Genomic DNA, 113,058 nt, shown 5'->3' on the forward strand with positions numbered 1-113,058 from the left:
TCACAAACGTTCATGATCGCGGTGGCCGTACCTGTGCCCGCACACACCCCGGCAAGCCGCTGAACAGCGAAGACGACGGAACTACAGCTGCCGTGACTGACCGCCACCCTCTCCAAGAATCCGCCCCCGCGGCCGGCCGCGCTGAAATTGCCGGATACGGAAAGGTTGCGGAATTCAGCAAAAGAAATTCACCGGGATCACGCGGCATGAACGTGAGGCCCGAACATGTCCGAGCGGACACTCTTTTTCGCTCTTTCGGACATTCGCGTGACCGGGCGGCCTTCCGGTCCGGAAGGCCGCCGGAACAGTGCGCGGCGCGGGCCGTCAGGCGCCGAGCTGCTGCCACTCCTTGAGGCGCTGGAGCCGGAAGATGTCCGCCACGGAGGCGATCTTCGGCTCCAGGGCGACGGTGTCCCCGGAGTCCCGGATGGAGCGGTAGGTCTCCCGCAGGGAGGAGATCGTGGCCCGCATCCCCTGGTTCGCGTAGATCACCACCTGGACGCCCGACGCCTCGGCCTCGGCGATGTTCCAGTCCGGGTAGGTGGTCGGGACGACGACCACCGGGAGCCGCCCCTGCCAGCGCTTGACGAACTCGACGACCTCGGTGTTGGTGCTCTTCTTGGAGTGGATGAGGACGGCGTCGGCGCCGCCGTCGGCGTAGGCGTGGGCGCGCTCCAGGGCCACGTCGACGCCGAGGCCGTTGATGAGCGCCTCGGTGCGGGCGATGACGAAGAACTCGTCGTCGCGCTGGGCCTTCTTGGCGGTCTCGATCTTGGCGACGAACGCCTCGGTCGACAGGAGCGTCTGGTCGCCGTCGGCGAAGCTGTTGATCTTCGGGAAGAGCTTGTCCTCGATCGCGACGGCGGTGATGCCCATGTCCTCGAACTCGTGGACCATGTGGGCCACGTTGAGGTTGTTGCCGTAGCCGGTGTCGGCGTCCGCGACGACGGGGATGCCCAGCGCCTTCTGCATGTGCGCGGCGGCCTCCAGGTACTCCGTCATCGTGAGGATGCTGGCGTCCGGGAGGCAGCGGGCCGCCGAGATCTCCAGGCTCGACGACCAGATCGCGTCGAATCCCTCCTGCTCGGCGAGGACGGCCCCGAGGGCGCTGTGCGCCCCGGCCACGCGCAGGGCCCGGCCGGGCCGCAGGAGGGACCGGAAGGAGGGGGCTGAGGGGGGCTTCAGGGACATGGGAACACCTTCTGTCTGTGATTCGCCAAGGCAATGTGCACACTGTCGTCCGGTCAGGGAGCAGAGTGCCCGAGGCGTTTTCGGTACGCGTCCGGGGAAGCCGGGGCGGGTGGGGGGAGCCGCTCCCGGTTCCGTGCGGCAGAGCCGGCGCCCCGAGGGGGCACATCGCGCCGAGTGATCCGCCGACCCGTCGTTCCGCCTGTTTTCACAAGACTTGGGCTATAAAGTCTCACCACAGGTTGACGTCGAGTTGGCGATCCGGCTTCCTCCCGGACACCTTCCGTATCCTCCCCGTCACGACAGCCGTTGGCGAGACTCTTCAGAAATCCTGAAGAACGCGAGGATTTCGTTGACAGGCGTGACGCGGAGTCAAGATCATTGAACTCAGCGCGACACCGGACCGACCCTCGACTGATGCGTCGCATCGGCAAATCGAGTCCGCCGTGAAGTGTCGCCGCCCGTCCCCAGACCGGGAGCTGAACTCGCATGAACACCCCCATTCCACCAGCCCGTTCCGACGTGACCATGCGTGCCGGACTGCTGACCGCGCCGCGTGTCCTCGATCCGCAGGCCCGGCTCGCCGTGCCCCGGCCCGGACCCGGTGAACTCCTCGTGCGGGTCCTCGCGTCGGGCATCTGCGGCTCCGACCTCGCCGCCTACCGGGGCACCCACCCCTACAAGGTGGCGCCCATCGTGCTGGGGCACGAGTTCTGCGGGACGGTGACCGAGATCGGCGGTGAACTCGGCGCGGACGACGGCGAGTTCGCCCTGGGCGACCTGGTCTGCTCGGCGGCCTTCTCGCCCTGCGACACCTGCGTGGAGTGCCGGCGCGGCGCCCCCCACCTGTGCACGGACCGCCGCAACCTCAGCCACGAGGGCTGGCAGGGCTCCTTCGCGGAGTACGTCCTGCTGCGCCGGAACATGACGCACCGTCTGCCGCCGGGCACCGACCCGGTGGCGGGCGCGCTGGTGGAGCCGCTGTCCATCGGGCTGCACGCGGTCCGGCTGGCCGGCCCCGGCGCCGGGCGGTCGGTCGCCGTGCTGGGGTCGGGGACGATCGGGCTGAGCTGTCTGCTGGCCGCCCGCCGGCTCGGGTTCGGCCCCGCCGTGTGCGTCGACGCGGGGCCCGCGAAGGCCCGGCTCGCGGAGGCGGCGGGCGCGGCCGGGTACGTGGACGCCCGGACCGGGTCGCCCTCCCCCGCCGAGGTCGCCGAGCTGGTCTGCGGCCGGCTCGGCGGTGAGCGGGCGGAGACGGTGTTCGTGTCGGCCGGCTATCCCGGCGTCCTCGACCAGGCGGTGGCCGCGCTGCGGCCGGGCGGCACGATCGTCGTCGTCAGCTACTTCGACGCGCCCGTGCCGGCGGACCTCAACGCGCTGGTCGGCCGGGAGGCGCGGGTGCTGTTCTCCTCCCTGTCCGTGCCCGACGACTTCCGCCGGGTGATCTCCTGGCTGGCCGACGGCACCCTCGACCCGCTCCCGCTGGTCACGCACCACTTCCCGCTCGACGACGTCGAGGAGGCCATGTCCGTGCTGGACAGCCCCGCGCCGCCCGCCGCGCACACCGCGCCCACCGGCAAGGTGATGCTGCGCATCGGCGGTGCCGCATGACCGCCGCACCCGCCGCCGAGCAGGACATCGAGACGGCCCCCCACCACCGCCTGCTCCTCGCCCTGGCCGACCTCGACCCCGCGCCCGACCGGCTGCGCACCCTCGCCTTCGCCCCCGGCCTCGACGCGGCGGCCTTCCTGGAGGGCGCCGCCCGCCACAAGCTCCTCCCGCTGGCCGGCCGGCACGTCCACCGCCTCCACCTCGACCGGGGCCCCGGCGCCCTCCCCCACCCCTGGGTGCTGACCTCCGCGTACGCCGCGAACCGGGCCCGCAACACCGCCCTCGCCGACGAGTTCGGCGCCGTCCAGCGCGAGTTGGCGTCCCACCGGGTCCGCTACGCCCTGCGCAAGGGCTTCGCGCTCGCCGAGGGCGTGTACGGCGACCCCGGCGTCCGGCGCATCGGCGACCTCGACCTCGCGCTGCACCCCGCCGACACCGGCCCGGCGCACACCGCGCTCACCCGGCTCGGTTACGTGCAGGGCGAGTTGGCCGTCGACAGCGACCGGGTCGTGCCGTACGCCACCGCCTCGGGCGAGCGGCCCGCGCGCGGTGACGACGGGGAGTTCCTCCCGTACCGCAAGGCCGGACTGCGGCCCGAGGTGCCCGAGTTCTACGTCGACCTGTGCCCCGTCCTCCCCGAGGCGCCGCTCGGACTGCCCGAGGTCCCGATGGCCGACGTGCTGGAGCGCTCCCGGAGCGCGGTGCGCTGCGGCTCGCCCGCCCGCGAACTGCACCCCGCCGATCAACTCGTCGACCTGTGGGCCCAGTCGGCGGCCCCGGCCCGCGCGCTGCTGGACGGCGGACCGGGCGGCGGATTCCTGCCGCTGGCCAAGCTGCTGGACGTCGCGCTGCTGTCGGCGTCCCTCACCGACGCCGACTGGGCGCTGGCCGAGGCCCTCCTCGCCGACCAGGGGCTGTGGCCCGCGCTGGACCCCGTACCGCGCCTGGCCGCGCTGGTGTTCCCCGGCTCCACCCCGTCGCCGTTCGCCGACGGACCGGCCGCCGCCCCCGGGCTCACCGCCCGCCTGACGGCCTGACCCCGCCAAGGAGTTCCCCATGTTCATCGCCCTCGTCGGCTGCGACGGTGCGGGCAAGTCCACCGTCACCCGCCGGCTCACCGCCTCCGGCGCCGCCTCGGCAGCGCCCGTACGGCGCTCCGACCGCTGGGACATCGTCGCCGAGCCCGAGCACTACCCCTCGGCCCGGCTGCTGCGCCCCGACGTGCAGCTGGGGCGGACCACCGCCGCCGAGATGCCGAACCCGGCCCGGTTCCTGTTCTTCCTCTGGTCGTCCTGCATGGCCCTCCAGGCGCGGGAGCCCGCCCCCACGCCGGACACCGTGACCCTGCTCGACGGGTACTGGATGAAGCACGCCGCCGTCGAGGTCGTCCACGGTCTCGACCGCGCCTGGGTCGAGTCGGTCGCCGCCGGACTGCCCGCCTGCGACCAGGTGCTCTACCTGCGGATCGCGCCGGAGACGGCGTGGGAGCGCAAGCAGGGCGAGGAGATCCTGCCGTACGAGTGCGGGGGTGATCCGCTGTGCTCCCGCGAGTCGTTCCTCGCCCATCAGGGCAAGGTGCGGGCCGTCCTGGACGACTGGGCCGGGCGGTTCGGGTGGCGGACCGTGGAGGCGGACCGGCCCGTCGAGGAGATCGCCGAACTGGTGCGGGCCGCCGCCGGGCTGCCGGGGCTGTCCGCCGGGGTGACCCGGTGAGCGGCGCCCCGGACCTCCTGGTCCTCAAGGTCGGCGGCAGCCTCGTCTCCGACAAACGCGCCGACGACGGCATCGACACCGAGGCGCTCGCCGGGTACGCGCGGCAGATCGCCGGGCTGGTGCGGGCCCGTCCGGGGCGGGTCGTGTTCGTCGCCGGGGGCGGCGCCTTCGGCCACGGGGCGGTGCGGGACCTCGCGCCCGACGACCCGTTCACCGCGCTGGAGCTGACGCGGGCGACGTTCACCGTGAAGTGGGCCTGGGTGAACGCGCTGCGGGACGCCGGGGTGGCCACGATGCCGTTGCAGGTCGCGGCGTTCGCCTGGGACCGGCTGCCCGCCGGGCGCGTCGGTGGCGCCGATCCGCGCACCGTCGGCGCCGGGACCGGCGAGGAGGTCGGCGCGGACCGGACGGTGCTGCGCCGGCTGCTGGCCGCCGGGGCGCTGCCCGTGCTCTCCGGGGACTGTGTCCTCGCGGCGGACGGCAGACTGCGCATCCTGGGCAGCGACCACGTCCCCGGACTGCTCCTGGACGCCGGGTTCGGGCAGGTCAGGATCGTCACGCTGACCAACGTCCCCGGGGTCCTCGCCGACGGCCCCGACGGCACCGAGGTGGTGCCGTTCGTCGACCCGGACGCCTCCGACGCCGCCCACCGGCTGGTGTGGGAGTCCGCGAGCTGGGACACCAGCGACGCCATGCACGGCAAGCTGCGGGCCCTCACGAGCCATGCCCGGCGCGGCGGCGAGTGCCTCATCATGCGGGGCGACCCGCAGGGCACCGGCCTCGCCCACCTCTTCGAACCGGTCGCCGCCTGGCCCCCGGCACTCCCCCACACCCTCATCACCCGCCGCACCCCGTCAGGCGCGGGCACGCACTCCTGAGACACGCCGCGGGCAGCCCCGCCCCCTCTTCTTCCCTCTCCCCCCCCACACCACCGAAGCCCTCCAGAAAGGCACCCCCATGTCCACCTCCGCCCTCTCCCCCCTCCCGCAGCTCACCCTCCTCAACCCCGGACCCGTCAACGTCCACCCCGACGTCCGCGCCGGCATGACCTCCCCCGACCAGTGCCACCGCGAATCGGAGCCCCTCGCCCTGCTGGCCCGCACCCGGCGCAAGGCGGCGCAGATCGCCGGCGGCACCCCCGAGGAGCACACCGCGGCGATCTTCACGGGTTCCGGCACGGCGGCCCTGGAGGCGGCGTTCGCGTCGATCGTGCCGCCCACCGGGCGCATCCTGATCCTGGACAACGGCCACTACGGCGAGCGTCTGTGGCGGATCGTCAGCGCGAACGGGGTCCCCCACCAGCGGCTGGAGTTCGGCTGGACGAACCCGATCGACCTGGAGGTCCTGGACCGCACGCTCGCCGAGGACCCGGGCCTCACGCACGTCGGCCTGGTCCAGCACGAGACGAGCACCGGCCAGCTCAACCCGCTGCGCGAGATCGGCGAGGTCGTCGCCCGGCACGGCCGCCAGCTCGCGGTGGACGCGATCAGCAGCCTCGGCTCGGAACGCTTCGACCTGGTCCTCGACCATGTCGACTGGGTCGTGGCGACGGCCAACAAGTGCCTGGAGGGCCTGCCCGGTGTCAGCTTCGTCGCCGGCCGCCGGGACCGTTTCGAGGCGCTCAAGGACGTCCCGCCGCGCGGCTTCTACCTCGACCTGTACGGCAACTGGTCCTCGCAGGAGAGCAAGGGCGTCCCGGCGTTCACGCCGGCCGTGCAGGTGCTGACCTCGTTCGAGGTGGCCCTGGACCGCTCCCTCGCGGAGGGCACCGACGCGCGCGGCGAGCGGTACCTGCGCCTCGCGGAGCTGATCCGGGCCGGTCTCACGGAGCGCGGCTGCGACTTCCTGCTCCCGCCGGAGCACCGCGCGAACTCCTGCACCAACGTGTACATCCCGCAGGGCATCGCCTACCCGGACCTGCACGACACGATCAAGGCCGAGGGCTACGTCATCTACGCCACCCAGGAGCAGCTGCCCGGCGTGTTCCGCGTCGCGAACATGGGCCAGCTCACCGAGGCCGACGTGACCGGTTTCCTGGAGGCGTTCGACCGCAGCGTCGCGAAGCTGACGTCCTCCCAGGTCTGATCCCCCCTCCCCCCACTCCTCTCCTCCCGGAGGTTCACCATGTCCTTCGTCTCCCTCGCCATCGTCGGCGCGGGCCCGAGCTGCACGTACGCCCTGGAAAGGCTGGCCGCCCTCGCGCAGGCCGCGGGCGACCGGGTGCCGCTGGCCGTGCACATCTTCGACGCGTCCGGCCAGTTCGGCGCCGGCCAGGTGCACAGCCCCGCGCAGCCCGTCACGAGTTTCCTGAACCGGATCGTCGGCCAGGTGTCGTTCGCCGCCGACGAGACCGTCGAGGAGGCCGGCCCGCTGCTGCCGGCCGAGCTGCGGCCCACGCTCCTGGAGTGGTGCCACGAGCGGTTCCGGGAGACCGGCGACCCGCTGTACGACGTGTCCGCGGAGGACTGGCCCAAGCGCTACGTCCACGGGCAGGCGCTCCAGGACCAGTTCGAGACGTATCTGCGGCTGCTGCGCGCGGCGGGGGTGCGGGTCGAGCTGCACCACGCGGAGGTCGTCGACATCCACGAGGCCGCCGAGGGCGGCGACCGGCTGACCGTCGTCACGAACGCGGCGGGCGCCTCGTACGACGTGGACAGTGTCCTGATGGTCACCGGGCACTCGTGGAACGACCCGGACCGCTATCCGAAGCAGGCGCGGTGGAACGCGTTCGCGAAGGAGCACGGGGCGGTGTTCGTGCCGTCCGCGTATCCGATGGAGCTGCACATCCCGGAGGAGTCGACCGGTCCCGGTTCGGTGGTGGGCTGCCTCGGGATGGGGCTGACCAGCATCGACATCGTCCTGCACCTCACGGAGGGACGGGGCGGGCGGTATCTCGACCGGGGCGACGGGCAGTTGGTGTACGAGCGGTCGGGCAAGGAGCCCGAGTCGATCGCGGTGTTCAGCCGGTCGGGTCTGTTCACGTTCGCGCGGCCCTACAACGCGAAGGAGCAGGACCTGGACGCGCTGGAGCACCGGGGGGTGTTCCTGACCGAGGCGGCCGTGGACGCGCTGCGGGTCTCGGAGGGCGGCACACCGGTGACCATCGGCGGGCTCGCCCGGGTGCAGCTGGACTTCGAGCGGCACGTGCTGCCGATCGTGGTGCTGGAGATGGCGGCGCTGTACTACCGGACGCTGTTCGGGCCGGAGTTCGGGGACGCCCTGGAGGCGGCGGTGCGCCCCGAGTACGAGGCGTTCCTCGCGGACGCGGGGGCGGGCGCGTCGTCGGCCGAGGCGGTGGCCCGGCTGTCGGACGCCGTGGAGCGGTACGTCGACCCGGTCGCGCGGGCGCTGGACGCGGTGCTGCTCGGTGAGGACGCGGAGCTGCCGAAGGGGCTGCTGCCCCGCTATCTGGAGGTCGTGTTCGGGCCGGACTCGGGCGCGCGGCTCGCCTCGCTCGCCGGGTCGGACCGGGCGCGGTTCGCGCGGGCGGTGACGGAGACGCCGTCGCCGTACCGGCACGGGACGTACGCGGCGGACAACCGGTTCTCGTGGGAGCGGACCCTGTGGCCGATCCCGCGCGACGGGCACCGCGACCAGGAGGGGTACCGGGCGGCGCTGCTGGACTTCCTGGACGTGGACCACCGCTGGGCGGCGCAGGACAACCTGACGAACCCGGCGAAGGCGGCGGCCGACGGCGTCTGGCGGGACCTGCGGGACACCCTCGCCTACGCGGTGGACTTCGGCGGCCTGACGGCGGCCTCGCACCAGAACTTCCTGGACGTGTACATGCGCCACCACAACCGGCTGTGCAACGGGGCGGCGCTGGAGGTCATGGAGAAGGTGCGGGCGGCGATCCGCGCGGGCCTGGTCGACGTCTCGGTGGGCCCCGGCGCCGACCTGACGACGGACGCGGCGACCGGCCGGTTCCGGGTGCAGGGTCCGACGACCGGCGCGGATCTGGAGCTGGACGTGCTGGTGGATTCGCGGGTGCACCCGTTCGACGCGGAGAACGACGTCCGCCCGGTCTACCCGGCGCTGCTGCGGCACGGTCTGGTCGGCAAGTGGGTCAACCCGGGCCAGGGCGGGGCGCCGGACTTCGGGCCGGGCGGTCTGGAGCTGACGGCGGACTTCCACCCGGTGCGGGCGGACGGTACGGCCGACGCGCGCCTCACGTTCCTCGGCCCGCCGAGCGAGGGCGTGATGTTCTTCCAGCTCGGCGCCCTGCGCCCGAACCGCAACCACCATGTGATGCAGGACGTGCTGCGCTGGGTGCGCGAGTTCTGGCCCCACGTGCAGGACGCGCCGGTGCCCGCCGGCGCCTGACCTCTCGTCACGGGACCGGCGCCGCGAGGTGCCGGTCCCGGTTCCCCCCCCCACACCCACCTTCCCCCTCCCCCCACTCGAAGGAGGCCGCGCCGTGTCACGAACACCGCGTCTGCTGGTCCTGGACCCCGTGCACCCCGAAGCCCTCGCCGAACTCGGCCAGGATCTGGACGTGGTGGTGCGGCTGAAGCCACCGCAGGACGAACTCGCCGCCCTGGTCGCGGAGGTGGACCCGGACGCCGTCGTGGTCCGCAGCGGGGTGAAGCTGACCGGTGAGGTGATCCGGTCGGCGCCCCGTCTCAAGGTGATCGGCCGGGCCGGCAGCGGCACCGACAACATCGACGTCGCCGTGGCACGCGAACTGGGCGTCCGCGTGTTCACCCTGCACGGCGTCTCCGCGAACGCGGTCGCCGAACTCGCCCTGGGCCTGGCCCTGTCGGTGACGCGGAACATCGCGCTCGCGGACCGGCAGATCCGGGCCGGTCAGTGGCGCAAGCCGGAGCTGGCGGGCCCCGAGCTGGGCGGGCACACCCTCGGGGTGGTCGGTCTCGGCCCGATCGGCTCGCGCCTCGCGGAGCTGGCCCGCCCCCTGCGGCTGCGGGTCCTCGCCTCGGTCGCCTCGCCGACCGAGGAGCGCGCGAAGGAGCTGGCCGCCGAGGACATCGCGCTCGTCTCCCTGGAGACGCTGCTGCGGGAGTCGGACGTCGTCTGCCTCGCCCTGCCGCTGAGCGACGCCACCCGCCACCTGATCTCGGGCCCCGAACTGGCCGCGATGGGCCCGCGGTCGTATCTCGTGAACGTCGCCCGGGGCGGTGTCGTCGACGAGGAGGCCCTGTACGAGGCGCTGTCGACGGGCGTCATCGCGGGCGCCGCGCTGGACGTGCACGCCGTCGAGGGCGGCAGCTCGCCGCTCGCGGAGCTGGACAACGTCGTGCTGACCCCGCACATCGGCGCGACCACGCACGACGCGCAGGCCCGGATCGGGACGCTGCTGGTGTCCCGGCTGCGTGAGGAACTGACCGCCGCGGGCGTACTGTCCCGCACGCAGACCTCGGAGGCCGTGAAGTGACCGCGACCCGTGTCCGTGCCGCCGTGATCGGCGCCTCCGGGTTCACCGGCGGCGAGATGCTGCGGCTGCTGCTGAACCATCCGGACGTCGCCGGGATCGCGGCGGCGGCCCGCTCCGCCGACGAGCCCCTGGAGTCCGTCCATCCCCATCTCCTGGGCAGCGGGCTCCAGTTCACCACCCCGGACGAGGTGACGGCCCGCGCGGGCGACTTCGACGTGGTGTTCCTGTGCACGCCGAGCGGCGAGGCCATGCGCCGCGCGGACGAGCTCCTCGCGGCCGGCACCCGGGTGGTCGACCTGAGCGCCGACTTCCGCTTCCCCGACCCCGGCCGGTACGCGCGGGCGTACGGCAGGGAGCACACGGCGACCGAGGCCCTCGCGGAGGCGGTGTACGGGGTCAGTGAGTTCCACCGCGACGAGATCGCCAAGGCGCGGCTGGTCGCGAACCCCGGCTGCTACGTCATCACCGCGCTCCTCGGGGTCGTCCCCCTCTACGAGAAGGGTGTCGCGGACCCCGCGCTGCCGCTCAACCTGGTCGGGATCAACGGGACGTCGGGCGCGGGGAACAAGCCCCGTGCGGAGGTGATGCACCCGAACGCGTTCGCGGCGCTGCTGCCGTACAGCCTCCAGGGGCACCGGCACGCGCACGAGCTGGAGGACCGGATCGGTGGCGGGGTGGTGGTGGACCTGTCGACGGCGCACGGCAACTTCGCGCGCGGCATCCACATCCAGGCGACGGTGCCGGTACGGGCCGGTGTGCGGGCGGAGCTGAGCCGGGAGGCGCTGCTCGACCTGTACCGGGCGCGCTACGACGGCGAGTTCTTCGTCCGGGTCAACACGCGGCCCGCGCAGGGGGGTCTCACCGACAAGGACTACCGGCGCTATCCGACGCTGGCCGGGGTGACGGGGTCGAACTTCTGCCACATCGGGCTGGACTACGACGCCGAGCGGGGTGCGGTGAAGGTGGTGGCGGTGACGGACAACCTCGTGAAGGGCGCGGCGGGTTCGGCGATCCAGAACATGAACCTGATGCTGGGTCTCGACGAGACGGCGGGGTTGCGGACGTATGGGTTCTGACGCGCCGCTGGCCGGGGTCGCCCGGCTCGCCGACCATCCGGTGGTCCCCGGGGAGCGGTGGATTCTGTCGGCGGGTTTCAACACCGGGGTGAAGTTCGCCGACACGGGCCGGGTGGACTGCGAGCTGGCGGACATCGCGGCGCTCGCGGACGCGGGCGCGCGGGTCGCGGTCCTCTCCCACCAGGGCAGTCACCGTGACGGCAGCGCGGGCGGCCTCTCCCACGTCGCCGCCTACCTGGCCCGTGAGCTGGGCCGGGTGGTGGGCTATCACCCGCACAGCGCGGACGACCTGGCGCCGGAGGTCGCGGCGGCGATGACGCCGGGGCAGATCGTGCTGTTCGGGAACACCCGGGAATACGCGGGCGAGGAGCGCGGTGACAGCGCGCTGGCCCGGTCGTTCGCGCGGCTCGGGGACCGGGTTGCCGTCGGCGGCTTCTCCAAGGCGCACCGGGCGCACGCCTCCAACACCGGGCTGCTGGAGCTGATGCCGGGGTTCGCCGCGCGCAGTCTGGTGCGGGACGTCGAGGCGCTGGCGCCCTGGGCGGAGCGCGACGGCAGACGTTCGGTGGCGGTGCTGGGCGGCCGCAAACCGGAGAAGGTCCTCGCCGGCCTCGCGGGCCTCGCGGACTACTACGACGTCGTCGTGCCGGGCGGCGTCGTCCTCAACACCCTGCTGGCCGCCCTGGGCCACGGGGTGGGGGCGTCCTGGCTGGGCACCGATCCGCAGCGGTGTGTCCGGGTCGCCGGAGAGGTCCTCGCGGGCCCCCGCAAGGCGCTGATCCACATCCCGGCGACGGTGTACGTGGCGCCGGCCGACGCCCTCGGCAACCCGACGGGCCCGGCCCGCCCCCTCGCCCTGCCGGGGGACGTGCCCGAGGGGCACGCGATCGTCGACTTCGACCTCCAGCCGTGGGCCGCCGCCGAACTCACCTACGCCGAGCGGGCGGTGGTCGCGGGCACCCCGTGCCAGTACGCGTACGGGCACACGCGGGCGGCGGACGCGGTCCTGCCGGTGCTGGCCGGCACGGACACGCTGCTCCTCGGCGGCGACACGGTCGCCGAACTCCCCTGGCGGGGCCGCACCTCGACGGGCGGCGGCTCCGCGCTCACCCTGCTCGCCTCCGGGGACTGCGCGGTGCTGCGGGCCCTGCGCACGCAGACCGCCTCTCTTCTGTGAAGGACACGCTGATGCACTTCGACCTCGACATCCCGACCCGGATCGTGTTCGGCGCGGGCACCCTGGACCGGCTCGGTCCGCTGACCCGGGAGCTGGGCGGCCGTCCGCTGCTGGTGACGGGGCGCTCGGCCGGGCGCAGGTACGGCTATCTGGAGCGGGCGCTGGCCTCGCTGGACGACGCGGTCCACTTCGACGGCGTGTCGCCGAACCCGACCTGCGCGGAGGTGGATCAGGCCGCGCGGGTGGCCCGCGACCACGGGTGCGACGTGGTCGTGGGGCTCGGCGGGGGCAGTCCGCTGGACGCGGCGAAGTCCGTCGCCGCCGTGCTGGGCACCGGCCGTCCGGCGACCGAGCTGATCGGCACCACTCTCTCCCCGGCCGACCCGGTGGCGCCGATCGTGGCGGTCCCGACGACGGCGGGCAGCGGCTCGGAGGTGACGAAGGGCGCAATCGTCACGGACACCGCGCGCCGTTTCCGCTCCGGCATCCGGGGCGACGCCCTCACCCCCCGGATCGCGGTGATCGACCCGGAGCTGACGGCGACGGTCCCCCATCACGTGCGCACGGAGACCGCGTTCGACGCGTTCGCGCACGCCGTCGAGGGCTTCGTGGCCCGCCGCTCGGACCCGCTGAGCCAGTCGCTGGCCGTGCGGGCGCTCGGGCTGATCACCGAGCACGCGGACTCCCTCGTGAAGCGGGAGGACTCCCCGGCGAGCCGGGAGGCGTTCGCGCTGGCGGCGCTGCTGGGCGGGATCAACGTGGCCCGCGCCAGCACGTGCCTGCCGCACCGGCTCCAGCAGGCCATGGGCGCGCTGCCGGACCTCGGGATCTCGCACGGCCGGGGCCTGGCCGTCGTCTACCCGGCGTGGCTGCGGCACACCGAGCGGTACGCGCCGGACGACTTCGGGCGGCTCGCGCGGGCCCTCGGCACGTCCAGCGTGGGCGAGGCCGTCGGGGAGTTCCTGGACCGCGCCGGTCTCGCCTCGCGGCTGCGGGACCACGGGGTGACCCGGCCGGATCTGGGGCTGCTGCTCGACGGGGTGAGCGGGAACCTCGACAACGACCCCCGGCCGGGGGTGGACGCGGAGTACCTGCGGACGCTGTACGAGGAGTCGTACTAGTCCGGCCGGTCCGGGTCAGGAGAGCGGGACGCGGGCCGGGGCCGTCCAGTGCTCCGGTGCCCGCCAGCCGTTCCACTTGTCCCACCAGCGGTCGCCGCTCTCGACGAGGGCGGCGACCGCGTCGGCGGTCCTGCGCACCGACTCGGCCTCGCCGGGGCCGAAGCTTCCGGCGGCGGCTCGGTGGGCGAACTCGTCCTCGTCCTTCCAGGTGTAGGGCGGGTCCTCGGGGGCCGGCGGGATCAGGAGGTCGAGTTCCTGGTCGAGGGTGTCGAAGCCGTCGGGGGTCAGGCGCATGGGGCGCTGGAAGTTGACGTACCAGCCGCCCGTGGGCCGGCTCCACACGGAGTATCCGTCGCCGGGGCGCACGAGTTGGAGGACGCCTTCGGAGAGCCAGGTGTCGCCGAGGGCGAGCCAGGGGTGGAGGCCGAGGGTGAAGTCGCCCCGTCCGAAGGTGAGGGGGGTGCCCCGGGCCGTGAAGACGGCGAGCCCGTCGGCGTCGTGCGCCACCACCCGGACCGGGTAGACGAGCCATTCACGGCCGTCCAGGATCTCGCGCCGGACGACGACCTGTCCCGGCGCGAAGAATTTGTTCACCATACATCGACCCTATCGGGAGTTCTTCCATGTCCCTTGTCGTCGTGGCCCGTTGGCGTACCACCGAGGAGTCCCAGGAGCACATCGCCGCGCTCCTCCCGGACTTCGCGGCGACCGCCCTCGCCACTCCCGGCTGTCTCTCCTTCGAGGCGGTCCGCTCCGAGTCCGACCCCCGCTCGTTCGTGCTCGTCGAGCACTACACCGGCCACGCGGCGTTCGGGCTGCGCCGTTCGAGCAGCGACTACCAGCGGATGCTGGACGACGTGTTCCTGCCGAACCTGGTGCTGCGGGAACACGACACGTACGTGCCGCTCACCCGCTGAGGGAGCGGTGACCGCTTCTGCCGACACGCACCGCGGATGATCTCTTTCGGGTGAATCGGGGGCCGGATTCGACCGTTCGGCGGACGGGGGAGGCAGGCTGGAGGCGGGTTTCCAGGGCGGGAGGGGGTTGCGTGATGGCGGGGACACAGGTGGCGCAGGAGGGTGACCGCGGCGCGGGGGCGCGCGGGCGGGTCCCCCGGCATGTGGCCTGTGTGATGGACGGCAACGGCAGGTGGGCGGCGCGCAGGGCGCTGCCCCGGACGTCGGGGCACCGGGCCGCGGAGGCGACGGTGATCGACGTCATCGAGGCGGCGCGGGGTGCGGGCGTGGAGTGGCTGAGCCTGTACGCGTTCTCCACGGAGAACTGGCGGCGGCCCGGCGCCGAGGTCGACTTCCTGATGCGGCTGGTGCGCGGGGTGGTCCGCAAGCACGCGCCGCTGCTGTACGCGCGAGGTATCCGCTGCCGGTTCCTCGGGGTGAGCGATCCGCGGATTCCGGCGGGTCTGGCGCGGGACTTCGCCGATCTGACGACGCTGACGGAGGCGAACCGGGGGATGACGCTGACGGTCGCGTTCGACCACGGCGGGCGGCGGGACATCGTGGAGGCGGCGAGGTCGCTGATCCGCGGGGGTGTCGCGGCCGACGCCGTGGACGAGGAGAGCTTCGCCGCGCATCTGCCGTTCCCGGACACTCCGGACGTGGATCTCGTCATCCGTACCTCGGGTGAGCAGCGCATCTCGAACTTCATGCTCTGGCAGGTCGCGTACGCGGAGTGGACGTTCCCGTCGGTCCTGTGGCCCGACTTCCGGGCACCGCACTTCCTGGAGTGCCTGCACGCCTACCGGGGCCGGGACCGCCGTTACGGCGGCGTCGTGCCGTCCCCGTCCCCGCAGCCGATGTCACCGCAGCCGATCGGAGAGTCCCGCCCGTGACCGACACCCCCACCGCCGAGGTCCCGCTGTTCGGTCCGGGCTCGAAGTTCGACACGTTCGTCGACGATCCCCGCTGGGCGCTGGCCCTGGTCCGGGCGCTCGTCCTGGAGGCCGCTCATCCGCAGGTCGGCGCGGCCCTGCTGGACAACTCGACGTTCGTGGCGCATCCGTGGCGCCGCCTGTGGAACACGTACCGCAGCCTGCGCCGCATGTTCGGCGCCGACGACGAGGTCCGGGCCCGGGAGGCGGCGCGCCTGAACCGGCTGCACGCGCGGATGCGGGCGGGCGCGGGCGAGCGGCCGTACGACGCGATGGACCCCGAGGTCCGGGCGTGGGTGGTGGCGACGCTCTTCGAGAGCACGGTCACGATGTGCCGGCTGAGCGGCCAGCCGCTGGACCCGGCGGAGATGGACCGGGTGTACGCCGAGTACCGGGCGTTCCTGGGCGCGCTGGACGGCGAGGAGGCGCGGCTGCCGGGGTCGGTGCGGGAGTTCTGGCCGTACTACGACCGGGTGGTGGCGGAGGAGCTGGAGAACACGGAGGCGGTGCGGATCATCCTGTACCGGCTGTTCGACCATGTCCCGGCGCCGCCGCTGCTGCACGGCGTGCCGACGCTGTGGGCGGCGGGCCGGGCGGTCGCGGGGCCGGTGATCGGGGCGGTGACGGTCGCGTCGCTGCCGGAGGCGTTCCGCAAGCGGGCGGGGCTGGCCGAGGTGCCCGGGGCGGGGGCGCTGCTGAGGAGCGCCTACTTCGGTGCCGGGCTGGCGCGGTTCCTGCCGGAGGGCTGGATCGAGGCGGAGACGGTGGTGGGGCTGCTGTCGGCGTCGCCGGACGGCGACGATCCCCGGGTCAGGGCGGTGCGGGACACGGTGCGGCGGGCGGGCGCCTTCGTCCGGCTGGTCACGCCCCTGCCCGCCGAGCCGGCCTGGGCGCCGCCGCCCTCGGACGACGCCGGGGAGTTCTTCGACGCGGTCCTCGACCAGACCGGTGACGGCCGGATCACCTGGCCCGACCTCGCGGCGATGGCCCGCGAGCTGGCGACCCGCCTCGACCTGGACGAGCCGCAGGAGACCCGCCTCTACACCGCGTACGCCGACTGGTGGCGCGAACTCCAGTCGGCCCTGGACACCGACGGGGACGGCCGGATCAGCCGCGAGGAGTACGCCGCCGGCGTGCCCTCGCTCGCCGGGCCCGCGCTCATCGAGGTCGCGGAGGTCCTCTTCGACGCGACGGACACGGACGGCGATCAGCGCATCGACGCCGAGGAGTACCGCCGGCTGTTCCGTACGGCGTTCCGCCGCGACCTGTCGAAGGGCGGGGAGGGGGCCGGGGAGGCGTACTCGCGGGGCGACTTCGTGCGGGACTTCCTGTCGTTCATGGCGGGCCGTCGGCGGACGACCCCGTTCGACCCGCTGCTCGCGCAGGCGTGACGGCATGCGTCAGGGGCGGCTTCCCCGCGTCGGGAGAGCCGCCCCTGACGTGTGGATCAGAGCGCCGTGCCGCAGTAGGTGCCGGAGATCGAGAGGATCGTCATGCAGACCTGGTCGCCCTGGACGAGTGCGGGGGACGGTCTGAACGTGCCCTGCGCGAGGCCGGGTTGGGAGATGATCGTCAGGCTTCCACTGGCGGGGAAGCCGTTGACGGTGAAGGACAGGCCGAGGGCTGCCGGTGGCTGCTTGATGGTGAACGTGTACACATAGCCCTGGGTCGCGCTGCCGTCGACGCCCGCGCACACGCGGGCCTCCGGGACGCAGACCACCTGTACGGAGGGGGCGGCCGAGGCGGTGGTGGGCACCAGGGCCGCGCCCAGTGCCGCCCCCGCCAGTAAGCCGCTCGCGATGAGTCGTCTCGTTCGCATGGGACTGGTCGTCTCCTTCTGCCGGTTCCGACCATGCGTTCGGTCGTCCTCGATGGTGGTGGGGGTGGGGCGAGGCGTCAAGAGATGCCGACGGCGCAGGGGTGACGGAGCAGGCGGTGTTGCATGGCACGGGTCGGCTTGGCCGAGAGGTTGACGGGGCCATCGCACCGCCTTACGTTCTCGTACCATGCAAGAACCCACGCGGCGTCCGAGGAAGCCGTTGCAGCAGACGAGCATGCAGGCCAGGGTCGCCGAAGAGCTGCGCCGGATGATCATCAGTGGTGAGCTCCAGCCCGGTTCCAGCCTCTCCGAGATGGCGCTGTCCGAGACGTTCGGGGTCAGCCGCACCCCGATCCGCGAGGCTCTCAAGCAGTTGCAGATCGAGGGTCTCGTGGAGGTCCGGCCGAGGGTCGGTACGTTCGTCGCGGTGCCGTCCTGGCGGGAGATCACCGAGCTGTTCCAGATGAAGGAGCTGCTCGAAGGGGCCGCGGCCCGGCTGCTGGCCCTGCGGGGGAACGTACCGGAGCTGACGCGGCTCCAGGACACCATGGCCAGGGCGGACGAGGCGGTCCGCGCGGGCGACCCCGAGCGGTACGCCGAGCTGGTGCACGAGTTCCACGACCTGATCGTCACCGGCGCCGACAACACCAAGCTGGAGGCCCACTACCGCACGCTGATGAACCAGCTCGCCTACGCCCGCCTGGTCCGCACCTCCCTCGCCCAGCCCGGCCGCCTCCACGACTCCGACACCGAGCACCACCGCGTCCTCGAACTCATCACCGCCAAGGACGGCGACGGCGCGGAACGCCTGATGCGCGAACACGTCCGCCGCAGCCACCAGGCCCTGATGGCGGGCATGCGGGACCGGGCCGGCTCCTAGTGGCCGTCCGGGAAGCCGGGTCGACCGTGTCTCGGGTGCCGGGAATTCCGTAACCGCTCACGTTCCGCTGTGCGGCGCACTACGCTCGGTGGGCGAGGTGGTGGATGAGGCATTCGGAGAAGCGGATCGCGCTCCTGGAGGAGTTGCGGGCGGGGTGGCGGGAGGCCCGGCGGGGCTGGGTGCTGGACGACGAGCTGTCGGACTCCGTGTGGAACGCGGTGAAGGCCGCGGTCAAGGAGGGCGTCGTCGAGCCGGCGGACGAACCGGCCCGTGGCGAACTCGCCGGTCTCCTGGGGAAGCCGGTCCCCCGCGCCCTGCGCATCACGGACTTCGGCCGGGACGTTCTCGTGTACGCGCACACCCGGGCGGTGCCCCCGCCCGTCCCGCGCGAACCCGGGCCCGGCGAGCGGCTGGTGAAGCTGCTGCCCGCCCAGATGGACACGCTGCGCATCTTCGTCGGGGTCGCCCGCGAACTGACCCGGCCGCCCGTCGAGGGGCTCGCGCAGCGGGTCGCGGCGGCCGAGTTCAGCGTCGTCGACAAGCGCTGGCACCTGTGTCTGACCCCCGAGCAGATCGATTCGGCGGCGTACGCGTTGTCCCTGCGCACGACGGTGTTCTCGTGCGCGGAGGCCAACCGGTTCAGCCGCGAGTACGGTGTGCGCTTCAGCCCGGGGACCGGCACCGTGCGCGACCGCGCGTGGGGTGCGCGGGACTGACGGGGGTCAGCACTCGATGACGTTGACCGCGAGCCCGCCCCGGGCCGTCTCCTTGTACTTGACCTTCATGTCGGCGCCCGTCTCCTTCATGGTCTTGATGACCTTGTCGAGGGAGACGTGGTGCCGTCCGTCCCCGCGCAGCGCCATCCGCGCGGCGGTCACCGCCTTCACGGCGGCCATGCCGTTGCGTTCGATGCAGGGGATCTGGACGAGTCCGCCGACGGGGTCGCAGGTGAGCCCGAGGTTGTGCTCCATGCCGATCTCGGCGGCGTTCTCGACCTGCGCCGGGGACCCGCCGAGCACCTCGGCGAACCCTCCGGCGGCCATCGAGCAGGCGGCCCCGACCTCGCCCTGACAGCCCACCTCCGCGCCGGAGATGGACGCGTTCTCCTTGAACAGCAGCCCGATCGCCCCGGCCGTCAGCAGGAACCGCACGACGCCGTCCTCGTCGGCACCGGGCACGACGTCGAGGTAGTGGTGCAGGACGGCCGGGATGATCCCGGCGGCCCCGTTGGTGGGGGCGGTGACCACGCGCCCGCCCGCCGCGTTCTCCTCGTTGACCGCCATCGCGTACAGCGTGGTCCACTCCATGGAGCGGGCCGGGCGGTCGCCCTCCGCGCGGAGTCGGCGTGCCGTGACGGCCGCGCGGCGCCGGACGCGCAGTCCGCCGGGCAGGATGCCCTCGACGGACAGGCCCCGGGCGACGCACTCCCGCATGACGTGCCAGATGTCCAGGAGGCCGGTGCGGATCTCGGCCTCGGTGCGCCACGCCAGCTCGTTCTCCAGCATGAGCGAGGAGAGGGACAGTCCCGTCTCCGCCGTCAGCCGCAGCGCTTCGTCGCCCGTGCTGAACGGGTACTTGAGGACGGTCTCGTCGAGCCTGACCCGGTCCGCGCCCGCGGCCTCCTCGTCGACGACGAACCCACCGCCCACCGAGTAGTACGTCTTGCTCAGGACTTCGGCGCCCTGGGCGTCGTAGGCCCACAGGGTCATGCCGTTGGCGTGGTACGGAAGGGCCTTGCGGCGGTGGAGGACCAGGTCGTCGTCGAAGGAGAAGGGGATCTGCCGTCCGCCCGACAGGCGGAGCGTTCCCGAGGACCTGACGGTCTCGACGCGCTGGTCGGCGGTCTCGACGTCGACCGACTGCGGGGTGTCCCCTTCGAGGCCGAGGAGGACGGCCTTGGGGGTGCCGTGGCCGTGGCCGGTGGCGCCGAGGGAGCCGTACAGCTCGGCGCGGACTCGCGTGACCGAGCCGGACAGGCCCTGCGTGCGCAGCCGTTCGGCGAACATGCGGGCGGCGCGCATCGGGCCGACGGTGTGGGAGCTGGAGGGTCCGATGCCGACGGAGAACAGGTCGAAGACGCTGATGGCCACGGTCACCGGCTCCCGAGTAGGTTTCTCATACCGCAACAGATAGCGTGATGTGAAACATGCTTTCGCCGTCCCGACGACTTGTCAAGAAGCCCCGCACAGCAGCCGCCGAGCCGCTTGCCGCCGCACCGCCCGGCCCTATAGTTGCACCATGGGCAACCACTCAGCGGATGGCGCAACAGCGGGCGGGGTGCAGTCGGTCGACCGGGCCGTGACCGTCCTGGAGACCCTCGCCCTGCGCGGCGAGGCGGGCGTCAGCGAGATCGCCGTCGTGCTCGACGTCCACAAGTCCACCGCGTTCCGGCTGCTCGGGGCGCTGGAGGGGCGCGGTCTCGTGGAGCAGACCGGGGAGCGGGGCAAGTACCGGCTCGCTTTCGGGCTGGTCCGGCTCGCGGGCGCCGTCACCGGGCGTCTCGACCTCGCCCAGCAGGGGCTGCCGGTGTGCGAGCGGCTCGCGGAGGAGCTGGGCGAGACCGTCAACCTCGCCGTCCTGCAAGAGCGTTACGCCGTCAACCTCTGCCAGGTGCGCGGTCCCGGCGCGGTCGGCGCGCACAACTGGGTCGGTCAGCTCACCCCGCCGTACGCGACCTCCAGCGGCAAGGTCCTGCTCGCCCATCTGGCCCGGCGGGAGCGGGCGGCCGTCCTCGAAGCGGCCCCGCTCGAACCGCTCACCCCGCACACCCTCACCTCCCCGGCCGCCCTGGAACGCGACCTCGCGCAGGCCCTCGGGCGGGGGTACGCGGTGACCCTGGAGGAGCTGGAGGTGGGGCTGCACGCCATGGCGGCGCCGGTCCGCTCGCACACCGGCGAGGTCGTCGCCGCGCTCAGCGCGTCCGGCCCCGCGTACCGGTTTACCGAGGAACGCCTCCACATGCTCGCGCCGGTCCTGATGGCGGGCGCGGCGGAGATCAGCCGCCGTATGGGGTACGCCGACGACGTCACCCTGCGGGCTCCGGCCTGACCGCGGTGTACCGGGCACGGAGCGGCGGCCGGCCCGTCGGCTCCCGGTGACGCGCGCCGCCCCGGACACGGATGGGTGTCCGGGGCGGCGGCCGATGCGGTGGGGCGTCAGAAGATGCTGACGCCGTACGCGCTGAGGGCCTCGGTGACCGGCTGGAAGAAGGTCACCCCGCCGCTCGTGCAGTTGCCGCTGCCGCCGGAGGTGAGGCCGAGGGCCGTGGAGCCGGAGAACAGAGCGCCGCCGCTGTCGCCGCGCTCGGCGCAGACGTTGGTCTGGATGAGGCCGGTCACCGCGCCCTCGGCGTAGTTGGCCGTGGCGTTGAGGCCGGTGACGGTGCCGCCGCGCAGCCCGGTGGTGGAGCCGCTGCGCTGGACGGACTGCCCGACGGTCGCGTTCCCGGCGGCGGTGATGTCGCGGTAGGTGCCGTTGTAGAGGTAGACGCGGCCGTCGGCCGCCGCGGAGTTCGCGTGGCGGATGATGCCGTAGTCGTTGCCGGGGAAGCTGGAGCCGGCCCGGGTGCCGAGCGTCGTGGTCTGGGCGGAGTTCGTGTACCAGGTGCTGCCGATGGCCGTGCAGTGGCCGGCGGTCAGGGCGTAGTACGTGCTGCCGCTGCGGACGTTGAAGCCGAGCGAGCAGCGTCCGCCGGAGTAGATCGCCTCGCCGCCGGCGATCAGCTTGCCGAGCGTCCCGGTCGTGCGGTTGATCTCCAGGCCGCCCGCGCGGGCGCCGGCCGCCGACTTGATCTCGGCGATCTCCGCGTCGGTCACGGTCGCGTCGGCGGTGACGACGACCTTGCCGCTCGCCGGGTCGGTGTACCACGCGGTGCCGACGACGTCCGCCGCCTCGACGGCGTCGGAGACCTGGGCGAGTTGGGTGCCGCTCAGCTTCGCGGGCGCCGTGTCGGCGACGGCCGCGGGCACGGTCAGCGCGGACGCGGCGACGAACGCGGACGCCACGGCGGCGATGCGGGCTCTCTTGGACAGCGTGCGGACAGCTCTCACTGCGACCTCCGAAGTGGGGGTTCAGGCTCGTTGGGGTGGCGGGCCTGCGGGGTGCACGGTGGTACGCCCGACCCTGGTTTGGTCATGGGCGCGTCAAGATTTGACATAGAAATCCTCAACTCCGCCCAGGAGACGGGGCAAGGTCGATTTCCGGACACCGAGCCACCACAACCCCCTGAGCCCCGCCCACCCCAACCCCCTCAAGCGAATCCCGATCACGCCGACGGAGACTCTCACCCCCTTACGCCCCCAGACGCCCCGTACGCCCCCTCCCCCTCCTGACCGATTCGCACCCTGGCGCCGGAACACCCCTCATGCGAAGGCCCCTTGCGACTGCGCCCCTCAGAGCCCCAACCACACCGGAACCGACGGCACCCCGGCCCCGAGCAGATCGGCCAGCAGCCCCGCGAGGTCCCTGGGCGAGAACAGCTCCGTCCCGTCGTACGCGGCGATCTCGTCGAGATGCCACCACCGTGTCCCGGAGATGTTCTCGGCGGCGAGTTCGGCGTCGGAGAACGCGCCCCGCGGCTCGAACACCGGGGTCCGCACGAGGTAGTAGTCGTTCGCGACTCCGTCGTACCCGGCGGCGGCATGCCCCGGAGCCACCACCCGCTGGCACCACACGAGCGGCGGCTCGCCCGGCATCTCGAAGCCGACCTCTTCCCTCAACTCCCGCCGCAGCGCGGCGAGCGGGGTCTCGCCCGGCTCCGCGCCGCCACCCGGTGTGATCCATACGACGACGCCCTCGGGTCCCGGGATCTCGCACCGGCACAACAGCACCCGCCCGCCCTCGTCGAGCAGCACGGCGCGGACCCCATGACGCAGCTTCGGAGAGACCATCCGCCCAGGGTACGAACCCGCTCTCGGCCCCGCTCACGGCCGGTCGTTCCGCCGAGACCTCCCGACCGGCTCCGCGAAGGCCCCACCCCTCACCGCCAGTCGAACGCCCCCACCCCTTGCGCCGGCTCCTCCGCAGGCGCCTGCGCCTTCTCCCACTCCGTGCGTCCCATGACGACCTCGGGGTCGAACATCACGATGACGCCGGCGATGAGGAGGAGGATGAGCGGGCCGGCGAGCATCGCCAGCATGAAGGAGAGCAGGTCGGCGGAGGACTGCCCGCCGACGGTGCCGTGCGCGGCGTGGACGCTGACCGCGGACATGCCGGTGTAGTGCATGACGGAGACGGCGGCGCCCATGACGAGGCTCGCGCCGAGCGTCGCCCACACGGCGCTGATGGAGACGGCGGCCCACAGGGCGGCGGTCGCGGCGACGACGGCGATCACGACGGAGAGGACGACGACGCCGGTGTCGTACTGGAGCCCGCCGTTGACCTGGAGCGCGCCCATGCCCATGTAGTGCATGGCGGCGACACCGAGCCCGGTGACGGTGCCGGCGATGCCGAGGTTGACGGCTCCGGCGCCCCGGTAGCCGACGAGGAAGACTCCGACGGAGACGACGACGATCGCGACGAGCAGGCTGAGCATGGTGAGGCCGGCGTCGTACCGCATCAGCTCGCCGTCGACGGTGAAGCCGATCATCGCGATGAAGTGCATGGTCCAGATGCCGCAGCCGAGCGATATCGCGCCGAGGGCGAGCCAGCCCCAGCGGCGTTCGCCGCCGGCCCGGCGCAGGGAGCGGGTGGTGCAGCGCAGGGCCAGGATCGAGCCGACGCACGCCATGACATAGGCGGCGACGGGGGTGACGAGACCGTAGTGGAACTCCGACAGGGTGGCGGTCAAGGTGCCGACGCCTCTCTACACGGGGTGGACGGGGTCGCCACGCACCCCTGCGACTGGATGACGAGATCCGGACAGGGGTATGGCAGGCGAAAGGGAGGCTGGAACAAGCCACTTGGCCGATTCCTTCACCATTCAATCACAACTCACCCATACGATCGTCGCATTAGCCGCTGTTATCCCCCCGACCCGGACATGCCCCACCTCGCCGGGACATGCCGAAACAGCCCCCGCGACATCTCGCGGTGGCTGAATCAGGTCCCTCAGGGGTTCACCGGGCGGGCGGCGGAGCCGTGCTCTCCCGCACCACGAGCCGCGTCGGCACCAGCGTCGTCCCGTGCGCCGGCCCGTCGTGCCGCATCTTCCGCAGCACCGCCCGCACGCACAGCCGCCCCACCTCGGCGAAGTCCTGGTGCAGCGTGGTCAGCGGCGGCAGGAACGACGACGCCTCCGGGATGTCGTCGAACCCGATGACACTGACGTCCTCGGGCACCCGCCGCCCGCGTTCGTGCAGCGCCCGCAGCAGCCCCAGCGCCATCTGGTCGTTCGCCGCGAAGACCGCCGTGCAGTCCTCCCGGTCCGCGAGGCCGAGCCCCGCCCGGTAGCCGGACTCCGCCGACCAGTCCCCGCTGACCAGCGGCGGCACCGGCCGCCCCGCCTTCGTCAGCGTGTCCCGCCAGGCGTCCGTCCGGCGCTGCGCCGCGAAGGAGTCCTCAGGCCCCGCGAGATGCCAGACGGTGTCGTGCCCGAGCCCCAGCAGATGCTGGACGGCCGTCCGGGTCCCCCCGGCCTGGTCGGTGTCGACGACGGTGTACCGCTCCCCCGCGTCGGAGTCGGCCACGACGACCTGGACGTAGGGCGGGAGGTTGATCGTCGCCGCGTCGAGGAGGTGCACCTCCATGATCACGATCACCGCGTCGACCGCGAGCTCCTCCAGCCGGGTGAAGGCGCCGCGCACCTCGTCCTGGGTGGGGACGGCGACCGGCAGGAGGGTCACCGCGTACCCCTCGGCGGCGGCGGAGTTGGCGATCGCCTCCAGTGTGCGGACGTTCCCGGTGGACGACAGCGAGAACGTGATCACGCCGAGCGTGCGGAACTCGCCGCGTTTCAGGGCGCGCGCGGCACTGTTCGGCCGGTAGCCCAACTCCCGCATCGCGTCGAGGACTTGGCGGCGGGTCTCCTCGGTGACACCCTCGTAGCCGTTCGACACCCGGGAGACGGTCTGGGAGGACACGCCGGCCACCCGGGCGACGTCGGCCATCGACACGCTCGCCCGCCTGCCCCTGTTCTCGGCAGGTCCGGACCCCTGTGCCGGGATGCTGTGTGTCGTGTCCATTTTCAACCCCCGGCCTCTTCCTTCACCACGCCGACCACTCTCTCCCCCGGAGACCCTTGACCTGCGTCATCGGAGGAGTGTAGACATGCCGCCATCAGATGTTTACGTAAACATAACAGCTCAGGTCTCTTTTTTTGCTGGCTGATGTTTACGTAAACATCGAGGCGGCGCCGCACCGGGTACCACGGGGCGTCGCGGGTTCCATGAGTGGACGAGCGAGGATCGATCATGAAGACGCTGCAACCGCCGGCCGCCGCCGAGCCGCGGCCGGCACCGCCCCCGGCGAAGGCGAGGACGGACCGCCGTTCCTGGACCGGCTGGGGGTTCATCGGCCCGTTCGTGGCCGTGTTCGCTCTCGTCTTCCTGGCGCCCATCGCGTACTCGATCTACCTGAGCCTCTTCCGCGACCAGCTCATCGGCGGGAACCACTTCGTCGGCCTGGACAACTACACCCAGGCGATCCAGGACTCCCAGTTCTGGGACTCCCTGGCCCGCGTCGGGCTCTTCCTGCTGATCCAGGTGCCGATCATGCTCGGCATCGCCCTGCTGGTCGCCCTCGCGCTGGACAGCGGGCGCCTGTACGGCAAGAGCTTCTTCCGGATCACGATCTTCCTGCCGTACGCGGTCCCCGCGGTGGTCGCCACCCTGATGTGGGGCTTCATGTACGGCACGAAGTACGGCCTGGTCCGTGACATCAACGACGCGTTCGGTGTGACCCTGCCGAACCTGCTCTCCCCGGACTGGGTGCTGGCCTCCATCGGCAACATCGTGACCTGGGAGTTCGTCGGCTACAACATGCTGATCTTCTACTCGGCGCTGCGGGTCATCCCGACCTCGCTGTACGAGGCGGCGGAGATCGACGGGGCCGGCCAGTGGCGGATCGTCCGCTCGATCAAGCTGCCCGCGATCCGGGGCTCGATCGTCATCGCGACGATCTTCTCGATCATCGGCAGCTTCCAGCTCTTCAACGAGCCGAGCATCCTGCGTCCGCTCGCGCCGAACGCGCTGACGACCGACTACACGCCGAACTTCTACACGTACTCGCTGTCCTTCAACGGCCAGCAGCACAACTACTCGGCGACGGTCGCCATCATCATGGGTGTCATCACCATGATCGTCGCCTACGTCGTCCAGCTGCGCGGCATGCGCAAGGGAGCGTGACAAGCGATGACCACCTCTGTCACCCCCACGCCCGCGAAGAGCGCGCCGAAGCTGCGCACGCCCCGCAAGAAGGGGTACGTGCCCGGCAGGCCCCGGCGCAGCAAGCTGCTGACCGGCCTGATGGCCCTGATGGTGCTGTACACCGTCGTCCCGCTGCTGTGGCTGATCATCAGCTCCACCAAGACGCAGGACGGTCTGGCCGACTCCAACGGCCTGTGGTTCGCGAAGCACTTCGCGCTGTGGAGCAACATCAGCGACACGTTCACCTACCACGACGGCATCTTCGGCCGCTGGCTGCTGAACACCCTGCTGTACGTCGTCCTCGGCGCGGGCGGCGCGACGCTCCTCGCGGTGCTCGGCGGGTACGCGCTGGCGAAGTTCGACTTCCCCGGCAAGAAGGGCATCTTCGCCGTCGTGATCGGCGCGGTCGCGGTGCCGGGTACGGCGCTCGCGGTGCCGACGTTCCTCATGTTCAGCAAGATGGGGCTGACCGACACCCCGTGGGCGGTCATCATCCCGTCCCTGGTGTCGCCGTTCGGCCTGTACCTCATGTGGGTGTTCGCGGCCGAGGCGATCCCGACGGAGCTGCTGGAGGCGGCCCGCATGGACGGCGCCGGGGAGGTGCGGACCTTCTTCCAGGTCGCGCTGCCCCTGCTGGCGCCCGGCATCGTCACGGTCCTGCTGTTCACGACCGTCGCCACGTGGAACAACTACTTCCTGCCCCTGATCATGTTGAAGGACCCGAACTGGTACCCGCTCACCCTGGGGCTCAGTTCCTGGAGCGCGCAGGCGCAGACGATCGGCGGTGACGTGATCTTCAACCTGGTGATCACCGGCTCGCTGCTGACGATCCTGCCGCTGATCGCCGTGTTCCTCCTTCTCCAGAAGTACTGGCAGTCCGGTCTCGCGGCCGGAAGCGTCAAGGAATGACCCCCAAGACCCCACGCGACACGCACCACCCCCACCCTCACCCGACCCACCCACGAAGAAGTGGAAGCACCATGCGCAGAACAACGAGCCGTGTCCTTCGCGGCGTCGCTCTCGTCTCCGTCCTGGCCGTCGGCAGCGCCGCCTGCGGCAGCTCGGACGGCGACTCGGAGCAGAAGGCCGTCTCCGCCGGGGACCTCCAGACGGCCCTGGACAAGGGCGGTGACATCACGGTCTGGGCCTGGGAGCCCACCCTGAAGACCGTGGCCGCCGACTTCCAGAAGAAGTACCCGAAGGTCAAGGTCAACCTGGTCGGCGAGCGCTCCGGCGACAAGCACTACACGGCGCTGTCGAACGCGATCTCGGCCGGCAAGGGCGTCCCGGACGTCGCCCAGGTCGAGTACTTCGCCGTCGGCCAGTACTCGCTCACCAAGGGCCTCACCGACCTGTCGAAGTTCGGCGCGGACAAGCTCTCCGCGAAGTACACGCCGGGCCCGTGGAACGCCGTCAGCGACGGCTCCAAGGTCTGGGGTCTGCCGATGGACTCCGGCCCGATGGCGCTGTTCTACAACAAGCAGGTCTTCGACAAGTACAAGATCGCCGTCCCGACCACGTGGGACGAGTACCTGGACGCGGCCCGCAAGCTCCACAAGGCCGACCCGAAGGCGTACATCGCCAACGACACCGGTGACGCGGGCTTCACGACCTCCATGCTGTGGCAGGCCGGCTCGCGCCCGTACAAGGTCGACGGCACCAAGGTCGGCATCAACTTCGACGACGCGGGCGCGAAGAAGTTCGAGACGGTCTGGCAGACGCTGATCAACGAGAAGCTCCTCGCCCCGGTCACCGGCTGGACCGACGACTGGTACAAGGGCCTCGGCGACGGCACCATCGCGACGCTGGCGACCGGCGCCTGGATGCCGGCGAACTTCGTCACCGGTGTCCCCGGTGCCTCCGGCCAGTGGCGTGCCGCGGCCATGCCGCAGTGGGCCAAGGGCGAGAAGGCGAGCGCGGAGAACGGCGGCAGCTCGCTGACCGTCCCGGCGCTGGCGAAGAACAAGGAGCTGGCATACGCGTTCGTCGAGTACGCGAACTCCGGTGACGGTGTCGCCTCCCGCGTCTCCGAGGGCGCCTTCCCCGCCACCAAGGCGGAGCTGGAGTCCCCCGCGTTCCAGAGCAAGAAGTTCGACTACTTCGGCGGCCAGGAGGCGAACAAGATCTTCGCCGAGTCGGCGGCGAACGTGGCGAGCGACTGGAAGTACCTTCCGTTCCAGCCGTACGCCAACTCGATCTTCAACGACACGGTCGGCAAGGCGTACGTGTCCTCCACGACGCTGGCCCAGGGCCTGAAGGCGTGGCAGGACGCGTCGGTCAAGTACGGCAACGAGCAGGGCTTCACGATCGAGAAGTAGTTCTCGTCACCGGAGCAGTCTCAGAACGACCGGGCGGCGCGGCCGTGTGCCGCGCCGCCCCCGTGCACCACCCTTGGGAAGGACCGCCATGATCTCCACCCTCCACGCCCGCGCCCTGCGCGGGACGGACGGTGACCCCGCTCCGCGCTTCGGCTACGGCGCCGACTACAACCCCGAGCAGTGGCCCCGGGAGGTGTGGGAGGAGGACATCCGCCTGATGCGGGAGGCGGGCGTCAACGTCGTCTCCGTGGCGATCTTCTCCTGGGCGCGCCTCCAGCCCGGTCCCGACAGCTGGGACTTCGGCTGGCTCGACGAGGTCATGGACCTGCTGCACGCCGGCGGCATAGGCGTCGACCTGGCGACGGCGACCGCGTCCCCGCCGCCGTGGCTGACGACGGCCCACCCGGAGATCCTCCCGGTCACGCAGACCGGCGAGACCCTGTGGCCGGGCGCCCGCCAGCACTGGCGGCCGACCTCCCCGGTCTTCCGCGAGCACGCGCTGCGTCTGGTGCGCGCGATGGCGGACCGCTACAAGGACCACCCGGCGCTGGTCGCCTGGCACGTCTCGAACGAGCTGGGCTGCCACAACATCTACGACTTCTCGGACGACGCCGCGCGCGCCTTCCGGGGCTGGCTGCGCGCCCGCTACGGCACGCTGGAGGCCCTCAACCACGCCTGGGGGACAGCATTCTGGTCGCAGCGCTACACCGACTGGGAGCAGATCCTGCCGCCCCGGCTCGCGGCCTCGCACCCGAACCCGACGCAGCAGCTCGACTTCAAGCGGTTCTCCTCGGACGTCCTCAAGGACTACCTGCGCGAGGAGCGCGACATCCTGAAGGAGATCACGCCGGACGTCCCGGTCACCACGAACTTCATGGTGATGGGCGAGACGAAGGGCATGGACTACGCGGACTGGGCGGCGGAGATCGACTTCGTCTCCAACGACCACTACGTCCACCCCGGCCCGCAGTCGCGCGACGAGCTGTCGTTCTCCGCGAACCTGACGAGCGGTATCGCGGGCGGCAAGCCGTGGTTCCTGATGGAGCACTCCACCAGCGCCGTGAACTGGCAGCCGGTGAACGTCGCCAAGCGGCCCGGAGAGATGGCGCGCGACGCCCTGCTGCACGTGGCGCACGGCGCGGACGCCGTCTGCTACTTCCAGTGGCGGCAGTCGGCGGCGGGCGCCGAGAAGTACCACTCGGCGATGGTTCCGCACGCCGGTGAGGACAGCGAGGTCTTCCGCGCGGTCGCCCAGCTCGGCGCGACCCTCAAGACCCTCGCCCCGGTGGCCGGTTCGGACCGTGAGTCCGCGCGGGTCGGCATCGTCTTCGACTGGGACTCGTGGTGGGCGAGCGAGCAGGACTCGCACCCCACCGCGCTCCTCAAGTACCGCCAGGAGGGCCTGGACTGGTACTCGGCGCTCCTCGCGCTGGGCGTGCGCGCCGACCTGATCACCAAGCGCACCGACTTCTCCCGCTACGACGTCCTGATCACGCCGATCCTGCACGTGATGCCGGCCGAGCTCGCCAAGGAGCTGACCCGGTACGCCGAACAGGGCGGCCACCTCGTGTCGACGTACTTCTCGGCCGTCGTCGACGAGAACGACCACATCTGGCTGGGCGGTTACCCCGGCGCGCTGCGCGATCTGCTCGGCATCCGCGTCGAGGAGTTCGGCCCGCTCCTGGAGGGCCAGTCGGTCGCGCTGGACGACGGCACGACCGGCACCCTGTGGACCGACCGCATCACCCTGGCCGACGAGGCCACCGAGGTCCTCGCCCGCTACGAGTCGGGCGACCAGTCCGGCCGTCCGGCGGTCACGCGCCGTACGACGGGCGGGGGTTCGGCGTCGTACGTGTCGACGCGCCTCGGTGTCGAGGGGCTCACGGCGCTGCTGCCGAAGCTGCTCGCGCCCGCCGGCGTGGAGAGCGAACTGCCGGCCGAGGCTCGGGGGCGTGTGGAGCTGGCCGTGCGCAAGGGTGCCGAGGAGAGGTTCCTGTTCCTCGTCAACCGCACGGACGACACGGTCGACCTGGGCGCGTTCGCCGGTGAGGTGCTGTACGGGTCCTTGGTCCTCGGACCGCGTGAAGTGACCGTCGTACGGCGTCCGCTCGCCTGATCTCCCCTCCCCTCACATCCCCCCACATCTCCGACTCCCCGGGCGACGTGTGTCCGTCCGCCCGGGGTCACCCCCTCCTGCCCGTCCGGCGGGAGGGGCCACCGCAGCGTTTCCACCTATGAAGCTGGGAGCAACACGATGGCACGACTCACCCGCAACAGACGGTTCCTCGGGGCGGCCTCGATGACCGCGCTGGCGACCGGGGCGGCCCTGCTGACCGTCCCCGCGCCGCTCGCGCAGGCCGACACCGTCACCCCGACGGTGACCGTCCAGCCGGACCCGTCGTACAAGCAGGACAAGTTCGAGGGCTGGGGCACCAGCCTGGTGTGGTTCGCCAACGCGACCGGCGACTACCCGAAGGAGGTCCGCGAGAAGCTCGCGAAGCTCCTGTTCGGGGACGACGGGCTCGCGCTGAACATCGCGCGGTACAACATCGGCGGCGGCAACGCCCCCGACGTGAAGGACTACCTGCGGGCCGGCGGCGCCGTCGAGGGCTGGTGGAAGGCCCCGGCGGGCACCACCCGCACCGACACGAGCTGGTGGAACGCGGACGACCCGGCCGACTGGAACCCCAAGGCGGACGCGACCCAGCGCTGGTGGGTCGACCACATCAAGAAGGACATCACGCACTGGGAGACGTTCTCCAACTCCCCGCCGTGGTTCATGACGGTCAGCGGCTACGTCTCCGGCGGGTTCAACGCCAACGACGAGCAGCTGAAGGAGAGTTCGGTGAACGACTTCGCCGCCTACCTCGCTGGGGCGACGAAGCGGCTGGAGAAGTCCTCCGGGATCAAGGTCGACACCGTCGACCCGTTCAACGAGCCCAACACCGGCTACTGGGGGACGCGCCTGGACGCGAACGGCCAGCCGGTGGGCGGCCGTCAGGAGGGCGCGCACATCGGCCCGGCCATGCAGGAGAAGGTCCTCGCGGCGCTCGCCCCCGCGCTGAAGAAGGCCAAGGTCGGCGCCGAGATCTCGGCGATGGACGAGACCAACCCCGGTCTGTTCGCGACGAACTGGAACTCCTACTCGCAGGCGTCCAAGGACCTCGTCGGCCAGCTGAACGTCCACACCTACGGCACCGGCCAGCGCACCACCGTGCGCGACCTCGCCAAGGCGGCCGACAAGCCGCTGTGGATGAGCGAGGTCGAGGGCGACTGGGGCGACGGGCAGAGCTTCACGGACATGCGTCCGGGTCTCGGTCTCGCCCAGCAGATGGTGAACGACCTGCGTGAGCTGGAGCCCAAGGCGTGGGTGTTCTGGCAGCCGGTCGAGGACTACGACAACATGAAGCCGGGCGGCGAGTCCGCCAAGGGCGGCAACTGGGGCTCCATCCAGCTCCCGTTCAGCTGCACCTCCAAGGACACGCTGAAGTCGTGCCCGATCTACACGAACACCAAGTTCGACACGGCCCGTAACTTCACGCACTTCATCAAGCCGGGCGACAGCCTGGTCAAGGTGGACGACACCTCCAGCGCCGCCGCGGTGACCAAGGACGGCAAGGGCGCCTCGCTGGTCCACGTCAACTCGACGACCGCGCCCCGCAACGTCGTCATCGACCTGTCGCGGTTCGGGAAGATCGACCGCAAGGCGACGGTCACGCCGACCGTCACGGACGCCGCGGGCAAGCTCGTCAAGCAGTCCGCGGTGAAGGTCGTCGACGGCCGGGCCACGTTCACGGTCCCCGCGCAGTCGGTGACGTCGTTCGCGGTCAAGGGCGTCTCCGGTGTCGCGCCGGACGCGAGCCTGTTCAGCAAGGGCAAGGCGTACACGCTGACCGGCGTCCAGTCGAACAAGTCGATGACCGTCGGTTCCAACGGCACCAACCTGACCATCAACTCGGCGAACGGGGCGGTCGCCCAGCAGTGGCGTCTGGAGCAGGTGTACGGCACGACGGGCAACCGTCTGCGGTACGTCTTCACGAACCCGGCGGAGGGCAAGCGGCTCGCCGTGCGCAGCGACGTGCCGGTGATCGAGGCGGACACCGGCAAGCGTGACGCCGCGACCGAGTGGATTCTGTCCACCACGGGCGACGGCACCTGGACCCTGGTGAACGCCGCGACCGGCCGGCTCCTCGAAGTCGGCGGCCAGGCCACCGGCGAGGGCGCCGCGGTGACCACCTGGTACGGCAACTCCGGCTCGAACCAGCGCTGGCGGATCGCCCGCGTGAACTGACCCGGACACGACGAAGGGGCCCCTCGTGGAGGGGCCCCTTTCTCGTGTCCCGCCTCTCAGGTGCCGGTGGGCACGGGGCTCGGTCCGCTCCCGGTGAGCTGCACGATCTCCCCGCCGATCTCCGGCTGGATCTTCTTCAGCACGTCGACCTTCCCGCCGACCGCCCACTGCGGGCCCACGATGTACGTTCCGCCGTAGATGGCCGCCGCGTCCAGCCAGGTGTCCTTGAGGCTGTCCTTCGGGAACGTGGCGATGATGTAGTCGCCCTGTCCGGTCCGGCAGCTGCCCTGGCGCAGTTCGGCGGCCTCGATGCGGATGACGGCCGTGCAGCCGGTCATCCCCGCGATGATCTCGACCTTCGCGGGCGCGACGACCTGGACGGCGGCGGCCGGTTCGGTGGACCCGGACGCCTTCGCCGCGGGCTTGCCGTCCCCTCCCCCGCAGGCGGTCAGCAGGAACAGCAGGGAGAGCGCGGCGACGCCTCGGGCGGTGTGGGGCACGGCGGTTGCTCCGGGTCCGGATGGGGGGTGCGTACGTCACTGGTACGGACGGACGCCCCCGGGTGTTCAGCGCCGCCTGCTGCCCGGGTGCCTGCGGTGCGGGTCGAAGAGGGTGGCGGCCATGCCCGCGCCGACCAGCCCGGTCGCCAGCAGCAGCCCGTGGGGCAGGGCGATGCCGACGAGGAGCAGGGCGCCCGCCCCGGCCAGGGCCCACCAGGCGCGCCCGCGACGGTACTCGCGGGGGCGCTGTGGCCGGCCGTCGGCCAGGGCTCGGGCGAAGCGGGCGTCGTCGCGTTCCGTCGCGGACGCCAGGGCCTCCAGGCGGTCTTTCTCGCCGTCGGACACGGGTCCTCCCGTCCGGGCCCGTACGGGGCCCTGCTCCCTTGAGGGGCCGTTACCGGTCGGGGGCGGTGACGGGGTCCCTCACCTCTTTCTCGCTCTCGCGCGCTTCCCTGGGTTCTTCCGCCGCGCCGCCGTTCCCAGTCGTCACCGCGGCCTTGTCGCCCGGTTCGTCGTCGGTGTGCACGCGTCCCGCCGCGAGCGGCCCGAGCACGGCGAGGACGAGGACGTACCCGGCGATGAACGGCGCGAGCCGGTTGTCCAGCCCCGCGTTGGCCGCCATCGCGGCGAGGATCAGGGCGAACTCGCCGCGCGCGAGGAGGGTCGTGGCGATGAGGACCGCCTCGCGGGCCCGGTAGCCGTACAGGCGTGCCACGACGAGCCCGGCGGCGATGTTCATGGCGAGCGTGAGGACCACCGCGATGACGACCGGGACGGCGACGGCCGCGAAGTCCCCGGGGTCGATGGCGAGTCCGAAGGCGAAGAAGAAGATCGCCGCGAACGCGTCCCGCAGTGGATGCACCAGTTTGCGGATGCGTGGCCCGGAGGGGGTGCCGCCGAAGATGAGGCCGACCATGAACGCGCCGATCGCGTCCGCGACCCCGAGGTACTCGGAGACGCCCGCGACGAAGACGGCGGCGCCGAGGAAGCTGATGACGAGGAGTTCGTCGTCGCGGACGTGGATCAGCCGGGCGACCAGGCGGGTGCCGTAGCGGGCGGCGGTCGCGAGGAGCAGCAGGAAGCCGAACGCCTTCGTGACCTGCCAGGCGATCTCCAGTCCGCCTTCCGCGCCGCTGATGACGGGCTGGAGGACGGCGAGGTAGAGAGCGAGGAAGATGTCCTCGACGACGATGACACCGAGGACGATCTTCGTTCCGGGGTGTCCGATGCGGCCGAGGTCGATGAGGATCTTCGTGACGATCGCGGACGACGAGATGCCGAGGACGCCCGCAAGGACCAGCGCCTCACGCGCCCCCCAGCCCAGGCCGAACCCGAAGGCGAGACCCGCGCCGACGTTGAGGACGAGGTAGCTGCCGCCCGCGAGGAGGAGCCGTTTGCCGCCGTTCTTGAGGTCGTCGACGTGGAATTCGAGGCCGAGGTAGAACAGCAGGAGCACGAGGCCGAGCGCGGAGAGCATCTCGAAGTCGTGCGAGTCCTGCACGAGCACGAGCCCCGGTGTGTGGGGGCCGAGCAGGATTCCGGCGAGGGTGAACAGGGGGATGGTGGGGAGCCCGAACCTGTTGCCGAGCCGGGCGAGGACGGCGGCGGCGAGGAAGGCTCCGCCGAGGGCCAGCAGCGAGTCAGCGTGTCCCATGGGTCACCTCCCGCCGCCGGGCGTCGGGACGGGGTCGTACTGCGCGTGGGGAGTGGATGGGCTGTCCTCCTGGAACGACGAGGTTGGACGACCCGGGTCCGGTCTCCCCGGGCCTTCGTCCACCCTGTCATTCCGGAGGCACTCCCCGGTATCGGGGACGACACCCATATCCCGCCCGCGCGGGAGGTGTTCAGCCGCCCAGTGCGTCCAGGACGACCGTGCGCGCCTCCTCCTGCACCCGGGCGAGGTGCTCGGGGCCGTTGAAGGACTCGGCGTAGATCTTGTACACGTCCTCGGTGCCGGAGGGCCGTGCCGCGAACCAGGAGTTCGGGGTCATGACCTTGATCCCGCCGAGCGCGGCGCCGTTCCCGGGCGCTTCGGTGAGCACGCCGGTCACCTCCTCCCCGGCGAGGGTGCGGGCGGTGACCTGGGCCGGGGACAGCTTCGCGAGGAGCGCCTTCTCCTCGCGGGTGGCGGGCGCGTCGATGCGGGCGTAGGCGGGGGCGCCGAACCGCTCGGTGAGCCCGGCGTAGAGCTGCGAGGGCGTCTTCCCGGTGACGGCGGTGATCTCGGAGGCGAGCAGCGCGAGGATGATGCCGTCCTTGTCGGTGGTCCACACCGAGCCGTCGCGGCGCAGGAAGGAGGCGCCGGCGGACTCCTCGCCGCCGAAGCCGAGCGTCCCGCCGACGAGTCCGTCCACGAACCACTTGAAGCCGACGGGGACTTCCACGAGGGTGCGGCCGAGGTCGGCTGCGACGCGGTCGATCATCGACGAGGAGACCAGGGTCTTGCCGATGCCGGTACCGGCGGGCCAGTCGGCGCGGTGCCGGTAGAGGTGGTCGATGGCGACGGCGAGGTAGTGGTTGGGGTTCATCAGGCCGGCGTCGGGGGTGACGATGCCGTGCCGGTCGGCGTCGGCGTCGTTGCCGGTCGCGATGTCGTAGCGGTCGCGCTGCGCGATGAGGGAGGCCATCGCGTCCGGGGAGGAGCAGTCCATGCGGATCTTGCCGTCCCAGTCCAGCGTCATGAACCGCCAGGTGGGGTCGGTGTGCGGGTTGACGACCGTCAGGTCGAGGCGGTGCTCCTCGGCGATGCGGCCCCAGTAGTCGACGGAGGCGCCGCCGAGCGGGTCGGCGCCGATACGGACCCCGGCCGCGCGGATCGCGTCGAGGTCTAGGACGTTCGGGAGGTCGGCGACGTACGTGCCGAGGAAGTCGTAGCGGCCGGTCGTGTCCGCGGCGAGGGCCTGGGTGTACGGGAGGCGGCGGACGTCCTTCAGGCCGGCGGCGATGATCCGGTTGGCGCGGTCCTGAATCCAGGAGGTGGCGTCGGAGGCGGCAGGGCCGCCGGACGGGGGGTTGTACTTGAAGCCGCCGTCGGCGGGCGGGTTGTGCGAGGGGGTGACGACGACGCCGTCCGCGAGGCCCGTGGCGCGGCCCTTGTTGTGGGCGAGGATCGCGTGCGAGACGGCCGGGGTGGGGGTGTAGCCGTCGGCGCTGTCGATCAGGACGGTGACGCCGTTCGCGGCGAACACCTCCAGCGCGGTGACCCGGGCGGGTTCGGAGAGGGCGTGGGTGTCGGCGCCGAGGAACAGCGGTCCGTCGGTGCCCTGCGCGCTGCGGTACTCGACGATGGCCTGGCTGGTGGCGGCGATGTGGTCCTCGTTGAACGCGGTGTTCAGCGCGGAGCCGCGGTGGCCCGAGGTGCCGAAGGCGACGCGCTGGCCGATCTCCGCCGGGTCGGGGTGCAGCGCGTAGTACGCGGTGACCAGCCGGGCCACGTCGACAAGGTCCTCGGCTTCGGCCGGCTTACCCGCTCGCTCGTGCCGCATGGGTGGGTTCCTCCGCATCGGTTCGTTCCCTGGTGGGGGTCATCTTCCCTCGTCAGGAAGGTAACGGGGAACCCGGGGTGGGCACTGTCAGCATCCTGTCACCGCTCTGAGGGCGGCCAGCGTCTCCCGCATCAGCGGACCGATCCCGGGGCCGTCGCCCTCCTCGATCCAGCGCGCGAAGGCGACCTTGAAGACGGCGGTGCCCGCCTCGCCCGCGAGGGACGCCTCGCGGACCGGTACGCCGCGCTCGCGCAGGGCGGCGGAGAGCGCGGCGGAGAAGTGCGCGAGCTTGATCAGTTCGCGTTCCCGGAGTTCGGGGTGGGCGTCGATGACGGCCTGCCGGCGGCGGGCGTAGGAGCGGCGGGTCTCGGGGAAGTCCTCGGCGGTCGCGTCCAGGACGGCGACGACGACGTCGAGGGGAGGCGCGTCGGCGGGCACGCCGGCGGCGGCGGTCGCGATCCGTTCGAGGAGCTGGGCGGTGCCGCCGAAGAGGACCTCGCGCTTGTCGGCGTAGTGCCGGAAGAAGGTGCGCTCGGTGAGGCCGGCCCGCTGGGCGATCTCGGCGACCGTCGTGCGCTCGAAGCCGCGCTCGTCGTACAGATCGAGCGCCGCTCTGGCGAGGCGTCCTCGCGCGTCGGGCTGCCATCGGCTCATGGCGGGATCTTATCCCGCGGATCTGTTTCTCCATGACAGTGACTGACATCAGGTGTACGGTCGATGACAGTGACTGACATCGACTTGTTCGAGGGGTTTCCCATGCGTGTTTTCGTGACAGGCGCGTCCGGCTGGATCGGTTCGGCTCTCGTGCCCGAACTGCTGGGCGCCGGGCACGAGGTGACCGGCCTCGCGCGGTCGGACTCCTCGGCGGACGCCCTGAAGGCGGCCGGCGCCGAGGTGGTCCGGGGTTCGCTGGACGACCTCGACGTCCTGCGGGACGCGGCGGCCGGGTCGGACGGGGTGGTGCATCTGGCGTTCGCGCACGACGTGGCGTTCGGCGGGGGCTTCGACCGCGCGGCCGGAATGGACCGGCTGACGATCGACGCGTTCGGGGACGCGCTGGCCGGCTCGGACCGGCCGTTCGTGCTGGCGTCGGGGTTGATGCTGATCGCGCCGGGCCGGGTGGCGACGGAGTCCGATCTCGCCGCCGACGGTCCGGCGACGGGTCCGCACGTCCGCCACCACAACGCGGTGGCGACGGTCGCTCTCGCCGAGCGCGGGGTGCGGTCCTCGGTGCTGCGGCTGCCGCCGACCGTGCACGGGGACGGGGACGCCGGGTTCATGGCGACCCTGGTCGACATCGCCCGTGCGCGCGGGGCGGCCGGGTACGTGGGCGACGGCACCGTCCGCTGGCCCGCCGGGCACCGCTCCGACGTGGCCCGGCTGTTCCGGCTGGCGCTGGAGCAGGCTCCGGCGGGTTCGGTGCTGCACGGCAACGCCGAGACCGGGGTGGAGCTGCGCGAGGTCGCGGAGGCGATCGGACGCGGGCTCGGGGTACCGGCCGTCTCCGTCCCGGCGGAGGAGGCCGAGGCGCACTTCGGCTGGCTCGCCTCGTTCTTCGGCCTCGACTCCCCCGCGTCGAGCGCCCACACCCAGGAGCTGCTGGGGTGGACGCCCGAGGGGCCCGGTCTGATCGCGGACCTCGACGCGGGGCACTACTTCACGGAGGGACGCACGGGGGCGTTCTTCCAGGGCTGAGGCTCAGCGGGAGGGGGTTCCTGCCGGGCTGAGCCTCAGCGGGGGGCGCGCCTGACGCCCTGCCGGGCTGAGCCTCAGCGGGGGCGTGCCTGGCGGGCCTCGGCTCAGCGGACCTCGACCAGCAGGTCACCGCCCTCCACCTGCTGGATGCGGTTGATGGCGAGCCGGGTCACGCGGCCCGCCGTCGGGGCCGTGATCGTCGCCTCCATCTTCATCGCCTCGATGGTCGCGACGGTCGCCCCGGCGGCCACCTCGTCCCCCTCGGCGACGGCCAGCGTCACCACCCCGGCGAACGGCGCGGCGACGTGCCCGGAGTCGGAACGGTCGGCCTTCTCGGTGGCGGGGACGTCGGAGGCGGCGGACCGGTCGCGGACCTGGATCGGCCGCAGCTGCCCGTTGAGGCCCGCCATGACGGTCCGCATCCCGCGTTCGTCGGCCTCCCCGATCGCCTGGAGCTCGATCAGCAGCCGCACCCCGGGCTCCAGGTCGACGGCGTACTCCTTGCCCGGGCGCAGCCCGTAGAAGAAGTCCTTGCTGTCGAGGACGCTGGTGTCGCCGTACGCCTGCCGGTGGGTCTCGAAGTCGCGGGTCGGGCCGGGGAACAGGAGCCGGTTGAGGGTGGTCCGGCGGTGCTTCTCCAGCCCCTCGCGGTCCTCGGTCGTCAGCTCCTGCACGGGCTTCGCGGCGGGCCGGCCCTGGAGGGCGCGCGTGCGGAACGGCTCGGGCCAGCCGCCGGGCGGCGTGCCCAGCTCACCGCGCAGGAACCCGATCACCGAGTCCGGGATGTCGAACCGGTCCGGGGTCTCCTCGAAGTCCTCCGGCGCGACCCCGGCCCCGACGAGGTGCAGGGCGAGGTCCCCGACGACCTTGGAGGACGGCGTCACCTTCACCAGCCGGCCGAGGATGCGGTCGGCGGCGGCGTACATCGACTCGATGTCCTCGAACCGGTCCCCGAGCCCGAGCGCGACGGCCTGGGTGCGCAGGTTGGAGAGCTGCCCGCCCGGGATCTCGTGGTGGTAGACCCGCCCGGTGGGCGAGGCGAGCCCCGCCTCGAAGGGCGCGTACACCCGCCGCACGCTCTCCCAGTACGGCTCCAGGTCGCCGACGGCCTGGAGGTCGAGCCCGGTCGTGCGCTCGGAGTGGTCGGTCGCGGCGACGATCGCGGACAGCGACGGCTGCGAGGTCGTCCCGGCCATGGACGCCACGGCCCCGTCGACCGCGTCCACGCCCGCGCCGATCGCCGCGAGGTAGGTCGCGAGCTGGCCGCCCGCCGTGTCGTGCGTGTGCAGGTGGACCGGCAGCCCGAACTCCCGGCGCAGCGCGGACACGAGCGTCGCGGCGGCCGGCGCCCGCAGCAGCCCGGCCATGTCCTTCACCGCGAGGACGTGCGCCCCGGCCTCGACGATCCGCTCGGCGAGCCGCAGGTAGTAGTCGAGGGTGTAGAGCCGCTCCCCCGGGTCCGACAGGTCGGCGGTGTAGCACAGGGCGACCTCCGCGACGGCCGTCCCCGTCTGCCGTACGGCGTCGATCGCGGGCCGCATCTGGTCGACGTCGTTGAGGGCGTCGAAGATGCGGAAGATGTCGATGCCGGTGGCGGCGGCCTCCTCGACGAACGCGTCGGTGACCTCGGTGGGGTAGGGGGTGTAGCCGACGGTGTTCCGGCCGCGCAGCAGCATCTGGAGGCAGATGTTCGGCACGGCCTCGCGCAGCGCCGCGAGCCGCTCCCAGGGGTCCTCGGCGAGGAACCTGAGGGCCACGTCGTAGGTCGCGCCGCCCCAGCACTCCAGGGAGAGCAGGTCGGGGAGGGTGCGGGCGACCAGCGGCGCGGAGGCGAGCAGGTCCTTGGTGCGGACGCGGGTCGCCAGCAGGGACTGGTGGGCGTCGCGGAACGTGGTGTCGGTGACGCCGAGTTCGGGTGTCTCGCGCATCCAGCGGGCGAACCCCTCGGGGCCCAGCTCGATCAGGCGCTGGCGGGAGCCGGCCGGGGGTTCGCCCTGCGGGGTGCGCGGCAGCTTCGCCAACGGGTCGAGGAGGTCGGGGCGTTCGCCGTGCGGCTTGTTGACGGTGACGTCGGCGAGGTAGGTGAGGAGCTTGGTGCCCCGGTCGGCGGAGGTGCGTGCCGTCAGGAGGTGGGGGCGCTGCTCGATGAACGACGTGGTGACGCGGCCCGCCTGGAAGTCGGCGTCGTCCAGCACGGCTTGCAGGAAGGGGATGTTGGTGGCGACACCCCGGATGCGGAACTCGGCGACCGCGCGCCGGGCCCGGCCGATCGCGGACCTGAAGTCCCGGCCCCGGCAGGTGAGTTTCACCAGCATCGAGTCGAAGTGCGCGCTGATCTCCGTACCGGCGTGGGTCGTTCCGCCGTCCAGCCGGATGCCTGAACCACCCGGTGAACGGTAGGCGCTGATGCGGCCGGTGTCGGGGCGGAAGCCGTTGGCGGGGTCCTCGGTGGTGATCCGGCACTGGAGGGCCGCGCCGTGCAGCTTGACCGTCTCCTGCGAGAGCCCGAGGTCGGCCAGCGTCTCGCCGGAGGCGATACGGAGCTGGGCCTGCACGAGGTCGACGTCGGTGACCTCCTCGGTGACCGTGTGCTCGACCTGGATGCGCGGGTTCATCTCGATGAAGACGTGGTTGCCGTCCGGGTCGAGGAGGAACTCGACGGTGCCCGCGTTGCGGTAGCCGATCTCGCGGGCGAAGCGGACGGCGTCGGCGCACATCCGGTCGCGCAGCGCCGGGTCCAGGTTGGGCGCGGGGGCCAGCTCGATGACCTTCTGGTGGCGCCGCTGGAGCGAACAGTCGCGCTCGTAGAGGTGGATGACGTTGCCGTCGCCGTCCGCGAGGATCTGCACCTCGATGTGGCGGGGGTCGACGACGGCCTTCTCCAGGAAGACCGTCGGGTCGCCGAACGCGGACGCCGCCTCGCGGGACGCGGCCTCGATGGACTCGCGCAGCACGGCCCGGTCCTCGACGCGCCGCATGCCACGGCCGCCGCCGCCCGCGACGGCCTTCACGAACACTGGGAAGCCGATCTCCTCGGCGGCGGCGACGAGTTCGTCGACGTCGTTGGAGGGCGCGGACGAGCCGAGCACCGGGACCCCGGCGGCGCGGGCTGCGGCCACGGCGCTCGCCTTGTTGCCGGTCAGCTCCAGGGTGCGGGCGTCCGGGCCGACGAACGTGATCCCGGCCTCCTCGCAGGCGCGGGCGAGTTCGGGGTTCTCGGAGAGGAAGCCGTACCCCGGGTAGACGGCGTCGGCGCCCGCGCGCCGGGCGGCGGCGACGATCTCCTCGACCGACAGGTAGGCCCGCACCGGGTGGCCGGGCTCGCCGATCTCGTACGCCTCGTCGGCCTTGAGGCGGTGCAGCGAGTTGCGGTCCTCGTGCGGGAACACGGCGACCGTGCGGGCCCCCAGTTCGTACCCGGCGCGGAACGCCCTGATCGCGATCTCGCCTCGGTTGGCGACCAGCACCTTGCGGAACATCCCGAATCCCTTCGCCGGTGTCGTGACCCATCGTGTCGGCGCCGAGGTCACAGGTCCATGTGACCCGGACCACCCCGCCGCCGTCCGGGGAACGAGCACACGATCGGCGGTGTCGGCGGCGCCAACTATGCTCCGCGCATGAACGACGCGGACAGCCGCAGACGGATCGTCGACGGGCGCTTCCAGTTGGAGGCGCGGCTCGGCGGTGGCGGCATGGGCATGGTGTGGCGGGCCACCGACCTGGTGCTGCACCGCAGTGTGGCCGTGAAGGAGGTCCGCCCGCCGGACCCCGACCTCGCGGAGTACGACCCGGAGGCCGCCCGGCAGTTGCGGCAGCGGGTGCTGCGCGAGGCGCGGGCGCTGGCCCGGCTCGACCATCCCGGGGTCGTCACGATCCATCACATCGTCGACGAGGGCGAGGGAACCTACCCCTGGATCGTCATGGAGCTGGTCCCCGGCGGCTCCCTCGCCGACCGGCTCGCGGAGGGCCCGATGGGTCCCGTGGAGGCCGCCCGGCTGGGCCTCGGCGTGCTGTCCGCGCTGCGTGCCGCGCACGACGCGGGCATCCAGCACCGGGACGTCAAACCGGCGAACGTCCTCCTGCGGCCCGACGGGCGGCCCGTCCTCACCGACTTCGGGATCGCCGCGATCCGTGAGGCGACGGCGCTCACCGCGACCGGCTCCATCATCGGCACGCCCGACTACATGGCCCCCGAGCGGGTCTCCGGCCAGAGCGGCGGCCCGGCGTCCGACCTGTGGTCGCTCGGCATGATGCTGTACACGGCCGTCGAGGGCCACCATCCGCTCCGCCGGAACACCACCCTGGCGACGCTCGCGGCGGTCCTCAGCGAGGAGATACCACCACCGGTCCACGCCGGTCCCCTCACGGACGTCCTCGTCCGCCTCCTCGACCGCGATCCGGCGGGGCGGCCGGGCGCGCAGACGGTGGAACGGCTCCTGACGGAGGCGGCGGAGGGACCGAGCGGGCCCTCGACGACGTCGTACCGCATCCAGCCGCCCGCACCGGTCACGGCGTCACACGCGGCGGTCTCGGCGCCGACCGTCCCCCACGTGCCCGGACGGCGTCAGCGCCGGTGGCCGGCCGTCGTGCTGCCGGGGGCGGGGGTGGCGCTGGTGGGGGTGCTGGCGTGGAACTACCTGCCGGCGACGGGCAACGGGGCGGCGGGGTCCCCCACGACCCCGTCGGTGTCCTCCTCGGCCTCCTCCGCCTCGGCCGGACGGACGGGCAGTGCCTCCCCCGAGGAGTCCACCAAGGAGTCCACCGAGGCCGAGAGCGGTGACAGCCTGCTGACTCCGAAGGGGATCAGGACGGCGCTCGCGGCGATCGAGAAGAAGACGGGGAGCAATCGGTTCGGGTCATTGCTGGTGTACCCGGACTACATCTCGGCGGATGTCGTGGTCGCGGGCAGTGACACCAGGTTGCAGTCCTACACCTACCGGCCGGGCGAAGGGGCGCAGGAGGGCATCATCAAGCGGACCCTGCCCTCCAGCCAGAAGCCCTTCGCTCTCGACGGGTTCGACTGGGACAAGGTGCCCGCTCTGCTGGCCGAGGCCCCCGGGAAGCTCAACGTCCCGAAACCCAAGAACCGCTATCTGCTGGTGAGTCCACCGCTGACCGTCTTCAACGAACCCCTGACCCTCAACGTCTACCTCTCCGACGAGTACGGCGGCTCCGGGTACCTGGAGGCCACCCCCCAGGGCAAGATCACCGAAGTCCATCCCGCAGCCGACTGACCTGCGGATAAGGTCACCCCATGCGTCTCGCCCTCTTCGATCTCGACGGCACCCTCGTCGACCGCACCGCCGCGCTCTCCTCCACCGTCGCCGGCCTGTGCCGGGACCACGGGTACCGGCCCGAGGTGGCGCAGTGGCTGCTCGCGGAGCTGGCCGAGCACGGCGGCCGGGACGTGCTGGGGAGGCTGCCGGAGCGGTTCGGGGTGACGGAGTCGGCCGAGCACCTGTGGCGGGTGTACGTGGACCGGATGGCGGCGTCGGTGGAGTGCCGTCCGGAGGTGCTGGAGAGCCTCGGCCGGCTGCGGGAGCGCGGCTGGAGCGTCGGCGTCGTGACGAACGGCTCGTCGGACCTCCAGCGCGCGAAGATCCGCTCGGCGGGCCTCGCGGATCTCGTGGACGGCATCGCGGCCTCCGGCGACATCGACGTGCGCAAACCGGACGCCCGCCTGTTCGAGCTGGCGGCGGCCCGCTGCGGGACGCAGCTCACGGCCGGGGACTGGATGACCGGCGACGACCCGGTGCGGGACATCGCGGGCGGCAGCGGAGCGGGCCTGCGGGCGATCTGGGTACGCGGGCGGGCGTGGCCCGAGGGCCTCGATGTGCCGCACCACAGCGTCGCGGACGTCGTGGAGGCCGTGGATCACCTGCTGGAGCGGTCGGGCGGGTAGGAGCGGTCCGCCGCCGTGAGGTGCTCCAGCACCTCGGCCAGCTCCTCGCAGGCGCGCTCCACCGAGCGGCGCGTGTTGCGCTGCTCGGTGATCACGGCCGACAGCAGCAGCGCGGTGAGGGCGGTCGCCCCGTTGAACGCCTGGAGTTTCAGCATCACCTCGACGTGTGTGAGGTGCGCGAAGGGCCCGGTGCGGTCCGTCGCGGCGACCGTCGCCATCACCGACGCGAACAGCACGCACAGCATGCTCCCGGCGAGCTCGAACCGCAGCGCCGCCCAGATCAGCACCGGGTAGCTCAGGAACAGCATGTTGACGTGGTTCTGCGTGGCCACGGGGACGACGCACGCGGCGGTCACCGCCAGTGCCGTCGCCTCCTTCCAGCGGACGTGGGCCAGGAAGGGCCGGCGCGCCCGGTACAGGGTCAGCAGCAGCGGCGTGACGATGAGGACGCCCATCGCGTCGCCGACCCACCAGGCGACCCACACCGGCCAGAAGCCGCTCGCGGGGAGGTCCCCGGTGAGGACGGCGACGCCGACGCCGGTCGTGGAGCTGATCAGCATCGGGGGGAGCGCGCCGAGGAAGACGAGGGCGACGCCGTCCCGCAGGCGGGTGAGGTCGGTGCGGAAGCCGATGTGCCGCAGGAGGAGGTAGGCGCAGACGGGGGCGGCGGTGTTGCCGGCGAGGTTGGCGAGGAGGGACCAGTGCAGGGCGCCCCCGGCGAGGTGGAGGATCACGAAGAAGCAGCCCAGCGCGATGCCGGCCCAGGCGCGCAGTCCGACGATCAGCAGGCAGGTGAGGGCGACGCCGGTGGGGGGCCAGACGGGGGTGAAGACGGTGCTCTCGACGGTGAGCCGGCGCAGCAGGCCGAGCCGTCCGGCCCCGTAGTAGCAGGCGGCGACGGCCAGCGTCTGGAGGGCGAGGACAGCCGGTCCGCGCAGCTTCCCGGTGGCCACCACATGATCCATCAGACACCGGGTGGGGTGGGTCGGCCAGGCGAGGGGCCCCGGCGTCGGTCCCTATGGCTGAACGCGGGCCCCGCCAGGTTCGCCGAGGGCGACCACCAGGACGGCCGCGTCGTCCTCGTGTCCGACGCGGGCGGCGCCCTTGATGGCGGCGGCGGCGAGGGACTCGGTGCCGAGTCCGGCCACGGCGGCGACCCCGGCCAGCCGGACGACCTGGTCGAGGCCCTCGTCGAGGGGGAGGGCGGGGCCTTCGACGACGCCGTCGGTGAGGAGGACGAAGACGCCGCCGCTGGTGAGGTGGTGGCGGGAGACGGGGTAGGCGGCGCCGGGCTGGATGCCGAGGGGTGGGCCGGGTTCGTCGTCGGCGATGCCGGAGCGGCCGTCGGCGGTGGCCCAGACGAAGGGGGTGTGGCCGGCGCGGGCGCTCTCCAGGAGGCCGGTGGCGGGGTCGAGGCGCAGGAAGGTGCAGGTCGCGAAGAGGTCGCTGCCGAGGGAGAGGAGGAGGTCGTTGGTGCGGGCGAGGAGTTCGCCGGGGTCGCCGGTGACGGAGGCGAGGGCGCGCAGACCGGCTCTGACCTGGCCCATGAACGCGGCGGCCTCGATGTTGTGGCCCTGGACGTCGCCGATGGACAGGGCGAGCCGACCGTCGGGGAGGGGGAACGCGTCGTACCAGTCCCCGCCGACGTTGAGGCCGTGGCAGGCGGGCTCGTAGCGCACGGCGATACGGACTCCGGGCGGGCTCGGCAGGTCGCGGGGCAGCATGCCGCGCTGGAGGGCGATCGCCAGCTCCACCTGGGACCGCTGCACCTCCGCCCGCGCTCGCGCCTGTGCGGTCAGCGAGCGCAGTCTGAGCAGCAGCTCGTCGCCGTCGTCCGTCGTCACACCTGGATTTTCACGAACGAACACCCCTGCCGCACCCCGGGCCGGGGGCCGCGGCACCGCGTACCGGCCAACTTCCCCGCCCCACCAGGGCGTTCGACCTGTCGGACATTGTTCGAGACCTCTTGACGCCGCTCCTCGCCCCGGCCGACACTCTCGCCACACGACGTCACACAGCTGTAACCGCGCGGCCTTCTGGATGAAAGGCCGTGCGGTCGTGTCACGTCCGCCCCCGTCCCTTCGTGTCCTCCGACAGGGAATCAAGACATGCCGCACATCGCACCCCCGGGCAGCCGCAGCCGGGCGAGACGCCTGGCGGGCCGGCTCGCCGGGCTGACCGCCGCCTCGCTGGTCATCGGCCTCACCGCGCCGGTCGTCTCCGCCCAGGCGGCGGACGCCGACAGCCTCACCGACGGCCTGGCCCTCTGGTACAAGCTCGACGCCTCCTCGGGGACGGCCACCGTGCCGGACGCCTCGGGGCACGGCCGCGACGGTGTCCTGAACGGCACCGGCGCCTTCACCGACGGCCTCTCCTTCAACGGCTCCGACACCTACGTCAAGGTGCCGAACGACGTCATGAAGGGCATGGACGCGATCAGCGTCTCCTTCGACGTGCGGATGGACGCCGCCCAGCAGGCCCCCTACTTCCTGTACGGCTTCGGCAACACCAGCGGCAGCGCGGGCAACGGGTACCTGTTCACGACGGGCAACGCGCTGCGGACCTCGATCGCGTCGGGCAACTGGTCCACGGAGCAGAACACCCGCGCCGCCGACGGCCACAACCTCGCGCGCGACGTCTGGAAGCACCTCACGTACACCCAGTCGGGCACGACGGGCATCCTCTACGAGGACGGCGCCGAGGTCGGCCGCAACACGTCGGTGACGCTCACCCCGGGCTCGGTCGGGGGCGGCACGACGACCGCGAACTACATCGGCAAGTCGGTGTACCCCGGCGACAAGCTCTTCCAGGGCAAGATCCGCGACTTCCGCGTGTACGACCGCGCCCTGACGAACTCCGAGGTCGAGACCCTGTCCCTGCCGGTCGCGACCCAGGGCGTGGCGGCCGACAAGGCGGCCCTGACCCTCGGTGACACGAGTGCGGTGACCGCCGATCTGACGCTCCCGAAGTCGGGTACGGCCGGCGGCTCGAACATCACGTGGGCCAGCGACACCCCGGACGTCGTCTCCGCGTCCGGCGCCGTGAAGCGCCCGGCCGCCGGGCAGCCCGCGGCCGAGGTCACGCTGACGGCGACGATCCGCAAGGGCTCGGTCAGCGACACGAAGTCCTTCGAGGTGACGGTCCTGCCGATGTTCGACGACGCGACGGCCGTCCGGCAGGCCGCCGACGCGCTGACCGTCCACAACCTCGGCGACGCGCGCGGCAACCTCACCCTGCCGGCCACGGGCGACTTCGGCACGAAGGTCGCCTGGACCTCCGCGAACCCGGACCTCGTCTCGGCGGACGGCGTCGTCCACCGCCCGGCGCACGGCGCGGGCGCGGCGACCGCCGATCTGACGGCGACCGTCACGAAGGGGGCCGAGAGCACGACGCGCGTCCTGACGGCGAAGGTCCCCGAGCTCCCCGCCGCGCAGAAGCCCGAGGGCTACCTCTTCAGCTACTTCACGGGCGAGGGCACCTCGGACGGCGAACAGGTCCACTTCGCGGTCAGCCAGGGGAACGACCCCCTGCACTGGCGCGAGGTGAACGACGGCCGCCCGGTCCTGACCTCCTCGCTCGGCGAGCAGGGCCTGCGCGACCCGTTCATCATCCGCTCCCCCGAGGGCGACAAGTTCTACCAGATCGCCACCGACCTCAAGATCTACGGCAACGGCGACTGGGACGCCTCGCAGCGCACCGGCAGCAAGTCCATCATGGTCTGGGAGTCCACCGACCTGACCCACTGGACGAACCAGCGCCTGGTGCGGGTCTCCCCGGACAGCGCGGGCAACACCTGGGCCCCGGAGGCGTACTACGACGCGAAGCTCGGCGAGTACGTCGTGTTCTGGGCGTCGAAGCTGTACGACAACGAGGCGCACTCCGGCGACACCTACAACCGGATGATGTACGCGACGACTCGTGACTTCTACACGTTCAGCGAGCCGAAGGTGTGGGTCGACCGGGGCTACTCGGTCATCGACTCGACGGTGATCCAGCACGACGGCACCTACTACCGCCTCTCGAAGGACGAGCGGAACAACTCCTCCTCGACGCCCAACAGCAAGTTCATCTTCGAGGAGAAGAGCGACTCGCTGCTGAGCACGTCGTGGACGCCGGTCGCCGAGGGCATCGGCAAGGGCACGATGAGCGCGGCCGAGGGGCCGCTGGTGTTCAAGTCGAACACCGAGGACAAGTGGTACGCGTTCCTGGACGAGTTCGGCGGCCGGGGCTACATCCCGTTCGAGACGACCGACCTCGACAAGGGTGTCTGGACGCCGTCCACGAACTACGAACTCCCCTCCCGCCCCCGGCACGGCACGGTCCTGCCGGTGACGAAGGCCGAGTACGACCGTCTCCTGCGCGCCTACCAGCCGGACCAGACGGTGGAGAGCGTCCAGGACGTCTCCGTGAAGACGAAGACGGGTCAGGCACCGGTGCTCCCGGCCACGGTCATCGCCCGCTACGCCGACGGCGTGGAACGCCCGGTCGCGGTCACGTGGGCCGCGGTCCCGGCGGACGCCTACGCTAAGCCCGGCACCTTCGAGGTCACCGGGAAGCTGGCGGACGGCACGTCCCTCAAGGCGACGGTGACCGTCTCCGCCGAGGGCCCGGACGTTCCGGCCGATCTGCTCGTCCACTACAAGTTCGACGAGACGAAGGGGAACATCGCCGTCGACTCCAGCGGCCACGGCAACCACGGGACGTACGTGGGCTCCCCGGAGTTCGGCACGGGCGTGCAGGGCGGCTCGGCGAAGCTGTCCGGCGGGTCGTACGTGAAGATCCCGGGCGGGGTTCTCAAGGACGCGGGTTCGGTCACCGTCTCGACGTACGCGAAGTGGCAGGGCGGCTCCAACTTCCAGTGGCTGTTCGGGCTCGGCCCCGACAGCAACAAGTACCTGTTCGCCACGCCCTCCAACGGCGGCTCGACGCTCTACTCGGCGATCACGAAGGCGAGTTGGTCGGCGGAGTCGAAGCTGACGGGCAACTCGGCGCTGACGGCGGGACAGTGGCAGCACGTCACGGTCACGCTGGACGGGGCGACCGGGGCGATGGTCCTGTACGCGGACGGCGTCGAGGTGGCCCGTACGACGACCACCATCAAGCCGTCGGAGCTGTACGACGCGGCCAAGGACTACTCCGGGTACATCGGCAAGTCGCTGTACGCGGCGGACCCGGCGTTCGCCGGTGAGGTCGACGACTTCCGGATCTACGGGCGGGCGTTGACGGCCGCCGAGGTCATGGAGATCAGCGGCAACACGACGGGCATCGCCCGCGTGACGCTGCCGCAGCTCAAGACCGACGCGATCGTCTCCGACGGCAAGGTGACCCTGCCGGTGAAGCCGGGCACCGATCTGCGGCGCCTGGCCCCGGAGTTCACCATCGCCAAGGGCGCGGCGATCAGCCCCGCCTCGGGCAGCGTCCAGGACTTCACCAAGCCGGTGACGTACACGGTGACCGGCGGCGACGGCAAGAAGCGCACCTGGACCGTGTCGGCGGTCGTCATGAAGAGCCCGGTGCTGCCTGGTCTCAACGCCGACCCGAACATCGTCCGCTTCGGCGACACCTTCTACATCTACCCGACCACGGACGGCTTCGAGGGCTGGAGCGGTACGCAGTTCAAGGCGTACTCGTCGAAGGACCTCGTGCACTGGACGGACCACGGCGTGATCCTGGACCTCGGTCCGGACGTCTCGTGGGCGGACAGCAGGGCGTGGGCACCGACGATCGCGGAGAAGAACGGGAAGTACTACTTCTACTTCTGCGCCGACGCGAACATCGGCGTCGCCGTCTCCGACTCCCCGACCGGCCCCTTCAAGGACGCGCTCGGCAAGCCGCTCCTCAAGGCGGGCCAGCTCCCGGGCCAGATGATCGACCCGGCGACGTTCACGGACGACGACGGGACGACGTACCTGTACTGGGGCAACGGCCGCGCGTACGTCGCGAAGCTGAACGCGGACATGACGTCCCTGGACATGTCGACGGTCAAGGACATCACGCCGAGCGGCTACAACGAGGGCACGTTCGTCGTGAAGCGCAAGGGCACGTACTACTTCATGTGGTCGGAGAACGACACGCGGGACGTCGACTACCGCGTCGCGTACGCCACCGGGCCCTCCCCCACCGGTCCCTGGACCAAGCGGGGCGTGATCCTGGAGAAGGACCTCTCCCTCGGCATCAAGGGCCCCGGCCACCACTCGGTCGTCCAGGTCCCGAACTCCGACGACTGGTACATCGCCTACCACCGCTTCGCGATCCCCGGCGGCGACGGCACGCACCGCGAGACCACCATCGACAAGATGGAGTTCGGCGCGGACGGCCTGATCAAGAAGGTCGTGCCGACCCTGTCGAGCATCGACCCGGTGACCGTCGTGCACGCCGGCCCGGACGTCTCCGGCACCGAGGGCTCCCCGATCACGCTGAGCGGTACGGCCTCCGGCGCGCCGGGCGCCAAGTGGTCGGTGGAGGGCGGCGCGCCGTGCAAGGTCGCCGACCCGGCCAAGGCGGCCACGACGGTGACGTGCGCGGACAACGGCACGTTCACGCTGGCCCTTTCGGGCGGCGGCAGCCGTGACACGCTGACGGTGACGGTCGCCAACGCGGCGCCGGTCATCACGAAGGCGTCGGGCTCCTCCCCGGTCTCCGTCGGGCGGCCGGCGTCGGTGACGGCGACGTTCACCGACGCGGGCGCCCGTGACACCCACACCTGCACGATCGACTGGGCCGACGGCAGCAGGCCGTACACCGGCCCGGTGTGCAGGGCGGAGCACCGGTACACCTCGGCGGGCATCCGCCGGCCGGTGGTCACGGTCAAGGACGACGACGGCGGCACGGCCACCACGACGCTGCCGGAGCTGGTCGTGTACGACCCGGCGGGCGCGGCCTCGGGCGCGGGCCTGGTGCTCTCGCCGCAGGGCCGGTCGGTGTTCTCCTTCTCCGCCGCCTACGGCAGGAAGGCGACCGTCCCGGCCGGGCGGCTCACGTTCACCGCGCCCGGCGTGGCGCTGCGGGCCACCGGCTCGGACTGGCTCGTCGTCACCGGCAGGCAGGCCGTCTACCAGGGCACCGCGACGGTGAACCGGACGGCCGGCTACGCCTTCCGCGTCACCGCCGTCGACGGCCCCGACACCTTCCGGATCAAGATCTGGCAGAAGTCGACGGGCAAGGTCGTGTACGACGGCGGCGGCAGGTCCGGCGGGGTGATCATCGTGGGCCGCTGAGCCCGCGGAGACCGCGAGGCGGGTCCGTGTCCCGGGGGGCTCCACCCCTGGGGCACGGACCCGCCCTTTTTCCGGGGCGTCCCGGTGCGTGCCAGGACTCCCCAGTGATCCTGGACCGGCTCCCGGGCCCATGTGCCCCGCGCGGTGATCACCAGCATGGGGTACGGGCCGGGGGCGTGTCGTTGGCGCACAGTCCACAGGCATGACGCACTGCGTCCACCGCCCCGCCTAGGGCGCCTCGGTCGGGGACAATCCCCGTCGGCCCGCCTCGGCGCGCACGTCGCTCGGCGTGTCGCCGTACTCGGCGCGGAAGGCGCGGGTGAACTCGGCGGCGCGCGGGAAGCCCCAGCGGGCGGCGACGGCGTGGATGGGGAGGTCGTCGAGGGCCGGGTCGGTGAGGTCGCGGCGCGCGTTCTTCAGGCGCTGCTCGCGCAGGTAGGAGGAGACCGTGAGGCCCTCCTCCTGGAAGAGGCGGTACAGGTAGCTGCGGGAGACGTGGTGGGCGGCGGCGATCGTCGCGGGGGTCAGCTCCGGGTCGGCGAGGTTGCGGCGCACGAACTCCTTGATGCGCAGGGTCAGGGCGCGGGCCCTGGTCTCGGGAGTGACGGCCCGCTCGGCGTCCAGGAGGTGCGCGAAGAGGGCGGTGACCAGGTCGACGACGACCGTGCCGAGGCGGGTGGCGTCGGTCGGCCGGTACGGGGTGGTGTCGTCGGAGAGCTGGATCAGGAACTGGGTGAGGAGCGCGCCGAGCCCCGACTGTCCGTCGACGCGGCCGAGCACCCGGTCCTCGGCGCGGCGGCCGGGCAGGACGACCGCGCTGCGGGGTATCTCGACGCCGACGATCGACACGGGGTCGGGGCCCGTGGAGACCTCGAACGCCCGCGAGGAGTGGCTGACGTGCAGGTCCTTGACCCGGTACGCGGCCCGTGGGCCGCCCCAGTCGGCGGCGCCCTCGCCGCGCAGCAGGAGGGAGAGGTGGTAGACCTCGGGGTCGGACTGGCGTACCAGGCGCGGGGTGCGCTGGAAGACCAGCTGCTCGAAGGAGGCGGGCCAGATCGTCACGTCGCCGAGTCCGATGAGGCGTTGGACTCCCTGGTAGTCGGCCGCGCGGTCGCTGAGCAGCCGCATGGGCGCGTGGGTCCGGCCGAGCCGTTCCGTCCATGCCTCGAACCGGTCGGCGGGCGGCAGATCCTTCGTTCTCAGCACCGATTCGTGCAGCATCCGGGTAGTCAACCACACGATTCCGGCCGCGTTTCGGGCCGGTCAGCGCTCCGCGTGAGCGTCAGGAAGGCGATCACCGCGAGAACCTGACACGCCGTCGCGACCAGCGGCGTCGCCTGCGGCGGGCAGAGGGCGGCCGTGCCCGCGCCGGCCGCGTACCCGCTGATCTTCAGGCTCGCCCCGGTGCTGAGGATCTGCCCCCGCAGCCGCTCCGGGGCCTCCCGGTGCCGGATCGCGAACAGGGCGACGAGCTGGGGTCCGGCCCCGAGCCCGGCGAGCAGCGCACCGGCGAGGGGTTCGACGGCCGCGACGAGGAAGGCGGCGCCGAGGAGGACGGTACCGGCGAGCAGGACGGTGTCCGGGCGCGCCGGGACGGGGCGCCGGGCGAGGACAAGGCTCGCGGCGAGGGACGTGAGGGCGAGCGCGGCCAAGAGGAAGGCTCCCGCGCTCTGGTCGCCGAACGCCCGCGCGCCGAGGTACGGGGTGCCGGCGGTGAACGCGCCGAGTCCGGCGTGGGAGAGCGTGGAGGCGAGGGTCGCGCGGGCCAGGGGGCGGGTGCGCAGGAGGGTGGTGAGGCCGGCGCGGAGGTCGGCGAGGACGGAAGGGGGCGGCACAGCGGCTGCGCTGTTGAGGGACGTACGGGGCGCGCGATCCGCCCGTCCCGGCAGAGTCCACGCCGCCGGGAGCGCCGGCACGATCAGCGCCACCGACGTCAGCAGCGCCGCCTGCGGGCCCGCCGCCAGGGCGACTCCCCCGGCCAGTGCCGGTCCGGCGAGGGCCGCGAACTCGTAGGACGCCGCGTCCAGCGCTCCCGCGCGCGGGAGGTGTCCGGGGTCGGTGAGGTGAGGGAGCTGGGAGGTCCAGCCGGAGGCGAGCGCCGGTGCGAAGAGGCCGCCCGTGAGGGACAGGAACAGGACCGCGGGCAACGGGAGTTCGCCCAGGGTCCAGCAGACCAGCGCGAGCGCCCCCGCGTACGCCGCGAGGGCGCCGGCGAGGAGGCGGCCGGGGTGGCGTGCGTGGTCGAGGAGTACGCCGAGGACCGGTCCCCCGAGGGCCGCCGACGCGGTCACCGCGGAGAGGAGGGCCGCGCCGGACGACGCGGTGCCGGTGATCGCCGTAGCCGTCAGCAGCAGGGCCGGGCCGGACATCTCGTCGCCCGTGCGGGCGGCGCCCGCGCCGAAGAGGTACCGGACGAGTCCGTAACGTCTTGTCATCCGCACGACGTTACAAAGTAACCGCATATCAATCCAAGGCCGTTACACTCGCTGTCATGGAGCCCTCCCCGGACGACTGGTTCACCCGCCACTCCCCCGCCCGCACCGCTCACCGCACGGTCGCCCTCGTCAACGTCCTCACGACGGCCGCCCCTCGCCCGGACGCCGTGGCCGCCGCGCTCCGGGAGTACGGCGAGGAGGACCCCCTGGACCTGGACGCGGCGGACGTCGCCGGTATGCGGGACGCGGCCCTCGGGCTCCGCGAGGTCTTCGCCGCCGGCTCGGTCGACGAGGCCGCCGGCCGCCTCAACCACCTCCTCGCGAGCGGCTGCGGCCCCGTACGCCTCACCTCCCACGGCGGGCACACCCCCTGGCACCTGCACCTGGACCGGCACGACGAGGCGCCCTGGGCCGAGTGGTTCCTCGCCTCCTCCTGTATGACCCTGGCCGTCCTCCTCTGGGACCGCCAGCTCCCCCCGGGCGGCGTCTGCGCCTCCTCCACCTGCGAGAACGTCTACGTCACCAGCACCGCGGGCACCCCCCGCCGCTACTGCTCCGCCCGCTGCGCGACCCGCGAACGCGTCGCCGCGCACCGCAGGGCCGCCCGAAATCCGGATGCGGGCGCTCCCGGCGCCTCCTAGCGTGACCGGCATGACGGACGAGCAGTACACGGACCCCCGGCTGGCCGCGCTCTACGACCCCCTCGAACTCGACCGCCCCGACCTGGACGCCTACCTGGCCGTCGCCGAGGAGTTGAGGGCCCACCAGATCCTGGACGTCGGCTGCGGGACGGGCACTCTCGCGCTGCTGCTCGCCCGGCGGGGCCACTCCGTCACGGGGGTCGACCCGGCGGGCGCCTCGCTCGACGTCGCCCGCGCCAAGTCCGGCGCGGACCAGGTGCGTTGGCTGCACGGGGACGCGACGGGGCTGCCCGACCTCGCCGTGGACCTCGCCCTCATGACCGGCAACGCCGCGCAGGCCGTGGTGGACGAGGACCTCTGGGCGGACACCCTGCGCGGGGTGCGGGCGGCGCTGCGCCCGGGCGGCTGGTTCGTGTTCGAGACCCGGGACCCGGCGCGGCGGGCGTGGGAGGAGTGGACTCCCGAGGAGTCCCGCCGGACCGTCCGGGTGCCCGGCACCGGCGAGGTGGAGACTTGGTTCGAGGTGACCGGCGTGCGGTGGCCGCTGGTGACGTTCCGGACCGGGTACGTCCTGGCGGCGACCGGGGAGACGCTGTTCTCCGAGTCCACGCTCCGGTTCCGCGAGCGGGACGAGGTGGCGGCAACCCTGACGGCGTCCGGTTTCACCGTCGAGGAGGTCCGGGGCGCCCCGGACCGGCCCGGCAAGGAGTTCGTGTTCTTCGCGCGGGCCCGCGCAGTGGTGTCGCCCGGCGGAGAGTCGTAGCGTCGAAGGAGACACCCGGCGCAGGGAGCGGACATGCCCAGGTACGTGACGAGGACGGCCCTGCTGGCGGTGTGCGCGGCGGCGTCCCTGGCGGCGGCGAGCGCCACAACGGCCCACCCCCACCCCCGCACCGCCCTCCTGGACTGCGCGGGCCGACCCCAGATCCGCCCGGCCGACTACATCCTGGCCTGCGGCGACGGCAACAGCCGCCTCACCTCGATGCACTGGTCCCGCTGGACCTCACAGGAGGCGGACGGCCAGGGCGTGAACGTCGTCAACGACTGCGTCCCGTACTGCGCGGCGGGCACGTTCCACGGCTACCCGGTACGGGCCCGCCTCCACGCGCCGAAGGGCGGGCACTACACGGAGGTGACGCTCACGTTCACCGCGAGCAGGCCGGAAAAAGCACCGATGACGGTCACGTACCAGCTCACGCAAGGCCCCATCCCGCCAGGGGCGCGGGGAACTGCGCGACAAGCCACAACGGCGCCGCGCTGACCCGGCAACAGTCCCCGCCCCCTCACAACCGGCAATCAGCCGTGCCCCAGCCTGCTGAGCCGCGCGGCGGCCCGCATACGCGCCACCTGGAGCACCGACAGCAGCACCTCCCGGCTGGAGTTGCGGTCCCGCACGTCGCACAGGACGACCGGGATGCCCGGGTCGAGGTCGAGGGCCGCCCGGACCTGTTCCACCGATGCCTCACGGCGCCCGTGGAAGCAGTTGACGCCCACCGCGAACGGGATCTCCCGGGACTCGAAGAAGTCGATCGAGGCGAAGGAGGCGTCCAGGCGGCGGGTGTCCGCGAGGACGATCGCGCCGAGCGCGCCGTTGGCGAGGTCGTCCCACATGAACCAGAAGCGGTCCTGGCCCGGGGTCCCGAAGAGGTACACGACGAGGTCGGAGGCGACGGTGATCCGGCCGAAGTCCATGGCGACCGTGGTGGCCACCTTGTTCTCCACGCCGGAGAGGTCGTCGACCCCCCTGCTGACCTCGGTCATGCGCTCTTCGGTCTCCAGCGGCGGCACCTCGCTCACCGAGCCCACCATCGTGGTCTTGCCGACGCCGAATCCGCCTGCGACGAGGATCTTCAGTGCCGTCGGCAGGACGGGCTCAGAGTTGACGGATGGCATCCATCACCCTTTCGATGAGTTCGACGTCCGGCTGGCTTTCCTTGCCGGGCGGCGACTGGACTAGGATCAGCGAGGTATTGAGGAGATCTCCGCACAGGATCTTCACCACGCTCACGGGCAGGTCCATCAGGGCGGCGATCTCGGCGATCGCCACCGCGCGGTCCCGGCACAGCTCCAGGATCTTGGCCGCCTCCGGCTCCAGCGCCTCGTGGTCCGTGTCGTCCACGGACCGCGAGACGATCTGGGTGATCAGCGTGAAGGCGTGCTGGGAGTGGCGGGTCCTGCCGCCCGTGATGGCGTAAGGACGTAAGTAACGCCCCCCGCCCGACGCGTCCGACCATCGGGATTCAGACATCCTGGCCGAGACCGCCAGGAGGGCCCTGCACCCGGGGTGGGGCGCTCAGATAGGTGCCGACGCGCTTCACGAGCGTCCCCATCTCGTACGCCATCATCCCGATGTCCACGGTGTCCGAGGCGAACGCCGCGAGACGGGCGCCCTGGCCGGCCGCCGTGATGAAGAGGTACGCCTTCTCCATCTGGATGACCGTCTGCTGGACGGGTCCGCCGTGGAAGTGGCGTGCGGCGCCCCGGGCGAGGCTGTGCACGCCGGAGCCGACGGCCGAGAGGTGCTCGGCGTCGTCGCGGCGGATGTCCTTCGACTTGCCGATGAGGAGGCCGTCACCCGACAGCACGACAGCACAACGAATCTCGGGGATTCGGTCCACCAGGTCGTCCAGCAGCCAGTCCAGCTGCGGACCGGGGTGTACCTGCTCACTCATTCCGTAACGTTCCTTCACAATTGGTAAGCATCAGGGCCCTTCGTCGTCGTACTGCCCGGGAGGCGGAGGGTCCGTCTCGGGCGACTGCGCTCGTTTCAGGCCCCGCTGGATGGCGCTCAGCGCGCGGGCCGACACATCGGGGGAGATGACGCTCTCGTCGGGTTCCCCTTCCCCGCCGAACTGGGTGGCCTCCTTGCGCAGTTGCTGTGCGAGGGCGGCCCCACGGGTGCGCCGCGGCAGCACGTCGGGGGTGGTCAGAGGGGGATTGCCGGTCGTGGGTGCCGCCGCCGGGGGGGTCGTGGGGCGGGTCTGCTGCTGGTACTGCTCTGCTGCCGGGGTGCCGGCGGGGTCGTAGCCGTACTGCGGGGGCTGCCGCGGTTCCTGGTAGGGCGGGGAAACCGCTTGCTCGCTGTACAGCCCCGTGCCCCCCGGGCCGTAGGGCCCGGGTGCCTGCGCGGGGTACGGCTCGTAGGGCGCCTCGTGTCCCGCCTGGCCGAAGGGCTCGGTGAGGCCGCCACCGTACACCGGGGCGGCCTCCTGGGCGCCGTACGGGGCGGGGGTCTCGGGAGCGAGGCTGTCGTAGGCCGCCGCGGGGTCGGCGGGCAGGCCGTCGTAGGCGGGGGCGCCGTAGGCCGGGGCGTTGTAGGGCGCTGGGGGCTGGGGCTCCGGTTCGTAGCCGTAGGGGGCCTGCGGTTCGGCGTGGCCGGGGTGGCCCGCGACCGGCGGGAGGAGGCCCGCGCCCGCGTACTCGGGGAAGCCGTCGTAGTCGGTCAGCCGGGTGTGGGTCGGCAGGTCGAAGCCGGAGGTGAGCGCGCCCGCGCCCGCCAGGACCTGTTCCATCGGCGCCGTGAGCGCCTCCGTGCCGGCCCCGAGGCCCGCGTGGTCCGCCGCCGGGAGCGCGTCCATCGTCGCGGCGGCGGCTGCCTGGAGCTGGTCGAGGATCGGGGAGCCGACCTCTTCGAGGAGGTCGGCGGGGATGAGGACGATGCTCAGTGTGCCGCCGTAGACCGACTCGCGCAGTTCGACCTTGACGCCGTGCCGCTCGGAGAGCTTGGCGACGACGAAGTGGCCGAGGCGGGGGTCCTCGCCGAGGGCGGTGAGGTCCAGGCGGGGCGGGTTGGCGAGGAGCTGGTTGGCCTGGTGGCGCTGGGCGGGCGGGATGCCGAGGCCGTGGTCCTCGACGTGGATGGCGAGGCCCTTGGCGACCTGGATCGCGCTCACCGAGACCTGCGTCTCCGGCGGGGAGAAGCTGGTGCCGTTCTCGATCAGCTCGGCGAGCAGGTGCGTCACGTCGGAGACGGCGCGCGCGGCGAGCGCGGTACGGCGGTCGGCGGGCGAGTTCTTGACCTTGACCCGGGTGTACGCCTCGGTCTCGGCGACGGAGGCCCGCATGACGTCCGTGATCGGGACGGCGGCGTTGGTGCGGCGGCCGGTGGGCGTGCCGCTGAGGATCATCAGGTTCTCGGCGTGCCGGCGGGCGCGGGTGGCGAGGTGGTCGACCTTGAAGATGTCGTGCAGGAGGTCGGAGTCCTCGTGCTTGCGCTCCAGGTCGTCGAGGAGGGCGATGAGGCGGTGCAGCAGGATCTGGGTGCGGCGGATGAGCTGGGCGACGACCTTCTCGGTGCCCTCGCGGCCCATGTGCTGGCGGACCGCGGTCTCGGCGGCGACGAGCCCGATGCGGTCGATGACGGCCGCGAGGCGCGTGACCTCCTCGGAGCCGCGCCGCCGGGGGGTGCCGACGGCGAGCGCGGCGGCCGGGTCGATCCGCTCGCCCTTGTCCACGCGCGCGAGGACCTGCGGGAGCCGGCGGCTCGCGAGTTCCTCGGCGTAGGTGTGGAGGTCGTGCAGGTCGGCGAGGGAGGCCCGGCGGCGCCTGCGGGCGACGAGCCAGGCGGCGAGGACCGGGGCGAGCGCGGCGACGGCGCCGGTGACCGCGCCGAGCAGCATGGCGTCGGCGCGGACGCCGACGACGGCGGCGAGGCCGGTGCCCTCGGTGGCGGTGCCGGTGTCCGCGGGGGTGAAGTCCGTGTACACGGCGGGCGCCTGGGCGAGGTGCGTCGCGGACTCCTCGCGTATCGCGAGGTACTCGCCGAACAGCGCGCGTTCGTCGTCGGTGAGCCGGCCGGAGGTGAGGGCGGCGGTGACGAGGGCGTCGGGCGTGTCCGCCTCGGGTATCGAGGAGGTGAGGAGGGCGAGGCCGCGCGAGGCGGTGTCGGTGAGGTAGGCGAGGCCGTCGGGTGCGTCCCGGCGGGTGGAGAGTGCGCCGAGCGCGGAACCGAACGAGGCGGCGTGCGCGTCCAGTGCTGCGGAGGGCACGGCGGCGAGGGCTCCGCTCTGGAGCCGGCGGAAGGCAGTGACGGCCTCGTCGGTGCGGGCGCGGGCGGCGGCGAGCTCGGTGCGGTGCTCGGGGGTGCCCTCGGCCTGCCATCGGGCGGTGAGCCGGCGCTCCGTCTGGAGGTGCGCGAGCACGTCGTGCGTCGGCAGCGTGAGGGCGCCCGCGGGGTCGGCGTCGGTGCGGGCGTGGCTCTGCTCGTCGGCCAGTTCGGCCGCCGTGTAGCCCCACAGGCAGGTGAGGCAGATCGCGGGGACCAGGAAGGGGACGACGAACGAGGAGCGCAGCGGACTGCGGTGGGCGGAGCGGTTACGGGTCCGCCGGTCGCGGATGCCTGGCATCTGATTCCTCGTACAGCAGCGACACACCTGGACCGGCGGACGGGTGGGCCCGGTGGGGGGCTTTCCCGTCCGGCCGGTTTACTGGGCGTGTTCGAATGTCGGCGATGAGCTGCACCGTATCAGGATCATGGCGCAGCGTCAGCATACGCCTGAGGCAACTTCCGCACGTCACGGCACAGTTGGTCACCGGCACAAGCCCGTCGAAGGGCGGGCAGGTACGGGCAAGGGGTCACAGGAGGGCCAGGAGCCTCGGTGTGAAGAGTGCGCTCGCCGGGGCGATTCCGGCAACCGTGTCGAAATAGATCGAGGTCAGCTCCTCGTCCTGCTGGACGGCCCGCAGCAGGGAGAGCCGCTGTTCGTGGGGGTCGAGGCGGGCCACGCCGAGGGTCGCCTCGTAGCCGCCCATGAGGGCGCGGTCGCGGTCCTCGCTGAAGTCCTTGAGGGCGGTGTCGAGGAGGGCGGGGTCGTCGCCGAGGGCGTCGGCGAGGCGGTCGGTGAGGAGTTCGACCTGCCGGTAGCCGTCGCTGATGCCGCGGGCGGTGATGGAGTCCTTGTGGTGTCCGGCGTCCCCGACGAGGACCCAGCCGGGGCCGTTGGCCTTGCGGAAGAAGTTCTGCTGGCGGCCGGTGCCGCGGAGTTTCTCGCGGGGTTCGGTGCCCGCGATCCGGTCGTACAGCTCGGGTGCGGTGTCCGCGACCTGGGCCAGGTAGGCGGCGTGGGCGTCGGCGCGGACCTCGGGGTAGCGGTCCTGGGGGAAGTAGGCGAGGACGAGGGTGGCGTCGTCGTGGGTGGGGACGGCCGCCACCCAGCTCCGGGGCTTCTCGTAGAGTTCCAGCGCGTCCGTCACCTTCGGGTAGTACGCGTAGTAGGCGCAGGTGAGCCGGGGGTGCTCGACCGTGTACGGCGCCCCGACGAGGGCGCCGACGGTGGAGCGCATGCCGTCCGCGCCGATGACGAGTCGGGCGGTTTCGGTGAAGGTGCGTCCCCCGGATCTGCCCCGTACCCCCACGACCCGCCCGGTGTCGTCGTGCAGCAGCCCGTTCACTTCGTACCGTTCGCGGTATTCGGCGCCGCCCTCCACGGCGGCGTCGATCAGCAGCGGGTCGAGGATGTTGCGGCGCGGGGAGTACGCCGCGCGCTGGCCCTCCACACCCCGCGCGCAGCCTTCGAGTCTGATGTCGTCCACCTCGTAGCGCACCCGCTCGATCGGCGGGCATCCGGTCTCGCGCAGCCTGTCCAGCAGACCCCAGCGAGCCAGGGCGGCGACGCCCGGCTGGTGCAGCAGGTGGGTGGAGAGGGTGTCCGTGCCGTAGGCCGTCCGGTCCAGCATCAGGACCCGGAACCCGGCTCGGGAGAGCAGCATGGCGGTGGGTGCACCGGCGCAGCGCGCACCCACCACGATGGCGTCGAACATGTCGGAGCCTTACATGTCGGCAACTAGGGGATGTGGTGTGGGGGGTGTGGGGAGGCTCGGCCCGTCAGGGCCCGAGGGAGGTCAGCCGCCCCGCCCCAGGACGGCGAGCAGGGCGCGCCGGTCGATCTTCCCGTTGGCGTTGAGCGGCAGTGCATCGAGGACGGTGATGCGCCGGGGCATCATGTACGGCGGCAGCTCGCCGCCGACCGCCTCGTAGAGCGCGTCGGGGGCGGGGGTGGTCCCGCTCACGGCGGCCAGCAGTTCCGGTTCGCCGTCGGCCGCGTCGGCGGCGATCACGGCGGCGTCGCGCACGCCTTCCTGGCGGCGCAGGGCGGCCTCGATCTCGCCCAGTTCGATGCGGTGGCCGCGGATCTTGACCTGCTGGTCGGTGCGGCCGAGGTGGACGAGGACGCCGCCTTGCCGGGCGACCCGGTCGCCGGTGCGGTACCAGTGGCCGGCGGCCGGCGGGCCGTCGGCGGGCCGGAGTTCCTCGTCGAGGAAGCGTCCGGTGTTCTCGGCGGGGTCGAGGTAGCCGGAGAAGCGCAGTGCGCCGCGCACGCACAGTTCGCCGCTGTCGCCGGGGGTGCCGTCCTCGTCGAGGAGCACCGCTTCCACGCTCGGGTGGGGAGTCCCGATGGGGGCGGTGCCGTTGGGGGTGTCGGGCCAGTCGGCGGGGTCGTCGGGCAGGAGGTGGCCGGTGCAGGAGATGGTCGCCTCGGTGGGGCCGTACAGGACGTCGACCCGGCTGTGCGGGGCCGCCGCGCGCCATTCGCGCGCGGCCCGGAGGGTGAGGGGTTCGCCGCCGAAGACGCTCCATCTCAGGGTGGGCATGGCGCCCGGGGTGAGGGTGCCGAGCCGGGAGGCGAAGGAGATGAGGGAGGGGACGGAGAACCAGTGGGTCAGGCGCAGGGTGTTGACGGTCCGCACCGGTGACATGAGCTGGGCCCGACGGGGCACCACGAGCGTCCCGCCGGCGGTCCAGGCGACGAAGAGGTCGTGCACGGAGCCGTCGAAGGTGAGCTCGAAGCTCTGCGAGAGCCTGCTGCCGGGCCCGATGCCGTAGCGGCCGGCGAGGTCGTCGAGGTAGGCGCAGATGTTGCGGTGGGCGACGGGCACGCCCTTGGGACGGCCGGTGGAGCCCGAGGTGAAGATGAGGTAGGCGGCGTCGTCCGGGGCCGGGGGTGTGTAGGGGCGGGCGGGCTCGGCCTGCTCCGCCCACGCCTTCACCTCGTCGACGCCGACGGCGAGCACGGGCACGCCCACGTCGCCGGGCCCCTCCTCGGCGGCGTCCGCGAGGATCAGGTCGAGTCCGGCGGCGCGGCCGATCTCGGCGGCGCGGGCGGCCGGGTGTTCGGGATTGAGGGGGACGACGGCCGCGCCCGCCCTCAGGGCGGCGAGCCAGCCGGCGTAAGCGGGCAAAGTACGGGAGGCGAGGAGGCCGACCCGTTTCACCTCGCCGATTTTTTCGGCCAACTCTTCGACTGCCGAACGGAGTTGACGGTACGTCAGCTCTTCTCCCCCGGCTTCGAGGGCTGTTTCGTCCGGATGTCGCTCGGCCGCCTCGGCGAACCGGCTGTACAGATCGAGGGGTCCGCTCATCGGGCGACCGCCCCCAGGGTCCGGGTCCAGGTGCGCAGTTCGCCGACCGTGCGGACCAGGCCCAGCTCCTCCGGGTCGACGTCCTGGCCGGTGCGCTTGGCGAGGTCGACGACGATGCGCAGCTTGGCGAGGGAGTCGATGCCGATGTCGGTGAGGGTGGAGGTGTCCTCGAAGCCGGTGCGGGCGTGCTCGCGCAGCACCCACGCGGCGAGGTCGTCGTCACCGTCGGCCTCGGTCCGTTCGCCGGCCCAGTACCGCTTGGTCTGCCAGGGGTAGCCGGGTACGGGGACGTGGCGGCCGGACTTGCCGACGGCCTCCTCCCAGTCGACGTCCTCACCGGCCGTGTAGCGCGCGGCGAGTTTGGCGAGGTTGCCTCGCGCGGCCCGCCCCTTGCCGCCGAGCCGGTTGAGGAGTTCGTCGTGGGTGGCGCCGACCACGGCGATCCGGTGCCCGGAGTGGTGGTCGCGGCGCAGGGCGGCGGTGTGGCAGATGTCCCGGACCGGGTGGGCCCGCCCGGCGCCGTCCGGGCCCAGGTAGCGGACGTAGGCGGCGGTGAGGTCGGCGAGCGCCTCGGCGCTACGCGCGGAGAGCGCCAGCACATGACGGGTGCCCGCGGGCTCGGTGTCCTCTTCGGGGGCGACGGGGGCGGCCCCGCTGAGGACGACGTGCGCGTTGAGGGCGGCGGAGCCCTGACCGGAGACGCCGGCGTAGGCAGGCCGGTCGTCGCGGGCGGGCAGGTCGAGGGTCTCGCCGGGGACCATGACCGGGAGGGCGTCCCAGTCGAGGTCGGGGCGGGGGGTGGCGTGGTGGAGGCTCGCGGGTATCCGGCCGTGCTCCAGGCAGAGCACCGCCTTGATGACACCGGCCATGCCGCCGGCGGCCTCACCGTGGCCGACGTTGGTCTTCACGGAGCCGACGAGCAGCGGCCGGTCCGCTGGGCGTCCGGCGCCCAGGACCGTGCCGAGGGCGGTGAGTTCGAGGGGGTCCAGGGAGGGCGAGCCGGAGCCGTGGGCCTCGACGTAGTCGACGTCGGCGGGGTCGATCCCGGCGTCCTCGTAGGCCCAGCGCAGGACGTCGAGCTGGCCCTGGAGGGAGGGGTTGAGGACGGTGTCGCTGGTGCGGCCGTCGTTGCCGACGGCGCTGCCGCGGATCACGGCACGGACACGGTCGCCGTCGGCGATCGCCCGGTCGAGGCGCTTGAGGACGAGGACGCCGACCGCGTCACCGGGGGCGTGCCCGTCGGCGTCGGCGTCGCCGAACCGGCTGCGCCCGTCGTGGGAGTGGCCGCCGGCCTGGCTCATCACGACGGCCTCGTCGGGACGCAGGACCAGGTTGACGCCGGCCGCGAGGGCGAGCGGGCTCTCCCCGGCGCGCAGGCTCTGCACGGCCTGGTGGACGGCGACGAGGGAGGAGGAGCAGGCGGTGTCGACGACGACGCTGGGGCCGCGCAGGTCGAGGAAGTGCGAGACCCGGGCGGGCAGCAGGGAACGGAAGTTGTTGAGCTGGGCGGCGCCGGCGCCGTCCGCGCCCTGGCGCAGGGCGTTCTCGAGGTAGTCGGAGCGGGCGTTGCCGACGAAGACGCCGGTGCGGGTGCCGGCCAGTTCGGCGGCGGTGCGGCCGGCGTCCTCCAGCGCCTCCCACGCGGTCATGAGCAGCAGGCGCTGCTGCGGGTCCAGTTGGACCGCTTCTGCCTCGGACATGCCAAAGAAGGCGGCGTCGAACTCCCCCGCGTCCGCGACGTAGCCCGCCCGGCGGGCGGTGATCCGGCCCGGGGCACCCCTGTCGGAGTGCAGGGCGTCAGCGTCGTAGCGCTCCGCCGGGGTCTCCCCGGTGGCGTCCACTCCGTCGAGCAGCAGCTCCCACAGTTCATCGGCACCGTTGGCGCCGGGCAGCCGGCAGGCCATGCCGATCACCGCCACGCAGCGGGTGTCCGCCTCGCAGCTGTTCATGAGCTGACTCCATTTCATACTCGGCCACCGTCGTTGCGCGGCAGTGGTGTTGATCTTGCACGCAGGACGGCGAAAAGACGACGAGATCTCGGCAACACCTCAGACCGAAGGCGCACGCCAGGGCCGTCGACCGGCACCGCCGCGCGACGGCGCGCGGAACGGTCGACACGGTCGAAGGGACGGACCCGCGCCGGACAGGCGCGCGCCTAGAGTCTGTTCAGCCTCCGCGGACCCCCCGCTCCGCGTACCGGTCCCCCACCGGAACGGCTCTCCCCCCGACACCGGGCGCGTTCCCTCTCCACCGGAACGCCGCACATCGGGCTCGACACCCCATTTTCAGACACACTTTCGATTCCTCGATGTCATGGCGAGTCGAACACGCTAGCGTCGAAAACACGCCCGTCGCACGATTGTCGTATGTCTCAACGGCATCGCGCGACGGCCGCCGCAAGGAATGACGGGAAGTGATCGGCGCTGGTTGAAACACGGTGCTTTTTGGACAGAATCAAAAGTTGAGCACCCGTCAACCATGCTCCGGGGCCCGCTTGGCAAGATCTTCTTCCGCCAACCACCGCAGGTGACAAGTCGGTTACGCCTGAGGCGGAAGTGACCGGGATCGCCCGGGGAGGCGAGTCACCTCACGTCGAGTTCTGCTTTGATCTGATCTCATGGACTCCCTCTCACCTGAAGAACTCCGTCTCGCGGGCGAGCAGCGCCGGCTGCGGTTGCAGATTCTCGGCCTCAATGCGGTCGGCGCGGAGGCCACCTTCGACCGGGTGGCGCGGCTGGCGGCCGGGTTCACCCAGTCCCCGCTGGCCATGGTCAACTTCATCAGCGACAAGCAGCAGATGTTCCGCGGCATGTACACCCCGACCGGCGACCCGGGCGCGCGGACCGACGCGGCGGGCAACGCGGTCACCTTCGACCTCAGCAACCTCACCCGTGAGGCCCCCGGCGACTACGGCTTCTGCCCGCACGCCGTCGCGATGGGCTCCCAGCTCGCGCTCGACGACGTGTTCGACTACCCGCGCTTCAAGGGGAACGCCCTCGTCAACGACCTGGGGGTGCGCTCCTACCTCGGCACCCCGCTGCGCGACAACACCGGCATGATCCTCGGCACGGTCTGCGTGGCCGACTTCAAGCCGCGTGTGTGGGACGCGCAGACCCGTGAGGGCATGAAGGAGCTGGCCGACACGCTGCTGTCGGAGTTCCGGCTGCGCGACAGCCTCCTCGCCCAGCAGCAGGAGCTGTTCGCGGTGTTCGACGGCGCCCCCTTCCCGATCATGCTGACCGAGGGCCCCGAGCACCTGCTGCGCTACGCCAACGGCAAGCAGGGCCAGGCGTTCGGCATGGTCCCGCAGTTCAGCCGGGGACGCCACGTCCTGCCCGGACTCGAGGCGATCGGCGTCTTCAACGCGATGGACGACGCGTTCCGCAGCGGCCAGACCACCACGCTCGGCGGCGGGCGCATCAAGACGTACGACTCGCCGTCCCCGCAGGAGTTCGACTTCCTGTGCACCCCGGTGCGCACCTCGCCGACCGCCCCGGTGAGCGGCATCCTCACGGTCGCGATGAACGCGGGCGGCACCAGCTCCGCCAAGCAGTCGCACGCCTTCGCGGCGAACGTGCAGCAGCGGTTCGAGCAGATGGGCAACGGCGCGCTGAGCGGCGCGACGACCCCGGTGGACTTCTTCGGTCCGCGCCACTGAACGGCCCGGGGGTCCGGGAGGGTGTACGGCGCGCTCAGCCGGCGCGGTAGCGCTCGCCGTACACCCTCCACTCCAGAGGCGGGGTGAGGCCGAGGTTGCCGGCCCGCAGGAAGACCCGCTGAGCGGTGTCGACCCGGCTGGTGTCCCGGTGGGCCGGCTCCCGCCGCATCGCCTCGACCCGCGCGTCGAGGAACGCCTCCAGGTACGTCCGTTCGTCGCCGCCGAGCGCGGGGGTTCGCCGTGCGCGCCGGGCCTGCGCGCGGATGCCGTCGAAGCCCGACTCGCCGTGCATGACGTACGCGTCGAAGTAGGCGAACTGGCCCAGCGCCCGCAGCCCGTCGGCGCCGCCCTGACGGACCGCCGGGGTGAAGCAGACCCGATCGCGCTCGTCCTCCTGGGCCCGCCGGAACACCGTGTCCCGGGCCGCGACACGCCAGTCACGCACGAACGACGGGTCGAGCCCCCGGTGCGACGCGCCGCCCACCGCGGTGCGCAGCGCGGGCAGATACCGCGCCAGTACGTTTCCCGGCCTGCGCCGCGTGTACAGCTCGACCAGCTTCAGCATGTCCCCGGTCCCGGAGCAGAACCCGATGATCCCGGCCGTGTACCCGCGCCCGTCACCGATGTCCTCGACGTAGCCGTACTGCGCGCGCCAGTCCAGGGAGGAGTTCTCGGCGCTGGAGACGAGCTGGAGGGCGAGTTCCTTCTTGGCGGGGGTGTCGAGGCCGGAGGGGGCCGGCTTGGTGGGGAGGGGCGACACGCCGAGGAGGAGGAGTGCACGGCGACGACTCAGAAGTACGGGCATATTTTCGTACGACCGTGAGGCCGCCCCGCCGCCCCCGCCGCTCACTCCGTAAGTCCCGCCGCCAGCATCGCCCCCAGCTCCCAGCACGCCTCCACATCCCCCTTCGTCGGCTCCCCGGTCACCGTCACCGCCTCGGCGGCGCGCCGCCAGCCGAGTCCCGTCGTGATGGTGTCCAGCGCGCGCAGCGCGCCGGTGACGTCGCTGCCGCCGTGGACGTACGCGCCGTAGGGGCGGCCCCGGGTGGTGTCGAGGCACGGGTAGCACACCTGGTCGAAGAAGTGCTTCAGGGCGCCGGAGATGTAGCCCAGGTTGGCGGGGGTGCCCAGGAGGTAGGCGTCGGCGGCCAGGACGTCGGAGGCGGTGGCCGCGAGGGCGGCTCTGCGGACGACGCGGACCCCCTCGATCTCGGGCGCGCTCGCCCCGGAGACGGCTGCCTCGAACAGGGTCTGGCAGTTCGGCGAGGGGGTGTGATGGACGATCAGCAGAGTGGGCACGGTCCGTACCGTGCCCGCGTGGGAGGGGCGCCCGCAAGTCGGCACGGCCGCCTGCGCGCGCCCCTCGTGTTCAGCGGGCCAGCTCCGCGATCTCGGCCGCGTCCAGGGTCCGCCCGTACACGCGGACGTCGTCCAGGGCGCCCTTCAGGTACGGGTCGGCGTACTGCGACCGGCCCAGGTAGGCGACCCGGATGTGGCTGCCGAAGTGCCGGGGTTCGACGGTGACGGCGGTGTTGCGGCCGGCCTCGGTGCCGTCGACGTACAGGACGGCGGTCCCGGCGCCGTGGGCGACGGCGACGTGCGTCCAGCGGTCGGTGGCCAACGCGGGTGCGTCGATGCGCTGTTCGGCTCCCGCGCCGCCCGCGGTGATCGCGAACCGGAGGGTCCCGGAGTCGCTGCGCGGGGTGAGGAAGAGGTTGGCGGTGACGCCGGTCCCGAAGTCGAAGATCCGTGTCCAGGCGGCGGGTTGGCCGCTCAGCCGGACCCAGGCGGCGACGGTGTAGGCGGCGGCGCCTGCCAACAGGTCCTCGGCGAGGGCGACATGGCCGTTCACCCCGTCGAGGGCGACCGCTCCCCCGGCCCGCCCCGCTGTCCAGCCCGCCCCGCCGGCCAGGGTCGCGGTGTTCCCGTTGCCGGTGGCGTCGGCCGCGCTGGTGCCGGCCGTCTCGTCGAACCGGTGCCAGGCGGCGAACGGCGGTGGCGGGGGCGTGGGTTCGCCGGTGCGCCAGTACACGGAGTAGTGCTGGTGGTGGACGCGGGCGATCGGCAGCAGGGTGACCGGTTCACCGTCGGCGTCCGCTGTGAACCGCAGCGGATCGGCGGACTCGCGGCGGACGCTGGCCAGGTCCAGTTGTGGCAGCCACGGGTTCGCGCGGTCGCCGTAGGTCCCGGCGAGGACGACGGGCCCGTGCAGGACGGCGCGGACGCCGGGGTCGTCGGGGGTCGCCTCGACGGTCGTGCGCAGCGGGAGGGTGACCTCGACGCGGTCGCCCTGGACCCAGCTCCGGTCGAGGGAGAACCAGGTGCCGGGGGCCGGACGGTCGGGCAGGGCGGTGCCGTTGAGCCGGACGCGGGCGTCCTCGGCCCAGGCGGGGATGCGGACGACGAGGGTGTGCCGGGCCTGTCCCGCCGTGACCGTGAGGGTGGTGGTGTCCTGGTCGGGGAGGCGGGTGGTCTGGCGCCAGGTGATGCCCTTGGCCTTCCAGTTCACCTCGGAGGGGACGAACAGGTTGACCAGGAGGCGCTGTTCGTCGTGGGTGTAGAGGGTGTCGGCGAACTTGGCGTGGGTCTCCATGCCGGTGCCGTGGTCGCAGGAGAAGTTGGTGTAGTCGGTGGAGTAGGCGTCCTCGGGGCTCATGAAGGACGGCTGGCGTTTGACCGAGCCCGGGGCGAGGCCGGTGTAGTAGATGTTGAAGCCGTGCGCGGAGTCGGGGTCCTGTTCGCCCAGCATCTGGTTGAACAGGGTGCGTTCGTAGTAGTCGAGCAGGTCCGTGCGGTCCGGGGCGTGGAAGTGCATCAGCCGGGTCAGCTTCAGCATGTTGTAGCTGTTGCAGTTCTCGCAGGTGCTGTCGGACAACTGGCCCGCGATGACGTCGGGTTCGTGGAAGCCCTCGCCGTTGCTGTTGCCGCCGATGACGTAGGTGTGGTGGCCGACGACGATCCGCCAGAAGTTCTCGCCGATCGTCCGGTACCGGTCCGCGAGCCCCTCCTCCCACATCCTGAGGGCGCCGACCATCTTGGGGATCTGCGTGTTGGCGTGCAGCCCGGCGAGCCGGTCCTCGCCGCGCGCGAGCGGGTCGAAGACCCGGGCGTGCGCGAAGCGTTCGGCGACGGTGAGCCAGCGGGTGTCGCCGGTGATCGTGTGCAGGTCGGCGAGGACGTCGTTCATGCCGCCGAACTCGGTGTCGAGGACCCGCTGCATCCGTTCGTACGAAAGGTTCGCCGTGCGCCGGTCCGCCCAGGCGGCCTTGCGCAGCAGGACGTCCAGTGCCTGCTGGTTGCCCGAGAGGCGGTACTGGTCGACGAGGCCGGCCATGATCTTGTGGAGGGTGTAGTAGGGCGCCCAGACCCCGGTGCCCGCTTCGAGGCGGTCGAAGAAGCTCTCCGGGAACGCGGACAGATAGCCCTGGTTGAAGCCGGCGCCCGGGGAGGCGGCCTGGCAGGCGGCGAGCGCGGCGACCAACTGGCGGCCCTTGTCGCGCAGTCCGGTGTCGCCGGTGTTCGCGTGGGTGAGGGCGAGGCCGGACAGGAGGTGGCCGGTGGAGTGGCCGCGCAGTTCGACGTTCGGGCCCTCCCAGCCGGTGCAGGGCTGCGCGGTGCTGGGCAGTCCGACGTTGCGGCGGAAGGTGTGGAGCAGGCGGTCGAGGTCGACGAAGCGCAGATACGCGGTGTTGCGGCGCTGGTTGTCGCGGAAGGGGCTGTCGAGGAGCGTGACGTCGGTGAGCGGGAAGGGGTTCACCCGCGGGGAGGGTGCCGCGCGGCCCGGCGCCGCGCGGGGCGCGGCGTGGGCGGGGAGCGCGGGTGCGCCGGTGACGGCGAGTGTCGTCGCCGCGGCGAGGAAGGGGCGTCTGCCTATGGGGGTCAACAAAGCCTCCGCCGTACGGTTCGAAATATCGAATATCGGGCGATTCGCTGTGCGGGGTCCACGGTAGGCATCGGTTTCGCGGTGTCAACGAGGTCAGGGAGACATGGGTGATTTCCGGTCTCCGGGGTCGGCGAACGGTGGTGGCGCGCCTGTCAGTACGGCGTCGGCGGGTGCCGTGTTCAACGCCAACTGCGGTTTCCCGGGCGGAATTTCCGACACTCGGGGGCAGAAGCGCACAGATGGCGGAGCGTTTCGGAGGGAAGTGACCCTCGACCGTGCGAGAGCGGTCGATGACGGTGTGTACTGTGCTGCGAGTGCCCCACCGGGGGTGCTGGTGACTTCCCCCTGCCCGTGTGCGCTCGTCGAGCGCCCGGCCCTTCCTGGAACCCAATCGATGATCGAAGTACCGGACCTGGTCGTCGGTGGTCTCGCCGCCGGCACGCTGTCCGCGCTGGCTCTCGGCGGCGGTCTGCTGCGCGCCCGGCGCAGACAGGCCCGGCAGCAGGCCGAGATCGCCGCGCTGCGCACCCAACTCGACGGTTCCGTACGGGCGTTCACCGCCGAGGTCGAGCACCTCGCGGGGCTCAGGGTGCCCGCCGCGGCCCGTCGGCTGGCCCATCCGCACCTGGAGATACCCGGCCCGCTCCAGCCGCTGACCGCCGGGACCCCGCTCGGGATCGCGCTGGAGAAGGTTCTCGAAGCGCTGCGCGTGGAGGTCACCGCCCAGCGCAACCGGGTCGACGCGGCGGCCCAGGCGGGGATGCGGGGCGCCACCCGGGAGATCCAGGCGGCGCTCTACCGGCTCCAGGACGCGCTGCGCGGACTCCAGGCGCAGTACGACGAACCCGAGCTGGCGCAGACGCTCTTCCGCCTCGACCACGAGAACGAGCAGTCGCTGCGCCGGGCGCAGGTGACGGCCGTGGTGTGCGGGGCGTGGGTGGGGCTCGCGCGGGAGGAGTCGCACCTCGTCGACGCGGTGACCGGCGGTCAGGCGCGGCTCGCCGGGTACCAGCGGGTCAGGGTCCACAACCACCTGGAACCCGGTACCGCGCTCGTGTCGCACGCCGTGGAGCCGGTCGCCATCATCGTCGCCGAGCTCCTCGACAACGCGCTGCGCCACTCGGCGCCGGACACCGACGTCGTCGTGGGGCTGGAGCACGTCCACCACGGGGTGTGCGTGACGATCGACGACGCGGGCGTCGGGATGACGTGCGACGAGCGGGAGCGGGCCCAGCGGCTGGTGGCCGGGGACACGCCGATCCACCTCACGGAGCTGGGGGACCCGCCGCGCATGGGGCTCGCCGCGATCGGCCGTCTGACCCGGCAGTTCGAGCTGACGGTCGACCTGACGTCGGCGTCGCCGTACGGCGGGGTGCGGGCGGTGCTGCGGATCGGCACGCATCTCCTGTCCCGGATCGACCCGGCGCGCAGACCCCCGTCGGCCAGCGCGCCCCGCCCGACGCGCAAGCAGACCGAGGCGCCCTGCCCGACGCCCGAGCCGCCGGCCCCGCCCGCTCCCCCGGCGCCCCCCGTGCCGCCGCCTCCGCCCCCGCCGCCCCACGCGTACGTCACCGAGCCGGTCGCCCCGCGCGCCGATCCGCCGCTCCCGCGCCCGGCCGGCCGGGAGAGCGCCGCCCCCTCCGACGGCGACGACTTCGACTTCGGTGAGCTGCCGCAGCGCCGGCGCCGCAACCGCACCGCGCGCCCCGCGCCGAGCGGCGCCGCGCCGCAGGGCCCGGTCGGCGGCCAGGAGTGGTCCTCGCCCCGGCGTCCGGCCCGTACCCCCGAGGAGTCGGCGGCGGCCCTCGGCGGCCTCCAGTCCGCGACGGCGGCGGCCCGCGACGGCCGGGACGGCTCGACCACCGAGACCCTGCGCCTCACCCCGACGCCCCGCTGGGACCAGGACGACACCCCCGCCTCGCCGCTGACCCGCCCGCCCGTCACCCCGGACCCGGCGGACGACTGGTCCCTCGACGACACGCCGGTGCCCGAGCCCGCGAGCGACTGGCCCGACACCCCCGGGCACCCGGCGGCGGACGACACCCACGAGTGGCCGCTCCTCCCGCCGCCCGACCCCGAGCCCGACACCCACGACCGCCCCGCGGCCGACGGCACGTCCTACGACTGGTCCCGCATCACCTCGCCCCTCTCCGAGCCCGAACCCGAGCCGATGCCCCGGCCCGTGCCCGTACCCGAGCCGGAACCGGCCCCCGAGCCGGTGCGGGAACGCGAGCGTGCCGACGCGCGACCCGACGAAACCCCCCGAGACTTCGAGCGGACCGAACGACAAGGAGGCCCCACGCGATGACCACTCCCGAGACGGGTGACAACACGGCCTGGGTGCTGGAGCCGATTCTTGAGGTGCCGCAGGTGATCGCGGCCGTCATGCTGACCCGCGACGGCCTGGTGACCGGGTACACGGACGCGCTCACGCAGCCGTCCGCGGAGCGGGTCGCGGCGATCACGAGCACCGTGCAGGGCGCCTGCCGGACGGCCGCGGCGGCGTTCGCGGACGCCGAACGGGCCGTCGTCCGGCAGGTGGTGATCGAGTCGGACCACGGGTACGTGCTGATCGTGCCCACCGAGCACGGCACGTGTGTCGCCGCGTACGGCAGCGCGGACGTGCGGCTGGACCTGCTGGCGCACCGCGTGCACTCGCAGGTCGCGCGGCTCGGTGAGAAGGCGATGGCGGCGGTGCCCCGAGGAGCCGACGACGCCGGACCCGCGTGACGGGGCGCCCGGCCGGCCGGCCGCTGGTGCCGGCGTATCTGTCCACGGGCGGGGTCGCCCGCCCGAGCAGGCCCCGCCTGGAGCGGCTCACCGTCCTCGCCCGTGACCCCGCGACCCTGCTCCCGGAGGGGCTGTCGGCGGCCGAACTCGCCGTGCTGGACGCGCTGTCCGGGGGCGCGCTCGCGCTCGTGGAGGTGGCGGCGGTGCTGCGGCTGCCGGTGTCGGCGGTGCGGGTGCTGACGGCCGGTCTGCTGGACAGGGAACTGCTGCTCGCCCGCGCCCCGATGGCGTCCGCCGCGCACTACGACCCCGATCTGCTGAAGAGAGTGGCCGATGGCCTCCGCGCCCTCAAGCGTTAGCCCCCCGCATCTCCCGGACACCGCGCGGGAGTTGGTGAAGATCCTGGTCGCGGGCCCGTTCGGGGTCGGCAAGACCACCCTCATCGACTCCGTCTCGGAGATCACCCCGCTGCACACGGAGGAGCGGCTCACCCAGGCGTCGGCGCACGTCGACGACCTGGCGGGGGTGCGGGAGAAGTCGACGACGACGGTCGCGATCGACTTCGGCCGCATCAGCCTGCCCGGCGGCGTCGTCCTCTACCTGTTCGGCACCCCCGGCCAGGAGCGGTTCCGGGAGCTGTGGGAGGACATCTCGTACGGCGCGCTGGGCGCCCTGGTGCTGGTGGACAGCCGGCGGATCGGGGCGTCGTTCGACGTGCTGGGGCTGGTCGAGGACAGCGGGCTGCCGTACGCGGTCGCCATCAACGCGTTCCCCGACTCGCCCCGCCACCACACGCCCGAGCAGTTGCGGCAGGCGCTCGACCTGGAGGCGGGCACCCCGATGGTGACGTGCGACGCGCGTGACCCCGACTCCTCCGTCGACGCGCTGCTCGCGCTCGTCGACCATCTCGTCGTCAGGGAGACCCGGTGACCACCTACCCCCCGGACCAGCGCGACTTCTCCCGCTCCGCCCCCGTGCGGCTGTGGGAGGACGACTTCGCGGCGGACCCGCACCGCTACTACGCGGCGCTGCGCGCCCAGGGCCCGGTCGGCTGGGCCGAACTGGCGCCCGGGATCACGGCGTTCGTGGTGACGGACCGGCGGGCGGCGCTGGCGGTGCTGCACGACGACGAGACGTTCTCGCACGATCCGCGGGCCTGGGAGGAGACCGTGCCGGTCGACTCGCCGGTGCTGGGGATGATGCGGTGGCGGCCGAACGCCCTGTTCGCGGACGGCGCCGAGCATCTGCGCTACCGGCGCACCCTCCTCGACGTGTTCGACCTGGTCGAGCCGCACGATCTGCGGGCCCGGGTGCACCGGGCGGTACGGCTCGTGGTCGGCCGGATCGGGCCGCGCGGCGAGGCGGACCTGGTCGAGGAGTTCGCGCGTCCGCTGCTCGCGCTGGTCTTCAACGACCTGTTCGGGCTGCCCGACAGCCAGGGCGACCGGCTGCACCGGGGCCTCGCGCGGATGATGGAGGGCGGACCGGAGGCGCGGGCCGGTGAGGCGGAGTACGCGGGGTACGTCCTGGACCTGGTCGCGGCGAAGGCCGCGCGGCCGGGCGAGGACCTGCCGAGCCGGCTCCTGGAGCATCCGGCCGGGCTGACCGAGGAGGAGGTCACCTGGCAGGTGTTCCTGACGCTGGGCGCCGGCTTCGAGCCGACGTCGAACCTGGTCTCCAACACCCTGTCGCGGATTCTCGGCAACGACCTGTACTACTCGACGCTCACCAGCGGCGCCCGCCCGGTCATGGACGCGGTGGTGGAGGTGCTGCACCACGAGACGCCGCTCGCCAACTACGGGATCTACTACGCGCGCGAGCCGGTCGCGTTCCACGGGGTGTGGCTGCCGGAGACGGTCCCGGTGGTGGTGTCGTACGGAGCGCTCGGGCATTTCGCGGAGCGCGAGGTGACCGCCGGGCGGCATCCGTCGGACGCCTCGCACCTGTCGTGGGGCGCGGGGGCGCACGCCTGTCCGGTCCGGCAGCACACGCTGCTCATCGTCACCGAGGCCATCGAGCGGCTCATGCAGTGGCTGCCGGACCTCGAACCGGTGCTGCCGCGCGAGCGCCTCGCCTGGCGGCCGGGCCCCTTCCACCGCTCGCTGCGGGCACTGCCCGTCCGTTTCACCCCTCGCACCCCCGACCACCCCGGAGATCCGACGTGACCGTGACCGACCGCATCTCGATCGACCCGTTCGGCGCCGACATCCCCGCCGAGTCGGCCCGGTTACGCGCCCTCGGCCCGATCGTCCCGGTGGAGCTGCCCGGCGGGGTCCCGGCGTGGGCGCCGACCGGGTACGACACGCTGAAGGAGCTGATCCTCGACCCGAGGGTCAGCAAGGACCCGCGCCGGCACTGGCGGCTGTGGCCCGAGGTCCCGGACCACCCCTCCTGGGGCTGGGTGCTGGGCTGGGTCGGCGTCGTCAACATGCTGTCGACGTACGGCGAGGACCACACGCGGCTGCGGCGGCTGGTGGCGCCGAGCTTCACCGCCCGGCGCACCGAGTCGCTGCGCCCGCGCGTCGAGGCGGTCACGACGGAACTGCTGGACGCGCTGGAGGGCGCGGAGACGGCCGATCTGCGGGCCGCGCTCGCGCATCCGCTGCCGATGCGGATCATCTGTGAACTCTTCGGTGTCCCCGAGGAGTTGCGGGACGCGACGGGCGCGCTCATCGCGGCCATCATGGACACCTCCGACCCCTCCCCCGAGCACGCGGCGTTCGTGCAGGAGCAGATCGGCGCGGTCCTCGGCACGCTCATCGCCCGCAAGCGCGAGGAGCCGGGCGACGACATGACGACCGAGCTGATCCGCATGCGGGACGAGGACGGTGACCGGCTCAGCGACGAGGAGCTGCTGTACACGCTGCTGCTGGTGATCGGGGCGGGCTTCGAGACGACCGTGAACCTGATCGGCAACGCGGTCGTGGCCCTGCTGAGGCGCCCGGAGCAGCTCGCGGCGGTGCGCGCCGGGGAGATCTCCTGGGACGCGGTGATCGACGAGACGCTGCGCGCGCATCCGTCGATCGCGTCGCTGCCGCTGAGGTTCGCGGTGGAGGACCTGACGGTCGGTGAGGTGACGGTGCCGGCCGGGGACGCGATCCTGACGACGTTCGCGGCGGCCGGGGTGGACCCCGCGCGGTACGGCGCCGACGCGGACGTCTTCGACGCGGCGCGCGGCGCGGACGACCATCTGGCGTTCGGGATCGGTGTGCACCGCTGCATCGGAGCGCCGCTGGCCCGGCTGGAGGCGTCGTACGCGCTGGCCGCCCTCTTCGAGCGGTTCCCCGAACTCGCTCTGGAGGGCGGCGAGTTGACGCAGGTGCCGTCGTTCATCGCGTTCGGGTGGCAGGAGATCCCGGTGCGGCTGAAGGGCTGAGATGTGGGGTGTGACCGGTCCCCCGTCCTGGTCGCACCCCGATGACCCGTGAACGTACACAGGCCGGCGCCGGGTGTGAATCGCACAGGTGCCCGGCCGGGGCTCACCTGTGCACAGGGCCGCCCGGTTCGCCCCCGTTCGCCTGGCCGGGAGCGGGGTGGACGACGTCTCCCGTGACCAGATGGGCGAGGACCACCTCGTACAGGTCGCCGCCGGGGGCGAGGAGCTGGCGTTCCAGGACGGGTTCGGCGCTGCGGACGTGTTCGCGGACGGTCTGCGGGTGGATGCCGAGGGCGTCGGCGGCGCGTTCGGCGTTGCCCTGGGCGGCGATCCAGGCGCGCAGGGTGCCGCGCAGGTCGCGGGGGTCGGCGTCGAGGCGGGCCAGGAGGGTGTGCGCCCAGGTGCGCAGGGCGGGGGCGGTGAGGAGGTCGCCGAGGGTGGCCGGGGGCGCGGGTTCGACGGGCGAGTCGCGGTGGGCGAGGGCGAGGTGGAGGGCGGCGCGGGAGGCCAGGTCGGAGAGGTCGGTGCCGATGAGGGACTCGACGCGTTCCATGCGGGCGCGGACGGTGTTGCGGCTGACGCCGAGGATGCGGGCGGCGCGGACGGCGGTGAACTCCAGGCCGAGGCGGGTGGTGGCGACGAGTTCGGCGCGCACGTGGTGCGGGAGCCGGTCGAGGGGGCTGAGCAGGTCGAGGGCCCAGGCGTTGAGGTCCTGGGGGTCCATCAGGCGGCGGGGGTGGGTGCGTTCGGTGTAGACGGCGGTGCGGTCGGGGTGGAAGCGGGCGACCGCGAGGGCGCTGGCGGCCTGTCCGTAGGCGGTGGCGGTGCGGGCGAGGGCGTGCGGGACGCTGCCGCCGAGGTAGGTGCCGGGCCGGCGGGCGGGCAGGGCGCGCAGCCGGGCGTCCGCCGTCTCGTCGGGGACGACGATGATGACCTGCGGGTCCATCGCCGGGCAGCGGACGACGAGGGCGGCGTCGCGGGTGGCGGCGAGGCAGTCCTCGGCGAGCCGGTCGCGGTCCTCGACGGTCGACTCGGCGATGTAGACGCGCGCGGTCTCGACGTCGAGGAGACCCGGCCACAGTCCGGCGGCGACGCGGCGGGCGGCGACGGTGTCCTCGACCATGAGCAGCTGGAGGATCGCGAGCCGCAGATCGGCCGCCGCCCGCCGCAGCCGGCGTTCGGTGGCGTCGGCCTCGCGGGTGCGCAGCACGGCTTCGAGGACGGCGGCGGTGTGCGCGACGACATCGGAGGCGCCGGGGCCGAAGGGGGTGGTGCGGGCGGCGGCGAGGAGCCAGGGGCGGGCGGGAGCGGGCCGTACGACTCTGACGAGGCGCAGGTATCGGCCGTCGCCCTCCCAGGAGGCGGCGGCGATGCGGCCGTCGAGGACGCTGTCGGCGGGGGTGGCGTCCAGCGGGAGGGGGTGTCCGGCGACGGGGGTGCCGGTGCCGTCGTGCAGGGACACGTCGGCGTCCAGGGTGCGGGCCAGCCAGGCGACGGTGCCGTCGACGCCGTGGCCCGCCGAGGGCCGCAGGAGTGCGAGGAGTTCCTCGGCCCACCGCGTGCCGTCCTTGTCCCGGGCCGTCATCCGCGCGCCTCCCCCAGTCTTCCCCGACCGGGGACGTTACACGGGATCACCTCCCGGCGGGTCCCGGGCCGGTGGCGGCCGGGCGCGCGGCATAGGCTCGCCCCATGGCGAAGTACTACGACGTGCACCCCGACAACCCCCAGCCGCGCACCATCTCCCAGGTCGCCCAGGCCGTCCGGGACGGTTCCCTGATCGCGTACCCGACGGACTCCTGCTACGCGCTGGGCTGCAAGCTGGGCAGCAAGGAGGGCATCGACCGCATCCGGTCGATCCGCAAGCTGGACGACCGGCACCACTTCACGCTGGTGTGCCAGGACTTCGCGCAGCTCGGCCAGTTCGTGCAGATCGACAACAACGTCTTCCGGTCGATCAAGGCGTCCACGCCCGGGAGTTACACGTTCATCCTGCCGGCGACCCGCGAGGTGCCCCGGATGCTCCAGCACCCGAAGAAGAAGACGGTGGGCGTGCGCATCCCGGACCACACGGTCACCCAGGCGCTGCTGGCGGAGCTGGGCGAGCCGCTGCTGTCCAGCACGCTGCTGCTGCCCGGCGAGGAAGAGCCGATGACGCAGGGCTGGCAGATCAAGGACGAGCTGGACCACGTCCTGGACGGGGTGCTGGACTCCGGGGAGTGCGGGACCGAGCCGACGACGGTGGTGGACTTCTCGGAGGGGGAGGCGCAGATCGTGCGGTACGGGGCGGGGGACGCCTCGCGGTTCGAGTAAAGGGCGGTTCACGAGGTGAGGGCCGCCGTCCGCACCGTTGGTTCCACCATGGAACGATGTCGGTCATGACTTCTGTACAGGGAACCTCTGTCGACATCACCACCGAGGACGGCGTCGCGGACGCCTACTTCGTCCACCCGGCCGACGGCGGCCCGCACCCGGCCGTGCTGCTCTACCAGGACGCGTTCGGGCTGCGTCCGCACCTGAAGTCGATGGCGGACCGGCTCGCGGGCGAGGGGTACGCCGTGCTGGTCCCGAACGTGTTCTACCGGCACGGCCGCTCCCCCGTCTTCGACCTGCCGGAGTTCATCGACCCCGAGGCCCGCCCGGAGATCTTCGGCGCGATCTGGCCGGTCATGCAGTCCCTGACCAAGGAGCTGTCGATGCGGGACGCGGGCGCCTGGCTGCGCTGGCTGGCGCAGAGCCCGGCGGTCACGGACGGCCCGGTCGGCGTGACCGGCTACTGCATGGGCGCCCGGCTGTCGCTGATGACGGCGGGCACCTACCCGGAGCGGGTCGCGGCGGCGGGCGGCTTCCACGGTGGCCGTATGGTCACGGACGGCCCCGACAGCCCCCACCTGGTCGCCGGGAACGTCACGGCCGAGCTGTACTTCGGCCACGCCGACCAGGACGACTCCATGACGCCCGAGAACATCCGCCAGTTGGAGGAGGCCCTCACCGAGGCCGGGGTCACGTACCGCAGCGAGCTGTACGAGGGCTCCGCCCACGGCTACACGCAGGCCGACACCTCCTCCTACGACGAGAAGGGCGCCGAACGGCACTGGGCGGCGCTGCTGGATCTCCTGGGCCGCACGTTCGCCTGATACGCACGGGCGGGGCGCTCGCGGCACCGTCCTCCGCGAGCGCCCCTGTCCTACGGCCAGGTCAGCCGGTCGTGACGGCGGTGTCGTCGACGACGAAGCTGGTCTGGAGCGAGGAGTCCTCGACGCCGGTGAACGTGAGCGTCACGGTCGAGCCCGCGTAGGAGCCGAGGCTGAAGGACTTCTGGACGTATCCGGAGGCCGCGTTGAGGTTGGAGTAGGTGGCCAGGGTGGTCGAACCGGCGGCGACCGTCAGCTTGTCGTACTGCGTGCTGGTGGTCGTCTCGGCGGTGTCGATGTGCAGGTAGAAGGTGAACGTGGTGTTCGTGCAGCCGCTCGGGATCGTCACCGACTGGGAGAGCGTGTCGGTGTGGGTGGAGCCGTAGCCGTCGAGCCACGCCTTGTAGGAGCCGGTGCGGGCGGCCTGGCTGCTGGAGCTGGTGATGACGCCGCTGCTGGCGGTCCAGCCGGTGCTGCCGGACTCGAAGCCCGCGTTGCTCAGGAGCTGGGCGGAGGTGCAGGTGCCGCCGCCACTGGCGCTGACCGTCCAGGTGAAGGAGGCGGTTCCGGTGGTCCCGGCGGAGTCGGTGACCGTGACGGTCGTGCTGTAGGTACCTGCCGTGGTCGGGGTGCCGGAGATCAGGCCGGTGGAGCTGATGGACAGGCCCGTCGGCAGCCCTGAGGCGGCGTAGGTGAGCGTGCCGCTGTTGGTGGAGCTGGCCGAGATCTGGAGGCTGACGGCGGTGCCGACCGTGGTGGACTGGCTGCCCGGGTTGGTGACGGTGACGCCGGTCGACGGGACGGTGATGTGGCTGCCGACGTTGATGCCCGCGAAGGCGTTGCCGACCCCGGCGTACTGCACGGAGCTGGAACCGTACAGCGCCGCCGCCGCGTTGAGGGCGGCCGTGCGGGCGCCCGCGTAGTTGGTGGTCGACGTCATGTACGTCGTCAGCGCCTTGTACCAGATCTGGAGGGCGGCGGCCCGGCCGATGCCGGCGACGGCGACGCCGTCGGAGGTCGGGCTGTTGTAGGTGACGCCGTTGATGGTCTTGGTGCCGCTGCCCTCGGAGAGCAGGTAGAACATGTGGTTCGCGGGGCCCGAGGAGTAGTGCACGTCGAGGTTGCCGACGCCGGAGTACCAGGAGTTGGCGGAGGAGCCGTCCTTGCTCGGCTGGTCCATGTAGCGCAGCGGGGTGCCGTCACCGTTGATGTCGATCTTCTCGCCGATGAGGTAGTCGCCGACGTCGGTGGAGTTGTTGGCGTAGAACTCGACGCCGGTGCCGAAGATGTCCGAGGTGGCCTCGTTCAGCCCGCCCGACTCACCGGTGTAGTTGAGGCCGGCGGTGTTGGAGGTGACGCCGTGGCTCATCTCGTGTCCGGCGACGTCGAGCGAGGTGAGGGCGTGGGTGGAGCCGGAGCCGTCGCCGTAGGTCATGCAGAAGCAATCGTCGTCCCAGAAGGCGTTGACGTACGCCGAGCTGTAGTGGACGCGGCTGTAGGCGGCGACGCCGTCGTTCTTGATGCCGCTGCGGCCGAACGTGTTCTTGTAGAAGTCCCAGGTGGTCTGGGCGCCGAAGTGCGCGTCCACACCGGCGGTCTGGGTGTTGGAGCCGGAGCCGGTGCCCCACACGTCGTCGGCGTCGGTCATCAGGGTGCCGGTGCCGGACGTGCCGTTGTTGAGGCTGTACGTCTTGTGGCCGCCGCGCGTGGTGTCGTACAGCTGGTACGTCGAGCCGGACAGCGTGGTGTTGATGCTGACGGTGCCGCTGTACTGGCTGTTGCCGGTGCCGGTCTCGATGCCTTCCCAGCGAGAGAGTTCGGCGCCGGTCGTGGCGTCGGTGACGACGTGCAGCTTGCTGGGGGTGCCGTCCTTCTGGACGCCGGTGACGACGGTCTCCCAGGCGAGCTTGGGGGTGCCCTCGGCGGCCCAGATCACCTTGCGGGCGCCGCCGGCCTTCGAGCCGGTCGCCTTCTCGGCCTGGGACGCCTTGAGCGCCTTCGTCTCGGCGGCGGACTTGCCGAAGGCGGCGGCGGTGGACTTCACCGAGATGGTCCGGCGGTTGTTGTTGAACGTCGTGGAGACGGTGCCGGCGGCGACGGAGGCCGGGGGCGTGTGGACGACGAGGTCGCCGCCGAGGACGGGAAGACCGGCGTAGGTGCGCTCGTAGCGGGTGTGGACGGTCCCGTCGTTGTCCTTGACGACGTCCTTGACGACGAGTTTCTCCTGGCCGCCGAGGCCGAGGTCATGCGCGGTGCCGGCGGCCTTCGACTCTGCGCTCCTGATGAGCGTGGTCCGCTGGGCGGGGGTGAGGTCGGCGGGGAGGCCGCCGGCGCGCAGGGGTGCGGGGTGGGGGGCGGCGGGCCGGGCTGCGGCGGGGACCGTCTGGACGCCGAGCGCGAGCAGCGCGGCGCTGGAGAGCAGGGCGGCGCAGGCCGTGGTCCGCTTACGGGGGATGGATCTCACTCGTACTCCAACCGTTGTGTGCAAGGCGAGTTGAGCGGGGCAGAACCGTTCCCGTGGGGGGATGGCAGGGAGGATGACACCATTGACGCGGTCATGTCATCAAGGCAGGGGTGGTTCGAGGGTTTCCCCTCGGTGCGGCAATTGCATTGAACTTTCAAGAATTGGCCGCCGATTGCCGAATGAATATGCCAATCCAAATACGGCGGGCCGAAATTGGCGCATCTGTGCCGGGAGTTGCGTATCAGTATTCGGAAGTTGCTCGCCTACCGGTCGGTTCAACTTGCATTCACAGTCCCTCTACACGTAAACCTTCGAACACACACAGCCTTTGCTCTGGGGGGAGTTGGCCTATGGAAGGCACGGTCGACGGGTTCCGCTACGGAGCGGTGACACCGGTCGCGGCCTATGTGATGGCCTGTCTGGGGAGCGCGCTCGGATTGCGCTGCATTGTCCGCACCCTGCTCAACACGCAGTCCTGGAAAGCGGGCTGGCTCGCGCTCGGCGCGACGTCGATCGGGTGCGGGATCTGGACGATGCACTTCATCGCGATGATCGGGTTCCGGGTCGTGGAGACCCGGGTCGGCTACCACGTCGGGCTGACCGTCCTGAGCCTCGTCGTCGCCGTCGTCGTGGTGGGGATCGGCGTCTTCATCGTCGGCTACCGGGGGGCGAGCGGGCGCACGCTGCTGTTCGCGGGGGTCGTCACGGGGCTCGGGGTGGCCGCGATGCACTACCTCGGCATGGCGGCGATGCACCTCAACGGCCGGATCGACTACGACCCTTCGGTGGTCGCCCTGTCCGTCCTGATCGCGATCGGCGCCGCGACCGCCGCCCTGTGGGCGGCGGTCTCCATCCGCGGTTTCCTCGCCAGCCTCGGCGCGAGCCTGGTGATGGGCGTCGCCGTCTCCGGCATGCACTACACAGGCATGGCGGCGGTCAGCGTCGAGGTGCACGGGACGACGGCGTCGTGGGCCGGCGACTCGCCGACCTCGCTGCTGCTGCCGATGCTGATCGGGCCGGTCATCTTCCTGTTCCTCGCGGGGGTCGTGGTCATGTTCGACCCGCTGCTGGTGCTCGGGGACGGCGACTGGAACCGGCCGGTGGTGAACCGGAAGTCCGCCGCCGTCCCCGAGGCGTTCAGCCGGCCCGCCGCGTGGGACCGGGAGCGGACGAGGAGCGGCGGCTGAGGGGCTCGCGCAGGCCGAGGTGGTCGCGCAGGGTCGTGCCCTCGTAGGCGGTGCGGTAGACGCCGCGTTCCTGGAGTTCGGGGATCAGCAGGTCGACGATGTCGTCGAGGCCGTCCGGGATCAGGTACGGGGTGACGTTGAAGCCGTCGACCGCGCCGTGGCGGACCCAGTGGGCGAACTTGTCGGCGAGGCCGGAGGGGGTGCCGACGTGGCCGCGCTGCGGGCCGAGCGCGATCACCGTCTCCCGCAGCGACCAGCCCTCCGCCTCGGCCTTCTGCCGCCACTCGGCGACCACGGCACGCGGGTCGGCGACGCGGCGGGCGCCGAAGGAGCCGTCGTTGCCGGTGACGGCGGGGTCCTCCTTCGGGAGCGGGCCGTCGGCGTCGCGGCCCGTGAGGTCGAGGTTCCAGAGCTGGCCCGCGATGTTCAACGCGGTCGCCGGGGTGACCTGCTGGAGCCTGATCCAGCGCTTCTTCTCCAGCGCCTCCTCCTCGGTGGCGCCGATGATGATCTCCGTGCCGGGAAGTATTCGCAGGTCGTCCTCGGGCCGGCCGAACGCGCGCAGCCTGCGCCTGACGTCCTGCGCGAACGTCAGCGCGTCGTCGAAGTCGTTGCCGTGCGCGGAGAAGATGACGTCCGCATTGCGCGCCGCGAAGTCCCGCCCCTCACCGGAGTCGCCGGCCTGGAAGATCACCGGGTGTCCCTGGGCGCTGCGCGGCAGGGTCGGCGTGAAGTCGACGTCGAACTGCGGGCCCCGGTGCACGACCCGGCCCGGTGTCTCCCCCTCCCACGCGTCCCAGATCTCCCGCGCCAGCGTGAGGAACTCCTCCGCCCTGCGGTACCGGTCGGCGTGGTCCAGGTAGCCGCCCCGCCGGAAGTTGGCGCCGGTCCACGCGTTGTCGGTGGTGACGACGTTCCAGCCGGCCCGCCCCTCGGACAGCAGGTCCAGTCCGGAGAGCCTGCGCGCGAGGTCGGCCGGCTCGTTGAACGTCGTGTTCGACGTCGACACCAGGCCGATCCGCTCGGTCACGGCGGCCAGCGCGGCGAGCTGCGTGATGGCGTCCGGCCGGCCGGCGACGTCCAGGTCGTGGATCAGCCCGTCCACCTCCCGCAGCCTCAGCCCCTCCCCCAGGAAGAACGCGTCGAACAGCCCCCGTTCCGCCGTCCGCGCCACCTTGGTGAAGTTCGCGGGATCGATCTGCGACCCGCTCTGCGGGTCCGACCAGATCGTCCAGTGGTTGACGCCCTGGAAGAAGACCCCGAAGTGCAGCTGGGCGTCCGGGAAGGGGGTGTCGGTGCGGGTCATCGGGGGTCCTTACCGGCGGCGGGGCGGGTGAGCGGGGTGGAGGGGGTGAGCGCCGGGGCGTCGTGGCCGGCGGGGGCCGCCGGGGGCGGGCTCGCGGCGGGACGGCCGGGCGCGGCGGGGGCTGAGCCGTCGGGCCTCGGACCGGCGCTCCCGGCTGGGCGAGGCCGGGCCCCGGCGGGTGGCGGGGTGGTGCGCCCCGCGTCGCGACGGGGGCTCATCGGCCCGGCGCCTCGGCCGCGTCCGCGTGGCGGTTGGCCGGTCTGGGCAGGCCCAGGTTCGTGCGGAGTGTCGCCGCCGGGAGGGGGCGGGTGGCGGTGCGGGTGGTGAAGAGGGCGGGGAGGACGTGGCGGGAGAGGGGGAGGAGGTCGGTGTCGAGGGAGAGGGGGTGCAGGCGGACGCCGTCCACGGTTCCCTTCAGGTCCTCCAGGAGGCGGACCAGGCCGGACGCCGATCCGACGTGGCGCAGGCGGCCCGTCTCCTGCCAGTCCGACGCGCGCTGGTCCGCCGTCGAGTCCTCCGTGTCCAGGGCGACTTCGAGTTCCGCGAAGACCAGCGGGGTGCGGGTGCGGACGGCGCTCTCGCGGACCGACGTGACGTCGCGGCCGGCGACGAGGGCGACGTCCAGCCCGTCGGCGGGGACGCGGTGCGGGTAGCCCAGCACCACCACCTGGCCCTGCGGCGGGCGGGGGACGATCGCCGGGCCCTTCACCGTGTAGGTGTCGCCGGTGAAGTCGATGTAGTGGAGGCGTTCACGGTCCAGGTAGCGGCTCGTGGCGACGGAGCGGATGACGGCGTCGTCCTCCCAGGAGTCCCACAGGGCGCGCGCCACCTCGACGCCGTCGCGGGACTCACGGCTCAGCGTAGCCTCCCCCTGCACGGCCGGGCGCCCCCAGACGCGGGCCGCCTCGGGCCGCGCCTCCTCCGAGACGACCCATCCGGCACGGCCCAGCGAGATGTGGTCCAGGGACGCCAGCTGGCTGGAGACGTGGAAGGGTTCGGCGTAGGTCACGGGGACGACCGGTGCGATCCCGACGGTCGTGGTGGACGCGGCGACGAACGCCGCCCGCTCCACCGCCCCGATCCGGCCGGGGACCAGCGTCGAGTCGTCGAGCGTGATCAGCGTGAACCCGGCGTTCTCCGCCGAGACGGCGGCACGGGCGAGGCGCTGAGGGCTGGGGGAACCGCCGGGACCGTCGATCTCGACGGCAAGACGCAGGGCGGGCGAGGACATGCGGGATTCCTTCCGGGAACACGGCGAAAACCACCGGCCACGACGGGACCGGCGACGAGTTTCAGACGCGCGCGGAAGGACAGACGGCGGAGGCGGTACGGCAGTAGTCCACATGCCGCCGGACCACCAGCCACGCCCCCGCCCCGGCACCACAAGGCGCCGAACTCGGTACACGCATGGGGCCCTCCACCATCCAGAACAACTCCCCTCAACCTACGTCCCCCGTCCCGGAGCATGTCAAGACCGTCCCCCTGGGCATGCTCGCCCCATGCCCGAGATCATCCTCATGTCGGACCCGAAGGTCGCCGCGATCCCCGTCGTGGACCGTGCCGAGCCCCTGATCGACGTGCGCGGCACGCTCCGCACCGACCCCCGCCGCCAGGACGCCGCCGGCGCCTACGCCCGCCTCCGCGAGGGCGTCCTCACCCGCCTCGTCACCGCCGAGACCCTCCTCCCGGACGGCCTGCGCCTGCTCTTCATCGAGGGCCACCGCCCGCCCGCGCTCCAGCGCGCCTACTTCGAGGGGTACTCCGCCGAACTCCGCACGGCCCACCCCGCCTGGCCCGCCGACCGGGTCCGCATGGCGGGGGCGCGGCCGTGGATCTGACGCTCGTCACCGCCGAGGGGGAGGAACCCGACATGGGTACGCGGATCAACGCGAGCCCGGAGGAGAGCGACGGCGCCTGCTACACGGACGCGCCGAACATCGGAGCCGTGGCCCGGGAGAACCGGGAGACCCTCTCCGGGGCCCGGGAATGAGTCGTCGGGTGGGGTGGTTGGCAGGGGAAACGAGCAGGGAGCGCGTATGAGCGGCGGTTTCGTGGCGGAGTGGGAGGAGTGGCACCGGAGGCGGGAGGAGACGCTGACGGGGCCGCACGGTTTTCTCGCGATCACCAGTCTGCGCTGGCTCTCCCCCGAGCCGGAGCGTTTCGAGGACGCGCCGGGCGCGTGGTCCAGCGGCGACGAGGGGGTGGTCGTGGAGCTGGCGGACGGCGAGGAACTTGTCCTCGACGGCACGGTGCTCACCGGCCGGCACTCCTTCGGCTCGATCCCCGAGCGCGCGAGCCTGTACGTCCGTGCCGGGGACACCGTCCTGGAGATCGCCAAGCGCGGCGGCAGCGACCTCCTGCGCCCCCGCCACCCCGACAACCCCCTGCGCGTGAACCACCGCGAGACCCCCGCCTACGCCCCCGACCCGGACTGGGCGGTCCCGGGCCGCTTCGTCCCGTACGACACCCCCCGCGAGGTCACGGTGGGCGCGGCCGTCGAGGGCCTGGAGCACGTGTACGACTCCCCCGGCCAGGTCGAGTTCGAGCTGGCCGGCGCCGTCCACCGCCTGACCGCGTTCAACGGCCCGACGCCGGGCAGCCTGATGGTGCTGTTCACCGACGAGACCTCCGGTGTCACGACGTACGCGGCGAACCGCTCCCTCCAGATCGCCGCCCCGGACGCGCGTGGAGCCGTGACGGTCGACTTCAACCGCGCCGGGAACATGCCGTGCGCGTACACGGACCAAGCGACCTGCCCCCTGCCGCCCCGGGAGAACAGGCTGCCGGTGGCGGTGGAGGCGGGCGAGAAGCTCCCCTACGAGCGGCTCTGACCACCCTCCCGTTCCCGGGCCGCCCGCTCCCGGTGCCGGGCCGCCGGATGCTCGTCGCGCACCCGGCGGACCCCCTCCCCGTACAGGTGCTCGCGCAGCGTGCTCCCCGGCGGTGTCTCCGGCACCCGCCCCCGCGCCCGCAGCTCGGGCACGACCAGCTCGACGAAGTCCTCGAACGTCCCGGGCGTGACGGCGTACGCGAGGTTGAAGCCGTCGACGTCGGCCTCCTCCACCCACCGCTCCAACTCGTCCGCGACGGTCGTAGGGGACCCCACGACGACGGGCCCGATCCCCCCGATCCCGAGGTACCGGGCCACCTGCTCCGGTGTCCAGGTCCGGCTCGGATCGGCGGTCGAGAAGATCGCCAGCGCGGAGCGCACCGCGTCGGTGTCGACGTACTCCAGCGGCTGGTCCGGGGCGAGTTCCGACAGGTCGAGCCCGCTCCAGCCGCCGTACAGGGCGAGCGCGCCCTCGGTGGAGGCGTACGCGATCAGCTCGTCGTGCTTGCGGCGGGCCTCCTCGTCGGTGGGGGCGGTGATCGCCGTCAGCAGGATGTAGATCTTCACGCCGTACGGGTCACGCCCCTCGGCGGCGGCCTTGGCGCGGATGTCGTCGACGACCCTGCGGGTGGCGGCCGGGCTGACCGCGTTGATGAAGACGCCCTCGCCGTGCCGGGCGGCGAAGGCGCGTCCGCGCGGGGAGGCGCCGGCCTGGAAGATGACGGGGGTGCGCTGCGGGGAGGGTTCGGAGAGGAAGACGCCGGGGACGTCGTAGTGGCGGCCCTTGTGGGCGATGTCCCGGATGCGCTCGGGGTCGGTGTAGACGCCGCGCTCGGGGTCGCGGACGACCGCGTCGTCGTCCCAGGAGTACTCCCACAGCTTGTAGCAGACCTCCAGGAACTCCTCGCCGACCTCGTACCGGTCGTCGTGCCCGAGCTGCCCGCCGAGCCCGAGGTTGCGGGCGGCGCTCTCCAGGTAGGAGGTGACGACGTTCCAGGCGACGCGGCCCTTGGTGAGGTGGTCGAGGGTGGTGAGGGTGCGGGCGAGTTTGTAGGGCTGCTCGTAGGTCAGGGAGACGGTCACGCCGAAGCCGAGCCGCTCGGTGACGGCGGCCATCGCGGAGACCGCCGGCAGCGGGTCGGAGAGCGGGACCTGCGCGCCCTGGCGGACGGCGGCGTCGCGGGAGCCCTGGTAGACGTCGTACACGCCGAGGACGTCCGCGAGGAACAGGGAGTCGAAGCCGCCCCGGTCGAGGAGGCGCGCGAGGCCGGTCCAGTACTCCAGGTCGGTGTAGCGGTGGGCCTGGTCGGCGGGGTGGCGCCACAGTCCGGGCGACTGGTGGCCGGCGCAGGCCATGTCGAAGGCGTTGAGGTGGATACGGCGGGTCATTTGACGGCTCCGGAGGTCAGCCCCGCGACCAGGCGGCGCTGGGCCACCACGGCGAGGAGGTAGACGGGGGCGATACCGGCGAGCGAGACGACGGCCTGCTGGCCGAACTCGACGTTCTTGTCGCCCTGGAAGAGGGAGAGGACGACCGGCAGCGTCTGCGAGCCGCTGTCCTGCGCGAAGCTCACCGCGAAGAGGAACTCGTTGTAGCTGAGGAAGAAGCAGATCAGCGCGGCGGCGGCGACCCCGGGCCCGATCAGCGGGAGCACGATCCGCCGCAGCGTCGCCGCGCTCCCCAGCCCGTCCAGCCAGGCCGCCTCCTCCACCTCCTTCGGCACCCTGCGCACGAACCCGTCCAGCAGCCAGATCGCGACCGGCACGTTGGCGAGCCCGTCGACCAGCGCGAGCCCCGTCACAGAGTTGTCGAGGCCGAGACCCCGGAGCAGGAAGAACAGCGGCAGGACGGCGACGACGGGAGGCGCGCAGTAGCTCGACAGGACGAGCGAGGACAGGCGGGCGCCCCGGCGTCCGGCGCGCGCCGTGTAGTAGGCGCCCGGCACCGCGACCAGCAGCGTCAGCACCACCGAACCGGCGGCCACCGTCCAGGAGTTGAGGAGGTAGTGGCCGAGGTCGACGGCGTGGAACGCGTCGGGCCAGTTCCGCCAGAAGAGGCGGCTCGGCAGCAGGCCGCCGTTGAGGACGTCGTCGCGGGAGCGCAGGGACAGCGAGGCGACGTACAGGACGGGGACGCAGAGGAGGGCGGCGGTCAGGGCGAGCAGGGCCGTCGGCGCGTGGCGTCTCATGCGTACTCCTCGTAGCGCTTGCGGCGGAGCGCGACGGTTCCGGCCACGGCCCCGATGAGCAGGGAGAACACGACGGTCGCGGCGGCGGCCGAGCCGACGTCGAACTCCTGGAGGGCGGTGCGCTGGATGTCGAAGGTGCTGGTGGTCGTGGAGAAGCCGGGGCCGCCGGAGGTGACGACGTACACGAGGTCGAACACCTTGAAGCCGATGACGAGTTTGAGGAGCAGGACGCTCAGCAGGGTCGGTTCGATCGCGGGGAGGGTGACCGACCTGAGGGTCCGCCAGGGGCCCGCGCCGTCGAGGGCCGCCGCCTCGGTGAGCTCGTCGGGGACGCCGAGGAGCGCCGCGTGCACGAGGAGCATCACGAACGGCGTCCACTGCCAGGTGTCGATGACGACGAGCGTGAGGAAGGCGGGGACGGCGCTGCCGAGCGGGTTGACGGCGGGCAGACCCACGTCGTGCAGCAGGGAGTTGAGGGCGCCGCCGGTCGGCGCGAGGAGGAGTTTCCAGGCGACGCCGACCATGACGGGCGGGGTGACGAGCGGCAGCAGCAGGAGCGTGCCGAGGAGTCCGGGGCGGCGTCCGCGGGCGCGCAGGAGGAGTGCGAGGGCGGTGCCGGCGAGGAGTTGGAGGAGCGCCGTGAGGACCGCGAACGCCGTGGTGCGCCAGAGGGAGCCGGTGAAGGACTGACTCTCCAGCGCGGTACGGAAGTTGTCGAAGCCGGTCCAGCGCTGGAGGGGGCGGGCGAGGGTGGAGTCCGTGAAGGCGAGGCCGAGGATGTAGAGGAGGGGGTAGGCGGCGAAGACGGCGAGGAAGGCGAGGGTGGGGGCGGCGAGGAGGGCGGGGACCCTCGAACGGGCCGCCGTCGTAGGGGGTTTGCCTGCGGGGGCCTGCTCCGTGCGAGTCCGCTCCGCGAGTGCCGTCGCGCTCATCCCGACGTGCCCTTCTTGAGCTGCTTCTCCCACGCCCGCTGGGCGTTCTGCAACGACGCCTTCGCCGTCTGCCTGCCCTGGAGGCCCAACGCCAGTTCGTCGACGAGGGTTTGCAGGAGCTGCGGGGACTTGGGGACCGTCGGCCAGGGCAGCGGGTCGCCGGCGAGGCCGGTGCGGACCACCTCGTAGGAGTCCGGCGAGTAGGTGCGGAACTTGGGCGAGTCGAGGGTGCTCGTGCGGATCGGGTCGGCGCCCGCGTCGGGCTTGGAGAGGACGAGGAGGTTCTGCTGGGCGAGGGTGGCCCACTTGATGAACGCGGCTGCCGCTTCCTTCTGCTTGGAGGCGGTGGAGACGGCGAGGCCGAATCCGGCGTCTAGGGAGGTGCGCGGTGTGGTGTTGTCGCCGCCGACGGGGAGGGTCGTCACCGCCCACTTGTCGACCACCTTGGACTGCTGGGGGTCCTGGGCGCGTTTCGCGAAGTCGGTCCAGAAGTCGAGCATCGCGCCCTTGCCGTCGAGGAAGGCGGGCAGCGCCTGGTCGAAGCCGATCTGGAGCGGGGTCGGCAGGGCGCTGGGCGCGGCGTCGAAGAGGACCTGCGCGGCGGCGATCGCCTCGGGGGTGTCGAGGGTGGGCAGCCCGTCGGCGTCGAGGAACGAACCCCCGTACCCGGCGAGGCGGTTGGCGAAGGCGCAGCCCAGGATGACCGGTACCTGCTGGGCCTCGATGATCGCCCCGTAGTACTTGCCGCGCGCGTCCTTCGTGATCTTCGCGGAGACCTCGTTGTACTCCTCCCAGGTCTTCGGCGCCTCGACCCGGTGCCGTGCGAACAGCTCGGTGTTGTAGAAGAGGATGTGGGTGTCGCCGTCGTACGGCAGCCCCCAGCGCCTGCCGTCCCAGCGGGTGTACGTGTCGTACAGCGAGGGCAGGAAGTCGGCCTCGTCGATGTCCTTGTGGGCCTTGATGTAGGCGGTGAGGTCCTCGATCACGCCGCCCTGGGCGAGGGTGCCGACGGCCGCGTACCAGTACATGAAGACGTCGAAGCGGCCCGCCCCGGACTGGACGTCGAGGACGGCCTTCGAGGTCAGCTGGTCGTAGGGGATGGGGGTGACGTCGAGTTTCGCGCCGGTCGCCTTCTCGAAGGGTTCGGCGAGGTACTTGAAGGACAGCGCGTTGGGCTGGTTGGCGAGGATCTTGAGCGTGACGCCGTCCAGTTTGGGGGTGGCGCTCGGGTCGAGGGCGGTGGACTCGCCGGAGCCGCAGGCGGCCAGGAGCGGGGTGGTGGCGAGGGCGGTGAGGAGGGTGCGGCGGCTGAGCATGACGGCTCCGGATCAGGTGTACAGGGTGAAGGGGGCGTGCGTGCCGTTGAGGAAGTGGTCGCCGACCTCGCGGAGTTTGTAGGCGACGGGGTCGTGCAGGGTGTGCGTGCGGGCGTTGCGCCAGAACCGGTCGAACCCGAGCTCCGAGGCGGTCGCGCGGGCGCCGGTCACTTCGAGGACCCGCGCGGTGATGTCCAGCGCGGCGTTCGTCGCGGCGACCTTCGCGACGGCCACGGTCGCGGCGATCTCCCCGCGCTCGTGGAGCGTCAGCTCGTGGCCCCGGTCGAGTCCTCGCTGTACGGCGTCGGCGGCCCGGTCCGCGAGGGCGCGGGCGGCGTGTGCGCTGACGGCGAGTTCGCCGTAGGTGGCGAGGACGTACGGGTCCTCGGCGGCGGTGCCGACGCCGGACAGGACCCAGGGCCGGGTGACGGTACGGGTGTAGTCGCGGGCCGCCGCCAGCGCGCCCTCGGCGATGCCGAGGTAGAAGTGGACGAACACGGTCTGGATGGCCGGGGTGACGAGCGTGCCGAAGGGGTCGAGGTCGTCGGAGAGGACCCCGAGGACGTCCTCGGCCCTGATCGGTACGTCGGTGAAGGTGATGCTTCCGCTGGCGGAGAGGCGTTGGCCGAAGTTGTCCCAGTCGTCCGGGCGGTGGACTCCGGGGTGGGCGGGGTCGAGGACGACGACGACCGGGTCGCCGGTGTCGGTGCGGGTCGCGCCGGCGACGATCCGGTCGGCGACGCGGGCGCCGGTCGCGAAGCTCTTGCGGCCGTTCAGGAGGAAGTGGCCGTCGCTCGGGGTGAGGGTGACGTCGGGGTCACGGGGGTTGAAGGCGCCGCCCCAGAACCAGCCGCCGTCCGCCGCCGCGCGCTCCAGTTCCTCGGTCTTCGCGTCGGTGCCGAAGAACCGGGGGTTCCAGGACAACAGGTAGTGGTAGCCGAGGAGTTGGCCGATCGAGCCGTCTCCGGCCGCGATTTCGCGGATCACGGCGTAGGCGGTCCGCCAGTCGGCACCGCCGCCGCCCCGCTCCTTGGGGATCAGGAGGGAGAGGAGGCCGGAGGCGCGGAGCGACTCGACTTCGGGGAACGGGGGTTGGTTGGCCTTGTCCCGGGCGGCGGCGTCCTCGGCGAGCCGGGAGGCGACGGTGCGGGCGGTGGAGATCCAGGGCATGGAGGTGGCTTCTCTCTTGACGATTCGGGGTGTTTCAGACGATCCCGTTTGCCGGGGGTGTCACCCCGTTGAGCGCGTGGTCGCCGAGGTGCTGGATCTTCCAGCGGCGCGGATCGTGCAGGGTGTGGGTGCGGGCGTTCCGCCAGTGCCGGTCGAACCCCAGCTCGCGGCTCGCGCCCCGGGTCCCGATCAGCGCGAGGACGTCGCTGGAGACGGTCACGGCGGCCGTGTCCGCCTGAGCCCGCGCCGCCGCGACCGCGAGGGACGCCTCGGTGGCCGCCTCCGGGTCGGCGGGGTCGCGGCGGGCCGTGTCGATGGCGTCGCCCGCCTTCTCCAACAGCGCCTCGGCGGACCGCACGAGCAGCGCCAGCTCCCCGAACTTCTGCACGACCAGGGGCTCTTCGGACGCCTTCTCGACCCCCGCCTCGCCCCACGGCCGGGCGAGCGTCCGGATCAGCTCCCCGCCCTCCTCCAGCGCCCCGCGCGCGATGCCGGTGTCGACGGCCGCGTGGATGAACTGCCCGTACGCGCCGAACACTTCGGGCCGGTCGAACGTCAAGTGGTGCGGCACGACCCGGTCCTCGGGCACCACGACCCGCTCGAACCGGACCGTCCCGCTGGCGGTGGTCCGCTGCCCGAACCCGTCCCAGTCGTCGACGACGCTCACCCCGGGCGCGTCGGCCGGGACGAACGCGGCGGTGAGCCGGTCGTCCGCGCCGAGCGCGAACACGGGAATCCAGTCGGCGAACAGCGCCCCGGTCGCGTAGTTCTTGACCCCGTCGAGGAGAAACCTGCCTTCGGGGCGTTCGACGAGACGCGTCGCGAATTCCAGGGCGTGCCGGGTGCCCTTCTCGGCGAGGGCGTTCCCGAATCGGGCGCCCGTGAGCAACTGGGCGTAGAAAAAGGCTTGTTGTTCGGAGGTGCCGTTCTCCTTGAGGACCTCGACGAAGAAGAAGTGGTTCTGCGGAAGCTGCCCGATGCTCGCGTCGGCCGCCGACAGCAGCCGGATCACGTCACCGAGGGCGCGTGCCCCGAGGCCCGCTCCCCCGTGCTCGCGGGGCACCGTCACGGCGAGCAGCCCGGAGGCGGACAGCTCGGCCAACTCCGCTTGGGGCAGGCGCCGTTCGGCGTCGCGGTGGGCCGCGTGGAGCCGGAACCGGGCGGCCAGCGCGGCGGCGACGGCGACCGCCTCGGCGGCGTCGGTGAGCACAGGGACGGTGGGCATGGGAAACCCTTCGGTACGAGAAAGGCATGCGAAAGGGAATGCCGCGCACAGGCATGCGGAAAAGAGGGATCAGCGGCGCGCGGCCGGGACGGCCGGGAATTCGGAAAGAACCGGAGGGTCTAGCGGCAGGCGCGACAGAAGGCGCTGCACACACGGGCGAGGTCGACGTGCCGTCGCCGCGTGAGCCCTTCTCGCTTCATCATGGCGCTGATCCAAGCAAAGGCGGCTGATCGGGGTCAACAGATTCCGCAGGTCGTCTCGTATGCCGGGAATCGGTAATTCCGACGCGTTGATAGGGTTCCCCTTGCACCGCGCCCCGGCTCCCGGCCCGGCTTCCGCCCCAACTCCCCGCCAGGCTCTGGCCATTGCTACGGTGCCTCCGTGTCAGCCTCCTCACGCGATACCGCCGCCGGCGCCGGATGGGGCGAGGCCGCCCCGGGTGCCTACCGTCAGCTCATGCCCGAGAAGACCGAGAAGGTCTCCTGGCTGGACCCGCGCACCCTGTGGGCCGCGCGCAACGGCGTGGTGGCGTCCTGGTTCGGGGACCCCACGGGCCGTACGAGAGGCAGGTGGGTCGCGCAGCGGGCGGCGGCCGGGGCACCGGCCGACAAGGTGATCCGGCGCGACGACCCGGACCGGTTCTCGTTCATGGTGATCGGGGACACCGGCGAGGGGGACGACCCGCAGTACGCGGTCGTGCCCGGGTTCCTCAAGGCGAGCCGGGGGACGCGGTTCGCGGTCGTCGCGAGCGACGTCATCTATCCCGTGGGCAGCGCCGACGACTACGGCACCAAGTTCTTCCGCCCGTACGCGGACTATCCGGCGCCGATCTACGCGATACCGGGGAACCACGACTGGTACGAGGATCTCGGCGCGTTCATGCGGGTGTTCTGCGGGGACGCGCCGCCGCTGCCCGCCGAGCCGAAGCCGCGCGCGCTCACGAAGGCGTGGCTGCGGTCGCTGCTGTGGCACCGGGGGCGGCCGGGCGACGGTGAACGGCTGGACGCGGTGCGGGAGTTGCGGCGGGAGCAGGCGGTGCAGCCGGGGCCGTACTGGGCGATCGACGCCGGGCCGGTGCGGATCGTGGGGATAGACACGGGGCTGCTCGGGACGCTGGACGCGGAGCAGGGGGCGTGGCTGCGGAAGGTGTCGCGGGGGCCGCTGCCGAAGATCCTGATCACCGGGTCGCCGCTGTACGTGGACGGGGAGCACCACCCCTGTGCCATCGAGGGCGGGGGAACGGTCGACGAGATCGTGCGGGCGCCGGAGCACCGGTACGTCGCGGCGATCGGCGGGGACATCCACAACTACCAGCGCTATCCGGTGCGGTGCGAGGACGGGCGGACGCTCCACTACGTCGTGTCGGGCGGCGGGGGCGCGTTCATGCACGCCACGCACACGATCCCGAGGGTGTCGATCGCGGGGGTCGGTGAGGCGGACTTCCGGTGCTATCCGCTGCGGGGCGACTCGCTCGCGTTCTACGCGGGGCTGTACGGGCGGCGGCTGCGACTGCGGCGGTTGTTCCGGCTGAGCGAGGAGGAGGCGCTGGCGGTGATCGCGGAGCGGCTGGGGATCGAGCCGAGGCGGGCGCCCGGGGCCGAGGTGCGGCTCACCCGGCGGATCAGGCTGGTCGCCGCGCTGCTCGGGGTCGCGCCGAAGCCGGAGCGCCGCAAGCGGTTCAGGCTGCCCGTGCGGAAGATCTACACGCAGCTCTTCTCGCCGAGTTCGGCGACGTACAGTCCGCCGTTCTTCAAGAGCTTCCTGCGGCTGGACGTCACGCCCGAGTCGGTGCGCATCAGGTGCTTCGCCGCGACGGGGAACCTGGCGCAGGAGGTCGATCCGCCGGTCGAGGACGAGGTGATCATCCCGCTGAACCGGAATGCGTGAGGCGTGGCGGGGGTTGGCAGGGTCGTACGCACCGTGACCGTTGGAGAGCCCATGCCGTCCACCCCCCGCCCCCTGCGCAAGCTCGGCTTTCTCACCATCGGCCTGTTCGACGGGGACGATCCCCGCGCGGGCCACGAATCCACCCTGGAGATCATCGAGCTGGGTGAGCGGCTCGGCTTCGACAGCGCGTGGCTGCGCCACCGGCATCTCCAGTACGGCATCTCGTCCCCGGTGGCGGTCCTCGCCGCCGCGACGCAGCGCACGAGCCGTATCCATCTCGGTACGGCCGTGACGCCGCTCGGCTGGGAGAACCCGCTGCGGCTCGCCGAGGACTGGGCGACCGTCGACCTGCTGTCCGGCGGGCGGCTGAACCCGGGGGTGAGCGTGGGGCCGCCGATGCAGTGGGACCAGGTCAAGGGGGCGCTCTATCCGGACACGGCGGACGCCGAGGACTTCTCGTACGAGCGGGTGCGCAGGCTGCTCGACTTCGTGCGGGGCAAGTCCGCGAGCGACTTCAGCGGGGTGCAGGGCTTCGAGGTGTTCTCGGACCGGGTCCAGCCGCACTCCCCCGGGCTCGGCAAGCGGATGTGGTACGGCGGCGGCAGCCTCAGCTCCGCCCGCTGGGCCGGGGAGCACGGCATGAACTTCCTGACCAGCAGCGTCGTCAAGGCGGAGGAGTCCGAGGACTTCGCGGAGGTCCAGCTCTCCCACATCCGCGCCTTCCGCGCCGCCCACCCCGACGGCGACGCCGCCCGTGTCTCCCAGGGCCTGGTCGTCATCCCGACGGATTCGGCGACGCCGGCCCAGCGCGCCAAGTACGAGGAGTACGCGGCGAAGCGCCTCCCGCGCACCGCCTCCCCGCAGGGCCCGGCCCGCATGATGTTCGCCCCGGACTACGTGGGCACCTCCGACGAACTCGCCGCCCGCCTGCACGCCCACGCCGCCTACCGCGAGATCGACGAGGTCGCCTTCGCCCTCCCCTTCACCTTCGACCACGAGGACTACGTACAGATCCTCACGGACATGGCGACCAGGCTGGGCCCGGCGCTGGGGTGGACCCCGGGCTCGGCGGACTGACCTGAAGGGGGGGCGGGGCCTGTCGGGAAGGGGCGGCCCACCCGCCCCCTCACCACACCCCCGCCTCCGTCCCCGTGACCGCCGAGGACCCCCGCCCGTCCGCCCCCACCGGCACCTCCCCCGCCAGCATCACCCGATGCATGGTCCGGGGAAACCCGAGGTGGGCGTTGTCACTGGGGGCGAGATGCATGGTGGAGCGGTTGTCCCAGAACGCCACGCTCCCCGGTTCCCAGCGGAAGCGGACCGTGTACTCGGGCCGGACGGCCTGTTCCAGGAGCATGTCCAGCAGGGCCCGGCTCTCCGCGCGGGAGACGTCCTGGATCTGCTCGACGTAGTAGCCGTTGACGTACAGAATCCGCTCCCCGCTCTCGGGGTGGACCCGCACCAGCGGATGCACGGACGCGACCTGGTGGTCCAGCAGATGCCGCAGGTAGGCGTCGTCCCCGGGGCGTGGCTGGTAGCCCACGCCCAGCCGGTGTTCCACGCGCAGCCCGTCCGCGAAGGCCCGGACCGGCGCGGACAGCCCGGCGTACGCGGCGGCGAGGTTGGCCCAGGTCGTGTCGCCCCCGTACGGCGGGACCGTCTCCGCGCGCAGGATCGTCGCGGCGGGCGGGTCGATACGGGCGCCGTGGTCGCAGTGCCAGCCGCGCAGCAGGGTGTGCCGGCGCCGCTGGAGCCACTCGTCGTGGTCCATGCCGAACCTCCCGCCGAGTTCGAGCCGGTCGGCGGTGGTCTCGACCTCGGGGAAGCCGGCCGGGGAGGCGCTCCCGCGCTTGCGGAGGACGACGGGTTCCCCGAACCGCCGGGCGAACTCCACGTGCCCGGTGTGGTCGAGCTTCTGGTCCCGGAAGAACACCACCTTCCAGCGCAGCACCGCCTCCCGTATCGCCCGCACGGCCGCCTCGTCCAGCTCTCCGGCGAGATCGACCCCGTGGATCTCCGCCCCGATGTGTCCCGCGACCGGCTCGACGTCCATGTGCCCTCCAAGATCGGTTCCCGAGGGGTCCCTACCCGGAATACCCCGCTCCCGCCCCTGCCCGTTCGATAGGGTCCGCCCGACGACGCGCCTCAGGAGGCCCCCCATGCGTACGCGTACCGTTCTCGCCGGCACCTTCGCGGCTCTCTTCCTCTCCACCACGGCCGCCCACGCCACTCCCCCGGGTCCCGGGGTGACGGCCGTGCTCCTCGCGCAGCGGACGGTCGGCGACAAGGACTACGTCCTGCGCGAGCTGACGATCCCGCCGGGCCAGGCGACCGGCTGGCACTACCACGACGGCATGGTCTACGGCCTCGTCGAGGAGGGCACCCTGAGCCACTTCGACGCGACGTGCGAGTCCGACGGCGTCTACCAAAAGGGCCAGGTCATCCAGGAGGGCCCGAACTACACGCACATCGGCCGCAACCTGGGCGACACCCCGCTCGTCCTGAAGGCGCTGTACGTGCTGCCGCACGGCGCCCCGTTCTCGCGAGACGCCCCGAACCCGGGCTGCGACTTCGAATAGCCGCCGTCAGAGGGTCTGTTCCGCCCAGATCGTCTTGCCACGGGCCGTCTGCCGGCTCCCCCAGCGCTGCGTCAGCTGGGCGACCAGCAGCAGTCCCCGCCCGCCCTCGTCGAACGCGTGCGCCCGCCGCAGGTGCGGTGAGGTGGAACTCGCGTCGGACACCTCGCAGATGAGGGTGCGGTCGCGGATGAGCCGGAGCTGGATGGGCGGTTCGCCGTAGCGGATCGCGTTGGTGACGAGTTCGCTGACGACGAGTTCGGTGACGAAGGACGCCTCGTCGAGCCCCCAGCGGGCGAGCTGTTCCATGGCGGCCTGCCGGGTCGCGGCGACGTGCGCCGGGTCGGGGACGACGTCCCAGGTGGCGACCCGGTCGGCGCCGAGCGCCCGGGTCCGCGCGAGCAGCAGCGCGACGTCGTCGCCGGGCTCCTCGGGCAGGACGGCCTTGAGGACCGTGTCGCAGAGCGCGTCCAGCGTCGCGGCCGGCGCGGCGAGCGCGCTGCACAGCTCGGCGCTGGCCCGGTCGATGTCCCGGTCGCGCCCCTCGATGAGCCCGTCGGTGTAGAGGGCGACGATCGCGCCCTCGGGGAGGTCCACCTCGGTCGCCTCGAAGGGGTGCCCGCCGACGCCGAGGGGCGGTCCGGGGGTCATCTCGACGAGGCCGACGGTCCCGTCGGGCAGCAGGAGCGCGGGCGGCGGGTGTCCGGCGGCGGCCATGGCGAGGCGGCGCGCGACCGGGTCGTACACGGCGTACAGGCAGGTCGCGCCGAGTTCGGCGGCGTCGGCGGAGCCGTCGTCGTAGGTGGCGAGGTGGGTGACGAGGTCGTCGAGGTGGGTGAGGAGTTCGTCGGGCGGCAGGTCGACGTCGGCGAGGGTGCGCACGGCCGTGCAGAGGCGGCCCATGGTCGCGGAGGAGGGGATGCCGTGGCCGACGACGTCGCCGACGACGAGGGCGACGCGGCTGCCGGAGAGGGGGATGACGTCGAACCAGTCGCCGCCGATGCCGGCCGTCGATCCGGAGGGCAGGTAGCGGTGGGCGACCTCGACGGCGGCCTGTCCGGGCAGGCCGCGCGGCAGGAGGCTGTGCTGGAGGGTGAGCGCGGTGCTGCGTTCGCGGGCGAAGCGGCGGGCGTTGTCGACGCAGACGGCGGCGCGGCTCGCGAGTTCCTCGGCGAAGACGGTGTCGTCGTCCCCGAAGTCGTCGGGGTGGGTCAGCCGGATGGCGACGGCGACCCCGAGGGTGGTGCCGCGTGCCTTGAGGGGGACGGCCATCATCGAGTGCACGCCCTGCCGGTGGGGCTGCCCGGCCGGTGCGCGGGTGTTGCGCTCGGCGACCCAGCGGACGAAGTCGGGCTCCCCGGCCTGGCTGAGCACGGCCCGCCCTTCGCGCAGCGCTCTCGCGGGCGGGCTGTAGGCGGGGTAGGCGTCGGTCTCGCCGAGGTGGACGGCGGCCTCGGGGGTGCCGTCCGTGCCGGAGCCGTGGGCGACGCGGCGCAGGACGATGTGGCTCTCGGGGATGCGCGGGGGTTCGTCGGAGCCGAGGACCCAGTCGAAGAGGTCGACGCTCGCGAAGTCGGCGTACTGCGGGACGAGGAGTCCGACGAGTTCCTCGGCGGTGCGGACGACGTCGAGGGTCGTGCCGATGGAGGCGGCGGCCTCGTTGAGGAGGGCGAGTCTGCGGCGGGCCCAGTACTGCTCGCTGCTGTCGAACGCGGCGAGCGCGACGGCCGTCAGCTCGCCGTCCGGGTCGCGTACGGGCCACATCTCGATGTTCCAGGCGTGCTCGCGGTTCCCGGAGGGTTCGCCGGTGTAGCTCTCGTAGTGCACGGGCCGCCCGGTCCGAGCGACCTCCCTGAGGTGGAAATTGAAGCCCTGGCTGTGCTCGGCGTCCTCGACGGTCTCCGGGAACGGCCGCCCGAGCAGCACGTCCTCGTCGACGCCCATGACCTGGCAGGCGACCCCGTTGAGCCGCAGATACCGCTGCCGGGTGTCGAACACGGACATCGACATGGACGCCTGCTGGAAGGCCAGCTCACCGAGCGAGGGCGGCGGTGGCGGTACGACGGTGACGACGTGCCCGGCGGGTTCGCCGCCCGGGCCGAGGACCGGGCAGGCCGTGAGGGTGACGGTGACGGGCCGGCCGTCCTTGTGCCGCAGGACGACGGGGCCGCCGGCCGGCAGGGCGTCGCCGAGGAGTTCGGCGGCCGGCCTGCCCACCGCCTCCCCCGCCGTACGCCCGGTCAGCTCGCGGGCACCTTCGCTCCAGCCCGTCACGACGCCCCGGGCATCGATGACCGCCGCAGCGACGAGATGCTCCATGTGTCCCAGAATGGGGGCAATGGGGCGTGGGCTCAACCCCGGGCGCGCAGGACTTCCAGCGCCCGGTCCGCGTGCTGGTTCATCCGCAGCTCGCTGCGGACGATCTCCAGGATCTTGCGGTCCTGCCCGATGACGAACGTGACGCGCTTGGTCGCCATGAGCGCGAACCCGCGCTTCACGCCGAACTTCTCGCGCACGGCGCCGTCCTCGTCGGACAGCAGCGGCATCCCCAGCGTGTGCTTGCCGACGAACTCGTTCTGCTTGTCGACGGTGTCGCCGCTGATCCCGACCGGCCGCGCGCCGACGGCCTCGAACTCGGCGGCGAGGTCGCGGAAGTGGCACGCCTCGGCGGTGCAGCCGGGGGTCAGGGCGCCCGGGTAGAAGAAGAGGACGACGGGGCCGTCGGTGAGCAGCTCGGTGAGGCTGCGTACGGTTCCGGTCTCGTCCGGCAGGGCGAAGTCGTCGACGACGTCGCCGGTCTCGGGGGCGCGGCTCATTGCCAGTCCCTCCTTCAAGTGGGGTTGCGCGTGATGCTACTTGACCTCTTCGGACCGTCCGGAGGCGGCCCTTCCGTGCTGTCCCGGGGTGGTGCCGAAGGCTCTGCGGAACACGTCGACGAAGGCGCTCGCGGACGCCCATCCGCAGGCGTGCGCGACGGCCGTGACGGGCTCGCCGTCGGCCAGCATGCGCAGCGCGTGGTAGAGCCGGGACTGGGTGCGCCACTGGGGGAAGGTCATGCCGAGGTCGGTGCGGAAGAGCCGGCTGAGCGTGCGTTCCCCGGTGCCGGTCGCGGTGGCGAGCCGGGCCAGGGTGCGGGGGTCGGCGGGGTCGGCGTGGACGAGGTCGCAGACGGCGGCGAGGCGGGGGTCGGTCGGGGTGGGGAGCAGGTGGGGGTGGTGCGGTGAGGTGCGGAGCCGGTCGCGCAGGACGGCGAGGAGGCGGGCGCGTTCGGGGCCGCCGTCGTCGGGTTCCTCGGCGCAGGCGCGGATGAGTTCGCGCAGCAGGGGGCCGACGGCGAGGGCGGTCGGGGTGGTGAGGCCGAGGGGGTTGTCGTGGGCGGGGAGTCCGACGAGGTGCAGGTCGAGGGTGCCGTAGGCGCGGTGGGCGTGGACGGTGCCGGCGGGAATCCACAGCGCGCGGGTGCCGGGGGCGAACCAAGTGCCGGCGTCGGTGGTGACGGCGAGGACGCCGGAGCCCGCGTGGACGATCTGGTGGTCGTCGTGGCGGTGGGCCTCGATGCGCTCGCCGGGGGCGAGGTGGCGGACGGCGGTCGGCGCTTGGCGGATGTTCGACATCATCAGGCAGATTATCGGAAGCGCGACAGGTGTCGCGGGCGTCAGGCTCGCAGGGTGTCTCCACGTCGAACCGTCACTCTCATGTCCCTGGCCCACGCCTGCGTCGACCTCTACCAGGGCGCCGTGGCCGCCCTGGTGCCGTTCTTCGTGGCCGAGCGCGCCTACGCGTACGCCGCCGCCTCGGGGGTCGTCCTGGCCGCGTCGCTGCTGTCGTCGGTGGCGCAGCCGCTGTTCGGGCTGGTCACCGACCGGTGGGCGCTGCCGTGGCTGCTGCCGGTGAGCACGCTCGCGGCGGCGGCCGGGGTCGCGCTGAGCGGGGTGGGCGGGTCGTACGCGCTGACGCTGGCGGCGTTCGCGGTGTCGGGGGTGGGGGTGGCCGCGTACCACCCGGAGGCGGCGCGGGCCGCGCGTGCGGTGGCGGGTGACGGGCACCGGGCGATGGGGTGGTTCTCGCTCGGCGGGAATGTCGGCTTCGCGCTGGCTCCGCTGCTGGTGGCGGGGGTGGTCGGGCCGTGGGGGCTGGGGGCGACGCCGTGGCTGGCGGTGCCGGGGGTGGTGGGGGCGGTGCTGTGCGCGGCGACGGCGCGGACGCGCGATCGCGTGCCCGTCCGGGCCGGCCGGGACTCCGGGCGCGACGACTGGCCGTCGTTCCTGCGCCTGTCCGGGGCCGTGATCTGCCGGTCGCTGGTCTTCGTCGGCCTCAGCACCTTCGTGGCCCTGTACGTCCGTGAGCGCACGGGCGGGGGCGCGGCGGCGGGGACGGTCGCGCTGTGCGTGCTGTACGCGGGTGGCGCGGTCGGCACGCTGGCGGGGAGCCGGCTCGCCGGGCGGTACGGGCGGCTCGCGGTGGTGCGGGCGTCGTACGGGGTGACGCTGGTCGCGGTGGCGGGGGTGCTGGTGGTGCCGGGGCCCGCGCTGTACGGGTGCGTGGCGCTGGCGTCGGCCGGGCTGTACGTGCCGTTCTCGCTGCACATCACGCTGGGGCAGGACTGTCTGCCGGGGCGGGTGGGGACGGCGAGCGGGGTGACGCTGGGGCTGACGGTGAGCTTCGGGGGGATCGCCGCGCCGGCGCTCGGGGCGCTGGCCGACGCGACGTCCCTGCGGGCCGCTCTGGTGCCGTTGCTGGTGCCGCCCGTGGTGGCGTGGCTGCTGGTCCGCGGGGTGCGGGAGCCGGGGGGTCAGGCGGTGGCGGGCTCGGTGTCCTCCTCGACGGAGTAGCGCAGGAAGTCGTCGACCATGCGGTGGAAGAGCGCCGCGAGCTGCTCCAGCTCCTGGGGCGTCCACTCCTGGAGGGCGAGCTGCATGCCGCGGGTGCTCGCGGCGCGGATGCGCTCGACGGCCCGCTGCCCCTCCTCGGTGAGCTGGATGCGCTGGGCGCGGCCGTCCTGCGGGTCGGGGACGCGGGTGACGTACCCGGACTTCTGGAGCTGCTGGACGGTGCGGGTGACGTGCGACGCCTCGACGCCGAGGCGCTGGGCCAGTTCGCCGGGGCGCAGCGGGTCGGAGTCGGCGACCTGGCGCAGCAGGGCGACGGCGGCGCGGTCGAGGGGGACGCCCGCGACGGACATCAGGCGGTCGTGCTGGCGGGCACGGGTGCTCAGGTAGGTGATGCGGGTGAGCGCCCGCTCGATCTCGATGACCTCGGGGGTGGCCGAGGCGGGGAGCGGTTCGGTCGACATGCGCGCCACTTTACCAGATTGTTGCGTAACTCAAGTAACTTACGGCCTCCGTTTCGTTTTCCGTACTGCGTACGTACGAGACACCGCGCCCGGCAATCATTTGCTTGACTCAAGTAACCCACATATGCTTGCCTAACTCAAGCAACACCGAGCCGGGACCCTCTGAGCGGAGTCGGTCCCGTGCGCCGGACCCGTGGGGACGGGGAACGGCGCATGCTCCGGGCCCGGCGGACGGCGTGTTCCTCCAGCCGCCGCCGGGCCCGGGGACATCCTGTTCCCCTCTGTGGACAAACCCCCCTGAATCAGCGAAAGGCCCTGCGATGAGCACCATGAAGTCCGTCCGTACCGCCGGCGTGCACCAGGTCGAGACGGTGGACGTCGAACTCCCCGAGCCGGGTCCCAAGGACGCGCTCGTGAAGATCCGCGCCTGCGGCATCTGCGGCACCGACGTCACGTTCCTGCACATGGGCGGCATGCCGGCGCGGGCCCACCTCGGCGGCGACATGGTCCCCGTGGCCCTCGGCCACGAGCCGGCCGGCGAGGTCGTCCGGGTCGGCGCCGACGTCACCGACCTCAAGGCCGGCGACCGCGTCGTCGTCGACCCGCAGGCCGCCCCGACCGGCATCATCGGCTGCGGCGGCACGTTCGGCGGCATGAGCGAGTACCTGCTGATCGAGAACGCGGAGATCGGCAAAAGCGTCGCCGTCTTCCCCGACACGGTCCCCTTCCACGTCGCCGCCCTCAACGAGCCGATGGCGGTCGCCCGGCACGCGGTGAACCGCTCCGAGGCCGGCCCCGACGACAAGGTCGTCGTCTTCGGCGCGGGCCCCATCGGGCTCGGCGCCGCGATCTGGTTCAAGCTGCGCGGCGTCAAGCACGTCGTCGTCGCGGACGTCATCCCCTCCCGGCTGGAGAAGGCACTGGCCGTGGGCGCGGACGCCGTCATCAACTCCGCGGAGGAGGACGTCACCGCGCGCCTCACCGAACTGCACGGCCAGGCCGCCAACGCGCTCGGCCAGCCGCGGCCCGGCACGGACATCTACCTGGACGCGGCCGGCGCCCCCGCCGTGTTCAACACGGTCGTCGGCAACGCCAAGTGGCACGCCAAGCTCGTCATGGTCGCCGTCCAGAAGAAGGGCGAGATCGACCTCGGCGGCATGCTCCGCAGCGAGCTGACGCTCGTCCCGTCCCAGGGCTACCCGACCGAGATCTTCGAGGTGACACCCGAACTCGTCGAGCACCAGGACCGGTTCGCGAAGCTGATCAGCCACACGATCCCGTTCGCGGAGGCGGACCGCGCGTTCGAGCTGGCGCTCTCGCCGGGCGCCGCCGAGAAGATCGTCGTCACGCTGGACGACTGACCGCCGAACCGCGAGGGCGCGCGCACCCCCCATGCGCGCGGCCCCCGTACGTCCCCTCCCCGCCCCCGCTCCCCCAGGACCCCCCATGCTCGCGACCCTCCGTCAGGCCGCCCGGGCCTCGGCGCATCTCGCTCTCGCCGCGGTCGTGGCGTTCCTCTCGTACATCTTCATCACCGTCCTGCTCATCACGGCCGTCTGCGTCGTCGCGGTGATCGGGATCTGGATGCTGCCGGAGACCGTGCTGATCATCCGGCGGATCGCGGGCGCCAAGCGGGCGCTGACGACCCGTTGGACGGGCCGGCCGATCCCGGAGGCGTACCGGCCCGTCAAGGGCCCGCTGCCGGACCGCATCAAGATCGCCGTCCGTGATCCGGGCACCGGCAAGGACCTGCTGTGGATGGTCGCGCAGTACGCGTACGGCTGGCTGACGCTGCTGATGATCCCGCTGTGGCCGGCCGGCCTCGTGGTGGACGGCGTGTGGTGCGGACTGCTGCGACGGCGGGCCCTGGTCCTGCCGCTGATCACGAAGCTGGCGGACCTGGAGGCGAACTGGTCGACGACCCTGCTGCGGCCCTCCCCGGAGGCCCTGCTGGAGGCGCGGGTGGAGGAGCCGACGACGACCCGCGCCGACGCCGTCGCCGCGCACGGCGCCGAGCTGCGCCGGATCGAACGGGACCTGCACGACGGGGCACAGGCCCGCCTGGTCGCCCTGTCGATGCGGATCGGGCTGGCCCAGCGGGCGTACGAGGCGGACCCGGAGAGGGCGCGCAAGCTGCTGGACGACGCCCTCGGCCAGGCGGAGGAGGCGCTGTCGGAGCTGCGGCACGTGGTGCGCGGCATCCACCCGCCGATCCTCACGGACCGGGGTCTCGTGGGCGCCGTCCGGGCGCTCGCGGGCAGCAGCGGACTGACGGTCGACGTGCGCGCCGACGGCCTCGACGAGGACGGGGTGCGTCCGCCGGCGGCGGTGGAGGCGGCGGCCTACTTCGTGGTCGCCGAGGCCCTGACGAACGTCGCCAAGCACAGCGGCGCCGACCACGCCGAGGTGGGCCTGACGCGGACGAGGCGCGGCCTGCGCGTCGAGATCCGGGACGCCGGGAAGGGCGGCGCCGACGACCAGGCCGGTTCGGGACTCACCGGCATGCGGCGCAGGGTCGCGGCACTGGACGGCATGATCGCCGTCGACAGCCCGCCCGGCGGCCCGACGACGGTGACGGCGGACCTCCCGTGCGTGTGGTGACACGGCCGCACCCGGGCTCCCCTCGCCCTGCGGCATGACTCCCCGCCCCCGCGTACTGCGTTCTCAGTACGCCCGATTGTCGGCGGACGGACGACGACCCGAGGGGCCGCGTCCCGCGACTCTGAGGCTCCTGTCCGAAACCGTCCGGGGAGACGTCCGTTCCATGGCCGTACTGCTTTCACGACTGGGCCGCCTGGCCTTCCGGCGCCGCTGGCCCGTCATCCTGCTGTGGGTGGCGCTGCTGGCCGGCGCGGGTGCCGCCGCGGCCACCGCGCCCGCCGTCGAGGACCCGGGGACGTCGATGCCCGGCATCGAGTCCCAGAAGGCGTTCGACCTGATGGAACAGCGCTTCCCGGGCACGACGGCCGACACCGCGAACGCGCGCGTCGTGTTCGTCGCCCCGACCGGCGAGAAGGTCACCGCGCACAGGGCCGCGATCGAGCGGTTCGTCGACGAGGCCGGGGACGGCTCGCAGGTCTCGCAGGCCGTCGACCCGTTCACCTCGGGCGCGGTCAGCGAGGACGGCACGACCGCCTACGCGACGGTGTCGTTCGAGGCGAAGGCCGACCACCTCACCGACGCGAGCAAGGACCACCTGAAGGCGGCGATCGCGGAGGCGCGCGGCAGCGGCCTGACCGTCGAGACCGGCGGCACCGCGCTCGCCGAACAGCCCGGCGCGGGCGGCATCGGCGAGGTCATCGGCATCGGGATCGCCGCCCTCGTCCTGCTGATGACGTTCGGCTCGCTGGCCGCTTCCGGGCTGCCCCTGCTGACGGCGGTGGTCGGCGTCGGGATCGGCATGTCCGCGATCCTCGCCCTGTCGAGCACGTTCGAGCTGGCGGAGTCCACGGGCACGCTGGCGACGATGCTCGGGCTCGCGGTCGGCATCGACTACGCGATGTTCGTCGTCTCCCGCTACCGCGAGGAGCGCGCGAAGGGACGGCAGCCGCAGGACGCCGCCGGGACGGCCGTCGGCACCGCCGGTTCCGCGGTCGTCTTCGCGGGGCTCACGGTCGTCATAGCCCTGGCCGGGCTCTCGGTGGTGGGCATCCCGACGCTCACCAAGATGGGCCTGGCCGCCGCCGGCGCGGTCGTCGTGGCCGTGCTGATCTCGCTGACGCTGGTGCCCGCGCTGATCGGCTGCTGGCCGAACGCGGTCCTCTCCCGCCGGGCGCGGCGCAGCGGCCGGATCAAGGAGGGCGGGCCGAACAACGGCGGGTCCCGCTGGGCGCGGTTCGTGCTGCGCCGTCCGGTGACGGTCCTGCTGCTGAGCACGGTCGGCCTGGGCGCGCTCGCGGTGCCGGTGCTGGATCTCCAGCTCGGGATGCCGGGTGACGAGGTGAAGTCGACGGCGACGACCGAGCGGCGGGCCTACGACGACCTGGCGACGGCGTTCGGGCCCGGGTTCAACGGGCCGCTGATGATCGTGGTCGACGCGCGCGGGGCCCGGGACGCGAAGGGCGCGGCGAAGGAGATCTCCGAGCGGATCGGCGCCCACAAGGGGGTCGTGTCGGTGTCCCCGGCGCGGTTCAACGAGGCGGGCGACACGGCCGTGTTCACGGCGACGCCCTCGACGGGGCCGAGCGACGTGAGGACGCAGGACCTCGTCAACGCGATCCGTGACGACCGCCCGGGCATCGACGCGGCGACCGGGGCGACGTTCTCGGTGACCGGGACGACGGCCGTGAACATCGACGTCTCCGAGAAGGTGCAGTCCGCGCTGGTCCCGTATCTCGCGGTCGTCGTCGGGCTCGCGTTCGTGCTGCTGCTGGTGGTGTTCCGGTCGCTGCTGGTGCCGCTGAAGGCCGCGTTCGGGTTCCTGCTGTCGGTGCTGGCGGCGCTGGGCTCGGTGATCGCGGTGTTCCAGTGGGGCTGGGGCGCGGATCTGCTGGATCTTGAGGAGACCGGTCCGATCATGAACCTGATGCCGATCTTCCTGGTCGGGATCGTGTTCGGGCTCGCGATGGACTACGAGGTGTTCCTGGTCGCCCGGATGCGGGAGGCGTACGTGCACGGCGACCGGGCGCCCGACGCGATCGTCTCCGGGTTCCGGCACAGCGCGCGGGTCGTGGTGGCCGCTGCGCTGATCATGATCGCGGTGTTCGCCGGGTTCGTCACCGCCGACGAGTCGATGGTCAAGATGATCGGCTTCGGGCTCGCCGCCGCCGTGCTCCTCGACGCGTTCGTCGTACGGATGGCGTTCGTGCCGGCGGTTCTCGCGCTGCTCGGGCGGGCGGCCTGGTGGCTGCCGGGGTGGCTGGAGCGGCTGCTGCCGACGGTGGACGTCGAGGGCGAGGCCCTGAACCGGCCGGCCGCCGCGCCCGAGGAGCCCGTCCGCGTATGAGCACGCAGTGGCAGCGTTACGCGGGCGAGCACGCCCGGACCGTCGACACGATGTCGGCCGTCCTCCTGTTCGCCGCGTTCCTCTTCGGCAGCGAGATCACCATGCCGCGCGCCGAACAGCCGGACGAGACGCTGCCCACCCTCGCCTACGGAGCGGTGGCCTGCGTCGCCCTCCTCCTGTGGCAGCGCAGCCGCCCGCGGACGACGACGGCGCTCACCGCCGCCTGCGTCGCGGGCGGCAGCGCCCTGGGCCATCTCCTGACGCCGTTACTCCTGGCGCCCCTGATGCTCGCGCTGTACCGGCTGGCGACCCTGACCCGGCGCCGGACCGTCCGCCGGTACTACGCGGGTTCACTGGCGCTGGTCGTGCTGTCGGCGGTGCTCCTGGACCCGGTGCCGCACCCCTGGGCGATGAAGGTCGTCAGCCCGGCCGCGTGGCTCCTGCTGCCGGCCGTGCTGGGCAACGCCGTCCGGCTCAGCCGGGCGTATCTGACGGCCGTGCAGCAGCGGGCGGAGTTCGCGGAGCGCGGCCGGGAGGAGGAGGCCCGCCACCGGGTGACGGAGGAACGGGTACGGATCGCGCGCGAGCTGCACGACGTCGTCGCCCACCATCTCGCGCTGGCCAACGCCCAGGCGGGCACGGCGGCGCACCTCGCCCGTACGCACCCCCAGCAGGTGGCGGGCATCCTCACCGACCTGTCCGGTACGACGTCGTCGGCGCTGCGGGAGCTGAAGGCGACGGTGGGCCTGCTGCGGCAGGCCGGGGAGTCCGAGGCGCCGCTCGCCCCGGCGCCGGGCCTGGACCGGCTCGCGGAGCTGACGCGGGCCTGCGCGACGGCGGGCCTGGACGTCGAGGTGTCGACGGAGGGGGCGCCCCGGCCGCTGTCGCCGGGGGTGGACCTGACGGCGTACCGGATCGTGCAGGAGGCGCTGACGAACGTCGCCAAGCACGCCGGGACCCGGGCGGCGCGCGTCAGGCTGCGCTACGGCCGCGACCACGTCACCCTCACCGTCACCGACGACGGCACCGGCCCCGCCGCCGGGCCCGCCGCCCAGGGCTTCGGGCTGATCGGCATGCGGGAGCGCGCCCTGTCGATGGGCGGGGCGCTGCACGCCGGGCACCGGCCCGAGGGCGGCTTCGAGGTGACGACCCGGCTCCCGCTGTACCCCGCACCCACCCCACCCCAGGAACGGACCCCATGACCATCCGCGTGCTCCTCGCCGACGACCAGGCCCTGCTGCGGGCCACCTTCCGCATCCTCGTCGCCTCCTGCCCCGACATGGAGGTGGTCGGCGAGGCCACCGACGGCTTCGAGGCGGAGCGGCTCGCCCGGGAACTGCGGCCCGACGTGGTCCTGATGGACATCCGGATGCCGGGCGCCGACGGCCTCGCCGCGACGACCGCGATCTGCGCGGACCCGGCGCTCGCGGAGACGAGGGTGCTGATCCTGACGACGTTCGAGATCGACGAGTACGTCGCACAGGCCCTCAGAGCCGGCGCGAGCGGCTTCCTCGGCAAGGACGTCACCGCCGACGACCTCCTCGACGGCATCCGCACGGTCGCCTCGGGAGAGCGGCTGCTGTCGCCGCTGGCCACCCGGGTCCTCATCACCCGGTTCCTGTCCTCCCCCACCGAGGCGTCCCGCCTCGCGACCCCCGAGACGCTGAACGGGCTGACCGCGCGCGAACGGGAGGTGATGGCGTGGGTGGCGGAGGGCCACTCCAACGAGGAGATAGCGGAGCGCCTGTTCGTCAGCCCGCTGACCGTGCGCACCCACGTCCACCGGGCGATGACGAAGCTCGGCGCCCGGGACCGGGCCCAGCTCGTCGTCATGGCCTACCAGTCGGGTCTGGTGCTGCCGCCGCCCCCGGAAGCGGAATTCCGGACACACCGGCTCTGACCGGTCCTCAACAGGCCAGTATTGGCCGGTACTTCACCTCTGAGACGTGCGCGACCCCTTGGCCGGGGCGGGAAAAGCGGGGAAGCTGAGCTGCCCCCCGCGCACCCCCTCTCCCCCCATCCGGAGGACGCCTTGTCGTCACCCAAGTCCACGCCGGCCCGTCGCAGATGGCTCACCGTGTCGGCGCTCGCCGGCGCGCTCGTGCTCGCCGTCCCGACGGCCGCGTACGCCGCTCCGCCGACGGCCCTGCCGCAGAACGCGGAGGCCGCCGAGCTGACGTACCTGCCGGCGTTCGACTACGACACCGACGGCTGCTACTCGACCCCCGCGATCGGCCCCGACGGGACGATCAACGGCGGTCTGAAGCCGACGGGTTCGCTCAGCGGCGACTGCCACGACGCGTCGGACCTCGACAACACCAACAGCTACTCGCGCTACAAGTGCAACAACGGCTGGTGCGCGTACATGTACGGCCTGTACTTCGAGAAGGACCAGGCCCTCGCGAACAGCAGCATCGGCGGGCACCGGCACGACTGGGAGCACGTCGTGATCTGGGTGCAGAACGGCGCGGTGCAGTACGTGTCGACGTCCAACCACGGGTCGTTCACGGTGAGCGCGGCGTCGGCGGTGCGGTTCGACGGGACGCATGCGAAGGTCGTCTACCACAAGGACGGCATCAGCACGCACTGCTTCCGGCTGGCGAACACGAACGACGAGCCGCCGGAGAACGACAAGCACACCTGGCAGTACCCGCCGCTGGTCGGCTGGAACGGGTACCCGGCGGGGCTGCGGGACAAGTTGAGCGCGTACGACTTCGGGAGCGCGAACTTCGGTCTGAAGGACGCGAACTTCGTGGACCACCTCACGAAGGCGAAGCCGTCGGGCATCTCGTTCGATCCCGCCGCGTGAGCTGAGCCCGTCTCTCGGCGATCCCTCGAATCCGGGTCCGGCCGGGTTCGAGGGAGCGCCCGCGGTGTCCGTGGGACGGCCGGGAGGGTCTATCGTGTCTCACATGTCGGTACCCGAACTGATCCGTATCGTCTCCCGTGACTCGCCGATGGCGCTGGCCCAGGTGGAGCGGGTGCGCGCCGAGTTGGGCGCACTGCATCCCGGGGTGCGCACCGAGGTCGTGCCGGTGAAGACGACCGGTGACAAGTGGATGGGCGACCTGTCCCAGGTCGAGGGCAAGGGCGCGTTCACCAAAGAGGTCGACGCGGCGCTGCTGGCCGGGGAGGCGGATCTCGCCGTCCACTGCGTGAAGGACGTGCCCGCGGACCGTCCGCTGCCCGCCGGGACGGTGTTCGCGGCGTTCCTCAAGCGGGACGACGTCCGGGACGCGCTGATCCACCCCGGGGGTCTCACCCTGGACGAGCTGCCGGACGGCACCCGGATCGGTACGTCCTCGGTCCGCCGGATCGCTCAACTGGCGGCGACGCATCCGCAGTTGGAGTGCGTGCCGTTCCGCGGCAACGCGAACCGGCGCCTGGAGAAGCTGGCCGCCGGTGAGGCGGACGCGCTGCTGCTGGCCGTGTCGGGGCTGGAGCGCATCGGCCGTACGGACGTGATCAGCGAGGTCCTCTCGCCCGAGGCGATGATGCCGCCCATCGGCGCGGGCATCCTGGCCCTCCAGTGCCGTGAGGGCGACACGGATTTGATCGACGCGGTGAGCGGTCTGGGCGACCCCGCGACGCATCGTGAGGCGACCGCCGAGCGCATGTTCCTGCACGTCCTCCAGGGGCACTGCAACAGCCCCATCGCCGGCTACGCCCAGGTCGACCGCACCGGCGAACTCTCCCTGCGCGCCTGCGTCTTCACCCCCGACGGCAAGACCCGCCTCAACGCCCACGAGTGGGCGGGCCCGCTGGACCCGGCGACCCTGGGCACGTCGGTGGCGGTGGCCCTCCTGCGCCAGGGGGCGCGCGAGCTGATCGACGGCATCCCCCACTGACCCCTCCGGGCCGGCGGCCGACGCGGGCGCCTCAGGACGTCCCGTCGCCCGCCTCGGTCTGGTCCCGGAGATAGTTGCTCACCTGGCGGGACAGCTCCTCCC

95 protein-coding genes and 1 pseudogene (1 of these 96 only partly in view) are annotated in these 113,058 nt (G+C 72.4%); 51 read left to right on the forward strand and 45 right to left on the reverse strand.

Annotated features, from left to right (window positions below):
* Window positions 1-324 precede the first annotated feature (324 nt).
* A complete protein-coding gene (locus ABZX85_RS28165; protein ID WP_355874181.1) occupies window positions 325-1,191 on the reverse strand; it encodes an isocitrate lyase/phosphoenolpyruvate mutase family protein in 867 nt (288 codons plus the stop codon).
* A 486-nt stretch (window positions 1,192-1,677) separates the two neighbouring features.
* Here ABZX85_RS28165 and ABZX85_RS28170 point away from each other — a divergent pair, with 486 nt between their 5' ends.
* From ABZX85_RS28170 to ABZX85_RS28215, 10 genes are all read left to right on the forward strand, one after another.
* Window positions 1,678-2,799 (forward strand): alcohol dehydrogenase catalytic domain-containing protein, encoded by a 1,122-nt coding sequence (locus tag ABZX85_RS28170; RefSeq protein ID WP_355874184.1) that lies wholly within the window; start codon window positions 1,678-1,680, stop codon window positions 2,797-2,799.
* Window positions 2,796-3,836 carry a nucleotidyltransferase family protein gene (locus tag ABZX85_RS28175; protein WP_355874187.1) on the forward strand — a complete coding sequence of 347 codons (1,041 nt, stop codon included), beginning with the start codon at window positions 2,796-2,798 and terminating at the stop codon, window positions 3,834-3,836. The genes ABZX85_RS28170 and ABZX85_RS28175 overlap by 4 nt, the downstream gene beginning before the upstream one ends.
* 19 nt (window positions 3,837-3,855) lie before the next feature.
* Complete coding sequence (locus ABZX85_RS28180) at window positions 3,856-4,512, forward strand: thymidylate kinase (protein ID WP_355874190.1); 657 nt, start codon at window positions 3,856-3,858, stop codon at window positions 4,510-4,512.
* Window positions 4,509-5,390 (forward strand): hypothetical protein, encoded by an 882-nt coding sequence (locus ABZX85_RS28185; RefSeq protein WP_355874192.1) that lies wholly within the window; start codon window positions 4,509-4,511, stop codon window positions 5,388-5,390. Before ABZX85_RS28180 ends, ABZX85_RS28185 begins: the two co-directional genes overlap by 4 nt.
* 79 nt (window positions 5,391-5,469) lie before the next feature.
* Window positions 5,470-6,597: an aminotransferase class V-fold PLP-dependent enzyme gene (locus ABZX85_RS28190; RefSeq protein WP_355874195.1), complete on the forward strand. Its 1,128-nt coding sequence runs from the start codon at window positions 5,470-5,472 to the stop codon at window positions 6,595-6,597.
* A gap of 39 nt (window positions 6,598-6,636) precedes the next feature.
* Complete coding sequence (locus ABZX85_RS28195; RefSeq protein WP_355874198.1) at window positions 6,637-8,835, forward strand: FAD/NAD(P)-binding protein; 2,199 nt, start codon at window positions 6,637-6,639, stop codon at window positions 8,833-8,835.
* A 94-nt stretch (window positions 8,836-8,929) separates the two neighbouring features.
* A complete protein-coding gene (locus tag ABZX85_RS28200) occupies window positions 8,930-9,904 on the forward strand; it encodes a hydroxyacid dehydrogenase (protein ID WP_355874200.1) in 975 nt (324 codons plus the stop codon).
* On the forward strand, window positions 9,901-10,980 hold the full coding sequence (gene argC, locus ABZX85_RS28205; RefSeq protein WP_355874203.1) for an N-acetyl-gamma-glutamyl-phosphate reductase: 1,080 nt from the start codon (window positions 9,901-9,903) through the stop codon (window positions 10,978-10,980). The genes ABZX85_RS28200 and argC overlap by 4 nt, the downstream gene beginning before the upstream one ends.
* Window positions 10,970-12,157 (forward strand): phosphoglycerate kinase, encoded by a 1,188-nt coding sequence (gene pgk / locus ABZX85_RS28210; protein ID WP_355874206.1) that lies wholly within the window; start codon window positions 10,970-10,972, stop codon window positions 12,155-12,157. Before argC ends, pgk begins: the two co-directional genes overlap by 11 nt.
* 11 nt (window positions 12,158-12,168) lie before the next feature.
* Window positions 12,169-13,278, forward strand: a complete 1,110-nt coding sequence (locus tag ABZX85_RS28215; RefSeq protein WP_355874209.1) for an iron-containing alcohol dehydrogenase — start codon at window positions 12,169-12,171, stop codon at window positions 13,276-13,278.
* Between the two features lie 15 nt (window positions 13,279-13,293).
* On the opposite strand, the gene ABZX85_RS28220 is transcribed toward ABZX85_RS28215, so the two are convergent.
* The gene (locus ABZX85_RS28220; protein ID WP_355874211.1) at window positions 13,294-13,875 is read right to left on the reverse strand and encodes a DUF402 domain-containing protein; all 582 of its coding nucleotides are present in this window, start codon (window positions 13,873-13,875) and stop codon (window positions 13,294-13,296) included.
* A gap of 26 nt (window positions 13,876-13,901) precedes the next feature.
* On the opposite strand from ABZX85_RS28220, the gene ABZX85_RS28225 reads away from it, so the two are divergent.
* From ABZX85_RS28225 to ABZX85_RS28235, 3 genes are all read left to right on the forward strand, one after another.
* Window positions 13,902-14,195 carry an antibiotic biosynthesis monooxygenase gene (locus ABZX85_RS28225; protein ID WP_355874214.1) on the forward strand — a complete coding sequence of 98 codons (294 nt, stop codon included), beginning with the start codon at window positions 13,902-13,904 and terminating at the stop codon, window positions 14,193-14,195.
* A 134-nt stretch (window positions 14,196-14,329) separates the two neighbouring features.
* On the forward strand, window positions 14,330-15,127 hold the full coding sequence (gene uppS, locus ABZX85_RS28230) for a polyprenyl diphosphate synthase (protein ID WP_355874217.1): 798 nt from the start codon (window positions 14,330-14,332) through the stop codon (window positions 15,125-15,127).
* Window positions 15,124-16,557, forward strand: a complete 1,434-nt coding sequence (locus ABZX85_RS28235; protein ID WP_355874220.1) for an oxygenase MpaB family protein — start codon at window positions 15,124-15,126, stop codon at window positions 16,555-16,557. Before uppS ends, ABZX85_RS28235 begins: the two co-directional genes overlap by 4 nt.
* 56 nt (window positions 16,558-16,613) lie before the next feature.
* On the opposite strand, the gene ABZX85_RS28240 is transcribed toward ABZX85_RS28235, so the two are convergent.
* Window positions 16,614-16,985 carry a hypothetical protein gene (locus ABZX85_RS28240; RefSeq protein WP_355874223.1) on the reverse strand — a complete coding sequence of 124 codons (372 nt, stop codon included), beginning with the start codon at window positions 16,983-16,985 and terminating at the stop codon, window positions 16,614-16,616.
* Between the two features lie 187 nt (window positions 16,986-17,172).
* On the opposite strand from ABZX85_RS28240, the gene ABZX85_RS28245 reads away from it, so the two are divergent.
* The gene (locus ABZX85_RS28245; protein WP_355874225.1) at window positions 17,173-17,865 is read left to right on the forward strand and encodes a GntR family transcriptional regulator; all 693 of its coding nucleotides are present in this window, start codon (window positions 17,173-17,175) and stop codon (window positions 17,863-17,865) included.
* A 104-nt stretch (window positions 17,866-17,969) separates the two neighbouring features.
* Window positions 17,970-18,581 carry a DUF6417 family protein gene (locus ABZX85_RS28250; RefSeq protein WP_355874228.1) on the forward strand — a complete coding sequence of 204 codons (612 nt, stop codon included), beginning with the start codon at window positions 17,970-17,972 and terminating at the stop codon, window positions 18,579-18,581.
* Window positions 18,582-18,587: 6 nt separating this feature from the next.
* Here ABZX85_RS28250 and ABZX85_RS28255 read toward each other — a convergent pair whose 3' ends face one another.
* Complete coding sequence (locus tag ABZX85_RS28255) at window positions 18,588-19,955, reverse strand: L-serine ammonia-lyase (RefSeq protein WP_355874231.1); 1,368 nt, start codon at window positions 19,953-19,955, stop codon at window positions 18,588-18,590.
* 148 nt (window positions 19,956-20,103) lie between these two features.
* Here ABZX85_RS28255 and ABZX85_RS28260 point away from each other — a divergent pair, with 148 nt between their 5' ends.
* Window positions 20,104-20,913, forward strand: a complete 810-nt coding sequence (locus tag ABZX85_RS28260; RefSeq protein WP_355874234.1) for an IclR family transcriptional regulator — start codon at window positions 20,104-20,106, stop codon at window positions 20,911-20,913.
* A gap of 107 nt (window positions 20,914-21,020) precedes the next feature.
* Here ABZX85_RS28260 and ABZX85_RS28265 read toward each other — a convergent pair whose 3' ends face one another.
* The 4 genes from ABZX85_RS28265 to ABZX85_RS28280 all read right to left on the reverse strand — a co-directional run bounded on the left by ABZX85_RS28265 (window position 21,021) and on the right by ABZX85_RS28280 (window position 24,986).
* Window positions 21,021-21,914, reverse strand: coding sequence for a S1 family peptidase (locus ABZX85_RS28265; protein WP_355874237.1), 894 nt, complete (start codon window positions 21,912-21,914; stop codon window positions 21,021-21,023).
* Between the two features lie 342 nt (window positions 21,915-22,256).
* Window positions 22,257-22,754 carry an NUDIX domain-containing protein gene (locus tag ABZX85_RS28270; protein WP_355874240.1) on the reverse strand — a complete coding sequence of 166 codons (498 nt, stop codon included), beginning with the start codon at window positions 22,752-22,754 and terminating at the stop codon, window positions 22,257-22,259.
* Between the two features lie 89 nt (window positions 22,755-22,843).
* Window positions 22,844-23,653 carry an MHYT domain-containing protein gene (locus ABZX85_RS28275; RefSeq protein WP_355874243.1) on the reverse strand — a complete coding sequence of 270 codons (810 nt, stop codon included), beginning with the start codon at window positions 23,651-23,653 and terminating at the stop codon, window positions 22,844-22,846.
* 268 nt (window positions 23,654-23,921) lie between these two features.
* Window positions 23,922-24,986, reverse strand: coding sequence for a LacI family DNA-binding transcriptional regulator (locus tag ABZX85_RS28280; RefSeq protein WP_355874245.1), 1,065 nt, complete (start codon window positions 24,984-24,986; stop codon window positions 23,922-23,924).
* A gap of 228 nt (window positions 24,987-25,214) precedes the next feature.
* Between ABZX85_RS28280 and ABZX85_RS28285 the strand changes: the two genes are divergently transcribed.
* The 5 genes from ABZX85_RS28285 to ABZX85_RS28305 all read left to right on the forward strand — a co-directional run bounded on the left by ABZX85_RS28285 (window position 25,215) and on the right by ABZX85_RS28305 (window position 32,777).
* Complete coding sequence (locus tag ABZX85_RS28285) at window positions 25,215-26,147, forward strand: sugar ABC transporter permease (RefSeq protein ID WP_355874248.1); 933 nt, start codon at window positions 25,215-25,217, stop codon at window positions 26,145-26,147.
* Window positions 26,148-26,153: 6 nt separating this feature from the next.
* A complete protein-coding gene (locus tag ABZX85_RS28290) occupies window positions 26,154-27,077 on the forward strand; it encodes a carbohydrate ABC transporter permease (RefSeq protein ID WP_355874251.1) in 924 nt (307 codons plus the stop codon).
* Between the two features lie 71 nt (window positions 27,078-27,148).
* A complete protein-coding gene (locus tag ABZX85_RS28295) occupies window positions 27,149-28,486 on the forward strand; it encodes a sugar ABC transporter substrate-binding protein (protein WP_355874253.1) in 1,338 nt (445 codons plus the stop codon).
* A gap of 88 nt (window positions 28,487-28,574) precedes the next feature.
* Window positions 28,575-30,602 carry a beta-galactosidase gene (locus ABZX85_RS28300; protein ID WP_355874256.1) on the forward strand — a complete coding sequence of 676 codons (2,028 nt, stop codon included), beginning with the start codon at window positions 28,575-28,577 and terminating at the stop codon, window positions 30,600-30,602.
* Window positions 30,603-30,740: 138 nt separating this feature from the next.
* Entirely contained in the window at window positions 30,741-32,777 is a 2,037-nt protein-coding gene (locus tag ABZX85_RS28305; protein ID WP_355874259.1) for a glycoside hydrolase, read from the forward strand.
* 56 nt (window positions 32,778-32,833) lie between these two features.
* Here the strand turns inward: ABZX85_RS28305 and ABZX85_RS28310 are convergent, their stop codons facing one another.
* The 5 genes from ABZX85_RS28310 to ABZX85_RS28330 all read right to left on the reverse strand — a co-directional run bounded on the left by ABZX85_RS28310 (window position 32,834) and on the right by ABZX85_RS28330 (window position 37,416).
* Entirely contained in the window at window positions 32,834-33,277 is a 444-nt protein-coding gene (locus tag ABZX85_RS28310) for a hypothetical protein (protein WP_355874261.1), read from the reverse strand.
* 66 nt (window positions 33,278-33,343) lie between these two features.
* Complete coding sequence (locus ABZX85_RS28315) at window positions 33,344-33,622, reverse strand: DUF3040 domain-containing protein (protein ID WP_355874264.1); 279 nt, start codon at window positions 33,620-33,622, stop codon at window positions 33,344-33,346.
* 49 nt (window positions 33,623-33,671) lie between these two features.
* Window positions 33,672-34,931: a cation:proton antiporter gene (locus ABZX85_RS28320; protein WP_355874267.1), complete on the reverse strand. Its 1,260-nt coding sequence runs from the start codon at window positions 34,929-34,931 to the stop codon at window positions 33,672-33,674.
* A gap of 190 nt (window positions 34,932-35,121) precedes the next feature.
* Window positions 35,122-36,762 carry a phosphoglucomutase (alpha-D-glucose-1,6-bisphosphate-dependent) gene (gene pgm / locus ABZX85_RS28325; RefSeq protein WP_355874270.1) on the reverse strand — a complete coding sequence of 547 codons (1,641 nt, stop codon included), beginning with the start codon at window positions 36,760-36,762 and terminating at the stop codon, window positions 35,122-35,124.
* 87 nt (window positions 36,763-36,849) lie between these two features.
* The gene (locus tag ABZX85_RS28330) at window positions 36,850-37,416 is read right to left on the reverse strand and encodes a TetR family transcriptional regulator (RefSeq protein ID WP_355874273.1); all 567 of its coding nucleotides are present in this window, start codon (window positions 37,414-37,416) and stop codon (window positions 36,850-36,852) included.
* Between the two features lie 102 nt (window positions 37,417-37,518).
* Between ABZX85_RS28330 and ABZX85_RS28335 the strand changes: the two genes are divergently transcribed.
* Entirely contained in the window at window positions 37,519-38,457 is a 939-nt protein-coding gene (locus ABZX85_RS28335) for an SDR family oxidoreductase (RefSeq protein ID WP_355874276.1), read from the forward strand.
* Between the two features lie 104 nt (window positions 38,458-38,561).
* On the opposite strand, the gene ABZX85_RS28340 is transcribed toward ABZX85_RS28335, so the two are convergent.
* Window positions 38,562-41,936, reverse strand: a complete 3,375-nt coding sequence (locus ABZX85_RS28340; RefSeq protein WP_355874279.1) for a pyruvate carboxylase — start codon at window positions 41,934-41,936, stop codon at window positions 38,562-38,564.
* Between the two features lie 138 nt (window positions 41,937-42,074).
* Here ABZX85_RS28340 and ABZX85_RS28345 point away from each other — a divergent pair, with 138 nt between their 5' ends.
* On the forward strand, window positions 42,075-43,691 hold the full coding sequence (locus tag ABZX85_RS28345; RefSeq protein WP_355874281.1) for a protein kinase: 1,617 nt from the start codon (window positions 42,075-42,077) through the stop codon (window positions 43,689-43,691).
* Window positions 43,692-43,711: 20 nt separating this feature from the next.
* Window positions 43,712-44,359, forward strand: coding sequence for an HAD family hydrolase (locus ABZX85_RS28350; RefSeq protein ID WP_355874284.1), 648 nt, complete (start codon window positions 43,712-43,714; stop codon window positions 44,357-44,359).
* On the opposite strand, the gene ABZX85_RS28355 is transcribed toward ABZX85_RS28350, so the two are convergent.
* Together ABZX85_RS28355 and ABZX85_RS28360 are read right to left on the reverse strand one after the other, a co-directional pair.
* Complete coding sequence (locus ABZX85_RS28355; protein WP_355874286.1) at window positions 44,332-45,324, reverse strand: MASE1 domain-containing protein; 993 nt, start codon at window positions 45,322-45,324, stop codon at window positions 44,332-44,334. The genes ABZX85_RS28350 and ABZX85_RS28355 overlap by 28 nt on opposite strands.
* Before the next feature lie 51 nt (window positions 45,325-45,375).
* Window positions 45,376-46,203: a PP2C family protein-serine/threonine phosphatase gene (locus tag ABZX85_RS28360; RefSeq protein WP_355874289.1), complete on the reverse strand. Its 828-nt coding sequence runs from the start codon at window positions 46,201-46,203 to the stop codon at window positions 45,376-45,378.
* Between the two features lie 264 nt (window positions 46,204-46,467).
* On the opposite strand from ABZX85_RS28360, the gene ABZX85_RS28365 reads away from it, so the two are divergent.
* Window positions 46,468-51,576, forward strand: coding sequence for a family 43 glycosylhydrolase (locus tag ABZX85_RS28365; protein WP_355874292.1), 5,109 nt, complete (start codon window positions 46,468-46,470; stop codon window positions 51,574-51,576).
* A gap of 228 nt (window positions 51,577-51,804) precedes the next feature.
* Here the strand turns inward: ABZX85_RS28365 and ABZX85_RS28370 are convergent, their stop codons facing one another.
* Together ABZX85_RS28370 and ABZX85_RS28375 are read right to left on the reverse strand one after the other, a co-directional pair.
* A complete protein-coding gene (locus tag ABZX85_RS28370; RefSeq protein WP_355874295.1) occupies window positions 51,805-52,797 on the reverse strand; it encodes a helix-turn-helix domain-containing protein in 993 nt (330 codons plus the stop codon).
* 8 nt (window positions 52,798-52,805) lie between these two features.
* Window positions 52,806-54,011 carry an MFS transporter gene (locus ABZX85_RS28375; RefSeq protein WP_355874298.1) on the reverse strand — a complete coding sequence of 402 codons (1,206 nt, stop codon included), beginning with the start codon at window positions 54,009-54,011 and terminating at the stop codon, window positions 52,806-52,808.
* A 56-nt stretch (window positions 54,012-54,067) separates the two neighbouring features.
* Between ABZX85_RS28375 and ABZX85_RS28380 the strand changes: the two genes are divergently transcribed.
* The 3 genes from ABZX85_RS28380 to ABZX85_RS28390 are packed head-to-tail and all read left to right on the forward strand — an operon-like array spanning window position 54,068 to window position 55,913.
* Complete coding sequence (locus ABZX85_RS28380; protein ID WP_355874301.1) at window positions 54,068-54,652, forward strand: CGNR zinc finger domain-containing protein; 585 nt, start codon at window positions 54,068-54,070, stop codon at window positions 54,650-54,652.
* 10 nt (window positions 54,653-54,662) lie between these two features.
* Window positions 54,663-55,415: a class I SAM-dependent methyltransferase gene (locus ABZX85_RS28385; RefSeq protein WP_355874303.1), complete on the forward strand. Its 753-nt coding sequence runs from the start codon at window positions 54,663-54,665 to the stop codon at window positions 55,413-55,415.
* Window positions 55,416-55,448: 33 nt separating this feature from the next.
* On the forward strand, window positions 55,449-55,913 hold the full coding sequence (locus ABZX85_RS28390; protein ID WP_355874306.1) for a hypothetical protein: 465 nt from the start codon (window positions 55,449-55,451) through the stop codon (window positions 55,911-55,913).
* Window positions 55,914-55,948: 35 nt separating this feature from the next.
* On the opposite strand, the gene ABZX85_RS28395 is transcribed toward ABZX85_RS28390, so the two are convergent.
* The 7 genes from ABZX85_RS28395 to ABZX85_RS28425 form a co-directional block, all read right to left on the reverse strand.
* Window positions 55,949-56,545 carry an ATP/GTP-binding protein gene (locus ABZX85_RS28395; protein ID WP_010357339.1) on the reverse strand — a complete coding sequence of 199 codons (597 nt, stop codon included), beginning with the start codon at window positions 56,543-56,545 and terminating at the stop codon, window positions 55,949-55,951.
* Window positions 56,526-56,900 carry a DUF742 domain-containing protein gene (locus ABZX85_RS28400; protein WP_355874309.1) on the reverse strand — a complete coding sequence of 125 codons (375 nt, stop codon included), beginning with the start codon at window positions 56,898-56,900 and terminating at the stop codon, window positions 56,526-56,528. Before ABZX85_RS28400 ends, ABZX85_RS28395 begins: the two co-directional genes overlap by 20 nt.
* Window positions 56,893-57,324: a roadblock/LC7 domain-containing protein gene (locus ABZX85_RS28405; RefSeq protein ID WP_109363925.1), complete on the reverse strand. Its 432-nt coding sequence runs from the start codon at window positions 57,322-57,324 to the stop codon at window positions 56,893-56,895. The genes ABZX85_RS28400 and ABZX85_RS28405 overlap by 8 nt, the downstream gene beginning before the upstream one ends.
* A gap of 30 nt (window positions 57,325-57,354) precedes the next feature.
* Entirely contained in the window at window positions 57,355-59,997 is a 2,643-nt protein-coding gene (locus ABZX85_RS28410) for an ATP-binding protein (protein ID WP_355874311.1), read from the reverse strand.
* A gap of 229 nt (window positions 59,998-60,226) precedes the next feature.
* Complete coding sequence (locus tag ABZX85_RS28415; protein ID WP_355874314.1) at window positions 60,227-61,411, reverse strand: FAD-dependent monooxygenase; 1,185 nt, start codon at window positions 61,409-61,411, stop codon at window positions 60,227-60,229.
* 81 nt (window positions 61,412-61,492) lie between these two features.
* Window positions 61,493-63,010: an amino acid adenylation domain-containing protein gene (locus ABZX85_RS28420; protein ID WP_355874317.1), complete on the reverse strand. Its 1,518-nt coding sequence runs from the start codon at window positions 63,008-63,010 to the stop codon at window positions 61,493-61,495.
* Window positions 63,007-64,959, reverse strand: a complete 1,953-nt coding sequence (locus ABZX85_RS28425; protein WP_355874319.1) for a beta-ketoacyl synthase N-terminal-like domain-containing protein — start codon at window positions 64,957-64,959, stop codon at window positions 63,007-63,009. Before ABZX85_RS28425 ends, ABZX85_RS28420 begins: the two co-directional genes overlap by 4 nt.
* 668 nt (window positions 64,960-65,627) lie before the next feature.
* Between ABZX85_RS28425 and ABZX85_RS28430 the strand changes: the two genes are divergently transcribed.
* Entirely contained in the window at window positions 65,628-66,668 is a 1,041-nt protein-coding gene (locus tag ABZX85_RS28430) for a GAF domain-containing protein (protein WP_355874321.1), read from the forward strand.
* A gap of 34 nt (window positions 66,669-66,702) precedes the next feature.
* On the opposite strand, the gene ABZX85_RS28435 is transcribed toward ABZX85_RS28430, so the two are convergent.
* From ABZX85_RS28435 to ABZX85_RS28445, 3 genes are all read right to left on the reverse strand, one after another.
* Window positions 66,703-67,473 carry a chitosanase gene (locus tag ABZX85_RS28435; RefSeq protein ID WP_355874323.1) on the reverse strand — a complete coding sequence of 257 codons (771 nt, stop codon included), beginning with the start codon at window positions 67,471-67,473 and terminating at the stop codon, window positions 66,703-66,705.
* A gap of 41 nt (window positions 67,474-67,514) precedes the next feature.
* Window positions 67,515-67,967: an NAD(P)H-dependent oxidoreductase gene (locus ABZX85_RS28440; protein WP_355874325.1), complete on the reverse strand. Its 453-nt coding sequence runs from the start codon at window positions 67,965-67,967 to the stop codon at window positions 67,515-67,517.
* A gap of 70 nt (window positions 67,968-68,037) precedes the next feature.
* Entirely contained in the window at window positions 68,038-70,554 is a 2,517-nt protein-coding gene (locus ABZX85_RS28445; RefSeq protein ID WP_355874327.1) for a beta-L-arabinofuranosidase domain-containing protein, read from the reverse strand.
* 391 nt (window positions 70,555-70,945) lie between these two features.
* Between ABZX85_RS28445 and ABZX85_RS28450 the strand changes: the two genes are divergently transcribed.
* Genes ABZX85_RS28450 through ABZX85_RS28475 form a run of 6 tightly spaced genes read left to right on the forward strand, consistent with a single transcriptional unit; the run spans window position 70,946 to window position 76,657 of the window.
* Complete coding sequence (locus ABZX85_RS28450) at window positions 70,946-72,859, forward strand: ATP-binding protein (protein WP_355874329.1); 1,914 nt, start codon at window positions 70,946-70,948, stop codon at window positions 72,857-72,859.
* Complete coding sequence (locus tag ABZX85_RS28455) at window positions 72,856-73,281, forward strand: roadblock/LC7 domain-containing protein (protein WP_355874331.1); 426 nt, start codon at window positions 72,856-72,858, stop codon at window positions 73,279-73,281. The genes ABZX85_RS28450 and ABZX85_RS28455 overlap by 4 nt, the downstream gene beginning before the upstream one ends.
* A complete protein-coding gene (locus ABZX85_RS28460; RefSeq protein WP_355874334.1) occupies window positions 73,278-73,640 on the forward strand; it encodes a DUF742 domain-containing protein in 363 nt (120 codons plus the stop codon). Before ABZX85_RS28455 ends, ABZX85_RS28460 begins: the two co-directional genes overlap by 4 nt.
* Entirely contained in the window at window positions 73,615-74,211 is a 597-nt protein-coding gene (locus tag ABZX85_RS28465; RefSeq protein WP_355874337.1) for an ATP/GTP-binding protein, read from the forward strand. Before ABZX85_RS28460 ends, ABZX85_RS28465 begins: the two co-directional genes overlap by 26 nt.
* Window positions 74,208-75,446 (forward strand): cytochrome P450, encoded by a 1,239-nt coding sequence (locus ABZX85_RS28470; protein ID WP_355874340.1) that lies wholly within the window; start codon window positions 74,208-74,210, stop codon window positions 75,444-75,446. The genes ABZX85_RS28465 and ABZX85_RS28470 overlap by 4 nt, the downstream gene beginning before the upstream one ends.
* Window positions 75,443-76,657: a cytochrome P450 gene (locus tag ABZX85_RS28475; protein ID WP_355874342.1), complete on the forward strand. Its 1,215-nt coding sequence runs from the start codon at window positions 75,443-75,445 to the stop codon at window positions 76,655-76,657. Before ABZX85_RS28470 ends, ABZX85_RS28475 begins: the two co-directional genes overlap by 4 nt.
* 103 nt (window positions 76,658-76,760) lie before the next feature.
* Here the strand turns inward: ABZX85_RS28475 and ABZX85_RS28480 are convergent, their stop codons facing one another.
* Window positions 76,761-78,242 (reverse strand): helix-turn-helix domain-containing protein, encoded by a 1,482-nt coding sequence (locus tag ABZX85_RS28480; protein WP_355874344.1) that lies wholly within the window; start codon window positions 78,240-78,242, stop codon window positions 76,761-76,763.
* A 104-nt stretch (window positions 78,243-78,346) separates the two neighbouring features.
* On the opposite strand from ABZX85_RS28480, the gene ABZX85_RS28485 reads away from it, so the two are divergent.
* Together ABZX85_RS28485 and ABZX85_RS28490 are read left to right on the forward strand one after the other, a co-directional pair.
* The gene (locus ABZX85_RS28485) at window positions 78,347-78,967 is read left to right on the forward strand and encodes an L-threonylcarbamoyladenylate synthase (RefSeq protein ID WP_355874348.1); all 621 of its coding nucleotides are present in this window, start codon (window positions 78,347-78,349) and stop codon (window positions 78,965-78,967) included.
* Between the two features lie 65 nt (window positions 78,968-79,032).
* A complete protein-coding gene (locus tag ABZX85_RS28490) occupies window positions 79,033-79,791 on the forward strand; it encodes a dienelactone hydrolase family protein (RefSeq protein ID WP_355874350.1) in 759 nt (252 codons plus the stop codon).
* A 61-nt stretch (window positions 79,792-79,852) separates the two neighbouring features.
* Here ABZX85_RS28490 and ABZX85_RS28495 read toward each other — a convergent pair whose 3' ends face one another.
* The gene (locus ABZX85_RS28495; protein ID WP_355874353.1) at window positions 79,853-82,252 is read right to left on the reverse strand and encodes a M4 family metallopeptidase; all 2,400 of its coding nucleotides are present in this window, start codon (window positions 82,250-82,252) and stop codon (window positions 79,853-79,855) included.
* A 350-nt stretch (window positions 82,253-82,602) separates the two neighbouring features.
* Between ABZX85_RS28495 and ABZX85_RS28500 the strand changes: the two genes are divergently transcribed.
* Window positions 82,603-83,439 (forward strand): MHYT domain-containing protein, encoded by an 837-nt coding sequence (locus ABZX85_RS28500; protein ID WP_355874356.1) that lies wholly within the window; start codon window positions 82,603-82,605, stop codon window positions 83,437-83,439.
* On the opposite strand, the gene ABZX85_RS28505 is transcribed toward ABZX85_RS28500, so the two are convergent.
* Complete coding sequence (locus ABZX85_RS28505) at window positions 83,390-84,745, reverse strand: LLM class flavin-dependent oxidoreductase (RefSeq protein ID WP_355874359.1); 1,356 nt, start codon at window positions 84,743-84,745, stop codon at window positions 83,390-83,392. The two genes, ABZX85_RS28500 and ABZX85_RS28505, sit on opposite strands and share 50 nt — an antisense overlap.
* A gap of 214 nt (window positions 84,746-84,959) precedes the next feature.
* The gene (locus ABZX85_RS28510; RefSeq protein ID WP_355874362.1) at window positions 84,960-85,976 is read right to left on the reverse strand and encodes an LLM class flavin-dependent oxidoreductase; all 1,017 of its coding nucleotides are present in this window, start codon (window positions 85,974-85,976) and stop codon (window positions 84,960-84,962) included.
* Between the two features lie 268 nt (window positions 85,977-86,244).
* Between ABZX85_RS28510 and ABZX85_RS28515 the strand changes: the two are divergent.
* Window positions 86,245-86,717 (forward strand): annotated as a pseudogene (locus tag ABZX85_RS28515) (dipeptidase); the annotation flags it as partial.
* Between the two features lie 64 nt (window positions 86,718-86,781).
* Window positions 86,782-87,576, forward strand: a complete 795-nt coding sequence (locus ABZX85_RS28520; RefSeq protein WP_355874365.1) for a DUF1684 domain-containing protein — start codon at window positions 86,782-86,784, stop codon at window positions 87,574-87,576.
* Here ABZX85_RS28520 and ABZX85_RS28525 read toward each other — a convergent pair.
* From ABZX85_RS28525 to ABZX85_RS28555, 7 genes are all read right to left on the reverse strand, one after another.
* Window positions 87,561-88,964: an LLM class flavin-dependent oxidoreductase gene (locus ABZX85_RS28525; RefSeq protein ID WP_355874368.1), complete on the reverse strand. Its 1,404-nt coding sequence runs from the start codon at window positions 88,962-88,964 to the stop codon at window positions 87,561-87,563. The two genes, ABZX85_RS28520 and ABZX85_RS28525, sit on opposite strands and share 16 nt — an antisense overlap.
* Window positions 88,961-89,764 carry a carbohydrate ABC transporter permease gene (locus ABZX85_RS28530; RefSeq protein ID WP_355874371.1) on the reverse strand — a complete coding sequence of 268 codons (804 nt, stop codon included), beginning with the start codon at window positions 89,762-89,764 and terminating at the stop codon, window positions 88,961-88,963. Before ABZX85_RS28530 ends, ABZX85_RS28525 begins: the two co-directional genes overlap by 4 nt.
* The gene (locus tag ABZX85_RS28535) at window positions 89,761-90,696 is read right to left on the reverse strand and encodes a sugar ABC transporter permease (protein WP_355874373.1); all 936 of its coding nucleotides are present in this window, start codon (window positions 90,694-90,696) and stop codon (window positions 89,761-89,763) included. The genes ABZX85_RS28530 and ABZX85_RS28535 overlap by 4 nt, the downstream gene beginning before the upstream one ends.
* Window positions 90,693-92,012, reverse strand: coding sequence for a sugar ABC transporter substrate-binding protein (locus ABZX85_RS28540; protein WP_355874376.1), 1,320 nt, complete (start codon window positions 92,010-92,012; stop codon window positions 90,693-90,695). Before ABZX85_RS28540 ends, ABZX85_RS28535 begins: the two co-directional genes overlap by 4 nt.
* Before the next feature lie 12 nt (window positions 92,013-92,024).
* On the reverse strand, window positions 92,025-93,182 hold the full coding sequence (locus tag ABZX85_RS28545) for an acyl-CoA dehydrogenase family protein (RefSeq protein WP_355874379.1): 1,158 nt from the start codon (window positions 93,180-93,182) through the stop codon (window positions 92,025-92,027).
* Between the two features lie 34 nt (window positions 93,183-93,216).
* Window positions 93,217-94,407 (reverse strand): SfnB family sulfur acquisition oxidoreductase, encoded by a 1,191-nt coding sequence (locus tag ABZX85_RS28550; protein ID WP_355874382.1) that lies wholly within the window; start codon window positions 94,405-94,407, stop codon window positions 93,217-93,219.
* A 119-nt stretch (window positions 94,408-94,526) separates the two neighbouring features.
* Window positions 94,527-94,610: a putative leader peptide gene (locus tag ABZX85_RS28555; protein ID WP_355874732.1), complete on the reverse strand. Its 84-nt coding sequence runs from the start codon at window positions 94,608-94,610 to the stop codon at window positions 94,527-94,529.
* Between the two features lie 178 nt (window positions 94,611-94,788).
* Between ABZX85_RS28555 and ABZX85_RS28560 the strand changes: the two genes are divergently transcribed.
* Complete coding sequence (locus ABZX85_RS28560; RefSeq protein WP_355874385.1) at window positions 94,789-96,294, forward strand: metallophosphoesterase; 1,506 nt, start codon at window positions 94,789-94,791, stop codon at window positions 96,292-96,294.
* 51 nt (window positions 96,295-96,345) lie between these two features.
* Window positions 96,346-97,371 carry an LLM class flavin-dependent oxidoreductase gene (locus ABZX85_RS28565; RefSeq protein WP_355874387.1) on the forward strand — a complete coding sequence of 342 codons (1,026 nt, stop codon included), beginning with the start codon at window positions 96,346-96,348 and terminating at the stop codon, window positions 97,369-97,371.
* Between the two features lie 49 nt (window positions 97,372-97,420).
* On the opposite strand, the gene ABZX85_RS28570 is transcribed toward ABZX85_RS28565, so the two are convergent.
* On the reverse strand, window positions 97,421-98,347 hold the full coding sequence (locus tag ABZX85_RS28570) for a TauD/TfdA family dioxygenase (RefSeq protein ID WP_355874390.1): 927 nt from the start codon (window positions 98,345-98,347) through the stop codon (window positions 97,421-97,423).
* A 106-nt stretch (window positions 98,348-98,453) separates the two neighbouring features.
* Here ABZX85_RS28570 and ABZX85_RS28575 point away from each other — a divergent pair, with 106 nt between their 5' ends.
* Window positions 98,454-98,873: a cupin domain-containing protein gene (locus tag ABZX85_RS28575; protein ID WP_355874393.1), complete on the forward strand. Its 420-nt coding sequence runs from the start codon at window positions 98,454-98,456 to the stop codon at window positions 98,871-98,873.
* Between the two features lie 6 nt (window positions 98,874-98,879).
* Here ABZX85_RS28575 and ABZX85_RS28580 read toward each other — a convergent pair whose 3' ends face one another.
* Genes ABZX85_RS28580 through ABZX85_RS28590 form a run of 3 tightly spaced genes read right to left on the reverse strand, consistent with a single transcriptional unit; the run spans window position 98,880 to window position 102,484 of the window.
* Entirely contained in the window at window positions 98,880-101,189 is a 2,310-nt protein-coding gene (locus tag ABZX85_RS28580) for a SpoIIE family protein phosphatase (protein ID WP_355874396.1), read from the reverse strand.
* A 32-nt stretch (window positions 101,190-101,221) separates the two neighbouring features.
* Window positions 101,222-101,686, reverse strand: a complete 465-nt coding sequence (locus ABZX85_RS28585) for a peroxiredoxin (protein WP_355874399.1) — start codon at window positions 101,684-101,686, stop codon at window positions 101,222-101,224.
* Window positions 101,687-101,722: 36 nt separating this feature from the next.
* Complete coding sequence (locus tag ABZX85_RS28590; RefSeq protein ID WP_355874735.1) at window positions 101,723-102,484, reverse strand: helix-turn-helix transcriptional regulator; 762 nt, start codon at window positions 102,482-102,484, stop codon at window positions 101,723-101,725.
* An 81-nt stretch (window positions 102,485-102,565) separates the two neighbouring features.
* Here ABZX85_RS28590 and ABZX85_RS28595 point away from each other — a divergent pair, with 81 nt between their 5' ends.
* Window positions 102,566-103,702 carry an MFS transporter gene (locus ABZX85_RS28595; protein ID WP_355874402.1) on the forward strand — a complete coding sequence of 379 codons (1,137 nt, stop codon included), beginning with the start codon at window positions 102,566-102,568 and terminating at the stop codon, window positions 103,700-103,702.
* Here ABZX85_RS28595 and ABZX85_RS28600 read toward each other — a convergent pair.
* Window positions 103,663-104,163, reverse strand: a complete 501-nt coding sequence (locus ABZX85_RS28600) for a MarR family transcriptional regulator (RefSeq protein ID WP_355874405.1) — start codon at window positions 104,161-104,163, stop codon at window positions 103,663-103,665. The two genes, ABZX85_RS28595 and ABZX85_RS28600, sit on opposite strands and share 40 nt — an antisense overlap.
* Window positions 104,164-104,483: 320 nt before the next feature.
* Between ABZX85_RS28600 and ABZX85_RS28605 the strand changes: the two genes are divergently transcribed.
* The 7 genes from ABZX85_RS28605 to hemC all read left to right on the forward strand — a co-directional run bounded on the left by ABZX85_RS28605 (window position 104,484) and on the right by hemC (window position 112,956).
* The gene (locus tag ABZX85_RS28605; RefSeq protein ID WP_355874408.1) at window positions 104,484-105,524 is read left to right on the forward strand and encodes an alcohol dehydrogenase catalytic domain-containing protein; all 1,041 of its coding nucleotides are present in this window, start codon (window positions 104,484-104,486) and stop codon (window positions 105,522-105,524) included.
* A gap of 85 nt (window positions 105,525-105,609) precedes the next feature.
* Window positions 105,610-106,764, forward strand: a complete 1,155-nt coding sequence (locus ABZX85_RS28610; RefSeq protein ID WP_355874410.1) for a histidine kinase — start codon at window positions 105,610-105,612, stop codon at window positions 106,762-106,764.
* A gap of 163 nt (window positions 106,765-106,927) precedes the next feature.
* On the forward strand, window positions 106,928-109,108 hold the full coding sequence (locus tag ABZX85_RS28615) for an MMPL family transporter (protein ID WP_355874413.1): 2,181 nt from the start codon (window positions 106,928-106,930) through the stop codon (window positions 109,106-109,108).
* Window positions 109,105-110,310, forward strand: a complete 1,206-nt coding sequence (locus ABZX85_RS28620; RefSeq protein WP_355874415.1) for a sensor histidine kinase — start codon at window positions 109,105-109,107, stop codon at window positions 110,308-110,310. Before ABZX85_RS28615 ends, ABZX85_RS28620 begins: the two co-directional genes overlap by 4 nt.
* Window positions 110,307-111,008: a response regulator transcription factor gene (locus tag ABZX85_RS28625; RefSeq protein WP_355874418.1), complete on the forward strand. Its 702-nt coding sequence runs from the start codon at window positions 110,307-110,309 to the stop codon at window positions 111,006-111,008. Before ABZX85_RS28620 ends, ABZX85_RS28625 begins: the two co-directional genes overlap by 4 nt.
* 132 nt (window positions 111,009-111,140) lie before the next feature.
* Complete coding sequence (locus tag ABZX85_RS28630; protein ID WP_355874421.1) at window positions 111,141-111,917, forward strand: NPP1 family protein; 777 nt, start codon at window positions 111,141-111,143, stop codon at window positions 111,915-111,917.
* 103 nt (window positions 111,918-112,020) lie between these two features.
* Window positions 112,021-112,956 (forward strand): hydroxymethylbilane synthase, encoded by a 936-nt coding sequence (gene hemC / locus ABZX85_RS28635; RefSeq protein ID WP_355874424.1) that lies wholly within the window; start codon window positions 112,021-112,023, stop codon window positions 112,954-112,956.
* A gap of 31 nt (window positions 112,957-112,987) precedes the next feature.
* On the opposite strand, the gene ABZX85_RS28640 is transcribed toward hemC, so the two are convergent.
* On the reverse strand, window positions 112,988-113,058 hold the 3' portion of the coding sequence (locus ABZX85_RS28640) for a hypothetical protein (RefSeq protein WP_355874426.1). 463 nt of this gene lie beyond the right edge of the window; only the last 71 of its 534 coding nucleotides appear in the window; the start codon falls outside the window, past its right edge; it ends in the stop codon at window positions 112,988-112,990.

The organism is Streptomyces sp. NPDC004539 (genome assembly GCF_040610055.1).
Classification (GTDB): Bacteria; Actinomycetota; Actinomycetes; order Streptomycetales; family Streptomycetaceae; genus Streptomyces.

What these genes read in the sequence shown, in the direction of transcription:
- ABZX85_RS28520 (WP_355874365.1), top strand. Translation starts at nt 86,782, where the DNA reads ATGAGCGGCGGTTTCGTGGCGGAGTGGGAGGAGTGGCACCGGAGGCGG.
- ABZX85_RS28430 (WP_355874321.1), top strand. Translation starts at nt 65,628, where the DNA reads ATGGACTCCCTCTCACCTGAAGAACTCCGTCTCGCGGGCGAGCAGCGC.
- ABZX85_RS28565 (WP_355874387.1), top strand. Translation starts at nt 96,346, where the DNA reads ATGCCGTCCACCCCCCGCCCCCTGCGCAAGCTCGGCTTTCTCACCATC.
- ABZX85_RS28605 (WP_355874408.1), top strand. Translation starts at nt 104,484, where the DNA reads ATGAGCACCATGAAGTCCGTCCGTACCGCCGGCGTGCACCAGGTCGAG.
- ABZX85_RS28625 (WP_355874418.1), top strand. Translation starts at nt 110,307, where the DNA reads ATGACCATCCGCGTGCTCCTCGCCGACGACCAGGCCCTGCTGCGGGCC.
- ABZX85_RS28540 (WP_355874376.1), bottom strand. Translation starts at nt 92,012, where the DNA reads ATGCTCAGCCGCCGCACCCTCCTCACCGCCCTCGCCACCACCCCGCTC.
- ABZX85_RS28585 (WP_355874399.1), bottom strand. Translation starts at nt 101,686, where the DNA reads ATGAGCCGCGCCCCCGAGACCGGCGACGTCGTCGACGACTTCGCCCTG.
- ABZX85_RS28305 (WP_355874259.1), top strand. Translation starts at nt 30,741, where the DNA reads ATGGCACGACTCACCCGCAACAGACGGTTCCTCGGGGCGGCCTCGATG.
- ABZX85_RS28500 (WP_355874356.1), top strand. Translation starts at nt 82,603, where the DNA reads ATGGAAGGCACGGTCGACGGGTTCCGCTACGGAGCGGTGACACCGGTC.
- ABZX85_RS28410 (WP_355874311.1), bottom strand. Translation starts at nt 59,997, where the DNA reads ATGCCAGGCATCCGCGACCGGCGGACCCGTAACCGCTCCGCCCACCGC.
- ABZX85_RS28575 (WP_355874393.1), top strand. Translation starts at nt 98,454, where the DNA reads ATGCGTACGCGTACCGTTCTCGCCGGCACCTTCGCGGCTCTCTTCCTC.
- pgm (WP_355874270.1), bottom strand. Translation starts at nt 36,762, where the DNA reads ATGCGGCACGAGCGAGCGGGTAAGCCGGCCGAAGCCGAGGACCTTGTC.
- ABZX85_RS28190 (WP_355874195.1), top strand. Translation starts at nt 5,470, where the DNA reads ATGTCCACCTCCGCCCTCTCCCCCCTCCCGCAGCTCACCCTCCTCAAC.
- ABZX85_RS28180 (WP_355874190.1), top strand. Translation starts at nt 3,856, where the DNA reads ATGTTCATCGCCCTCGTCGGCTGCGACGGTGCGGGCAAGTCCACCGTC.
- pgk (WP_355874206.1), top strand. Translation starts at nt 10,970, where the DNA reads ATGGGTTCTGACGCGCCGCTGGCCGGGGTCGCCCGGCTCGCCGACCAT.
- ABZX85_RS28435 (WP_355874323.1), bottom strand. Translation starts at nt 67,473, where the DNA reads ATGCCCGTACTTCTGAGTCGTCGCCGTGCACTCCTCCTCCTCGGCGTG.
- ABZX85_RS28335 (WP_355874276.1), top strand. Translation starts at nt 37,519, where the DNA reads ATGCGTGTTTTCGTGACAGGCGCGTCCGGCTGGATCGGTTCGGCTCTC.
- ABZX85_RS28485 (WP_355874348.1), top strand. Translation starts at nt 78,347, where the DNA reads ATGGCGAAGTACTACGACGTGCACCCCGACAACCCCCAGCCGCGCACC.
- ABZX85_RS28455 (WP_355874331.1), top strand. Translation starts at nt 72,856, where the DNA reads ATGACCACTCCCGAGACGGGTGACAACACGGCCTGGGTGCTGGAGCCG.
- hemC (WP_355874424.1), top strand. Translation starts at nt 112,021, where the DNA reads ATGTCGGTACCCGAACTGATCCGTATCGTCTCCCGTGACTCGCCGATG.
- ABZX85_RS28330 (WP_355874273.1), bottom strand. Translation starts at nt 37,416, where the DNA reads ATGAGCCGATGGCAGCCCGACGCGCGAGGACGCCTCGCCAGAGCGGCG.
- ABZX85_RS28295 (WP_355874253.1), top strand. Translation starts at nt 27,149, where the DNA reads ATGCGCAGAACAACGAGCCGTGTCCTTCGCGGCGTCGCTCTCGTCTCC.
- ABZX85_RS28395 (WP_010357339.1), bottom strand. Translation starts at nt 56,545, where the DNA reads ATGCCATCCGTCAACTCTGAGCCCGTCCTGCCGACGGCACTGAAGATC.
- ABZX85_RS28320 (WP_355874267.1), bottom strand. Translation starts at nt 34,931, where the DNA reads ATGGGACACGCTGACTCGCTGCTGGCCCTCGGCGGAGCCTTCCTCGCC.
- ABZX85_RS28355 (WP_355874286.1), bottom strand. Translation starts at nt 45,324, where the DNA reads ATGGATCATGTGGTGGCCACCGGGAAGCTGCGCGGACCGGCTGTCCTC.
- ABZX85_RS28465 (WP_355874337.1), top strand. Translation starts at nt 73,615, where the DNA reads ATGGCCTCCGCGCCCTCAAGCGTTAGCCCCCCGCATCTCCCGGACACC.
- ABZX85_RS28340 (WP_355874279.1), bottom strand. Translation starts at nt 41,936, where the DNA reads ATGTTCCGCAAGGTGCTGGTCGCCAACCGAGGCGAGATCGCGATCAGG.
- ABZX85_RS28610 (WP_355874410.1), top strand. Translation starts at nt 105,610, where the DNA reads ATGCTCGCGACCCTCCGTCAGGCCGCCCGGGCCTCGGCGCATCTCGCT.
- ABZX85_RS28270 (WP_355874240.1), bottom strand. Translation starts at nt 22,754, where the DNA reads ATGGTCTCTCCGAAGCTGCGTCATGGGGTCCGCGCCGTGCTGCTCGAC.
- ABZX85_RS28545 (WP_355874379.1), bottom strand. Translation starts at nt 93,182, where the DNA reads ATGCCCTGGATCTCCACCGCCCGCACCGTCGCCTCCCGGCTCGCCGAG.
- ABZX85_RS28535 (WP_355874373.1), bottom strand. Translation starts at nt 90,696, where the DNA reads ATGAGCGCGACGGCACTCGCGGAGCGGACTCGCACGGAGCAGGCCCCC.
- ABZX85_RS28580 (WP_355874396.1), bottom strand. Translation starts at nt 101,189, where the DNA reads ATGGAGCATCTCGTCGCTGCGGCGGTCATCGATGCCCGGGGCGTCGTG.
- ABZX85_RS28260 (WP_355874234.1), top strand. Translation starts at nt 20,104, where the DNA reads ATGGGCAACCACTCAGCGGATGGCGCAACAGCGGGCGGGGTGCAGTCG.
- ABZX85_RS28240 (WP_355874223.1), bottom strand. Translation starts at nt 16,985, where the DNA reads ATGCGAACGAGACGACTCATCGCGAGCGGCTTACTGGCGGGGGCGGCA.
- ABZX85_RS28175 (WP_355874187.1), top strand. Translation starts at nt 2,796, where the DNA reads ATGACCGCCGCACCCGCCGCCGAGCAGGACATCGAGACGGCCCCCCAC.
- ABZX85_RS28505 (WP_355874359.1), bottom strand. Translation starts at nt 84,745, where the DNA reads ATGACCCGCACCGACACCCCCTTCCCGGACGCCCAGCTGCACTTCGGG.
- ABZX85_RS28415 (WP_355874314.1), bottom strand. Translation starts at nt 61,411, where the DNA reads ATGTTCGACGCCATCGTGGTGGGTGCGCGCTGCGCCGGTGCACCCACC.
- ABZX85_RS28250 (WP_355874228.1), top strand. Translation starts at nt 17,970, where the DNA reads ATGAGGCATTCGGAGAAGCGGATCGCGCTCCTGGAGGAGTTGCGGGCG.
- ABZX85_RS28300 (WP_355874256.1), top strand. Translation starts at nt 28,575, where the DNA reads ATGATCTCCACCCTCCACGCCCGCGCCCTGCGCGGGACGGACGGTGAC.
- ABZX85_RS28215 (WP_355874209.1), top strand. Translation starts at nt 12,169, where the DNA reads ATGCACTTCGACCTCGACATCCCGACCCGGATCGTGTTCGGCGCGGGC.
- ABZX85_RS28285 (WP_355874248.1), top strand. Translation starts at nt 25,215, where the DNA reads ATGAAGACGCTGCAACCGCCGGCCGCCGCCGAGCCGCGGCCGGCACCG.
- ABZX85_RS28380 (WP_355874301.1), top strand. Translation starts at nt 54,068, where the DNA reads ATGGAGCCCTCCCCGGACGACTGGTTCACCCGCCACTCCCCCGCCCGC.
- ABZX85_RS28220 (WP_355874211.1), bottom strand. Translation starts at nt 13,875, where the DNA reads ATGGTGAACAAATTCTTCGCGCCGGGACAGGTCGTCGTCCGGCGCGAG.
- ABZX85_RS28490 (WP_355874350.1), top strand. Translation starts at nt 79,033, where the DNA reads ATGACTTCTGTACAGGGAACCTCTGTCGACATCACCACCGAGGACGGC.
- ABZX85_RS28510 (WP_355874362.1), bottom strand. Translation starts at nt 85,976, where the DNA reads ATGTCCTCGCCCGCCCTGCGTCTTGCCGTCGAGATCGACGGTCCCGGC.
- ABZX85_RS28590 (WP_355874735.1), bottom strand. Translation starts at nt 102,484, where the DNA reads ATGTCGAACATCCGCCAAGCGCCGACCGCCGTCCGCCACCTCGCCCCC.
- ABZX85_RS28385 (WP_355874303.1), top strand. Translation starts at nt 54,663, where the DNA reads ATGACGGACGAGCAGTACACGGACCCCCGGCTGGCCGCGCTCTACGAC.
- ABZX85_RS28525 (WP_355874368.1), bottom strand. Translation starts at nt 88,964, where the DNA reads ATGACCCGCCGTATCCACCTCAACGCCTTCGACATGGCCTGCGCCGGC.
- ABZX85_RS28480 (WP_355874344.1), bottom strand. Translation starts at nt 78,242, where the DNA reads ATGACGGCCCGGGACAAGGACGGCACGCGGTGGGCCGAGGAACTCCTC.
- ABZX85_RS28425 (WP_355874319.1), bottom strand. Translation starts at nt 64,959, where the DNA reads ATGAACAGCTGCGAGGCGGACACCCGCTGCGTGGCGGTGATCGGCATG.
- ABZX85_RS28375 (WP_355874298.1), bottom strand. Translation starts at nt 54,011, where the DNA reads ATGACAAGACGTTACGGACTCGTCCGGTACCTCTTCGGCGCGGGCGCC.
- ABZX85_RS28280 (WP_355874245.1), bottom strand. Translation starts at nt 24,986, where the DNA reads ATGGACACGACACACAGCATCCCGGCACAGGGGTCCGGACCTGCCGAG.
- ABZX85_RS28245 (WP_355874225.1), top strand. Translation starts at nt 17,173, where the DNA reads ATGCAAGAACCCACGCGGCGTCCGAGGAAGCCGTTGCAGCAGACGAGC.
- ABZX85_RS28570 (WP_355874390.1), bottom strand. Translation starts at nt 98,347, where the DNA reads ATGGACGTCGAGCCGGTCGCGGGACACATCGGGGCGGAGATCCACGGG.
- ABZX85_RS28405 (WP_109363925.1), bottom strand. Translation starts at nt 57,324, where the DNA reads ATGAGTGAGCAGGTACACCCCGGTCCGCAGCTGGACTGGCTGCTGGAC.
- ABZX85_RS28600 (WP_355874405.1), bottom strand. Translation starts at nt 104,163, where the DNA reads ATGTCGACCGAACCGCTCCCCGCCTCGGCCACCCCCGAGGTCATCGAG.
- ABZX85_RS28345 (WP_355874281.1), top strand. Translation starts at nt 42,075, where the DNA reads ATGAACGACGCGGACAGCCGCAGACGGATCGTCGACGGGCGCTTCCAG.
- ABZX85_RS28365 (WP_355874292.1), top strand. Translation starts at nt 46,468, where the DNA reads ATGCCGCACATCGCACCCCCGGGCAGCCGCAGCCGGGCGAGACGCCTG.
- ABZX85_RS28620 (WP_355874415.1), top strand. Translation starts at nt 109,105, where the DNA reads ATGAGCACGCAGTGGCAGCGTTACGCGGGCGAGCACGCCCGGACCGTC.
- ABZX85_RS28530 (WP_355874371.1), bottom strand. Translation starts at nt 89,764, where the DNA reads ATGAGACGCCACGCGCCGACGGCCCTGCTCGCCCTGACCGCCGCCCTC.
- ABZX85_RS28370 (WP_355874295.1), bottom strand. Translation starts at nt 52,797, where the DNA reads ATGCTGCACGAATCGGTGCTGAGAACGAAGGATCTGCCGCCCGCCGAC.
- ABZX85_RS28350 (WP_355874284.1), top strand. Translation starts at nt 43,712, where the DNA reads ATGCGTCTCGCCCTCTTCGATCTCGACGGCACCCTCGTCGACCGCACC.
- ABZX85_RS28290 (WP_355874251.1), top strand. Translation starts at nt 26,154, where the DNA reads ATGACCACCTCTGTCACCCCCACGCCCGCGAAGAGCGCGCCGAAGCTG.
- ABZX85_RS28420 (WP_355874317.1), bottom strand. Translation starts at nt 63,010, where the DNA reads ATGAGCGGACCCCTCGATCTGTACAGCCGGTTCGCCGAGGCGGCCGAG.
- ABZX85_RS28165 (WP_355874181.1), bottom strand. Translation starts at nt 1,191, where the DNA reads ATGTCCCTGAAGCCCCCCTCAGCCCCCTCCTTCCGGTCCCTCCTGCGG.
- ABZX85_RS28595 (WP_355874402.1), top strand. Translation starts at nt 102,566, where the DNA reads ATGTCCCTGGCCCACGCCTGCGTCGACCTCTACCAGGGCGCCGTGGCC.
- ABZX85_RS28225 (WP_355874214.1), top strand. Translation starts at nt 13,902, where the DNA reads ATGTCCCTTGTCGTCGTGGCCCGTTGGCGTACCACCGAGGAGTCCCAG.
- ABZX85_RS28390 (WP_355874306.1), top strand. Translation starts at nt 55,449, where the DNA reads ATGCCCAGGTACGTGACGAGGACGGCCCTGCTGGCGGTGTGCGCGGCG.
- ABZX85_RS28195 (WP_355874198.1), top strand. Translation starts at nt 6,637, where the DNA reads ATGTCCTTCGTCTCCCTCGCCATCGTCGGCGCGGGCCCGAGCTGCACG.
- ABZX85_RS28550 (WP_355874382.1), bottom strand. Translation starts at nt 94,407, where the DNA reads ATGCCCACCGTCCCTGTGCTCACCGACGCCGCCGAGGCGGTCGCCGTC.
- ABZX85_RS28450 (WP_355874329.1), top strand. Translation starts at nt 70,946, where the DNA reads ATGATCGAAGTACCGGACCTGGTCGTCGGTGGTCTCGCCGCCGGCACG.
- ABZX85_RS28400 (WP_355874309.1), bottom strand. Translation starts at nt 56,900, where the DNA reads ATGTCTGAATCCCGATGGTCGGACGCGTCGGGCGGGGGGCGTTACTTA.
- ABZX85_RS28170 (WP_355874184.1), top strand. Translation starts at nt 1,678, where the DNA reads ATGAACACCCCCATTCCACCAGCCCGTTCCGACGTGACCATGCGTGCC.
- uppS (WP_355874217.1), top strand. Translation starts at nt 14,330, where the DNA reads ATGGCGGGGACACAGGTGGCGCAGGAGGGTGACCGCGGCGCGGGGGCG.
- ABZX85_RS28615 (WP_355874413.1), top strand. Translation starts at nt 106,928, where the DNA reads ATGGCCGTACTGCTTTCACGACTGGGCCGCCTGGCCTTCCGGCGCCGC.
- ABZX85_RS28555 (WP_355874732.1), bottom strand. Translation starts at nt 94,610, where the DNA reads ATGATGAAGCGAGAAGGGCTCACGCGGCGACGGCACGTCGACCTCGCC.